Here is a 113,809-nt window from a genome sequence, read left to right as displayed (position 1 = left end):
TTGTTACCGTGGCGACCTGCCATCTTGTCGCCCGACTGCAGGCGGCGTTTCACGGCCAGGTAGACCTTGACCATTTTTTGCACGCCTGGTTGCAGCTCATCGCCTTGCGTCAGTTTCTTGCGCTTCTCTTCGAAGGCCAGATCGAACTGGTGACGCTTCTCGTTGATCGATTCCTTGATCGCTTCCAGCGCTACCGCCGCATCGTCGTCCGCAGGGCGGATGTCGAACCAGTGGTATTTGTCCAGATCGGCCAGGTATTCCTTGGTGATCTTGGCGCCTTTGGCCAGCTTTTTCGGGCCGCCGTTGACGACTTTGCCGATCAGCATTTTTTCCAGACGCTGGAAGGCATCGCCTTCCACGATACGCATCTGGTCGTTCAAGTCCAGACGGAAGCGTTTCAGTTCGTCATCGATAATTTGCTGGGCACGCTTGTCGCGTACGATGCCTTCACGGGTGAAGACTTGCACGTCGATCACGGTACCGATCATGCCCGAAGGCACGCGCAGCGAGGTGTCTTTCACGTCCGACGCTTTTTCGCCGAAGATCGCGCGCAGCAGCTTCTCTTCCGGGGTCAGCTGGGTTTCGCCTTTTGGCGTCACTTTACCGACCAGGGTGTCGCCTGCCTGCACTTCCGCGCCGATGTAGACGATACCGGACTCATCCAGACGTGCCAGCTGATTTTCAGCCAGGTTCGAGATGTCGCGCGTAATTTCTTCCGCGCCCAGTTTCGTGTCACGGGCCACCACCGACAACTCTTCGATGTGAATCGAGGTGTAGCGGTCGTCCTTGACGACGTTTTCCGAGATCAGGATCGAATCTTCGAAGTTCAGACCATTCCATGGCATGAAGGCCACGGTCATGTTCTGGCCCAGCGCCAATTCACCCAGGTCGGTCGATGCGCCGTCGGCGATCACGTCGCGCTTGGCGACGCGGTCGCCCACTTGCACGATAGGACGCTGGTTGATGTTGGTGTTCTGGTTCGAACGGGTGTACTTGATCAGGTTGTAGATGTCGACGCCCACTTCACCAGCTTGCGCTTCGTCATCGTTGACGCGAATCACGACACGGCCCGCATCGATGTAATCGACGATACCGCCACGCAGGGCTTGCACGGTGGTGCCCGAGTCGACCGCAACGGTGCGTTCGATACCGGTACCGACCAGCGCTTTTTCCGGACGCAAGCAAGGCACGGCCTGGCGTTGCATGTTGGCGCCCATCAATGCACGGTTCGCATCATCGTGTTCGAGGAACGGAATCAGCGAGGCAGCGACGGAAACGATCTGGCCCGGCGCCACGTCCATGTACTGGATGCGCTCTGGGGATACCAGGATGGTTTCGCCGGCTTCACGGGCCGAGACCAGTTCATCGGACAGCATGCCTTCGTCGTTGATGGTCGCATTCGCCTGGGCGATGATGTAGCGGCCTTCTTCGATGGCGGACAGGTAGTCGATCTGATCGGTAATCTTGGAGCCTTCGACCTTGCGGTACGGGGTTTCCAGGAAGCCGTATTCATTCAGGCGGGCGTACAGAGCCAGCGAGTTGATCAGACCAATGTTCGGACCTTCCGGTGTCTCGATCGGGCAGACGCGGCCGTAGTGGGTCGGATGCACGTCGCGCACTTCAAAGCCGGCGCGTTCGCGTGTCAGACCGCCGGGTCCCAGAGCCGATACGCGGCGCTTGTGGGTAATTTCCGACAGAGGATTGGTTTGGTCCATGAACTGCGACAGCTGGGACGAACCGAAGAACTCGCGAATCGCGGCCGAAATCGGCTTCGAGTTGATCAGGTCGTGCGGCATCAGGTTGTCCGCTTCGGCTTGGCCGAGGCGTTCCTTGACGGCGCGCTCAACACGCACCAGGCCGGCGCGGAATTGATTCTCGGCCAGTTCGCCCACGCAACGTACGCGACGGTTACCCAGGTGATCGATATCGTCGACTTCGCCGCGGCCATTGCGCAGTTCCACCAGGATCTTGATCACGGCCAGCACGTCTTCGTTCGACAGGGTCATGGCGCCCGTCAGTTCATCGCGGCCAATGCGGCGGTTGAACTTCATGCGGCCCACGGCCGACAGGTCGTAGCGGTCCGAGTTGTAGAACAGGCCATTGAACAGCGCTTCAACGGAGTCTTCCGTTGGAGGTTCGCCTGGACGCATCATGCGGTAGATCGCCACTTTCGCAGCCATCTGGTCGGCGGTGTCGTCGATACGCAGGGTTTGCGAGATGTAGGCGCCCTGATCCAGGTCGTTGGTGTACAACGTTTGGATTTCGGAGATGTTGGCATCGCGCAGGCGGCCCAGCAGGTCTTCCGTCAGCTCATCGTTCGCGGAAGCGACGACTTCGCCGGTGTCGCCATCGACGATATTCTTCGCCAATACGCGGCCCAGCAGGTAGTCTTCCGGTACGGAAATGTGCTTGATGCCGGCAGCTTCGATATCACGCACGTGTTTCGCGTTGATACGCTTGTCTTTCAGCACCAGGGTCTTGCCCGACTTGTCGACGATGTCGAAACGCGCCACTTCGCCGCGCAGACGCTCGGAGACGAATTCCATTTCCGCGCCTTCGGAGCGCAGGTTGAAATTGTCGAAGACAAAGAAATTGGCCAGGATTTGCTCGTGCGACATGCCGATGGCTTTGAGCAAAATCGTCACTGGCATCTTGCGGCGGCGGTCGACGCGGAAGAACAGGATGTCTTTCGGGTCGAACTCGAAGTCCAGCCACGAACCGCGGTAAGGAATGATACGCGCGGAGAACAGCAGCTTGCCGGACGAGTGAGTCTTGCCGCGGTCGTGCTCGAAGAACACGCCAGGCGAACGGTGCAACTGGGAAACGATAACCCGCTCCGTGCCGTTGATCACGAACGAACCAGTGGTCGTCATGAGCGGCAATTCGCCCATGTAGACTTCCTGTTCCTTCATCTCTTTGACGACGGGCTTGGTTGGCGATTCCTTGTCCAGGATCACCAGGCGCACTTTCGCGCGCAGCGGCGACGCGAACGTCAGGCCACGTTGTTGACATTCTTTGACGTCAAAGGCAGGATCGCCCAGAACGTACGACAAGAATTCGAGACGCGCAAAACCATTGTGCGACACGATAGGGAAAATCGAGGTGAAAGCCGACTGCAGGCCATCATTCTTGCGGCCGGACGGTGCTATGTCCTCTTGCAAGAAGCTATGATAAGACTCGAGCTGGGTCGCCAGCAGGAACGGAACGTGGTGAACGTTGGCGCGCTTCGCGAATGATTTGCGAATGCGTTTCTTCTCAGTAAATGAGTAGTGCATGGACACTCCGTGAGTGACAGAAAGGATAGAAAATTCAGGTTTTGCAAGTGTTCGTTTGCACCGCTGCGTGTGACACAGACGAAACCTCAAGGCTCTGCTTTCCGGCTTGAATCGAATAAAAACTGCTGCTACAACTACATGACAAATACGATGCAGACGACAAAGGAGCCAAAGTCGGATTTCCCCCCTTGCGAGGGGAAACCTCAGACTTTGACTCGGGCGCTAACTGACGCCAGTACAGATATTACTTCATCGAAGCGGTTGCGCCGGCTTCAACCAGTTTCTTCACTGCAGCTTCAGCGTCAGCTTTCGACACTGCTTCTTTCACAGTTTTTGGTGCGCCATCGACCAGGTCTTTAGCTTCTTTCAAGCCCAGGCCGGTGATTTCGCGAACTGCTTTAATGACGCCAACTTTGTTTGCGCCGAAGGTGTCCAGAACAACGTTGAACTCGGTTTGCTCTTCAGCAGCTGCTGCTGGGCCTGCTGCAGGACCGGCCGAAGCCATCGCTGCTGCGGACACGCCGAATTTTTCTTCGAATGCTTTAACCAGGTCGTTCAGGTCCATTACGGACATGGCGCTAACTGCTTCCAGGATATCGTCTTTGCTAATTGCCATTTTGAAACTCCTAAATTTATTACGTTAGTTACATCAGATTGGTACTGAGAGAAAAAAGCGCGCGCAATTAAGCGGCTGCTGGGGCTTCTTCTGCTGCTGCTTCTGCAGGAGCTTCGGCGCCTTCGCCTTTTTTCGCTGCCAGGGCAGCCAGACCACGTGCAAAGCCCGAAACCGGAGCCAGCATAACGCCCAACAACTGCGAAATGAGGACTTCACGGCTAGGAATGCTCGCCAACGCGGTGACAGCAGCTGTATCCAGCGGCTTGCCTGCGTAGTTACCTGCTTTGATGACCAGTTTGTCGTTGGTTTTAGCGAAGTCAGCGATGACTTTAGCTGCTGCAACGGCATCGGCCGAGATCGAGTAGATCAACGGGCCGGTCATGGCATCTGCCAGGCTGGCGAATGCGGTACCTTCAACGGAGCGACGAGCCAGAGTGTTTTTCAACACACGCAGGTACACGCCTTGGGCACGCGCTTTAGCACGCAGTTGCGTCAAGTGACCAACCTGGATGCCACGATATTCGGCCACGACGATCGTTTGCGCATTTGCTACTTGTGCGGAAACTTCGGCGACGACGGCCTTTTTGTCATTCAGATTGAGACTCACGGTCAACCTCCTTAAATGATGTTCGGCAATCACAACCGAGTGGTTGAGCGCCTTGCATCGGTTCGAACACGGCGTCCGAAGTCAAGAAGTACTAAACTGAGCGGATGGATTCACGCAGCATGAGGACTACAAAACTTGTTCGGGTACACCATCTGCGTTGGGCACTTGCCGTTGCCGGCAAGCCTATTAACCTTCTGCATGTGTGATCGCAGTCGGCCCAACGGTCTTTGATTGTCTGCCTGCCTGGTGCGGACACCGGGCAGACAGCCCAAAGATGCGCCCGCAGCGCCCGAAGGCGCTACAGGACTTGATTCTGTTACTTAAGCTGCCAGGCTAGCCTGGTCAACACGGACGCCAGCGCCCATGGTCGACGACAGCGAAACTTTGCGCAGGTACACGCCTTTGCTCGATGCTGGCTTGGCTTTGTTCAGTGCGTCGATCAGTGCGACCAGATTCGATTTCAGATCTGCGTCAGCGAACGATTTACGGCCGATGGTAGCGTGGATGATACCGGACTTGTCGGTACGGTACTGAACTTGACCGGCTTTCGCGTTTTTCACGGCGGTAGCGACGTCAGGAGTAACAGTGCCGACTTTCGGGTTAGGCATCATGCCGCGTGGGCCCAGGATCTGACCCAGGGTACCAACGATACGCATGGTATCTGGCGAAGCGATAACGATATCGAAAGGCATGTCGCCGGCTTTGATCTGCTCAGCCAGGTCTTCCATACCGACGATGTCGGCGCCAGCTGCCTTGGCAGCTTCCGCTTTTTCGCCCGACGCGAATACTGCCACGCGTACGGTTTTGCCGGTGCCAGCTGGCAGCACGACGGAGCCGCGCACCACTTGGTCGGATTTCTTAGGATCAACGCCCAGTTGTACCGATACGTCGATCGATTCATTGAACTTGGCCGTTGCGCACTCTTTGATCAGAGCGACAGCGTTGTCGAAGGCGTACACTTTGGTACGGTCGACTTTGGCTTTCAAAGCCTTGATACGTTTGGATAACTTAGCCATTATACAACACCTTCCACCGTGATACCGATCGAACGAGCGGAACCAGCGATGGTGCGTACAGCAGCATCCATGTCGGCAGCGGTCAGATCAGGGGTTTTCAATTTAGCGATTTCTTCAGCTTGTGCGCGGGTCAGCGTACCGACTTTGTCGGTATGTGGCTTCGGCGAACCTTTGGTGATCGCAGCAGCTTTTTTGATCAGGTAGGTTGCTGGAGGCGTCTTCATCACGAACGTGAAGGACTTGTCCGCAAACGCGGTGATCACGACTGGAATCGGCATGCCTGGCTCCAGACCTTGGGTCTGTGCATTGAAGGCCTTGCAGAATTCCATGATGTTCAGACCACGTTGACCCAGAGCTGGACCGATTGGTGGGGATGGGTTTGCTTTACCAGCTGGCACTTGCAGCTTGATAAAACCAATGATTTTCTTTGCCATGATGGCTCCTATCTTGGATTGAGTAGTAGCGCCCCGCCGATCCTACCCTGGCGGGGCTCCTCTGACCGGATTTCGCTGAGACCGCTGCGGCGCTCCTGGTGGCGCTGATACAACTTAAACTTTTTCGACCTGGCCGAATTCGAGCTCTACCGGGGTAGCGCGGCCGAAGATGGTGACCGAGACACGCACTTTGGATTTCTCGTAGTTGACTTCTTCGACATTGCCGTTGAAGTCCGTGAACGGACCATCCTTGATGCGCACTTGCTCGCCCACCTCGTACAAGGTTTTGGGACGGGGCTTTTCAACACCTTCCTGCATCTGGCGCATGATGGCATCGATTTCGCGCGCGGAGATCGGCGTCGGCTTGTTCGACTTGCCACCGATGAAACCGGTAACCTTGCTGGTGTTCTTGACCAAGTGCCAGCTCTCGTCCGTCATTTCCATTTCAACCAGCACATAGCCAGGATAGAAACGACGTTCGGTGACGGATTTCACGCCATTCTTGACTTCGACGACTTCTTCGATCGGCACCAGGATCTGGCCGAACTGGTCTTGCATGCCCGCGCGCTCGATGCGCTCGGTCAGTGCGCGCATGACGCTTTTTTCCATGCCGGAATAAGCATGCACGACATACCAGCGCTTGCTGCTCACTGGCACGCTCAGCGCTGCACCAGTGTCCGCTACCGGAGCATCGCCCGGAACGGACTCGTCCGCCGCTTCATCATGCACATTTTCGCTCATTATTTTTTCCAACCCAGAATTACGTCATACAACAAAAACTCGAGCAATTTATCCGTGCCCCACAGGAAAATCGCCATGACCAGCACAAAGGCAAACACGATCGCAGTAATCTGCGTGGCTTCTTTGCGGGTAGGCCATACGACTTTCTTGGTTTCGCGCACAGCTTCTTTGGCGAAATTGAGAAATTCACGGCCGGTCGTCGAGACATACAAGAGCGCAACAGCAATAACCAAACCAGCCACAAGCGCGCTTGCACGCACCAGAGCTGGTTGGCCTGCCAGGTAATAAAACCCGACTACTCCTGCAATCGCAGCTACTATTGCCAGCGCGACTTTTATCTTGTCACTCGACGTGCTAACGGTTTGCACGGATTGATTTGACATTTTTCTACTTTCGGTGCCCTGCACCTTGACGGTGGCAGGGACGGAGGGCATCGAACCCCCAACCTTCGGTTTTGGAGACCGACGCTCTGCCAATTGAGCTACGTCCCTACGTAAAACTTTCGAGGAGTGCTATTCTACCACCCAGGACGCCCCGGGTGGAAGCATAACATTTCCTTATGCGAGGATTTTTGCAACCACGCCGGCGCCGACGGTACGACCGCCTTCGCGGATAGCGAAGCGCAGACCTTCTTCCATCGCGATCGGGTTGATCAGCTTGACGGTGATCGACACGTTATCGCCTGGCATGACCATTTCTTTGTCTGCTGGCAACTCGATCGAACCGGTCACGTCCGTCGTGCGGAAGTAGAACTGTGGACGATAGTTGTTGAAGAATGGCGTATGACGGCCGCCTTCGTCTTTCGACAGAACATAGATCTCGCCGGTGAAGTGGGCGTGCGGCTTGATCGAGCCTGGCTTGGCCAGTACTTGACCACGTTGCACGTCTTCACGCTTGGTGCCGCGCAGCAGCAGACCAACGTTGTCGCCTGCTTGACCTTGGTCCAGCAGCTTGCGGAACATTTCCACGCCGGTGCAAGTCGTCTTGACGGTATCGGTGATACCGACGATTTCGATCTCTTCGCCGACCTTGATGATGCCGCGCTCGATACGACCGGTCACCACGGTACCGCGGCCCGAGATCGAGAACACGTCTTCCACTGGCATCAGGAAGGCGCCATCAACAGCGCGCTCTGGCGTTGGGATGTAGGCATCCAGCGCATCGGCCAGACGCAGCACTGCGTCCACGCCCATCTCGCCTTCTTTGCCTTCCAGCGCCATACGTGCCGAACCTTTGATGATAGGCAGGTCGTCGCCTGGGAATTCGTACTTCGACAACAGCTCGCGCACTTCCATTTCAACCAGTTCCAGCAGCTCTGCGTCGTCGACCAGGTCGCACTTGTTCAGGAACACGATGATGTATGGAACGCCAACTTGACGGGCCAGCAGGATGTGTTCGCGGGTCTGTGGCATTGGGCCGTCAGCTGCGGAGCACACCAGGATCGCGCCGTCCATCTGGGCAGCACCGGTAATCATGTTCTTGATGTAGTCGGCGTGGCCTGGGCAGTCAACGTGCGCGTAGTGACGCGTTTCCGTTTCGTACTCGACGTGGGCGGTGTTGATCGTGATACCGCGCGCTTTTTCTTCTGGAGCCGCATCGATCTGGTCGTATGCTTTGGCTTCGCCGCCGAATTTCTTCGACAGAACCGTTGCGATTGCAGCGGTCAGCGTGGTTTTACCGTGGTCGACGTGGCCGATGGTGCCGACGTTGACGTGCGGCTTGGTCCGTTCGAATTTACCTTTTGCCATTTTGAACTCCTAATGATTTGATTAGATTGCTCAGGCACACGCCCGACGGTCTGGTTTGAATTGCTTCTGTGCTGCCTGCTGCGAATTCTGGTGCCCTTGACGTGGATCGAACACGTGGCCTCTCCCTTACCAAGGGAGTGCTCTACCACTGAGCTACAAGGGCTGTAATTTGTTGCATGCGATGCATCAAGCATCTGAACGGAAACTGGAGCGGGTGAAGGGAATCGAACCCTCGTCGTAAGCTTGGAAGGCTTCTGCTCTACCATTGAGCTACACCCGCGAGGTATCGTTCACATTATCTTCACTTACTTTTGCTACTACCCAGTTTTCCTTGCAAAAACTTGGTGGAGGGGGCTGGATTCGAACCAGCGTACTCATAGAGAACAGATTTACAGTCTGTCGCCTTTAACCACTCGGCCACCCCTCCGCGGGAACCGCAGAGTATGAAGCATCTACTCACAACTGTCAACCTTATTTACCGATGCCTGACTGCTGCATTTGCGTATAAAGAAGAAGTTGGCTGCTTCGGGGCGTGATTATAAGCTCCCGATTTGAGAAAGTGCAAGGGTTGGCGCGAAAAAGTCGACTTTTTTCGCATTTTTTTTATCATCCCTGCCGCCAAGCCGCATTTTCCCGTCATTCGCCCCGCATATTCCCCATTTACCGTGCGTCAGGCGGATGCATCCAGGAATTGCCCAGCGGCTTATATTTGCGCAACAACTGCTGATGCAGGCCCGACAATACGGGCAATTTGGGGTTGCGCGGGTCCAGCCGGCGCACGCCGGCGATAAAGGTCAGCGCCTGCTGCCCCATGCGCTCATCCCATCCCTCATGTTCCAGGCATTTCAGCACGGCCACGGCCGCATTGAAGACCACTTGCGGATTGTCGGGCAGGCGCGTGACGGCCTCGCCCATGAGATCGACGGCGCCGCGGAAATCGCCCTCGCCCGCCTTCGCCGCGCCGGCCGCCACCATGTCGGCCACTTCCTGGCGGCTTTGCCGCGCCAGCGCCTTGGCCAGCTCGTCGCGCCCCGCCTGCTCGAAGACGGCCATGGCGCGCGTCATGGCCGCGCTGTCGGGCGCATTGCGCATGACTTCGCGCATCACCTCGGCCGCGCCATCCTCGCGCCCATGCGCCAGGCAGTGGCGCGCCAGCTCGGTTTTCAGCATGTTCGAGCCGCCCACGCTGTGACGGTTGGCGGCCAGGGCCGCGTCCAGCGATTGCTGCAGGCGTTCCGCGTTGCCCGTATGCGCATGCAGCATGGCGCTGCACAAGGCGCTGCACAGTTCCGCATTCTTTTGCCCGCCCATCGACTTGTCGAGGTCGCGGATCACGGCCCCCGCCTGCAAGGGATCGCCCTTGCGCACCAGGGTCTGCACCAGGCGCACATGGTCTTCCGGATCGCGGAATTCCGAATATTTGGCCTTGCTGACCACCAGTTTGAGGGATTTTTCCGCCATCTCGATATCGTCGGCCGCCAGGGCCGCCTCGCCCAGGCGGCGCAAGCGGCGCACGGCGTGCGGCGACAGGGCCACCGCCTCGCTCAGGGCCGCTTGCGCCAATTCCGGCTTGCCTTGCGCCAGATGCGTGCGCGCCAGCCAGTCATAGGCGTCGAGGAAGCGCTTGTTGTTTTCCAGCAGCCCTTCCAGCATGCCCTGCGCCGCCGCGTATTCGCCCAGCAGGAACTGCGTCTTGGCCTGCCCCAGGCGCGCCCAGCCGATGGACTTGCTTTCATACAGGGCTGCGTAGATCGGCTCGGCGTCGGCCGCCTCGCCCAGCAGCAGGTGCAGTTCCGCGCGCAGGCGCAGGAAATCGGTGGCATAGCGGGGGTACAGGCTGGCGCCCTCGGTGCAGGCGGCAATCGCCGCCCGTTCATTACCCACGTCGATCAGTTCATACACGGGCACGAAGGCATTGCGCTTGTCCAGCGCGCGGGCTATGCGCTCGAGCATGTTGTCGGCGGTGAACGGTTTGAGGATGTAATCGGTGGGCAAGAGCTCGACGGCGCTGACCACCTTGGCGAAGCTGCCTTCGCCCGTCACCATGAAAAACATGGTCGACGCGTGCATCAATTTATGGTGGCGCAAGTCTTCCAGCATCTGCTGGCCATCCTGCCCGCCGTCGAGGTCGTATTCGCACAGGATCAAATCATACGATTTGCTGCCCAGCATGCGGATCGCCTGGCCCGAACTGGCCGCGTCATCGATCTTCGCCAGGCCGCACAGATTGAGCATATTGTGCAGGCTGGCGCGCATGCCCGGATGGGGCTCGATGATCAGTGCGCTAAGGCCCTTGAGTTCTTTCATGTCGTGATGTCCGAAAACTCCGCGGCGCGCCACACTGGTGCGTGGCGCCGGCCAGCATGAGGCTGCCGAGTATATGACGGCGCCGCGCGCAAGGGAATGGGGCCGCGCCGAAAAACGCCACACCAATTGCCGCTCAAGCGTTGGCGCGCTCCGGATGCCACAGTTGCGGCTCGTTGTCGATCAGGTCCAGCAGCGCCGTCACCACTTCCGGATCGAACTGGCTGCCGCTGCGCTGCTCGATGTATTCGCGCACCTGCGGATACGGCCATGGCTCCTTGTACGGCCGCTCATGCAGCAGGGCATCGAAGACGTCGACCACGGCGACGATGCGCGCGGCCAAGGGAATGTCGCGCCCCTTCAGGCCGTTCGGATAGCCGGCGCCATCGAAATGCTCGTGGTGGCCGCCGGCAATCTGCGCGCCATACGTGAGGTAGCTGACGCCGTCGACCATGTTGGCGGCCCGCTCGAGGATGGTGCGCCCGACGCTGGCATGCAGCTGCATCTGCGTGCGTTCCTCGTCCGTATGCCGGCCCGGCTTGAGCAGCACGGCGTCCGGCGTGGCCACCTTGCCCACGTCGTGCAGGATGCTGGCCAGGCCGATCATGTCGAGCAACTGCGGGCTGAGCTCGTCCGCATACACGCCGCGCTGCTGCATGCGCCGGGCGATGGCGTCGGACAGCTGCTGCACCCGCCGCACGTGGCCGCCCGTGTCGCTGTCGCGGAACTCGGCCAGGTCGGCCAGCGCCACGACGGTCGCTTCCTGCGCCTTGCGCAGCTGGCCGAACATGTACAGGTTGTCGAAGGCGGCCGCGATACGCTGGCAAAACACTTCCAGCAGATCGCGCTGGATCTGCGCCAGCGGCCACGGCGGCGTAACGGAAATGGCCAGCTCGCGGTTGCCTTCCGTGTGGATGAACAGCACGTTGGCCGGATGCTCGAACTGGCTGCGCTTTTCCGCGAACGCCTTGTCGATGGTGGGCGTGAGCGCGTGGTCGGCCGGCATGGCTTCGGCCTCGGCCAGCACGGCATAGGTGCCCGTGGCGGCCACCACCTCGGGCCGCCCGGCGCCGCCCTGCATCAGGCACAGCACGCCATCGGCGCCCACGTCGAGGATGGCGCTAACCTGGTTGAGCACGCCGGAAGCGAATTCGCGCAGGGAATGGATCTGGTACAGATTGGTGGCGCCGGCGAGGATCTTGCCCAGGCCGATGCGGCTGCGCTCGAGCATCATCAGGCTCTCGTAGGCGCGCAAGGCCGAGATAACGGTGGTAAACAGCTTTTGCGTCGTCAGCTCCGTCTTGGCCTTGTAATCGTTGATGTCGTATTCGATGATGACGCGCTGCTCGGGCGCCTGGCCCGGCTGGCCCGTGCGCAGCACGACGCGCACGATGGAGTTGTTCAGGTCGGCGCGGATGCGCTTGGCGAGGATCAGGCCGGCGTCATCCGTTTCCATCACCACGTCGAGCAGCACCAGCGCGATATCGGGCGTGTCGCGCAGGATGTCATACGCTTCGCGGCCGCTGTAGGCGGAAAACAGTTCCAGTTCACGGCCCTTGAAACTGACATTGCGCAGCGCCAGCCGCGTGACCGCATGCACGTCGACGTCGTCATCGACGATCAGGACACGCCACAGGCGCTGGTCGGGCGCGGCCAGCCCGGCAGGGCTGGCCACCGGCTCATCTTCGTCGAGCAGCCAGTTATCATCTGCATCGGCTTTGAGGTCGGTCATGAATACTCCTAAGGGATAAGTTCGATGTGGACGCTGCGTTGACGCATATCAAGCATAATCAGATTAGATGCTGCTTACAACAGGATTCTGCGTGCCGCCTTCGCCAACGGCCGGCGCCGGCGCGGATGCCGACGCACCGCTGCGCGTGGCGCCGCAACTGTCCTGGCCGGGCCCGACGGCCTGGTAACGCACTTCGTACTTGCCCGCGCTGAGCTGCTCCACCGTCAGCTTGTCATTGGCCAGGATATACAGATAACGCACATTCGAGCGCCGCTCCTGGTCATACAGCTTGACGAACACGGGCGCCGCATTGCCGCTGTTGTCGATGGTCAAGCTCAGTTCATTGCCCTTGTTACCGATCGGGAAGCCATCCACATAACCGGACTGCGCCGGCCAAGGCTCGCCATTCGGCGCCACCAGCGCCGCCGACTCGGCCTGGCTGGTGCCATCGCAGGCGGGCCGGCTGGCTTTCAGGCTCAGCTGGGAGACGGCCAGCACGCGGATCTCGGGCGCCTTCGCCTGCGCGGGTTCGGCCGCATACGGCTTGCCCACCGCCCAGCTATCGATGGCCACGGCCTCTGCCTTGGACGGCGGCAGCAAGGCGCCGGCTCCCGGCGCCGCAGGTTCCGGGCGCGGCTTGGCGCCATCGCGGGCCAGGCCGCTCCAGGCCGACGCCAGCGCGGACGGCATCGGCTGGGACGTATCGAGCATCAGCAAGGCGCCCAGCCAGCCCAGCAGCAAACAAACCAGCAGGCTCAGCCACCAGCGCCAGTTGCGCCAGATGGGTTGCGCCCCGCTCCGCGCCTTGCCCTTCGGCGGCGGCACATCCTGCGCCCAGGCGTGCTCATGCGGCTGGGCATGGCCTTTCACGCGGCCATCGCGGGTCTTGCCTTCTTCGTGGTGGGTGCTTTCCAGCCATTCGATTTCCCACTCCTCGGCGGCGATCCACTCGTCGTGTTCCTTGCGGCGTTGCGGATCGGACAAGGTGCCATAGGCGCTGTTGAGGATAGCCATGATGCGGGCGGCCTTTTCGTCGCCCGGATTCTTGTCTGGGTGGTATTTCTGGCTGAGGGCTTTGTACGCGGCACGTATGACTTCCTGCGGCGCCAGGCGCGCCACTTTCAGGTTGTCATAGTGTGTATGTATCTTTCCCATCGTTCTATCTTGAAATCGGTGCGCGGCGACGGGTTCTTGCAGGATGGAACCGTGCTGTGTCGGTCATCATATACGATATGACAAGATAATAACCGCCGGCGGACAGGAAATTGCAGGGCGGCACTGCCCTGCCTTGATATTGCCAGCGCTTACAGGCGGTGACTGCGGTCACTGGACAACAGCGCTTCCGGCAACGCCACCTGGTGCCCCACCACCAGCACCTTGAACAATTCCCCCATCTCGGCCGGCGACACCAGCTTTTGCACGGCGCTGGCTTGCGGCAGGTAGGTCTTGACCTGTTCCGGATCGGTGCGCAGCAGCAAGTCGCCGATGCCCGCGCCCAGCAGGAAGGATGCCTGGTTCATGTACGCGAGCACATCGAGACCCGCATCCTGCGCCGCCACCGCCATGGCCGTGAAATCGACGTGGGCCGTGATGTCCTGCAAGCCGGGCAGATAAAACGGTTCCGCGTGGGCGTGGTGGCGGTAATGGCACATCAAGGTGCCCGTGGCGCGCAAGTCCAGGTAATACTCGTGCGCGGGAAAACCGTAATCGAACAGCACGGCCGCGCCGCCCTGGCCATTGGTCAGCATGCGCGCCAGCGAGCGCATGAAGCCGCAGGCCACGCCGTGGATCTCGCTGACATAGCCGACCGGCAAGGCATCGGCGTCCGGCACCTGGGCGACGATCTGCGCGGCCACGTCGGCGTCGGCAGGGCGTTCGACAAAGACGAACTGGCCATCGGCAATGCCGACGTCGAGCTCGCACCAGCCGGCGGGCGTCTTGCTGATCAGGTTGACGGGCATGGCGTCAAGCACTTCATTGCCGAACACGGCGCCTTCAAAACTGTCGGGAAAGCCGTCGAGCCACACCACCTGCGGAAAGGCGGCCAGCGCCAGCTCCTGGCGCGCGCGCAACTCGCCGGACAATTCGACGATCGCATACTGTTCGATAGCGATGCCGGCATTCGCCGCTTCCGTCAGGATATCGAAAGCCAGCTTGCCCGTGCCGGCGCCGAATTCGAGGATGCGCGGGGCCGTTTGCGCCATAATAGCGGCTGCCACATGGGCCAGCGTGGCGCCGAACAGGGGCGAAATCTCCGGCGCGGTTGTAAAATCGCCATCTTTGCCCAGCTTGGCGGCGCCGCCGCTGTAATAACCGAGGTCAGGCGCGTACAGCGCCAGTTCCATGAAGCGGACAAAGGGAATGGCGCCGTCATTGCGCGCGATTTCGGCGGCAATCTGGTGCTGCAAGGCATGGGACGCGGCCAGCGCGTCGCTATCGGGTGCGGGAAGAGACATACCCGCATTGTAGCGAATCGGCGGCGCATGCCGCCAGTGCGGCGTCCACCGAATATCTCAACCATAACAAAGACATGACAGAAGCAACGACAACGCCATTCGACAGCACACCCCGCGTCGCCCTCGTCACGGGCGCGGCGCGGCGCATCGGCCGCGCCATCGCGCTGGGCCTGGCGCGCGACGGCTGGGATATCGCCGTCCATTACCGCGACTCGCGCGACGAAGCGCTCAGCCTGGTGGCGGACATCACGGCGCTGGGCCGCCGCGCGCAGGCATTCCCCTGCGACCTGGCGCAGGAAGACGCCGTGCGCCAGCTATTGCCGCAGGCGCAGGCGGCGCTGGGCCCCGTCACTTGCATCGTCAACAACGCATCGTTGTTTGAATACGACAATGCGGGCGATTTTTCCTTCGCCGCCCTGGACGCCCACATGCACGCCAACCTGGCCGCCCCCATCCTGCTGGCGCAAGCGCTGTACCATGCCACCCCGGCAGGCGGGCAAGCCGTGGTCATCAACTTGCTGGATCAAAAACTGTACAATCTCAATCCTGATTTTTTGTCGTACACCCTGTCCAAGGCGGCGCTGCTGTCGGCGACCACCATGCTGGCCCAGGCGCTGGCGCCGAAAGTGCGCGTGGTGGGCATTGCCCCCGGCATCACCATGGTCTCCGGCGAACAGACGGCAGCGAACTTTGCCAAGGCGCATGAAAATACGCCGCTGGGACGCTCCAGCACGCCCGAGGACGTGGCCGACAGCGTCTGTTACGTGGCCGGCGCGCGCGCGCTGACGGGCACGACCCTGCTGGTCGATGGCGGCCAGCATTTGATCGGCTTGCCGCGCGACGTCATGTTTTTGACCAAATAATCAGCAGCCCTGCCAAACAACCCGCATTCAGCATCCCCGAAAAGGTAAAACTATGTCGTCCGCCCTGTCCCACCCTCGCCTGCTTGACTGCCGCCGGCTGTTCCTGCGCAATTACGAAGTCCTCATCAACATCGGCGTCTACGACTTCGAGAAAAAGGGCGAGCAGCGCGTCCTCATCAACGTCGACCTGTACATTCCCCTGGCCCTGTCGACGCCCAAGGACGACCAGCTGGAAGAGGTGGTCGACTACGACTTCATGCGCGAAACCATCGCCAAGCGCATGGCGCAAGGCCACGTGCAGCTGCAGGAAAGCCTGGTCGACGACGTGCTCGCCGCCATGCTGGCGCACCCGCGCGTACGCGCCGCGCGCGTATCGAGCATGAAACCGGACGTGTATCCCGACTGCGAAGGCGTGGGCGTGGAAGTATTCAAGATCAAGGATGAAGCATGAACAACATGAGCAACACCGCCGTGCTGGAAACGACGACAACGGCCGTGGAATTCCCGGCCAACGTGGAAGCGCAGAAACTGGCGCGCAAGAAGGCGGAAAAGATCGCCCTGGAAAACAACAAGCTGCACAAGCGCCTGTGCCGCCTGGTGGGGCAAGCCATCGGCGACTTCAATATGATCGAAGACGGCGACAAGGTGATGGTGTGCCTGTCCGGCGGCAAGGATAGCTATGCGCTGCTCGATATCCTGATGACCTTGCGCGAGCGCGCGCCGATTCATTTCGATATCGTCGCCGTCAACCTGGACCAGAAGCAGCCGAACTTCCCGCCGGACATCCTGCCCGCCTACCTGACGGAACTGGGCGTGGCCTTCCACATCGAAAACCAGGATACCTACAGCATCGTCAAGCGCCTGATTCCGGAAGGCAAGACGACTTGCTCGCTGTGCTCGCGCCTGCGCCGCGGCATCCTGTACCGCGTGGCGGACGAGCTGGGCGCCAACAAGATCGCCCTGGGCCACCACCGCGATGATATTTTGGAAACATTCTTCCTGAATATGTTCTTCGGCGGCAAACTGAAAGGCATGCCGGCCAAGCTGCAATCGGACGACGGCAAGCACATCGTCATCCGCCCGATGGCCTACGTGAAGGAAGAGGACACGCAGCGCTATGCGGAAGTCAAGGGCTTCCCCATCATTCCATGCGACCTGTGCGGTTCGCAGGAAAACCTGCAGCGCAAGCAGATCAAGGGCTTGATGCGCGAATGGGACAAGAAATTCCCCGGCCGCGTGGAAAGCATCTTCTCGGCGCTGTCGAACGTGGCGCCATCGCACCTGATGGACCCGAAACTGTTCGGCTTCAAGGATTTGAAGGCGGATGGCGTGGCCAACCCCATGGGCGACATCGCCTTCGATGAAGAGCCATGCTCGACGCCGACCACGTTCGGCACGATCCCGCTGCAAGCACTGTAATCCGCTGTTGTAAGCCCCCGTTGTTTTCGCCGCCACCGTCCGTCCTGGTGGCGGCATCCCCCTCTTTCCCCCTGCGTCCATTTGATGTACCGTAGTCAGCTCTGCCGGTACGCCATGTGTCACGCGCGCATTCCTGCCCGGCGGTCAGCACGCATTCTTCCGACAACCTCACTGGAATGAACCATGACGCCATCCGCGCTCAAGCGCCCCCTGCTGTTCTCCCTGCTGGCCCTCGGGCTCGCCACCGCCACTGCCGCCCCTGCCCCGGCGCCCACCGACCGCCAGGCCGACCGCTGGGATTTGACGGCGCTGTATCAAGACGATGCCGCGTTCGACGCCGATGCGAAACGGCTGTCGGCCCAGCTGCAGCAGCTGGCTGGCTGCAAGGGGCAGTTGAAAGCCTCGCCGGCCCGCCTGAAAAGCTGCCTGGACCTGGTCGCCGATGCGCGCAAGCGCGTCAATACGCTCACCACCTATGCGGCGCAGTACTACGACCAGGATACGGGGGACAGCAAGGGCAACCAGCTGAACCAGCGCGCCGCCCTGCTGGGCAACGACTTCACCCAGGCCAGCACCTTTCTGCAGCCGGAAATCCTCGCCCTGGGCAGCAAACGCATCGATGCCATGCTGGCGCAAGACAAGGGGCTACAGCTGTATCGCTTTCAGTTGAGTAACATGCTGCGCAGCGCGCCGCACACGCTCGACGCGGCCGGCGAGCAGCTGGTGGCGCAGTTCGGCCTGGCAACAAGCTCGGCCGCCAGCGTCTACCGCACCCTGGCCAATGCGGAAATCCCGTGGCCGACCGTCACACTGTCGGATGGCAAGGAAGTACGCCTCGACCAGGCGGCCTACACAAAATACCGGGGCGACGACAACCGCGCCGACCGCAAGCGGGTGTTCGACGCCTTCTTCGGCAAGTGGAAAGAATACGAACGCACGTTCGGCGAAACCCTGTACGGCCAGCTGAAAACGGATGCCGCGTATGCCAAGGTGCGCCACTACGCCGATTCGCAAAGCGCCGCGCTCGACGCCGACAACTTGCCGCCCGCCGTCTACCAGACCCTGATCGCGCAAACCAACGCCAACCTGCCCACCCTGCACCGCTACTTCAAGCTGCGCGCGCGCATGCTGGGCGTGAAGGACCTGGCGTACTACGACGTGTATGCGCCGCTGCTGAAAAGCGAGCGCACCTTCCCGCTGGCCGAAGGCAAGCAGATGATGCTCGATTCCGTCGCGCCGCTGGGCCCCGACTACGTGAAAGCGTTGACCGCCGCCGTGGACGCGCGCTGGATGGATGTGTATCCGCGTCCGCGCAAGGTGGCGGGCGCCTACATGAATGGCGACGCGTACGACGTGCACCCGTTCGTGCTGCTCAACTACACGGACAATTACGAAGCCGTCAGCACCCTGACGCACGAATGGGGTCACGCCATGCACTCGGTGCTGGCCAACAAGGCGCAGCCATCGATCTATGCGCCGTACAGCATCTTTGTCGCGGAAATCGCCTCGACGACGAACGAGGCGCTGCTGCTCGACGCGCGCCTGAAGCAGGCCAAGGATGACGACGAGCGCCTGCTGTATCTGGGCGCGGCGCTGGAAAACCTGCGCGGCACCTTCTTCCGCCAGGCCATGTTCGCCGAATTCGAGGCGTCCATCCACGGCAAGGTGGACAAGGGCGAGTCGCTGACGGGCGAAGAGATCACGGCCATCTATGCCGGCATCCTCAAGCGCTACCACGGCGAAGCGCAAGGCGTCATGAGCATCGATCCCGCCTACGCGCTGGAATGGGCGTATGTGCCGCATTTCTATCACGGCTACTATGTGTTCCAGTACGCCACCTCGATCGCGGCGGCGCAGGATTTCGCGCAGCGCATCCTCGACAAGGAACCGGGCGCGCTGGCCGCCTACCTGAAGATGCTCGGCGCAGGCGGCTCGGCCTACCCCTACGATCTGGTGAAGACGGCCGGCGTCGACCTGGCCTCGCCGAAACCGTACCAGGCGCTGGTATCGCGCATGAACGGCATCATGGACCAGATCGAGGCGATTGAAGCGAAGCGGGGGAAGTAAGCCGGGACGAGGCGTAGGAGGCGTAGGTCGGCCTAGCGCAAAGCGCGTAAGCCGACACCACCACGTTCAGCGCCAACAATGTTGTCGGATTACGCGCTTGCGCGCTAATCCGACCTACCATTTTCTGCTTGCTCCGAGGCAAACGCCGCCGCATCGCTCTCGAACATGTCTTCCAGCTCCTCGCGCGCCTGGCGCGTGAGGGACATGACTTTTTGCTGGTCCTGGAAGTGCGGCGCCACTTCCAGCAAGGTCTTGAGGTTATGCCGGCCGAAGATGCCGGCGGCGCGCTGCGCGCGCTCCGCGCTGAAGCCCACCTGCTGCAAGGTCTGTTCGCCCAGCAGCAGCGCCGCGGCAAACGTCTCGCGCTCGATCAGGGTCACGCCCCGCTTCATCAATTCATAGTAATGCGTGACGTTGCGCGCGCGCGCCAGTATCGTCAGTTCGGGCAGGCGCAGGCGCACGGCGTCGACCAGGGCCAGGCTGTCGTCCACATTGTCGATGGCGATCACCAGCGCCTTCGCCTTCTCGATGCCGGCCGCCACCAGCAGGTCCACGCGCGTGGCGTCGCCATAAAACACCTTGAAGCCGAACTTGCGCAGCAGCTCGATCTGGTCCGGGTCGTGGTCGAGCACCGTCACGCCGATCTTGTTGGCCGCCAGCAGGCGGCCGATGATCTGGCCGAAGCGGCCGAAGCCGGCGATGACGATGGGGTTGTCCTGCGCCTCGATATGGTCGTCGGGACGGCGCTTCTTGTCGCCTTGCAGGCGCGGCGCGACGAATTTGTCGTGCGCCAGCAGCAGCAAGGGCGTGGCCACCATCGACAGGGTCACCACCACGACCAGCAGCGCGGCCGTCTGCGGCGCAAACACGTGCGCGGCCTCGGCGGCGGCAAACACGACGAAGGCGAATTCGCCCCCTTGCGACAGCAGCAGCGCAAAGAACAGCTGCTGGCCGCGGGGAATGTCGACAAACTTCGACAGCAGGTACAGCAAGGCGATCTTCACCAGCAGCAGGCCCGCCACCAAGGCCAGGATCAGCAGCGGCTGGGCGCGCAGCACGCCGAAATCGACGGACATGCCCACGGCGATGAAGAACAGGCCCAGCAACAAGCCCTTGAACGGTTCCAGGTCGGAAATGAGCTCATGCCGGTATTCGGAATCGGCCAGCAGCACGCCCGCCATGAAGGTGCCCAGCGCCATCGACAGGCCCACCGATTCCATCAGCACGCAGATGGCGATCACCAGCAGCAGGGCAAACGCCGTGAAGATTTCGCGCAAGTCCGTCCTGGCGATGAAGCGCAGGATGGGGTTGACGAGAAAGCGCCCGCCGATCACCAGGGCGGCCAGCACGGCGGCCAGCTTGGCCACGCGCAGCCAGCCCGGCTCGCCGCTGTGCGTGACCAGGCCACCGAGCAGCGGCACCAGCGCGATCATGGGAATGGCGGCGATATCCTGGAACAGCAAGATGGAAAAGCCGGCGGAACCGGCCGGCGTGCTCATCAGCTTGCGTTCGCCCAGGGTGGCCAGCACGATGGCCGTCGACGACAGCGACAGCCCCAGCGCACCGACCAGCGCCGTGCGCCAGTCCACGCCGAAGGCCATGGCCACGGCGCACAAGCCCGCGCTGACGACGCCCACCTGCGCCCCGCCCCAGCCGAAGATGGGACGGCGCAGCAGCCACAATCGTTTGGGTTCCAGCTCCAGGCCGATCAGGAACAGCAGCAGCACCACGCCGAACTCGGAAAAACTGAGGATCACCTCGACATTCTTGATCAGGCCCAGTCCCCACGGTCCGATGACGACGCCGGCCACCAGGTAGCCCAGCACGGCACCCATGCCCAGGCGCTTGGCCAGCGGCACCATGATGATGGCGGCGACCAGGTAAAAGAGTATGTTGATGAGAAAGCTGTGGTGTTCCATGCGGATTCCGGGCGGATGTGTGGATGAAACGACATCATGCCTGAAGTGGCGCGCCGGCGTGAAGTGGCTGCCGCGCCACGCCGGCTATTTGCGCGCGGCCACCCGCGCCCGCAGCGCGTCGAACATTGTCGGGATGCTGTCGCGGCTCATGCTGTCGACGATCCAGCCCAGGCCCATCGGCACGGGGCCCGGATCCGTGTACACCTGGTATCTGACGGCGGCAGCGCCCGCATCGAGCGGATCCGGCGACAGCTGCCAGTAGCCGCTGGTGTCGGCGATGGTATCCTCCACCTTCAGTCCCTCCATCGGCACCAGCTTCCAGGCCAGGCTGCAGCTGGCGTCGAGCACCTTGGGCGTCATTCTCAGGCGGTACTGCTTGATTTTCCCCATCGGCAGCTTGAGCGTGACGTCGACCAGCGACACGCCGCCGCCGGCGGCCGTCACCTTGATCTTCTCCACGTTCGGCATGAACTGCGGATAGCCGGCGAAATCCTGGATGGCCGCGCAGACGGTGGCCACGCTGGCCGGCATGCTGGTCGTGGCGGCAAAGGTCTTGCCGGGCATGCCGGCTTTGCTGACATCGCGCACATCGAGCGCAGGCGTGGCCGCCAGGGTGACCAGCGGATAACAGGCGGAACAGGCGGCCAGTGCGAACAGCAGGGTCTTCATGGTTTTTCCTGTTCGATCTGCGCGCGCAGCGCCGCCACATCGACGCGCTTGAGGTAGCTTTCGATATTCTTCCACACGGCGTGATAGCCGTAACCGCCATTTTTCAGCTCGTCGATCGCCTTCTCGCGCGGCCAGCCCTGGTACAGCATGCGGTACATGGCGGCCATCATGCCCGTGCGGTCGGCGCCGTGCAGGCAATGCAGCAGCACGGGGCCCTGCTGCTCGGCGGCGCGGATGCTGCGCATGGTCTCGATCACATGCTTGTCGCGGATGGCCCAGGTATTGATGGGAATGCGGATGGCGCGGATGCCGCTGCCATCGAGCACCTGCGTGTCGGAGTGGAAGGAACGCAGGCTGATCACCGTCTTCACGCCCAGCGCCTGCAATTGCGCCACGTCGGCGCTGTCGAGCTTTGCGCTGCGGAACAGGACGGGGGTGACCTGGTGCAGGTTGGACACGTGCGGCAGCGGCGTCGCCCATTCGGTATTGCGCTCGGGCGCCACGGGCGCCTGCGCGCCGGCGGAACCGGCCGCCAGGGCCAGGAATAACAGCAAAAGATGCGGCAAGGGCGATAAGGTCATGACTTCCTCTTGTATGAAAACCACAGCAGCACGCCAGCCAGCAGCAGCGATACCCAGTAGTCGGTCGGCGCCCACCACAGCCAGTGCTTGTGCCAGGCGATGTGGGCCGGATTGAAGTGCGCCACGCCATAGGCGGGATTGAGCACGAACCACAGATAATCTTCGATGATCCAGAACAGCATGATGCAGCCGATGGCGCGGCACTCGAGGCGCAGCGACCATTGCGCCAGGAAGAGCATGGGGAAATGGAAGAACAGGGCAATGAAGGGAAAGACCCAGGCATGGTAGCCGGTCATCGGCCGGCCGCCCCAGAAGATGTCGAGCAGCCAGTGGCTTTCGATGCGCCAGGTGGGCAGGTTGGCGGCCCAGCCGGCCGGCCCTTCGATCTGGATTTCCACCTGGGCGAAGAATAGTCCCAGCAGGGCCACCCAGGCCAGCGTCAGGGCGATCTGCCAGGGTTTTGCCACGACGCCCGTCACGCCAGCACCTGCGCCAGCACGTCGCTGGCGGCGCGCGGGCGGCCCAGCGCCAGCGCTTTCGCCCGCATGGCTTGCAACTGCTCCGGATGATCGAGCAACAGGCGCACGCGGTATTCGAGGGTGACGGCATCGAAGGCCTTCAGGGCCACGCCCTGCTCCAGCAGATAGTCGGCATTGCGCTCTTCCTGGCCCGGAATCGGCGAGTTGACGATCATGGGCAAGCCCAGGGCCAGGCATTCCGAGGTGGTCAGCCCGCCCGGCTTGGTGATCACCAGGTCGGCGCACGCCATCAGGCGCTCGACTTCGCTGGTAAAGCCTTGCGCCAGCAGGCGGCCCGGATAGCGGCCGGCCAGTGCTTGCAGCGCCGCCAGCGCGGCGGCGTTTTTCCCCGCCAGCACGATCAGCTGGAAGTCGCCATCCAGCGCCAGCAGGCGCGCGGCGATGGCATCGAGGCTGCCCAGTCCCGCCCCGCCGCCCATCAGCAGGATCGTCGTGCGCCGCGGGTCGAGGCCAAACGCCTGCGCGCACCGCGCGCGGTCGGGCGCCTGCGCAAAGGCGGGCATGATGGGGATGCCCGTCACGTGGATGCGTTCGGCGGGAATGCCTTCGTGGCGCATGCGGAACGCCACTTCGTCGGTAGCGGCGAAATAGCCCTGCATCTGCTCATGCACCCACATGCGGTGCAGGTCGAAATCGGTGACCTGCACCCACACGGGGCAAGCCAGCTGCCCCTGGCGCAGCGCGCGCGACAGCAGTTCGGCCGGCAGGAAATGCGTGCAGATGATCGCATCGGGCTGGAAGGCGGCGATCTGCGCCATCAGCGCGCGCGTGTTGAGGCGCTCGACGGCGCGGCGCAGGCGCTGCATCGAACTGTCGCGCGGCGCATCGTGGGTGGCGTGGTACAGATAGCCCCACAGCGCGGGCGCCTTGTTGACCAGCTTGATATAAAAATCCGTGTACAGCTTGCGGAATGCGGGCGTGACGAAATCCATCACGTCGAGATGGCTGGCCAGCGCCGCAGGGCCGGCGCCGTCATCGCGCGCCGCGTATGCCTCGATGGCTTGCGCTGCGCGCATATGGCCGGCGCCGGCCGAGACGCTCAGGAGAAGAATTTTTTTCGGTGTTTGCTGCGGCATGCGCTGGTGCTCCACTGGAAGCCCTGATCGGGAAAACAGGCACAATAGCATTTTCCGCGCCGCGCACATTGCAAATTAGCAAGGCACGCGGCTTCCCTTACTTCAGCGCCGGCGCGGCATCCGTGCGCAGCACCGGGTACAGATTCAGCCGCTCATCCCACGAGGCGTGGCGGCGGGCGAAGAATTCCAGGCGCGCGGCCGGGCTTTTTGCAAACGCGGGGTCGCTGGCCAGCTTTTCGTGGAACTGCGCCGCCAGCGCCGGATCGGCCGCCAGCTGGGCGCGCGCCACGTCTTCGGCCACGTATTCTTCCATGTATTCCTTGCGCTCGAAGGCCGTATTGAAACTGCCCCAGGCCAGCAGGGAATCGGGCGCGCGCGGCTCGAGCAGGGCCACGACCAGGCGCGCCTTGGCCTGGTTGACGGGCACGTACAGCGCGCCCGCGCCGACCACGCGCGCCTCTTTCTGCCACTCACCCTGCACGGCCGCCGTCTGGCGGCCCTCGAACGACTGCGCGCCGAATTTCACCTGCGTGGCGCGGAAGGTTTCGACGGGCAGCGTGCCGGGCGCTGTAGCCAGCACCTGATACGACACGCCATGCTGGCGCAGCTTGGCCGCCACCATCTGCGCCTGCGCGGCGGGCACCAGGTAGCCGGCCTTGGGCGCGGCCAGCTGCAGGTCGGGCACGATCTCGTCGCGCAGCGGCACGTTCCAGATCTGCGGCGTGGTTTCGTCGTAGCGCGTCATCAGCGCGCCCGATACCTCGGACGGCGTGCGCGTGTAGGCGTAGCCGCGAAACGCGATCATGCGGCTCTTGTCCGTCGTTTTATACGTGAGCGGCAAGGTGGTGCCGGCCAGCCGCGCGGCGCGCGCGTCCGCCTCGAGCGCTGTTTGCCGCCACTGCGCGCCATGCTGCGCCACTTGCGACAGCAGCGAGACGATGGTGTTGCGCGTGATGCGCACGCGGGTCGGATAGTCCTTCCACGAATGGGTTTCCACCAGCATGCCGAAGCGGTTGCGCAGCAGGAAATAGCCATGCGAGAAGCGCGGGTTCGGCGCCGAATCGACAAAACCCGATTGCGGATTGTCGTTCTCGGCAAACGAAATATAGAACGGCTTCGGGTCGGAGCCCTGCCTGGCCAGGTCGGCCAGGACCTGATCGCGCAAGGCCGTGCCGGCCATGCGCAGCGCGGCGTCGCCCGCATGCACGGGTTCGACCTGGATCGAGATATCGGGTTCGAACTGGGCGCCGTCCGTCACGTGCAGGTCGACATAGGCCAGCGGATCCCAGGCGTTCACCAGTGCCAGCATGTGCTGCATCTCGGGCGTATCGGCCTTCATGTATTCGCGGTTCAGATTGTAGTTTTGCGCCGTGCTGCGCCAGCCCATTTCCACGGGGCCGCGCTGGTTCGGACGGCTCCACTGGCCGAAGCGCTCATGGCCGTCGACGTTGAAGACGGGCACGAACAGCAGCACCTGCTTGTCCAGCGCGCCGGGCGCCGCCCTGCCCTCCAATACTTCGCGCAGCGCCAGGAAGCCCGCATCCTTGCCGTCGATTTCGCCGGCATGGATGCCGCCCTGCACCAGCAGAACGGGCAGCTGGCGGTGCGCCGCCTCGGCCGGCGTCAGCGCGCCCGTATTGCTGACGGCCAGCGCCAGCATGGGGCGGTTCTCCGGCGTGCGGCCAAATTCGATGCAGCGCACCTGCTTCGGATAGCGCGCCTGGAACTGGCGGCACAGGGCTTCCACTTCCGCATAGCGGCCCGTCTGCTGGAAGGCGGAACGCTCGGCCACCGTCGTCAGGGCGGGAGCGGCGTGCGCGCTGGCGGCAGACACGGTGAACAGGGCGGTGGACAGCAAGGCGTGGCGTAGCATGGGTCAGACTCCATCGAGAGAGGACAAGCGGGCAATTATAGAGGGGCGGTCGGCTAAAAACGCAGCGGAAAATAAAAAAGCCGGAACAGCGTCAGCTGCTCCGGCCTTGCTCTGGCGAGCGTGAATTATGAACCGAAGTGGTAGTTGAATTCGACCCATCCCTGGCGTCCCTGCGGGCTGTAGCTGCCCACCGGATAGTACGGCCAGCCGCCGCTGTCGTCGCGCTTGATCTTGTCGAACACGTTGTTGACGATCAGCGACAAGGTGGCGCGGTCGTTGATGCGGTACACGGTGCTGATGTTGGCCAGCGCCGTCGGCGTCAAGTAGCCGGTACCGGCGGCGTTCGGGATCTTGCTGTAGCGGCTGACCAGCAGGGTGTTCGACCAGTCGCCAGCGCTCCAGTTCACGCTCAGGTTCAGCTTGTCGCGCCAGTCGGAATTGTTCAGCGATTTGAGCTCGTCGATCTCTTCGTCACCGGCAAATTGCTGCGATTTATTGCTCAGCACCTTGGCGTAATTGGCCTTGAAGGCAAAGCGGCCATAGTCCGTCGTGCGCAGCAAATACTTGACGCTGATGTCGATGCCGCTGCTGCTCTGCTTGGCCGCGTTGATCGGATTGACGGTGATGGTCTTGATCTCGCCGGCGCGGTTCAGGGCATTGGCCGCGAAACGCTCGACGCGGCCCAGGGTATCGGCGCAGGTGGGTGAATTGATGTCGAGCTTGCCCAGGCGGCAATCGGCTTCGTCGCGCAGGATCTTGTCGGCGCTCAGGTTCGTCACCAGGTCGTCGATCTTGATGTTCCAGTAATCGACGGAGACGTCGAAATTGGCACTTGGCGACCAGACGGCGCCCACGCCGAACGACTTGCCTTTTTCAGACTGCAGGTCGCGGCTGCCATTCTGCACATAATCGGCGCCCGGCGACTTGTTTGCAAATTCGCAGTTGTCGATGCTCTGGCCCGTGGCGCCGCAGCGGTAGTAATCGGTGGTGCTCGAGTAGTAACCGGTGCCGCGCGCCTTGTAGATGTAGTTCATGTCCGGCGCGCGGAAGCTGGTGGCGTAGTTGGCGCGGAACAGCAGCTCCGGCGCGGGACGCAGTTCCAGGCCGCCGTTATAGGTGAACTTGCCGTCATGGCGGCCGGCAAAGCTGTAGCGGTCGTAGCGGCCGGCCAGGGTGCCGGTCAGCTTTTCATGCAGCGGCAGATTCACTTCCGCCCCCAGCGCATAGCGGGTGCGCGTGCCGGCCGTGATGTCGGACTTGGTGGCGACGTTGAAGTAGCCTTCGTTCAGGCGCGCGTCGGGCACGTTGCTGAAGCCCTGCTTGCCCACTTCGGCGATGGTGGCGATCTTTGCCGCGCCAGCGGGCAGCTGGAACAGGTCGCCGTTGGTGGCCAGGCTCAGGGTATTCGTCCAGGCCTTGTCGTCGCTGTCGGAATTGCCCGTGATGCTGTCGAATTCGGCCGCCGTCACGCGGCGCGACAGGCGGGCCGGATCCGGTGCGTAGACCGGCACGCCGGCGGCATCGGTGCCCAGTTTCGGACCCAGGAAGAAGCTGTCGATATTGGCCAGCGCGCGCGGCGTGTGGCTTTCGCTCTTGTACACCGAGGCGTTGTAGTTCGCCTCATATTGCCACGACGACGTGCCGGGAAGGCGGCCCTTGGCGCCCAGCGAGATGGCCGTGGCCAGGTCGTCCCACTTGCGGTTGTAGCGCTCCACGCCGCCCATTTCCTCGGGCGAGATGTAACGCGTCCACGCTTCGTAGCGATCGGTATTCTGGTTGCGGAAATAGCTGCTGCCCGTCGACGACGACGTCCACGTCGGGCCGCGCGTATTGTTCTCGGTCGAGTTCTTGCCGATCAGGAAGTCGGCGAACAAGGTCGTTTCCGGTGACAGCTCATAGTTGGCGCTGCCGAACACGTTCTGGCTGCGGTTCTTGGTTTGCGTGGTCCAGTAAGTGGGGCCCACTTTCGGGCTGGCGCAATAGCTGCCGTTCTTCGCCTGATACTTGACGGTGCTGCCGCCGAACAGGTCGCCGAACTGCGTGCAGGTGTCGCCCAGGTCCACGTAGGTGCCGGAAGTACCCGCCTTTACCACGCGACGCGACGCGATATTCGTCGGCGTGCCCGAGCGGGTGGCCATGAAGTCGCGCTGCAGGCTCGACAGCGGATCGCGCTGGCTCAGCTCCACACTGAACAAGGTATGCAGCTTGTCGAAATTGCCGCCGCCCGTCAGCTGCACGCGCTGGTTGCCTGCGCCGCCGCGCGTGGTGCCGCCCGCCTTGACGTTGATATCGAAACCTTCCGTCTGCTTTTTCAGGATGACGTTGACCACGCCGGCGATCGCGTCGGAACCATAGATGGCCGAGGCGCCGCCGTTGAGGATCTCGATGCGGTCGACGATGCTCGACGGGATATTCGCCAGGTTGGTGAAGTTGACCGTGCCTTCGTAGGCGACGGGGAAGTCGGCCAGGCGGCGGCCATTGAGCAGGATCAGGGTATGGTTCGGACCGAGGCCGCGCAGGCTGATGGTATTGGCCGATGGCGTGAACGTGTTGCCGAAGTCCTCGCCTTGCGTAAAGCCGCTGTTCTGTACCTGGTTGGTCAGCGCATCGAAGACGTTCTTGTACCCTTGCTTGGTGATTTCATCGCCCGTCAGGATGGTGACGGACGATGGTCCCTCCAGGCTAGCGCGGGGAATCCGCGAACCGGTGACCACGACGGCTGGCGGGGTGGCCGCCGGCTGCTGATCCGCTGCAGGCGCTTGCGTCTGCGCGTGCGCCTGCCATGCGGAACCGCCGAGGATGGCCAGTACGGCTACGGTGAGCGGTGGTAACTTGAATTGTATAGGCATCTTTACGCTTCTCAAGGTTAGGGAGAAGGCGAAAGATATCAAGATGCCAGCAATTACAGAACGAATGGATTCATCTTTCTATATATCATAATTGTTATATAGAAATATTTATGAGAAGAAAGATGCCCCACCCTCATCCAGGAAGGGGGGCAACATGGGGCTTTATCGGTTCAACACAGCAATTTCCTTGTAGGCCGGGCGCAGCAGCCGCGCGGCCGTGTCGGCGGGACTCTCCATCGAACTCAACAGCCTGATCGCGCCCGTGGCCGGGGTACAGCTGCCGCTGCCGCGGTAGCGCAGCGCCGCCGCCAGCATGCCTTCGGCAGGGTCGCCCAGCGGGTGCTGGTAATCGTCCGTCACGTCGCAGGTCGGCGCCATGCCATCGGCAAAGTCGCCAAAGCCCTTGGCATTGACGCCCTGGAACTGCACGGCGAAATACGTGGTGCCGCAATTCGGCGTGGGATAGAAACCATACGGCTTGCCGCACGTCGTGCCGCCGATCAGGCTGACCTGCACGTCGACGCCGCGCAAGCCGTTGATGATGGCTTCGCTGGCCGAACAGGTATTGTCCGTCGTCAGCAAGGTCACGCGCTTGAGGCCCAGCGAAGGCAAAGGCGTGCCCTTGGGCAGGGGGTTCGGCCCGGCAAAGCCCTGGCTTTGCGTATGGAATGGCACGGGCGCTTCCGGCCGCGTCTTGTCATTGGCCAGCACCTGCTGGAAGGTCTTGCCGGTGGTGACTTGCGGGCCGGCAATCATGTAGGCAAGCTCGCTGGCGACATCGAGGTAGCCGCCGCCGTTGTAGCGCACGTCAAGCACCAGGTCGCTGATGCCGGCCGCCTGGAAGCGGCGCATGGTCTCGACCAGCTGGCGCTCGGCCACGTTGTTGTGGGTGTTGAAGGTCAGGTAGCCCACCTTGCCCGTGGGCGTGTCGATGATGCGCTCGTTTTGCACGGCGCTGGTGCTCACGTCGACCGCCTGCAGGTTCGCGGAGATGGGCGAGCCATTGCGGCTGAACGCCAGCGTGTGCGCACCTTGCGCTGCAGGAAACAGGCCGGCGTTAATGATCTTCACGCTGGCAGCGTCAGGGGCATTGACGAAATCGGTGCCATCGACGGTTTGCAGTTCATCGCCGCGCCGCAAGCCCGCCAGGTCGGCTGGCGAGCCTGGCTCGACGATCGTGACCACGGCCTTGCGCGGCGGCGTGGTGCGCGTCAGCGCCAGCAGCATGCCGTAACCCAGTTCCACGCCATTGAGCGAGGCTTCCCATTCGGCCGTCGTGTAGGTGAAATGGAAGCGGTCCTTGGGCTTGCCGGACGCCGTCGTGGCCGTTGTTTTCAGCACGTCGAAATACGCGATCGGCGTGGCGAAGCTTTGCGGCAGGTAGGTGGTCGGCACTTCGCGGTACCACAGATACGTTTCATCGATCCAGCTGCGCACCCACGTCAGTTCATCGAGCAAGGTGCCCGGCTTGTCGATGCCGCTGCCGCTGCGCGGCGCCTCGCAGCGGTTCGCCACCGTGGACGAGGCGACCAGCGCCGTCGGGCCCGTCGGCGTCACGGGCGGGACGACGGACGCGCTGTCGCTGCCGCCGCCTCCGCCGCAGGCACTCAACACACATACGAAGGAAACAGCGAGGGAGCCAAGTCGCAGGGCATGCATGAGAAACTTTCTATAAAGAAATTATCGAAAAATTATAATGCGTTTTGCCAGCAAGCGTTGTTTTCTTTGACACAAAAAAAATGGCGCCCGCAGGCGCCATTGCTACAGCGAGGCGTTCACCCCATCACACGGTGGCCGCCACGGGCGCCGCCACGACGGGCGGCAGCGGCGCGGGCGCGTTGAAGGCGATCAGCAGACTCGCTTCCTTCTCTTTCGCCGCCTTCAGATGACGCTCCTTCACGTGGCCATAGCCGCGGATGTCTTCCGGAATACTGGCGATCGCCACGGCTTGCGCCAGCTTGGCCGTCGTCAGCTTCGGCAGCAGGCCGCCCACCGTCGCGCGGTATTCAAGAATCAGCGCGCGCTCCATCTTGCGCTCGGCCGTATGGCCGAACACGTCGAAGGCCGTGCCGCGCAAGCCCTTGAACTTGGCCAGCACGCCGAACGCCTTCATCATCCACGGGCCGAATTCCTTCTTGATCAAGTGGCCCTGGGCATCCGTTTTCGCCATGATGGGCGGCGCCAGATGGAACTTGAGCTTGATGTCGCCTTCGAACATGGACGCGATCTTCGCCTGGAAGGCGCCGTCCGTGTACAGGCGCGCCACTTCGTACTCGTCCTTGTAGGCCATCAGCTTGTAGAAGTAGCGTGCCACGGCTTCCGTCAGGCGCAAGTGCGGGCCGTTCAGGGCGCTTTCGGCGGCGCGCACCTGCCCGACGAAGTCCAGGTATTGCTGCGCATATGCGCGGTCCTGGTAGGCCGTCAGCAGGGCGACGCGCTTTTCGATGATGTCGTCGAGCGTGTCGATGCGCTTGAATTCCACCACCTTGGCTGGTGTCGTCATGCGCACCAGGCTGGCCGCGTCATGCGCACCCGCGCGGCCCCAGTTGAAGGCCGCCTTGTTGAACGCCACCGAGACATTGTTCAAGTCGATGGCCTTCATGATGGCCGCTTCGCTCAATGGCACCTTGCCCTTTTGCCAGGCGTAGCCGAGCATGAACATATTCGTCGCGATGGAGTCGCCCATCAGCGCCGTGGCGATCTGGCCCGCGTCGATGAAGTCGACGTGGTCGCTGCCGCACGCCTTTTCGATTTCCATGCGCGCGGAAGCGCCGGGGAATTGCCAGTCCGGGTTCTTCACGAAGGCGGCCGTCGACGAGCTGGTCGAGTTGATCATGGCCCAGCTGCGTCCCTCTCCCATGCGCGACAGGGCGTCGCGGCTGGCCGTGACGATCAGGTCGCAGCCGATCACCAGGTCGGCCGCACCGGTGCCGACGCGGGTCGAGTGGATGTCTTCCTGGCGGTCCGCCAGACGCACGTGCGACATCACCGGGCCGCCCTTTTGCGCCAGGCCGCTCATGTCCAGCACGGAACAGCCCTTGCCTTCCACGTGGGCCGCCATGGCCAGGATCTGGCCGACGGTGACGACGCCCGTGCCGCCGATGCCGGTCACCAGGATGCCGAACGGCTCGGCAGTCGATGGAATCATCGGTGTCGGCAAGGCCGGCGCGGCTGGCGCATCCTTGTCGGCGGCAGCCGCCTTCTTCGGCTTTTTCAGGCCGCCGCCTTCCACCGTGACGAAACTGGGGCAGAAACCCGTCGTGCACGAAAAATCCTTGTTGCAGGACGACTGGTTGATCTGGCGCTTGCGCCCCAGTTCCGTTTCCAGCGGTTCCACCGACAGGCAGTTCGATTGCACGGAACAGTCACCGCAGCCTTCGCAGACGGCTTCGTTGATCACGGCGCGCTTGGCCGGGTCCGGGTATTCATTGCGTTTCCGGCGGCGGCGTTTTTCCGAGGCGCAGGTCTGGTCGTAGATCATGGCCGACACGCCGGGCATGTCGCGCAGTTCGCGCTGCACGTCCATCAGTTCCGAACGGTGGCGCACGGTGACGCCTTCCGCCCAGGCGTAATCGTCCGGGTATTTTTCCGGTTCATCCGTGACGACGATGATCGGGCCCACGCCTTCGGCAGCGATCTGGCGCGAAATGATGGCCGGAGACAAAGGCCCGTCGAATTCCTGGCCGCCCGTCATGGCCACCGCATCGTTGAACAGGATTTTATAGGTGATGTTCACCTTGGCCGAAACGGCCGCGCGGATGGCCAGGATGCCCGAGTGGAAATACGTGCCGTCGCCGAGGTTGGTAAACACGTGCTTTTCATTCGTGAACGGCGCCTGCCCCACCCAGGTGACGCCTTCTGCGCCCATGTGGGTAAACGTCGACGTTTCGCGGTCCATCCACAGCACCATGTAGTGGCAGCCGATGCCGGCCAGCGCGCGCGAGCCTTCCGGCACTTTCGTGGAACTGTTGTGCGGGCAGCCGGAGCAGAAGAACGGCGTGCGGTCCTTTTGCGGATCGGGTTTCACGCTGATGGCCTTGAGGACGTTTTCCTTCGCTTCCAGGTAGGCGATGCGTTCCTTCACGCGCTGCTCGACGGGGTGGCCCGCGTAGTAGCGCGAAATGCGGCTGGCGATCGCCCGGGCGATCATGGCCGGGTTCAGTTCATACGTGGCCGGCAGCAGCCAGTCGCCGTGACCGGTGCCCTTCTGGTTGCTCCACTCGCCCGTGTCGTCGAACTTGCCGACCACGCGCGGACGCTCGCCGTCTTTGAGGTTGTAGAGTTCTTCCTTCAGCGCGTATTCGAGGATTTGCCGCTTTTCTTCCACCACGAGGATTTCATCGAGGCCCTTGGCGAATTCGTGCACGCCGTCCGCTTCCAGCGGCCAGGTCATGCCGATCTTGTACAGGCGGATGCCGATGTCGGACGCCGTCTGCTCGTCGATGCCCAGGTCGGCCAGCGCCTGGCGCGTATCCAGGTAGGATTTGCCGGCCGTGATGATGCCGATGCGCGCCTTCGGGCTGTCCCAGATGATTTTATTGAGCTTGTTGGCACGCGCATATGCCAGCGCCGCATACCATTTGTAGCTGTTCATGCGCACTTCTTGTTCCAGCACCGTGTCGGGCCAGCGGATGTTCAAGCCGCCGGCCGGCATCTCGAAGTCGGTCGGCAGGGTGATCTGTACGCGGTCCGGGTCGAAATCGACGGCGGCGCCCGACTCGATGATGTCGGTCACGCATTTCATCGACACCCACAAGCCCGTGTAGCGGCTCATGGCCCATGCATGCAAGCCGTAATCGATGTATTCCTGCACCGACGACGGGTACAGCACGGGGATGCCGCAGGCATTCAGGATATGGTCGGACTGGTGCGCCGTGGACGAGGATTTCGCCGCATGGTCGTCGCCGGCCAGCACCAGCACGCCGCCGTGCTTGGCGGAACCGGCATTATTCGCGTGCTTGAAGACGTCGCCGCAGCGGTCGACGCCGGGGCCCTTGCCGTACCACATGCCGAACACGCCGTCGTATTTCGCGTCTTCGAACAGATTCGTTTGCTGCGTGCCCCAGACGGCCGTAGCGGCCAGGTCTTCGTTCAGGCCCGGGTGGAATTTGACGTGGTGTTCATCGAGGTATTTCTTGGCCTTGATCGCCGTCATGTCGACGGACGTCACAGGCGAACCGCGGTAGCCGGTGATGTAGCCGGCCGTATTCAGGCCAGCTTTTACATCGCGCTCGCGCTGCAGCATGGGCAGGCGGATCAGCGCTTGCGTGCCCGTCATGAAGGCGCGGCCACGCTCCAAGGTGTATTTGTCGTTCAGGGAAATTTCGGACGCGTGCGCGCCCGGCTCAAGACTCGAGCCCTTGATTGGTGCATTCATTACTTGTCTCCATTATTCTCTGTGCTACGCGTGCAAAGTCGGTTGAACTCACACGTACCGGCCGCGCTTTGTGAGCATGCCGGTGCGGAAAAATGACTTGTTTGTCGTAGACTACCACAGGAAGGCGCGCAGTTCTTTGCTGCGCTGCACTCCCGGGCCGGTACTTTTTTTACTACTATTTGTTACAAAGCAACATTACGCCGCGTTCGTATCTTTCAGCACGCCGCGCTTGATCTGGTCCAGCTCGATCGATTCGAACAGGGCGCGGAAGTTGCCTTCGCCGAAGCCCTGGTCGCCCTTGCGCTGGATGATCTCGAAGAAGATCGGGCCGATCACCGTCTGCGTGAAGATTTGCAGCAGCAGTTCGCGTTCGTTTTCCGTGCTGTGGCCATCGATCAGGATGCGCAGGCGGCGCAGTTCTTCCAGCTGCTCGCCGTGGTTCGGCAGGCGGCGGTTGACCAGCTCATAGTAAGTTTCAATCGTATCCTGGAAATCGATACCTGTATCGCGCATGCCTTGCACGGACGCGTAGATATTGTCCGTACCCAGCGCGATGTGCTGGATGCCTTCGCCGTGGTACTGATCCAGGTATTCGGCGATCTGCGACTTGTCATCCGACGATTCATTGATCGGGATACGGATCTTGCCGCATGGCGAAGTCATGGCCTTCGATTTGAGGCCCGTATGCTTGCCTTCGATATCGAAGTAGCGCACTTCGCGGAAGTTGAACAGGTTTTCATAGAAGCTCGCCCATTCCTTCATGCGGCCACGGTGCACATTGTGCGTCAGGTGGTCGATGTAGGTCAGGCCATGGCCGACCGGGTTGGCGACGGCGCCGGGAATGGCGACGAAATCGACGTCATAGATGCTGATGTCGCCGATGCCGCCCGGCGCGGCCGCGTCCGGCTTGTCGGCGCCCTTGCCGCGCCAGCGGTCGACGAAGTACAGCAGCGAATCGCCCACGCCCTTGATGGCGGGAATATTCAGCTCCATCGGCCCCGTCTTATTGTCGAAACCCCAGGCGCCCAGTTCCAGCGCGCGGCGGTAGACGAAGGCCGCGTCGTCGACGCGGATGGCGATGGCGCACACGGACGGGCCGTGATGACGGGCAAAACGCTGCGCGAACGAATCTTGTTCGGCATTGATGATGAAATTGATGTCGCCCTGACGGTACAGGGTCACATCCTTGTGGCGGTGGCGCGCGATGGCCGTGAAGCCCATGTTCTCGAACAGCTTGCCCAATGCTTTTGGGTCTGGTGCTGCATACTCGACGAACTCGAAACCATCGGTACCCATCGGGTTGTCCCAAGGCTGAAATTGCATGATGTCTCCTCCAAGAAGTAGCGCACAGTATAGGCGTGGGTCACGGGCATTAAATGCCAAAGATCTCCCGAACAATCATGATTTGCGCAATAATATTGCGTGAAACAAGAACCACCGGAGGAAGCATGAGCAAAATTACGCTGGATAAAACGGATCGCAAGATCCTCTCCGTCCTGCAGGCCGATGGCCGCCTGTCGAATCAGGACGTGGCCGAGCAGGTCAGCCTGTCGCCGTCGCCATGCTTGCGCCGCGTCAAAAGGCTGGAAGAAGCGGGCGTGATCCGCCAGTACGTGGCCCTGCTGGACCCGGAAAAGATCGGCCTGGGCTTGCTCGCCTACGTCAATGTGCGGCTGGAAAAGCACAGCGACGCCACGGCCCACAGCACGGCGCGCGTGCTGGCGCCGAATCTGGTGACGAACACGTCGCCGCGCGCCGACTTCGCCGTGGCCGTGGCGCAATGGCCGGAAGTGGTGGCCTGCTATGCGATGACGGGCGAAATGGATTATCTGTTGCGCGTGCACGTGGAAGACATGGAGCATTTCTCGCGCTTCATGATGGCCACCCTGCTGCGCCACCCGGCCGTGCTGGACGTCAAGTCGAGCTTCGCCTTGCAGCGCATCAAGGATACGACGGCACTGCCCCTGCTGTAATCAGTCGGCAGGCGGCGGGGGGGCCGGCGGCGCGGGCTTCTTGCGCCCTGGCAAGCGCTCGAACAGTTTGCTGGCGGCGCGCGCATTCGCCTTGAATGTGTAGTCGAACATGGCGAACTGCTCCTGCACGGCTTCCTGCAGCATGCTGGTCGGGTTCGGCGGCAACAGTTTTAGGTAGGCATCGGCTTCGCCATAGTCGCGCTGGATTTCCATGCCCGCCTTCTTGGCGATATGCATCATCGTCTTGTTCGACGACAAACAATGCATGTACAGGGTATCGACATCGTTGTTGCGGCAGTGAATTGCCGCCCGCTCGAACAGTTTCGAACCGACGCCCATGCCGCGCATCGATTTCGACACGGATACGCCAAACTCGGCCACCTGCTCCTTGTCCGTCACCACGCTTTTCGCCGGCGACTGGTCCTTCGGCGCGAACGCCAGATGGCCCACGCCCACCAGTTTGAACAGGCTGTTGTAGACGCCGTAGATCATGTCGCGCGAGAAATCCATCTTTTGCACGTACTGCGCGACGAGTTCATCGGGCAAGGCGCTGCCGAAGCGCAGCAGGCGGTCGCTTTTCTCGAGCGACAGGAAATGCTTCATCATGCGGCGCCGGTCGCGCTCGTGCAACTGCTTGACGAGCACGGTCGGACGCCCGCCTCCGCTACGGCTGAGCCAGCGGCGAAACGGGTTTTGAAACAGCTTGGGTAAGGTCACGTCGACTCCTGGGGGCGGTGCTGCGGCACGTCAGGCCGTTATTGTGCAGTGCAACATCATGGCGCCATTGTAGCCTATCCGCGCCATTCAAGCCTGGGCCAGGAAGGCCGCCACGGCCGCCACCCGCGCCGCATGGATGACTTCAGGGATGCGTTTCGGCTCCGCACAGCCTTGCGCCAGCGCACCCGCATGCACGCCGCGCGCCGCGTCCAGCCCGCCCTGCAGCCGCGCCGCCTGGGGAAAGTCGCCGGTGACCAGTCCGTCGCAAGCCACGGCTTGCAGCAGTTGCACGAAGCGCTGCGGCTTGCGCAAGCCGTCGCAGCGTTCGCACAGGGCGACGATGGCTTCGGCGCCCAAGTCCAGCGCGCCGTTGATATTGTCCAGCTCGCGCGCCGCCATGACGGCCAGTTCGCGGCACTCGTTGGGCACGCGCAGGCGCTCGCTCAACTGCTCGATGGCATCCTTGCTCATATGCAGCGTCAAGGCGGCGAAGCGCACGGGCAAGTCAAGGCCTTGCGCGGCGGCATGGTCGATGACCTGCAGCAAGCGCTCGCTCAACGTGATTTCCCCCATGATGCGCGCCAGGGCGCCGCATTCGTGCAGCACCGTCAGCATGCGCGAAGGATGGCTTTCCATCAATCCCTTGGCCACCTCCTGCCACACGCGCTCGGCCACCAGGGCGTCGACTTCGCCGTCCTGCACCATCTCGCGCATCAGTTCCATGGTGGCGGGCGCCACAGTGAAAGTATGAAAGCGGGCGGCAAAGCGGGCCAGGCGCAAGATGCGCACGGGGTCCTCGCCAAACGCGTCGGAGACGTGGCGGAAGATCTTGTTCTGGATATCCTCGACGCCGCCGAACGGGTCGGTCAACGTCCCATCCTCGGCCCGGGCGATGGCGTTGATGGTCAGATCGCGGCGTACCAGGTCGTCTTCCAGGGTGACGTCGGGCGCCGTGTGGAAGACGAAACCCCGGTAGCCGGGGGCCGTCTTGCGTTCCGTGCGGGCCAAGGCGTATTCTTCCTGCGTCTTCGGGTGCAGGAAGACGGGAAAATCCTTGCCGACGGGGCGGAAGCCCTGACGCAGCATGTCTACCGGCGTGGCGCCCACAACGACGTGGTCGTGGTCTTTCACGGGCAAGCCCAGCAGTTGGTCGCGCACCGCGCCACCGACCGTGTATATCTTCATAACACTCTTTTCTTAATCAGGCAATTCCGCGTCGTGCTTGGCAGCAATTTCCGTCTCCGCCAGCGCTTCCGTGATCCAGCGGGCCACGGCCGGGTGCGCCTGCACGCGCTCGCAGTAGGCGTTCAGCGCCGGCGCCAGCGACACGCCATAGGTGCGGAAACGCATGACGACGGGGGCAAAGTACGCGTCGGCGATGGAAAAGTCGCCGAACAGGAACTGGTGGTGGCCAAAGCGCGACAGGCACTCTTCCCAGATTTCGCTGATGCGGCCGATGTCCGCCTGCGCGGCGGCCGTGCGGCCACGGCCCGGCAACTTCGCCTTGATATTCATCGACATGTCCGTGCGCAGGCCGGTGAAACCGGAATGCATTTCCGCGCAGACACAGCGCGCCATGGCGCGCGCGGCCACGTCTTGCGGCCACATGTGTTTATCGGGAAACTGCTCGGCCAGGTATTCGCAGATGGCCAGGCTGTCCCAGATCGTCATTTCTCCCGCCAGCAGCACGGGCACCCGGCCGCAGGCCGAATACACGGCGATTTTTGTCGCCGTGTCGCTCTGGTCGAGCAGCACGCGCACTTCCTGGAACGGGATGCCGAAGGCCGTCATGGCCACCCACGGGCGCATCGACCACGACGAGTAATTCTTGTTGCCGATAATCAGGGTCAGGCCCGGCTCGCGCGCGGCGGCCAGGGTTTGCGTCAGGCTGGGGTCAAGGATGGTGGTTTGCATGGTCAGCGATCTTTAATTGGATGATGGCAAATCGGCCGCGACGGCGCTGTTTTTCGGTCCCACGGTGCCCAGGCGCGCCTTCAGCGACTGCGGGCTCTTCTCGAACAGGGCCGCGTAATAGGTGGCGTTGGCCATCACGTTTTTCACGTAGCCGCGCGTTTCCGTGTACGGAATGATCTCGGCAAAGACGGCGCCTTCCAGCGGACGCGTCATGGTGGCGCGCCAGATGCGCAGGCGCCCCGGTCCCGCGTTGTAGGCGGCGCTGGCCAGTACTTGCGAACCGTCCAGGCCGCCGAGCACCATGTTCAGGTAATTCGTGCCCAGCAAGACGTTGGTGCGCACGTCGCTCAAGGTTTCCGTCACAAAATCAGTGAGACCGATCTTCTTGGCGACATATCGGGCCGTCGACGGCATGACCTGCATCAAGCCGGACGCGCCCACGTGCGACTGCGCATCCATGATGAAGCGCGATTCCTGGCGGATCAGGCCGTACACCCAGGCCTTATCCAGACCCAGGGTTTGCGTGGCCGGATGCATCACGTCGTCGTGCGGCGTCGGATAGCGTTGCGTATAGTCCACCTCCAGGCGCGTGCGGTCCGAGGTGTTGACCATGCGGTCGAGCACATTGTTCTGGCGCGCAAATTCCGCGGCCGCCAGATGCTGCCGATCCGTCATCGAACGCAATTCCCAGTTCCACTCGCGCGTGCCTTCGAAGCGCAAGCGCATGTTGAAGAATTTCAAGGCACGCTGCAGTCCCGGATTGGCGGCCATGGCGGCGATTTCCGCCGGCGTGATGGGCTGGCCCGGCGGCGGCAAGACCAGGTGGTTGCCCAGCTCTTCATTGGCCAGCAAGCCGTAGAAATTCGATTGCTCGGAAATCGTGCGGTACAGGGCATCGGCCTGCGCATTCGGGCGGCCCGGCGTTTCCGCCTGCTGCGCGCGCGCCAGCCAGTAGACCCAGGTCGGGTCCGCGCGCAGGGAGGCCGGCATGGCCTGGATCGCCGTCTTCACCTGGGGCCAGTTGCCTTCACGCAAGGCGATACGCGCCTTCCACTGCATCTGCTCCTGGGTCAACGGTGCGCCATTGGTTTTCTGCCAATATTCGAACGCTTCCGGCGCCAGCGAATACGACGCCTGCAAGGCCAGGCTGGCCCAGCCGATGGCCTGTTCCTGCGCCGTCAGCTGCGCGCTGGCCTTTTGCAGCGCCACCACGCCCAGTTTCAAGGTGCTTTTCGCCATGCGGCCGACGGCCACCAGGTACATCTCGTGGTCGGCACGGCTGGCGCCCGGCCCCTTGGCCAGCACCAGCGCTGGCAAATCGATCGCTTGCGCCATCTTCGCGTCGGAGGCACCCAGCAGCAGCGCGATGCGGCGCGCCGGGCCCGTGGCGTTGGTCTGGCCCGCCAGACGGATCTGCGCCCACAGGTCGTTCGTGTCGAACTGGCCGTTTTGCGCCAATGCGGCGATCAGGCTGCCGCACGCTTCGCCATAGCCGGGCGGCGAGACGAGCAGGTTGCGCGCCTCGGACGCCACGTTCTGGCCCTTGGCGGCGCGCGACATCAGCGCATAGCACTTGAGCTGGGTGTCGTCATCGAGGGCGAATTGCGGATATTGCTCGTCGAACACGACCCAGTCGCGCTTGCGGCCCAGCTCCAGCAGCCAGTCGTTGCGGAAGCGGTCGGCGATGGCGCTGCCCTTGTAGCGGTTCAGGTAATCGCGAAATTGCGCTTCGGTCAGCAGTTTGATGCGCGGTTTCAGCCGATAATAGTCAACATACGAGGGAATCTGGTAATTCGTCAGGCGCCCCGCATAAAAGTCGGCTTTTTCGACGTCATCCTTGCGCGCGGCGTCGCGCAGCAGCAAGAAGGCATCGTCCTCGCTGCGCGTGTCGGGGGCGGCTGGGGATACGGTGGTCGATACCTGGGCCAGGGCGGCCAGGGGAGACAAGGCCGATGCAACACACAGCATCGTGCCGGCAATCCATTTCAGTGGGGAAATCAATGTACGACTCTCAATCTTAACTTGATGGTGATATGAATAGCGACCCTAGAATAACATGCGATCCGGCTGCACGGCCACCCATTGCGCCACAGGAAAAAGCCGGCTTGCGCAAAGCCTTGCTGGCGGCCCGCCGCGCCCTGCCCGACGCCACGCGCACGGGGTGGGATGCGGCCATCGCGCAGCGCCTGCTGGACTGGTGCGCGCAAGAAAACGTCAAGGAACTGGGCGTGTACTGGCCCCTGCACGGCGAGCCGGACTTGCACGGCGCATATGCGCAGCTGGCCGCGCGCGGCGTGCAATTAAGCTTGCCGGTGGTGTTGGAAAAGCATGCGCCGCTGGCATTTTCCGACTGGACGCCGGGCGAGCCCATGGTGAAGGATGGCATGGGCGTGGCCGTGCCCGCGCAATTGCGCCTGCGTCCGGCACCTGCCACCCTGCTGGTGCCCTGCCTGGGTTTTAACCAGGAACGCTTTCGCCTCGGCTATGGCGGCGGCTATTACGACCGCACCCTGGCGGCCACGCCCCGTCCGCGCACGCTCGGCGTCGCCTATGCCTGCCTGGCGGCAAGTTTTCCCAACGGCGAATACGACATCGCCCTCGATCACATCGTGACCGAGGGCGATCTGTTTTAACGCGTCAGAACGGTTTATTTCACCAGGCGCTGCCACAGTGCCGTCGTGGGCGCCGCCTGGTTCATGCTATAGAAATGCAAGCCTGGCGCGCCGCCTTCCAGCAAACGCTCGCACAAGCCCGTCACCACGTCCAGGCCAAAAGCCTTGATGGACGCGCTGTCGTCGCCGAAACTGGCCAGTTTCAGACGCACCCAGCGTGGAATTTCCGCGCCGCACATGTCCGAAAAGCGCATCAGCTGCGTGTAGTTCGTGATCGGCATGATGCCGGCCACGATGGGCACGTTGATGCCCATCTTCTGCGTCTGCTCGACAAACTGAAAATACGCGTCGGCATTGTAGAAGTACTGGGTGATGGCGGCATTGGCGCCGGCCTGCACCTTGCGCGCGAACGCGTTCAGGTCGTCCTGCGGCGAACGGGCTTGCGGGTGCACTTCCGGATAGGCGGCCACTTCGATATGAAAATGGTCGCCCGTTTCGGCGCGGATGAATTCCACCAGCTCGTTGGCGTAACGGAACTCGCCCGAGGCGCCGTAGCCGCTCGGCAAGTCGCCGCGCAAGGCCACGATGCGGCGCACGCCGGCCGCCTTGAAGTCGGCCAGCACGGCGCGGATCGATGCACGCGAACCGCCCACGCAAGACAGATGGGGTGCGGCCTGTTCGCCGGCCGCCAGGATTTCGCGCACGGTGTCCAGGGTGCCCTGCTGCGTGGTGCCGCCCGCGCCGAACGTCACCGAGAAATACTTCGGATGCAACTCAGACAACTTGACGCGCGTGGCGCGCAGCTTTTCCGCCCCTTCCGGGGTTTTCGGCGGGAAAAACTCAATACTGAAATTATGCTTTTCCATCGTCATTACTCAAAAGTAAGGTCGACAAGGCCCAGGAAATGATGCTGTACAGAATGGCACCGCCCACGGCCGACCAGAAACTGGCGACATGGAAACCATCGATCACCTGCGCCACCAGCCAGAACAGGAAGCCGTTGATGATCAAAATGAACAGGCCCAGCGACAAAAACGTCACGGGCAGGGTCAGCAGGATCAGCAAAGGACGGATCAGCGCATTGACCAGTCCCAGCACGGCGGCGGCCAGCAGCGCGGTCCAGCCGCTGCTCATCGTCACCGAGTGCATCAAATACGGGACGGCAAACAGGGCTGCCGCATTGATAAACCAAATCAGTAGCAAGCGCATTTCTCTAGCCTGTCAAAAGTAGGGTCAGGCCGGCGGCAGGCGCCGGCCCTCAGAGGGTGAGTTACAGCCCCGGACTACCGATTAATAACGGTAGTGTTCTGGCTTATAAGGGCCTTCTTGACGCACGCCAATGTAGTCGGCTTGCTCTTGCGTCAGTTCCGTCAGCTGCGCATTCAACTTTTTGAGTTGCAGGCGAGCGACTTTTTCATCCAGGTGTTTTGGCAGGGTGTACACGCCGACCGGGTAGTTGGCCGTGTTCGCGTACAGCTCGATCTGGGCGATCGTCTGGTTGGCGAACGACGAGCTCATCACGTACGACGGATGGCCCGTGCCGCAACCGAGGTTGACCAGGCGGCCTTCGGCCAGCAGGATGATGCGGCGGCCCGACGGGAAGATGATGTGGTCGACTTGCGGCTTGATGTTTTCCCACTCGTATTGTTTCAACGAAGCGACGTCGATTTCATTGTCAAAGTGACCAATATTGCAGACGATGGCCTGGTCTTTCATGCGCGTCAGGTGATCGTGCGTCAGGATGTGATAGTTGCCGGTGCAGGTGACGAAGATGTCGCCGTGTTCGCAGGCGTAATCCATGGTCACCACGCGGTAGCCTTCCATCGCCGCCTGCAGTGCGCAGATCGGGTCGACTTCCGTCACCCATACTTGCGCCGACAGGGCGCGCATGGCTTGCGCCGAACCTTTACCGACGTCACCGTAACCGGCGATGACGGCCACTTTACCGGCGATCATCACGTCGGTGGCGCGCTTGATGCCGTCAACCAGCGATTCGCGGCAGCCATACAGGTTGTCGAATTTCGATTTCGTGACGGAATCGTTGACGTTGATCGCAGGGAAAGCCAGCTTGCCTTCCTTGTGCATCTGGTACAAACGGTGCACGCCGGTCGTCGTTTCTTCCGTCACGCCGAGGATTTCCGGCAGGCGCTTCGAATACCAGGTCGGGTCGGCCAGCAAGTGCTTCTTGATCGAGTTGAACAGGCAGATTTCTTCTTCCGAACCGGGATTGGCCAGCACCGACAGGTCGGTTTCCGCGCGCACGCCCAGGTGCAGCAGCAGGGTCGCATCGCCGCCATCGTCGAGGATCATGTTCGAGTAGACAGCCTTGCCGTCCACGTTCGGCCATTCGAAGATGCGATGCGTGTATTCCCAGTAGTCGTCCAGCGACTCGCCCTTGACGGCGAAGACTGGCGTGCCGGCGGCAGCGATGGCGGCGGCGGCGTGATCTTGCGTCGAGTAAATGTTGCACGATGCCCAACGCACTTGCGCGCCCAGTGCTTCCAGAGTCTGGATCAGCACGGCGGTCTGGATGGTCATGTGGATGGAACCGGTGATGCGCGCGCCCTTCAAAGGCTGCGCTGCCGCGAATTCTTCGCGGATGGCCATCAGGCCAGGCATTTCCGTTTCAGCAATCTTGATTTCTTTGTCGCCCCATGCGGCCAGAGTGATATCGGCGATGGTGTAGTCGTGTTGCGATTTGAGTACGGCGTTCATCACGCCCTCCTTTCAGTTGAAAAAGGTACGTGAGCGCGGTTGCAGGATATTCCGAGCCTGGCGAATTTCTTCGTCGCAACGCTCCTCGGACGGGGGATTTTAACATTGTCAAGGCTGGCGCGCCAGCTTGTTCGCCATACATTGCCACGTAACAACACATAAAAAAAGCGCCCGCAGCCATGAGGCCGGGGCGCTTTTCTTGCACATCCGACCAGATTACTTCAGGCCGGCGGCGTCGCGCAGCAGGGCGACCTTGTCCGTGCGCTCCCACGTGAATTCCGGCTCTTCGCGGCCGAAATGGCCGTAGGCGGCGCTCTTCTGATAGATCGGGCGCAGCAGGTCGAGCATTTGTACGATGCCTTTTGGACGCAAATCAAAGTGCGCCAGTACCAGCTTGGCGATTTCCGTGTCGGGAATCACGCCCGTGCCTTCCGTGTAGACGGTGATGTTGATCGGCTTGGCCACGCCGATGGCGTAGCTGACCTGCACCTGGCATTGGCGCGCCAGGCCGGCGGCGACGATGTTTTTCGCCACGTAGCGGGCCGCGTAGGCTGCCGAACGGTCGACTTTCGACGGGTCCTTGCCCGAGAACGCGCCGCCGCCGTGCGGGGCTGCGCCGCCGTAGGTATCGACGATGATCTTGCGCCCGGTCAAGCCGCAATCGCCTTGCGGACCGCCGATGACGAAGCGGCCCGTCGGGTTGACGAGGAATTTGGTCTCCGTCAGCCATTCGCGCGGCAAGATGGGCTTGATGATTTCTTCGATGACGGCTTCTTCGATCTGCTTGTGCGAGATTTCCGGCGCATGCTGGGTCGACAGCACGACCGTGTGCACGCCGACGGGGCGGCCGTCGACGTAGCGCAGGGTCACTTGCGATTTCGCATCCGGACGCAGCCATGGCAGACGGCCATCCTTGCGCAGCTGCGACTGGCGCTCGACCAGGCGGTGCGCGTAGTGGATGGCGGCAGGCATCAGCTCGGCCGTTTCATCGCAGGCGTAGCCGAACATCAGGCCCTGATCGCCGGCGCCTTGATCCAGGTCAATCCCCGCACCTTCATCGACGCCTTGCGCGATGTCCGGCGACTGCTTGTCGTAGGCCACCAGCACGGCGCAACCCTTGTAGTCGATGCCGTATTCCGTGTTGTCGTAGCCGATGCGTTTGATGGTTTCGCGCGCAACTTGAATATAATCCACATTGGCGTGCGTGGTAATCTCGCCAGCCAGCACCACCAGACCCGTGTTGCACAGGGTTTCGGCAGCCACGCGGGCGCTCGGATCCTGGGTCAGGATGGCGTCAAGGATGGCGTCGGAAATTTGATCGGCAACCTTGTCGGGATGGCCTTCCGAAACGGATTCGGACGTGAAGAGATAGTCGTTTGACATTGCAAGCTCCTGTTTACTATGTGAATGTTCTGTCGCAGTAAAGAGGATTTTGCCTGCGACGCTTTAGCGAGATTTATATTCCGCATCGCAAGTTGTCTATTAACTCAGCGGTTACTGCATACGTGGTATTTTACGCTTCTTAAAAAATTTTGGCACGGCAACACGCCATTCCTGGAAACAGCTTATACATGTTAGTCCCAATTTTCCGCTTCCTGTCCCTCTTTCCCCTGCCCGTCCTGCATGGCCTTGGCGCTGCGCTGGGATGGGTGATTTACGCCATTTCGCCGTCCTACCGGCGCCGCATGCGCGAGAACATGCAAGGTGCGGGGTTTTCGCAACACTTGCACACGGCCGTGGCCGAAGCGGGCAAGAGCGTGCTGGAACTGCCCTTCATCTGGTGCGCGCCGGCCGAACGCGTGGCGCGCCATGCGACGGTGGAAAACTGGGAACTGGTGGAAAAAGCGCTGCAGCACGGCCGCGGCATCGTCTTCCTCACGCCGCACCTGGGCTGCTTTGAAATCGTCGCCCAGCAGATCGCCCTGCGCACGCCGCTCACCGTGATGTACCGCCCGCCCAAGCGCGCCGCCCTGAAACCGCTGATCGAAGGCGCGCGCGCGCGCGAAAACCTGATGCTGGCGCCGGCGAACATGTCGGGCGTGCGCATCTTCGCCAAGTGCCTGAAAAAGGGACAACCGATCGGTCTGCTGCCCGACCAGGTGCCGCAGGAAGGCGAAGGCGTGTGGGCCGATTTCTTCGGCCGCCCCGCCTACACCATGACCCTGCCCGCCAAGCTGGCGCAGATGGGCGGCGCCGAAGTCATCATCACCTACGCGGAACGCCTGCCGGGCGGACGCGGCTATGTCGTGCATTTCGTGCCGTTCACCGAATCCCTCGACAGTACCTCTGCCGAGCAGGCGCGCACCATCAATGCGGCCATGGAACAATTGATCGCGCGCAGCCCCGCGCAATACCTGTGGAGCTACAATCGCTACAAGGTGCCGCGCGGCGCGCCGCCGCCCACGCCAGCGACGCCCGAGGCCGCCAAGGAGCAGGCATGAGACTGCTGATCGCCTTCATGTGGCTGCTGCACTGGCTGCCCCTGCCCATCCTCGGCCGCTTCGGCGTGGCCGTCGGCAGCCTGCTGTTCATCGCCATGCCCACGCGGCGCAGGATCGCCCTGACGAATCTGCGCCTGTGCATGCCGGAACTGACGGAACAGCAGCGCGTGGCGCTGGCGCGCCAGCATTTCCAGGCGTATTCGCGCAGCGTGTGGGAACGCAGCATCCTGTGGTGGTCGTCGGAAGCGCGTCTGAACCGCCTGATCAGGAAAGTGCCCGCCTTCCCGGGCCAGCAGATCGCCGCCAAGCCCACCATTTTGCTGTGCCCGCACTTCGTCTGCCTCGACGTGGCCGGCGCCGCCACGGCCATGGAAATTTCCGCTTCGTCGATGTACGTGCAGCAAAAGAATGCCGCCTTCGACCAGGCCTTGCGCAACGGCCGCTCGCGCTTCAAGCCGCCCAAGCTGTTTACGCGCCAGGACGGCATCAAGACGATTCTGCGCGCGCTGCGCGACGGCTTGCCCTATTTTATGTTGCCGGACATGGATTTCGGCGAGAAGGATGCGGAATTCGTGCCCTTCTTCGGCGTGCCGGCCGCCACCCTGACGGCCACGGCGCGCCTGGCGCTGGCCGCCAAGGCGCAGGTGATTCCCGTCATCGCCACTTTTTTGCCCAATTACCAGGGCTGGCAAGTGACCTATTACCCGGCCTGGGACGATTATCCCGGCGACGACATCACGGCCGCCACGCGCCGCATGAACGAATTCATCGAGGAAAGAGTGCGCGAAGCGCCGGCCGAGTATTTCTGGACGCATAAACGCTTCAAGACGCGTCCGGAAGGCGAAGCCTCGTTCTATAACCAGCACAAGTGATACGGCAGAACATGAAACTCCACTTTACCAAGATGCATGGCGCGGGCAATGACTTCATCGTCATCGACGCCATCAATCAAGACATCGACTTTACGCCGGCCCAGTGGCAGCGCCTGGCCGACCGCCGTTTCGGCATCGGCGCCGACCAGATCCTCGTGGTGGAAAAGCCGCGTCTGCCCGGCTGCGACTTCCGCTACCGCATCTACAACAACGATGGCGGCGAAGTGGAACAGTGCGGCAACGGCGCGCGCGCCTTCGTCAAGTTCGTCAGCGAAAAAGGCTTGTCAAGCAAGGCCAGCATCCGCGTGGAAACCATGGCCGGCGTCATCGCGCCGCGCCTGGAAGCCGATGGCAGCATCACGGTCGACATGGGCGCGCCCGAGCTCGATCCCGCGCTGGTGCCGTTCGATGCGGCCGGCCTCGCCGGCGTGGCGGAAGGCAGCGGCACCCTGTGGCCGCTGGACCTGGCGTTGCCGGGCGAGAGCGCCCCCGTACTGGTGTCCGTCGTCTCGATGGGCAACCCGCATGCCGTGCAAGTGGTCGACGACGTCGACGCGCAAGACCTGGAACAGTCGGGCCCGCGCATCGAGCACCACCCGCGCTTTCCCCGCCGGGTCAACGCCGGCTACATGCAGGTCGTCGACCGCCAGCACGTGAAACTGCGCGTGTATGAGCGGGGCGCGGGCGAAACGCTCGCCTGCGGCACGGGCGCCTGCGCCGCCGCCGTGGCCGGCATCCTGCGCGGCCGGCTCGACTCCCCCGTGCGCATCAGCGCGCGCGGCGGCGAACTGTCGATCGCCTGGCAAGGCCCCGGCCACCCCGTCCTGATGACGGGCCCGGCCGTGACCGTGTTCGAAGGCACGATCGAGCTGTAGACGGGTGAAGGTCAGAAGTAAAGGTCAGGCCGCCAGGAACTGCTGTTCCTGTGCGACACCGAGTTCGGCCAGGTAGCACTTCAGGCGGTACAAACGCTGCCGGTAATTGCCTTCCGGCCCCGCCACGCCGCAATCGACGCGCTCGAACAGGCGCACCACCTGATCGAGCAGCTGGCGCTCCTGCGCCGTGCGGATCAATGCCAGACGCCGCTTGCCGCGGCCATGCGTGGCGCTGATATCGATCAGCAAACAATGCCCCTGGTCGGCCGCATGGATATCGAGCAGCAGCGCCTCGGCACGCGACAGATGGAAGCAGCGCGCCAGTTCCAGGCGCGCCGCCAGCAGGGGGTGGCTCTGGCCCAGCTGGCGCAGCGGCTCATCGGCGTGCAGGGCGGCGCACTGGCCCCAGTCGCCGGGCTCGCCGCGCGGCGCGATGCGCGCCAGCGCCGCCTCCGCTTCACGGCTGCCTTGCGCCTGCGCCTGCAGCAGCCAGTACGCGGCGCGCACATCGTTGTTGACGCCGTCGCGGCGATTACGCCAGGCATGCATGCCGCATTCGAGCTGGGCCGGGCCATGCCCCAGGTCGGCGGCACGCTCGAGGCAGAAATGCGCTTCGACCACATTGCGCTGGGAAAATTCCGGTTTCGTGTAGATGCGTGAGAGCACGAACCAGGCTTCGGCCAGTCCCTGCTCGCCCGCCTGCGTCAGCCAGCGCACGGCACGCTTGAAATTGGCCGCGCCATTGCGCGTGGCCAGCCGCTGGCCGTGCGCATCCATGCGCGCATAGCCGAGTCCCAGCTCCAGCTGCGCCGTGCGGTCGCCGCCATGCGCGGCCAGCTCGCAGCACTGCCAGCCCTCCGCATCGCCGCCAGGCGCCAATGCCTGGGCGCAACGCGACAGCAACAGCACCTGCTGCGCGTCGAGGGCGATCGTGCGCGCACCGGCCGCCGCCTGGCGCTGCAGCAGCGCGCGCGCCAGCGGCAAGCCTTGCGACAGAAATCCCGCATGGTTGCCCTGCCTCCATGCCTGCTCCAGCCAGGCGTGCAGCGGCGCATCGCCATCGGGGGCTTGCTCGCCGGCGAGGCTGGCGTCCGGCCCGGACGCTGCGGATGATCCTTCTTGCAGGGACAACAACCATTGCGCATCGGGCAAGCCGGCACGCACGGCGGCGTCCAGCGCCACGCGCGCCTTGGCGCGCAAGGCTTCACTGTGGCTGGCGGCGTTGCCCAGCACCAGTTGCGCCAGCACCAGGCCCGCCTGCACCAGGCCCGCATCGAACGCCTGCGCGTAATACGGGATCAGCGCCTTGGCTGCCGGTTGCGCCACGTCGAACGGCACGTGCGTGCCAATCAGCAAGCACGCTTCCTGGCTATCCTCCTGGGCCGCCCGCGCCAGCCAGTGCAAGGCAGTCGGCAGGCTTTGCGGCACCCCCTGTCCAAACAGGTACACCCGTCCCAACGCCAGCTGGCAAGCGACATCGCCAGCCCGTGCGCCCTTGATCAATCCTAATGTTTCGCGATTTGCCATCGATTCTCGATATTGAGTCAATGATTCTAATAATTAGTGGTCAGCCATCTCCAGGCCCATCGGTTCAGGCCCGCCCTTAGTGTAACGTCCTTGTGTCGTAAATCCGCCAAAGCGGCCTCAAGAACTTGATTCAGCGCAACAATGTCCTGGCCAAAACATGCAAATATCACAATACGCCGCTACGGTGGCGATGGGAAAACGCGTGCCATCGGTGCGGGACTGGCGGAAACCGCGCGTTACAAAAATACAACAGGGGCATGCAGTTATGCCGCTTTTCACCAATCTTTTCACGCATATTTGACCAATCCCGCACGTCTTGCGCGCCGACGAATTAAGGTTCATTCATCGAAACGCGACAGTTAGCGCATTTCAATCTGCTCGGATCTCGGACGGAACTCACTTTTAATAGGGAATAAGACATGAAAAAATCACTCGTTGCCCTCGCACTCTTCGGCGCCTTTGCCGCAACCGCACAAGCGCAGTCGTCCGTCCAAATCTACGGCACGATCGATGCAGGCCTGGGCAAAGCGACTGGTTCGACCACCGCCGTCACCAAGCGCGACAACAACAAACTGGGTTTCAAGGGTACGGAAGATCTGGGCAATGGCTTGAAAGCTATTTTCCAACTGGAAATTCGCTATGAATCCGATACCGGCACCGTAGAAAACACCTCGGGCGCCAATTCGCGTCCGCTGTTCCAGGGTCAAAGCCGCGTCGGCCTGCAAGGCGACTTCGGTACCGTGCGCCTGGGCCGTGGCCTGACCGCGTTCCAGGAAACGAGCACCGGTTTCGAACCATGGTCGGGCATGCCTACGCCAGCCGGTTTCCAGACCGACCTGACCGTGGCCGGCTACACCAGCGATCCGCTGAGCGCGCCAGGCAACTCGCGTAACCGCTTCTCGAATGCCGTGTTCTACAACTCGCCAGTCATCAGCGGCTTCCAGTTCAACGCCACCGTGGCCGCCAAGGAAGCGAACAACAATAATGCCTTCCTGGCCACCGCACCGAACGCAACGACGAATGCCTCCGGCAACTTCGGCGTGCCAGCCAATGTGGCGCCTGCATCGAATCCATACTCGGTATCCGTGACGTACGCCTCGCCAGGATTTGCCGCCATGGCCGCCTACGAGCGCAATGGCTTGCAAGCCAAGCTGTGGTCGGTCGGTGCGTCGGTCAATCCGATTCCTGAGCTGAAAGTCATGCTGTCGATCCAACACCAGAAAGATGACGACTTCAAGATCATCAATACCGGCACCAAATCGTGGGTACTGGGCGCCAACTACGACGTCGGCCCAGGCAAGGTCCGCGCTGGCTACGGTCAGAAAACGCCGGATGGCGTAGTCAAAACCAAGCAGGCATCGCTGGGCTACGACTACAATCTGTCGAAGCGTACTTACCTGTACGCAGATATTTCGAACAAGAAAGCAGCCAGCACGACCAACTACAACGTTTCGACTACGACCAACTACATCGGTCTGGGCGTGCACCACAACTTCTAATGCCTCGCCTGTCACCCTTCGCGGGTGATTGCTGAGCAAGGAATACAAAGCGGCATGGGCAACCATGCCGCTTTTTTCATGGGCGCGCGGAAAATGCACGGGCGCCGTGCCCTTTGCGCCTATGCCGCCGCACTCTCGGTTAGAATGAAGCGTTCAACTTTCACTGACAGATATTCTCAATGACCGCCACACTCGATTCCAGCACCGTCGCCCAGTACCTGAGCGAGCATCCGACGTTCTTCGAAGAGCATACCGCGCTGCTCGGCGAGGTCAAGCTGAGCAGCCCGCTGACGGGACGCACCATCTCGCTGCAGGAGCGGCAGATGGAAGTGATGCGCGACAAGTACAAGGCGCTGGAGTTGCGCATGTCCAAGCTGAGTCGCCTGGCCGAGGAAAATGGCGACATCGCCAGCAAGTTCCACGGCTGGAACCAGGCCATGCTGCAAGTACGCCACGATGCGGACATGCCGCGCGTGCTGGTCGACGCCTTGCAAAGCAATTTCGACGTGCCCTACGTCAGCCTGCGCCTGTGGCAAGTGCTGCCGGAACACGCTGACGGCTGGTTCACGGAAGATGTCACGGCCGACGTGCGCATGTTCGCCAACAGCCTGCAAACGCCGTACTGCGGCAGCAACCGCGATTTCGAAGCCGTGCACTGGTTGCAGGCGGACAAGATCGAATCGACCGTCATGATCGCCCTGCGCGCCCCGAACACCACGGGCACCTTCGGCTTGCTGGTGCTGGGCTCGCCCGACAGCGAACGCTTTACGTCGAGCATGGGCACCGATTTCCTCGTGCATATCGGCGCCACGGCCAGCGCCGCCCTGGCCGCGCTGCGCGCCGGTTCGCCTGCCTGAGTCAGTCATGGGAGAGGCGCGCGGCAAGGCCGAGTGGCTCGACGCCTACCTGGCGCAGCTGGCCACGCAGCGCAAGCTGTCGCCGCATACCCTGGACGCCTACGGGCGCGACCTGCGCGCCCTGCTGGAACTGAGCGGCAATACGCCGTGGACGGCGCTGGCGCACAACGAAGTGCGCCGCTACACGGCCAAGCTGCATGCCGGCGGCCTGGACCCGCGTTCGATCGCCCGCAAGCTGTCGTCGTGGCGCGGCTTCTTCAACTGGCTCAGCGGTGAAACGGCGCTCGACGCCAATCCCGTCGACGGCATCCGCGCCCCCAAGCGGGCCAAGACCTTGCCCAAAGCCCTGTCGGTGGACGACGCCGTGCGCCTCGTGGCGCCCGCGCAACACCAGCAAGGCGCCGCCGAGCCGGAGCAACTGTGCAACCGCGCCATGTTCGAGCTGCTGTATTCGAGCGGCTTGCGCGTCTCTGAACTGACCAGCCTGGACACCCATTATTGCAAGGCCGAGAATGGCCAGCCCGCCTCGCTGGGCTGGCTCGACATGGCCAGCTTCGAAGTCATCGTCACGGGCAAGGGCAGCAAGATGCGCAAGGTGCCGGTCGGCAAGGCGGCCCTCGTCGCCCTGACTGCCTGGCTGGCCGTGCGCCCGCCAGCGGCCGATGGCAGCGCCGCCTTGTTTCTCAGCACGCGCGGCACGCGCATCTCGCCCCGCGTGCTGCAGCTGCGCCTGAAGGCGCATGCGCTGGCGACGGAAATCCCCGCCAACGTGCACCCGCACGTGCTGCGCCACTCGTTCGCCTCGCACGTGCTGCAATCGTCGGGCGACTTGCGCGCCGTGCAGGAAATGCTGGGCCATTCCAGCATCACCTCGACCCAGGTCTACACGGCCCTCGATTTCCAGCATCTGGCCCACGTGTACGACCAGGCGCACCCCCGCGCCAAGGCGAAGTAGACAGCCGCGCCCGTTGGCCGGCCTGATCCATATCAAGCGGATGGGCGCGCATTTGCAAGCTTTTGCAAAATTCCGGCATAATCGTCCGCATTCTTCCGCTTGCGCGGCGGCACCACCGATTACAGCATAGGCATCTCATGGCACTGATTCCAACCACCATCCTCACCGGTTTCCTGGGCGCAGGCAAAACCACCTTGCTCAACCGCATACTGCAGGAAGACCATGGCATGCGCATCGCCGTGATCGAAAACGAGTTTGGCCAGGAAAACATCGACAATGACATCCTGGTGCAGGATAGCAACGAACACATCATCGAGATGAACAACGGCTGCATCTGCTGCACCGTGCGCGGCGACCTGATCGTCGGCCTGTCGGAACTGGCGCGCAAGCGCGACGCCGGCCTGCTGGCGTTCGACCGCGTCGTCATCGAGACGACGGGCCTGGCCAATCCCGGCCCTGTGGCGCAGACCTTCTTTGTCGATGAGGAAGTGGGCAGCCACTACATGCTCGACGCCATCATCACGGTGGTCGATGCCCGTCATGCCATGAAGCAACTCGATGAATACGAGGAAGCCCAGCGGCAAGTGGGCTTTGCCGACAAGCTGCTGCTGTCGAAAACCGACCTCGTCAGTGAAGACGACGTGGCCGTCCTGACGCGCCGCCTGAAGCGCATCAATCCCCGCGCGCCCATCGCCAAGGTCGATTTCGGCCGCGCGCCGCTGGCCGAGGTGCTCGACATCCGCGGTTTCAACCTGAATGAAAAACTGGAACTGGACCCGGATTTCCTGGAGACAGAGACGGCGCACGTCCACGATCACGACCACGCGCACGGCCACGAGCACGCACATGAACACGGCAATGAGCACGGCAATGAGCACGGCCATGAGCACGCGCATGAGCACAGCGACGCCTGTGCCGCCGATTGCGGCCATGCCGACCACCACCATGCGCAGCACAGCGACGATATCGCCGCCTTTGTTTTCAAGAGCACGCAACCGTTCGACAGCGCCAAGCTCGACGAGTTCCTCGGCGGCCTGGTGCAGGTGTATGGCCCGCGCATGCTGCGCTATAAGGGCGTGCTGCTGATGCAGGGCGCAGAACGCAAGGTGGTCTTCCAGGGCGTGCACCAGCTGATGGGCAGCGACCTGGGCGCCAAATGGGGCGAAAACGAAGTGCGCGGCAGCAAAATGGTGTTTATTGGCAAAAATCTACCAAAAGACATTTTTATTCGCGGACTCGAACAATGTTTGGTATAAACTAGCCGGGTTTTGCAAAATACCCGTTGCAAAGCAGAAACAAAAGGGAAAGTTAAGCACGCTTTCCCGCTGTCCGACATCCATCTTGCTGGCATAAACCAACAAGTAGCCGTCTCTGATCGGCTAGTCAACAAATCGGGATGGCAATATAAGGCAAAGCGTGCCAAAATCAGCGACGAAAACGGCCCATGTCGTTCGCCTGTCATGAAATGCTGGCAAACTGCCGCTGGCCGCATGCCAGGCATGCAAGCGATCCACCCAACACGCCCGTTGACGCGCGCATAGCGCGACAGGCATAGAGCGGTAAAAAGTTATCAACATGGCACCATGGCCGGCCGGTAGTCCTGGCTTTCGCCGGCAAGCCAAGGTCGCACGCAGTACAGCGGGACAGCAATGCCAAGCGGAACCTGTACAGTTGCTCGGTATCGCCGCATCAACTGATCAATTTGAAAACTCTGTCGTATCGAAGGTAAGCGAAGTTATGACCAAAACTAATAAATCGACCCCGGCCGCCAACCAAGACATCCCTCTCATCAGCGAAGACCAAATTCGCGCCATGAGCGAAGATGACTACATGAATCCGGCACAACTGGCATTCTTCAAGGCGCGCCTGCAGCAGCTCGAAAAAGACCTGCTGAAAAACGCCGGCGAAACCACGGAACACTTGCGTGAAACCGTGCTCGTACCGGACCCGGCCGACCGCGCCACCATCGAGGAAGAGCATGCGCTGGAACTGCGCACGCGCGACCGCGAACGCAAATTGCTGAAGAAAGTACAACAATCGATCGCCAGCATCGACGCCGGCGACTATGGCTGGTGCGAAGAAACGGGCGAGCCTATCGGCATCCCGCGCCTGATCGCCCGTCCGACCGCCACCCTGTCGCTGGAAGCCCAGCAACGGCGCGAACTGAAGCAAAAGCTGTACGGCGACTGATCGTCCCGCCCCTTGCGCGGCCGCCCCGGCGGTCCCGCGATGGCGAATAAAAAAGCACACGACCCCGGTTGCGTGCTTTTTTTTCGCCCCGCGCCGGCCTACACTGAAGCAAGCACGGCAGTGGCACATGCCGCTTGCAATTGCCTTTTCCATCCCCACTTTTGCAGCATGGGCGCGCAATCGCATGGCCTTGCACGCATCGGCACGAATCTTTTGAGGTCACTATGGAACAATTTCACGGCACCACCATCCTCTGCGTCCGGCGCGGCAAGCAAGTCGCCCTGGGCGGCGACGGCCAGGTAACGCTCGGCAACATCGTCATGAAGGGCACGGCCCGTAAAGTGCGTAAGTTGTATCAGGGCAAGGTCCTGGTCGGCTTTGCCGGCGGCACCGCCGACGCTTTTACCCTGCTCGACCGATTTGAAGGCAAGCTGGAAAAACACCAGGGCAATCTGCTGCGCGCCTCCGTCGAACTGGCCAAGGACTGGCGCACCGACCGCGTGCTGCGCCGCCTGGAAGCGATGCTGCTGGTGGCCGACAGCGAGTCGACCCTGGTCATCACGGGCAATGGCGACGTGCTGGAACCGGAAGACGGCATCGGCGCCATCGGCTCGGGCGGCACCTACGCCCAATCCGCCGCCAAGGCGCTGCAGGAAAACACGGACTTGTCGCCGGCCGACGTGGTCAAGAAATCGCTGACCATCGCCGCGGAACTGTGTATTTATACGAATATGTCGCACATCATCGAGACGCTCGACTAAGCGTCCGCGAGCAAAGAATAGAAAGCCAACTATGATCATGAACATGACCCCGTCGGAAATCGTCACCGAACTCGACAAACACGTGGTGGGCCAGGCCAAGGCCAAGCGCGCCGTCGCCATCGCCCTGCGCAACCGCTGGCGCCGCCAGCAGGTGGCCGAACCCCTGCGCCATGAAATCACGCCCAAGAACATCCTCATGATCGGCCCCACGGGCGTCGGCAAGACGGAAATCGCGCGCCGCCTGGCCAAGCTGGCCGAGGCGCCGTTCATCAAGATCGAAGCGACCAAATTTACCGAAGTCGGTTATGTGGGGCGCGACGTCGACACCATCATCCGCGACCTGATCGACATCGGTATCAAGCAGACGCGCGCGCTGGAAATGAAGAAGGTGCGCGCGCGCGCCGAAGATGCGGCCGAAGACCGCGTCATCGACATCCTCGTGCCGCCGGCGCGCGACTTCGGCTTCACGCCGAATACGGCAGCGGCCGTGGACACGGGCAGCGGCGACAGCACGCGCCAGACCTTCCGCAAGCGCTTGCGCCAGGGCGAGCTCGATGACAAGGAAATCGAGATCGAGCTGGCCGAGGCGGGTCCGCAGATGGAAATCATGGCGCCGCCGGGCATGGAGGAAATGACGGAACAGATCAAGTCCATGTTCTCGGGCGTCGGCGGGCAGCGCAAGAAGGCGCGCAAGGTCAAGATCAAGGAAGCCTTGAAACTGCTGGTCGAGGAAGAAGCGGCCAAGCTGCTCAACGAAGATGAGCTGAAACAGAAGGCCATCCAGAACGTCGAGCAGAACGGCATCGTGTTTTTGGACGAAATCGACAAGATCGCCTCGCGCTCGGAATCCGGCGGCGCCGACGTCTCGCGCGCCGGCGTGCAGCGCGACCTGCTGCCGCTGGTCGAGGGCACGACCGTCAACACGAAATATGGCATGATCCGCACGGACCACATCCTGTTCATCGCCTCCGGCGCCTTCCATCTGTCGAAGCCGTCGGACCTGATCCCGGAACTGCAGGGGCGCTTCCCCATCCGCGTGGAGCTGGAATCGCTGTCGATTGCGGACTTCGAGCGCATTCTCACCAGTACCGACGCCTGCCTGACGATGCAGTACGAAGCCTTGCTGGCGACGGAAAACCTGAAACTGCAATTCGCGCCGGAAGGTATCACGCGCCTGGCGGAAATCGCCTACTCGGTCAACGAGCGCACGGAAAACATCGGCGCGCGCCGGCTGCACACGGTGATGGAAAAGCTGCTGGAAGAAGTGTCGTTTACGGCCAGCGAAGGCAGCAGCAGCACGGAAAATGTGCTGGTGATCGATGCCGCGTACGTCAACGAACGCCTGGAAGCGCTGTCGGTCAACGAGGACCTGTCGCGCTACGTGCTGTAAGAAAGAAGGGGGAAACCGATGGCAAACAAGGCCTTGGCGACGCGGCAGAAAATGCAGTTCCGCGTCGAACCCTCGCAAAAACCGCGCAACCCCGTCGCCACGGCCGCCCTGCAGCGCACGGCCGGGGCGCACGTAAAGACCGTTTCCGGCCAGCGCCAGCAGGAAAAACGCCTGCTGGCGAAACTGCTGTTGAAAGTAGAAACGGACAATTAGGCCGCCCGCGGACACCCCGTTCCGGGGCGTCCGCCATCAGGCCACTCTCTGCCGCAGCATCATCCCCTTAGAAACGGTAGGACGCGCCCAGCGAAAACATGTCGACCTTGGTCGTTTGCTTGCTGCTGTACTTGACCGGCACGCGGTCCCAGTCCAGGTGCAGCGACCAGTTCCGGTTCAGCGCATACGCCGCGCCGATGCCGTAGGTCAGGCCGATCTTGTCCTTCTTGTCCGAACCGCCGCCCAGATAATCGACCTTGCCCTGCGTGTACGCGGCACCGGCGCGCCCGCTCAGGGTAAAGGCGTCGAACTGGTAGCCGAGCACGCCCTGTATGCCGAGGCCCGTGAACTTGCCGCGGCCAGCACGCTTGCCGGCGCCCGTGTCGAAGCCGGACTTGACCTCGCCGCCCATGTACCCCACCAGCTCAACCGAAGGCAGGGCCACGCCGCCCTGAAACGGCAGCGCGTCGAAACTGTAACCCAGGTAGGCCTTGCCATTGCGCTTGCTGCTCTTGTCGCAATCGCCTTGTCCGGCGATGCAATCGAGGCCCGTGCTGGCGCGAAAGCCATAGCTGGCGCCCGCATAGATGGAACCTGGCGCCGGTTCGGCGGCGGCGGCATGCAAGGGAGCGATGGCGGCCAGCGCCAGCAGCGCTGCGGGGAAACGGAAAGATGGAAACATGGATAACCTCTACAAGTGGATGGATTGCCTGGTTGTAGCGCGCTGCGCGAGCCACAAGCGGGAGTGTCATCGCTTTCGCCGAAAAGTACTATCATCTTGTGCAAAGTGCCATTAACGGCTACATTCGGTACCGTCAACCGCTACCAAACTTGCATAAAGGAACTATCGTGAGTTCACCTGAACTGGTTTTGCGCGTGCTGCGCACCCAACTGCGCGCCGCCGGCATCACCTACAAGGTATTGGCCGAGCGCATCGGCATGAGCGAGTCAAGCGTCAAGCGCATGTTTGGCCAGCACGACATGTCGCTGTCGCGCCTGGCCCTGATCTGCAAGGCTTCCGGCATCGCCATGGAGGATGTGCTGCGCGGCGCGGCCGACATCACGCCGCATGCCGACACGCTCACGCTGGTGCAGGAAAAGTCGCTGGTGGCGCATCCGCGCCTGCTGCTGGTGGCGATCTGCTGCCTCGGCCACTGGAGCCTGGAACAGGTGGTGGAAACGTATGCGCTGACGCAGGCCGAATGCATCGGCTGCCTGGCCGAACTGGACCGGCTGGGCTTGATCGAACTCAAGCCGCTGAACCGCTACAGCCTGCGCGTCTCGAACGCCTTCCACTGGCTGGCCGACGGCCCGGTGCAGCTGTACTTCCGCGAACACGTGGTGGCCGATTATTTCAGCGGGCATTTCGACGGCGCCGGTGAAACCCTGATGTGCATCCCGGCGCGCCTGTCGCTGTCGAGCGCACAGGAGCTGGTGCAAAAGATCCGCCAGCTGGCCGAAGAACTGGCGCGCCTGCACCAGAACGACCGCCGCCTGGGGCCGCAGGAACGCGATGGCTTTACCCTGCTGCTGGGCTTTCGCTCATGGGAATTTGCCGCCTTCACGGCCCTGCGCCGCAGCACGGCGCCCGCCGCGCCGGGCGCCCCTTACCAGACAGGGCCCAGGAACAGATAGAGCGTGCTCTCGCCGCCCTTCGATGCGCCCGACGCCACGTACACGGGACCGAAGCGCGTATCGACCGAGATGAAGGCGCTGCTGGCCTGCGTGAACTTGGTGGCTTTCCAGCGCTCGCTCTGATCGAAGCCGCCGCCCATTTCCAGCGAAAAGCCGGCACGCACGGCGCCGCCCAGGGTGCTGGGCAGGGAACCGATGCGGCGTGCCATCACGAAGCGCGCCAGGGCCACGCTGCGCCCCGTCACCGACTCGAACTGCGTGCCGGACAGGCGCAGGAAGCCGCCCAGGCTGAGCGGCGCCTCGCCCCGCTGCGCGCGCGCCCATTCGCCATACACGTGGCCGGCCCAGTTGCCGCGCCCAAAAGCCTTCAAGCCCGTGATGGACGACTGGCCCAGGGCCGCCTCGCCCGTACCGGTGGTCGCGGAGCGCGTCCAGGTGGCGTCGAACAGCACGCCGCGCGTGGGGAAACCGGGCGAATCGAGCGTGTCGACGCGGAACTGGACGAACTGGTTGGTGCCCAGCGCCCGCTCCTTGGGGTAGGTCGGGTCGGCGGGGATGCTGACGTCCGCCTTGACTTCGCTGCGCGTGATGCCGAACTGCAGATCGCCCCAGAAACCGAACTGGCGCCCCAGCACCAGGCTGGCGCCCTGGCCGCTATAGGCGACGCGCGCATTGCGCCGGCCCTTGTCGAACAAGTCGACCGCCTGGGAAGTGTACTGCAGCGATGGCGCGATATACCACGGGTTGCCGGCGCCGAGCGGCTGCCAGTACTGCACCCCGAAGTTACGCGCGGTGCCGATCTGCACCATGCTGCGCAATTCGCCGCCCCAGCTGTTCAGGTTCGAGCGCACATGCAGCAGCTTCAGGGCAAAGGTATTGCTGTCCCTGAAATCGCTGGCCATTTCCAGGCCCACGCGCAGGCGGCTGCTGGCCCACGGCGCCTCGACCGCCTTGATGGTGACGGCGCGCTGGTCGCCGGCATCGACCACTTCCGTCTCCACGCGCGCCACGTCGCCGCGGCCATACAGCCTGGCCGCCGCCTTGAGCACATCTTCCTGGCTGACGGCCTGCCCTTCCACCAGGCCCGATTGCGCCTGCAGGATGCGCGGATTGATATCGCCTTCGCTCTCCACGGCCAGGCGCGTGAGCGGCAAGGCCACGTCCAGCAGCGCCGGCGCCGCCAGGCGCAGCTCCTCGCGCGCCGCATACTGCTCCGGCGGCAGGGCCAGCGGCGCCAGGCGGGCGGCCAGCACCTGCGCCGCCTGTTCGCCGGCGCGCATGGCGCGCGCATAGTTTTCAAAGTCAAGGAAGCTGACGCCCGTCAGGTCCGGCGCCATCAGGATGTCCTGCGGCTGCAGCTCCTTGAGCGAGCGCTGCACGTTCTGCTCCGTGAGGATCTGCAGCATCTGCTGCGCCACGCCGATGGCGCTGCCCAGCTCTTTTTCCGGCGCCAGCGGCGTGCCCACGTTGACGGCGATGATGATGTCGGCGCCCATGGCGCGCGCCATGTCGACGGGCAGGTTGCGCACCAGGCCCCCATCAACCACCAGCCGGTTGTTCACGCGCACGGGAGCAAACACGCCCGGCACGGCCAGCGAGGCGCGCATCGACAGGAACAGGGGCGTGTCGACCAGTTCCACCAGCTCGCCATTGACCAGGTCCGAGGCCACCGAGCGGAAAGGCAGCGGCAGCTGGCTGGCGGGACGGTCGCGCATGCCGGCCGGCAGCAGCCGGTTCAAGGCCATTTCCAGCGCCGCATTGCTGGCCGCCGCCGGCGGCGTGGAAATGCCGTTGCGGCTGGTGCCGAACTCGATGCGCGACGGCAGCAATAAGTCTTCCTCGCGGCGGCGGAACGCCAGTTCGTCGCGCGGCGGCCGGTCGGCCACCACGCGCGCCCAGTTGGTATCGCGCGCCATCTTTTCCAGGTCCGCCACGGAAGCGCCGGCCGCGTACGCGCCACCCACCACGCCGCCCATGCTGGTGCCGACCACCATGTCGATCGGCACATGCAGCTCCTGCAGCACTTTCAATACGCCGATATGCGCGAGACCGCGCGCGCCGCCGCCCGACAGCACCAGGGCGATGCGCGGACGCGCCGGCACGGGCGCAGGAACGGCCAGGGGAGGAACGGAAGTAGCGGCAGCAGCGGGGACGTCAGCGGCGGCGCCGGCTTGCGGCAAGGCGCACAGCGCCGCCACGCAGCCCGCCAGGACGGCACGGATCGAGAACATGAAGACTCCTGTGGCGATGGCGGCACGGCGCCATCGGCAATATACGATAAGAACGGGGTTAATTCGACGGCGGCGGCACGCTGCCGCTCACCTGCGGCGGCGCCGGCATCACGGTCGCCGGACGCTGCTGCTCCATCGGCAGCGGCGGCGGCACCAGGTTCGTTGCCGGCGCGGGAGCCGGTGCCGGGGTGGCGGACACGGGTCCCGGCAAGGCCAGCGCCTTGTCGTCGGCCACCAGGTCGATGCGCTTGCTCACGCCGCCGTCGCGCAGCAGCACATGGCGCGCATGCACTTCCAGCACCGTCACGCCGGGCACCACCTCGGCGCCCTCGGGCAAGGCCACGGAAGGCTTGCCATCGGTCGAGATGATGGCCACACTGCCGCGGCCCTGGCTGGCGGCGACCACGCCCTTGAGCTGGTAGTTGCTGGCCGTGGCCACGCTGACCTGGCCGCCGAACAGCGAGGCGCCCGCCTCCACGCTGGCATCCTGCACCACCGGATTGGGGGGCGGATTGATGGGGCGCTGCGGCGCCTTGAACAGCTGCATGGCCCAGTAGGCCAGCGACACGGACAGCGCCACGACGGCGAGCAGACTTGTAAATTGAGGCAAACGCTTCATGGCTTCCTTGGGTTTCTTATCTGACGAGCTGATTGATTTCGATAATCGGCATCAGCACGGCCAGCACGATCAGCAACACCACCACGCCCATGGCCAGGATCAGGGCCGGTTCCAGCAGGCCCGCAATGGTGAGCGTGCGGCGTTCCAGGTCCTGCTCCTGCGCGCTGGCGGCGCGTTCCAGCATGGCCGGCAGCTCGCCCGTGATTTCGCCCGCGCGTATCATGTGGATCAGCATGGGCGGAAAATGCTTTTGCGCCGACAGCGCGCGCGCCAGGCTCACGCCCTCGCGCACGGCGCCGCTGGCTTCCTGTACCAGTTCCTGCATCGCCACATTCGTGAGCGTGTCGCGGCTGGTGTCGAGCGCGCGCAGGATCGGCACGCCGGACCCCGTGGTGATGGCCAGGGTGCTGGCAAAACGGGCCGTATTCAGGCTGCGCTCGAATTTCCCGTACAGGGGCGCCGTCAGCAGCCATGTATGCCAGCGCCGCTTCAAGGCCGGCTGCTGCAGCGCGCGGCGCCAGGCGAACCAGGCGCCGGCGATGGCGATCGCCACGACGATGCCGTAGTTGCGCACGAAGTCCGACAGCGCCAGCATGATCACCGTGAGCATGGGCAGCTTTTGCTTGGTATTGGCAAACACGGAGACGATCTGCGGCACCACGTAGGTGAGCAGGAAAATGACGATGGAAAACGCCACCACCGTGACGATGGCCGGATAGGTAAACGCCAGCTTGACCTTCTGCACCAGCGCATTGCGCCGTTCGATATAGTCGGCCAGGCGCGAGAGCACGCGCGACAAATGGCCGATCTGCTCGCCCGACGCCACCAGCGCCCGGTAGATTTCCGCGAAATCGCGCGGATGGCGCGCCAGCACGTCGGAAAACGCGGCGCCGCCGATCACTTCCGAGCGGATCGAGGCGATCAGGTCGCGCAGATACGGCCGCTCGGCCTGTTCCAGCAGCGCGGAAAACGCCTGCTCCAGCGGCAGCCCCGCTTCGAGCAAACTGGCCAGCTGGCGCGTGAACAGGGCCAGCTCGGTGCTGGACAGGCGCTCGCCGAAGCCGCGCCGCTTGGTCACGCCGGCGGCGTCCACCTGCGCGGCGATCGGCTCGACGGCCAGCGGCACCAGGCCTTGCACGCGCAGCTCGGCGCGCGCGGAACGGGGACTGTCGGCATTGAGCACGCCCTTGCGGGTGGCGCCCTGGGCGTCGACGGCTTCATAGCGGAATGCGGGCATGGTGGCGGGCCTAGTCTTTGGTCACGCGCAGCAACTCGGCCTGCGTGGTGGTACCGTCGCGCAGCCAGCGTTCGCCGTCGTCGCGCATGCTCGTCATGCCGTCCTGCAGGGCAACGGCGCGCACTTCCGCCTCCGACGCGCGGTTGTGGATCTGCGCGCGGATCTGCTCCGTCGTGCGCAGCAATTCATACACGCCCACGCGGCCCTGATAGCCCGTCTGGCCGCAATGCTCGCAGCCGACCGCCTGCCAGTACTGGCCATCGAAGGTCTTGCAGGAGCCGCACAGTTTGCGCACCAGACGCTGCGCCAGCACGCCCAAGAGCGACGACGACAGCAGGAACGGTTCGATGCCCATGTCGAGCAAGCGCGTGACGGCCGCCGACGCGTCGTTGGTGTGCAGGGTCGCCAGCACCAGGTGGCCCGTCAGCGACGCCTGCACGGCGATCTGCGCCGTTTCCAGGTCGCGGATCTCGCCGATCATGATCACGTCCGGGTCTTGCCGCAAAATCGCCCGCAGCGCCTTGGCAAAGGTCATGTCGATGCGCGGATTGACCTGCGTCTGGCCCACGCCGGCCAGGTCGTACTCGATCGGGTCTTCCACCGTCAGGATGTTCGTCGTGGTGGCGTTGAGCATCGACAGCGCCGCGTATAACGTCGTCGTCTTGCCCGAGCCGGTGGGGCCCGTGACGAGCACGATGCCGTGCGGCTGCGTGATCAGGCCATCGAACTGCCCCAGCATGGGCGCGCTCATGCCCAGGTGCTGCAGGTCGAGGCGGCCCGCTTCCTTGTCCAGCAAACGCAGCACGGCCCGTTCGCCATGCCCGGTAGGCAGGGTCGAGACACGCACGTCGACGGGTTTGCCGCCCACGCGCAGGGTGATGCGGCCGTCCTGCGGCAAGCGTTTTTCCGCGATGTCGAGTTGCGCCATGATCTTGATGCGCGAGATCAGCGAACCGTGGATGGCTTTACGGGGGCGCACCACGTCGCGCAGGCTGCCGTCGATGCGGAAGCGCACGACGGAGGTCTGCTCGAACGGCTCGATATGGATATCGGACGCGCCTTCGCGCAGCGCCTGCGTGAGCAGCGCGTTGATCATGCGGATGACGGGCGCATCGTCGGACGATTCAAGCAGGTCCTCGATGGCCGGCACGTCCTGCAGCAGCTTGGTGAGATCGAGGTCGGCGTCGAATTCATCGGCCATCTGCGAGGCGTCGCCGCCGCCGCCCGCGTAGGCGCCGGCAATCGCCGCATCGAGTTCGCCGCGCGGCAGCACCGTCAATTGAATCTGGCCGAAACGGCGCGACACTTCGGCAATCGCCGCCGGCGCCGTCGATGCGGCCACCAGCACTTCGACGGGGGCGCCGTCGACGGCGCCGGGCCGGGCCAGCAAGCCGAAATCGCGCGCGTAGGCGTAGGGAAGCAGATTGCTCATGACTGTCCCATCACTTCTGCGGCTGCTGCTGGTATTGCTGCAGCAGCGGCTGCGGCGGCGTGGCGGCGTTGGCCGGCGCGCCTGGCGGCGGCGTCGGTGCCGGCGGCACGGGACGCGTCACCATGCTGCCGCCCACGGGCTGGCCATCCTGCAGGGCCGGCAGCACGGGCGTGCCCAGGTCTTTCAGCATCAGATTGCCCGACGCCGGCACGGCAGCCGTCTCGGCCGAGCGCATGTAGTCGTAGCGGTCGGCCGCCAGGCTGCCGCTCTGCTCCTTGTTGCGCACGATCACAGGGCGCAGGAAGATCATCAGATTCGTTTTCTTGCGCTCGCGCGTCTGGTACTTGAACAGGTTGCCGATCAGGGGGATGTCGCCCAGGCCGCGCACCTTCTCCGCGTTGTCGCCCGTGCTGTCCTCGATCAGGCCGCCGAGCACGATGATCTGGCCATCGTCGGCCAGCACATTGTTTTCGATCACGCGGTTGTTGATGGTGATGCCGCTGACGGCCGTCGACGTGGATTTGTCCACGCTCGACGTCTCATGATAGATGCCCAGCTTGATCGTGCCGCCCTCGGAAATCTGCGGGCGCACCTTCAGGGTCAGGCCCACTTCCTTGCGGTCGATGGTCTGGAACGGGTTCGTGTTGGTGCCGGCCGTGCTCGTGTACTGGCCCGTCAGGATAGGCACGTTCTGGCCCACCTTGATGGTCGCCAGCTCGTTGTCCAGGGTGATCAGGTTCGGCGTCGACAGGATGTTGGCGTTGCCGTCCGATTCCAGCGCATGCGCCACGGCGCCCAGGCCCAGCGCGCCGTTGATCTGCTTGAAGATGCCCAGGGTCAGGCCGCCCGTGGGCAGCACCTTGCCGCCGCCCAGCGCCAGCTTGGCGATATTGTTGTCGGTGCCGCCGGCGAACGACTGCAGCGCGCCCACGCGGTAGCTGCTGCTGCTGTCGCCGGAAAGCCCCAGCCACTGCACGCCGAACTCGGATGCCTTGGCCGACGTCACTTCGACGATCAGCGCCTCGATGTAGACCTGGGCGCGGCGCACGTCGAGCTGGTCGATCACGGCGCGCAGGTTGCGGTAGACGGCCTCGTTGCAGGTCAGGATCAGGGTGTTGGTGGAAGCGTCGGCCTGGATGAAGCCGGCCGCGCCGCCCGACGACAGCTGCTGCGGCCCGTTGTTCAGCGAAGCGCCGCCCGTGGTGCCGCTTTGCGTATTGCCGCCCAGGCCAGTGCTGTTCATGCCGCTGTTGTTCTGGCTGATCTGGTTGTTCGTGCTCTGGCTGCTGGTGCCCTGCTGCGCCGAAGCGGCCGTGCCGTCCGACGTCACCACCGAGCGCAGGGTCTGCGCCAGCTTGGTGGCATCTGCATTTTTCAGGTACACCACGTGCACGTTGCCCAGCTGCGTGGTGGGCTGGTCCAGCTTCGAGATCAGCGACTTGGCCAGGTTGGCGCGCGCCGCCGACGGCGCGCGCAGCACCAGCGAATTGGTGCGCGGGTCGGCCAGCACGGACACCTTGCCCGTATCGCCGGCCGCGCCGGCGCCCGCATTCCCGCCCTCCATCAGTTTATTGACCATCGAGGCCAGGTCGGAGGCGATGGCGTAGCGCACGGGGATCACGTCCAGGTCCGTCGAGGCGGGCACGTCGAGCGCGGCGATGATCTTCGCCAGGCGCTTGAGGTTATCCGCATAATCGGTGATCACCAGCGAGTTGTTGCCCGGGTTGGCATTGATCGTGTTGTTCGGCGAAATCAGGGGACGCAGCACGGCCAGCAGGTTGGCCGACGATTCGTAGTTCAGGTAAAACACCTGGGTGGCGATCTGGTCGCCCTTCACCTGACTGGCGCCGTTGCCCACCTGGGTCGGCACGGATTGCAGCTTGGCGTCCGCTTCCGGCACCACCTTGGCATAGCCGTCGCCGGAGACCACCGCGTAGCCCTGCAGGCGCAAGGCCGAGGCCAGCAGCCCGAACGCCTGCGTCTTGCTGATCGATTTCTCCGACACCAGGGTGATCGTGCCCTTGACGCGCGGGTCGATGACGAAATTGATGTTGGTGTAATGGCCCACCGCCTTGATCACCGATTCGATGTCGGCGCCGACGAAATTGAGCGCCGCCTCATCGCCGGGCGCGGCCCAGACGGGCGCCGGCATGCCGGCCACGGAACAGCACAGCAAGGCGGCGGCCGACAGGCGGCGCAGCGAGAAGGAGGAGGTAATTGGGCTCACGGATGGTTTTTTCATTGTCTGAACTCTAAGGCGATGATGTTTTTTTCGCTATTGCTACGGCGCTGTCCCAGCAAATTCAACAAACTCGCCAAGGTCTCTTCATATCCTGCTGCGGCCTGGGCCTGGCCGGAAAACTGCATGCGCCCCTGTTGCAGGCTGCCGCTGCCGTCGAGCAGCAGCGGTCCCTTGATGGAGCGCAAGGTCAACGTCGCCTGCTGCCCCTGCCAATCGAAATCGAGTTCGTAGCTGCCCAGCGGACGCAAGGACGACAGGCGCGAGGCCATGTCCGTCATCTGCAGGGTGGTGCGGCCGACGGCGGAAAACTGCCGCTGCTCCAGGGCCAGCTGCAAGGTACTCCACGACAGGCGCATGCTGCCCGTCGGCGCCACGGTGTTTAACGGCGCACCGAGACCGCCGAGGCCATCGGCCGGCAGCAGCAGGGCCGCCGGGCTGACTTGCCAGTGCGACCACGAGCCGCGCAGGTTCACCGGCTGCGACAGCGCCTGCGGATTCTGCAGTTCCACGTCCGCCGATCCCCACAGCACCGAGGGCGAAATGCGCCAGCTGAAACGCCCCGGCAGCAGGGGCGTCACGGCGCCATTCGCGCTGGCCGCCCCGCCGATAAAGGCCGAGCCGCGCCACAGGGTACCTTGCGCGTCGCCCAAGGTCAAACGTCCGCCCGTCTGCTTCTCCACGATACTGGCCACCCAGCTGGCCGGGAAAAACACCAGCAGGGTGACGCAGACGCTGACGATGATGGCCAGCAGCCAGCCAAGCAGGCGCATCATCGTGCCGCGCCCGGGCTCTGGTGCAGGGTCAGGCTGGCGTCGACCAGGCCCGCCACCGCCTTGTCCTGCACCGTCTGCGCCGTGATCTTCGCTTCCTGCACCGCCACGCGGCCTTCGCGGCGCAAGCCGTCCAGCCACAGCATGACGCTGGCGAACGGCACGCCGTTCAACTGCACGCGCGCGTATTCTCCCGTCAGCGACAGCGATTGCGGCGCCAGGCCGCGCGCCTTCAGCGAGGCCTCGAGGCTGTCGCGGCTCATGGGCGCCACCTGCACGGGCGCCTGGCGCGCCAGTTCGCCCGCCTCACGCGCCAGCGCCTGCAGCTGGGCCGCATTCTGGCGCAGCTCGGGCAAGCTCTTTTGCAAGGCGATGCGTCCCGTCCAGGCCGGCTCGAAAAACACGGCGTAGACGAGGGCCAGCCCCGCCACCACGCCGCCGATGCTCAAAAGCTTGCGCTCCTGCTGCGTGCGCTCGGCCCAGAAGGCCAGCACCGCCTGCTGCCGGCCCACCAGCGCGGCGCGCGCCTTGTTCACTGCTGCACTCATGCTTTTGCTCCCGTGGCCGGCGTGATCTTCCACACGCCCGGCGCCGTTTCATTCAAGGCCAGCTTGCGCGCGGCCAGGCCGTCGCGCACCTGTGCCTGGGCGCTGGCGTCGACCATGTCCGGCTTCAGCTTGACGATCAGGGCGCGCTCGCGGTATTCCAGCGAGGCCACCACGCCGCGCCCGGCCAGGCCGCCCAGCGCCTCGCCCAGCGCCGCGCTCATGCTGGTGAAGTCATCCATGCTCGCCTGCCCGCCCTGCAGGCGGGCGGCGGCGATATTGCGCCGCATCTGTTCCGCTTCCAGCCCGTACACGGGCGCCTCGTTCGGATACGCAGCCTTGAAGGTTTGCTGCATCGAGGTGCGCACGGTGGCCGCCTCGCGCTTCAAACGCATCCATTCGATATTCATGCCGGCCAGGTTGACGATCACGGCCAGCAGCGCCAGACGGATGGGCCAGCGCCAGCGGCGCCACTCGGTGGCCGATCCCGTGGCCGTGCCCAGGGCAGGGGCCAGATCCATCCCCGCCCCTCTGGCGCCGGCGATCCAGTGCGCCCAGTGGTCGGGCTCCACCGTCACGCCGTGCATGCCGGCGGCCAGCTGTTGATACTGCGCCAGCTCGGCCTGCGCCACGTAGACCGTCAGGGGCACGTCGCCGGCAAACGCGCGCGTCGTCAGCAGCGCCTGCTGCGGCTGGGCCGGCAAGACCAGGCCCAGCCCCTCCTGCGGCGCCTGGCGCAAGGCCAGTTCCAGGCTGTCGCCGGCCGCGTGCAGGGCGGCCGTCACGCTGCCCGGCTGCAAGGGCAGGCATAGCTGCGACGGCAGCAGCGCCACCTTGCGCGCGCCCTGCGCCAGCAAAGCTTTTACCAACACCTCGGCCCAGGCGCGCTGCGCCACGGCCACCGTGCGCATGCCGGCCGCATCGGGCGCGCCAGCGGCCAGCAGGCAATCCTGGGCGTCGCCGAGGATGTGTTCTTCCACCAGGCCCGGCAAGGCCGCGCGCAAACGGGCGCCGGCCAGCGGCGGGGTTTTCAGGCGCAGCAGGGTCACGTCGGCCGCCGCCAGCAGCAGCACCACCTGCTTCGCGCCGGCGATCAGCTGGCCCAGGCTGCCCAGCGGCGCGCTGCCTTGCTGCAGCAGAGTGCCGCCGTCGCCGGCCAGCACGAAGGAGCAGGCGGGCGCGCTATCGGTGGACGCCTTGGCCGGGTGACGGATATACAATATTGTCAAAGTGACTCGCTTTCAGCTGTTAATTTTCCCGCAGCCAGACCAGGCTGGTGGTGCGCTGCGGATCCGTTTTTCGATTGACGAGCGCCACGGCATCCAGGGCGGCGCGGTCCAGCCGCACGCGGATGACGGTGAGAAAGTAGCGGCTCTTCACGTCAAGCTCGACGCCTTCAATCACATTGCCACTAATATTATTCTTGAAGTTTGCAAAATCGACAAACTTTTTACGCGGATTGCTCAAGGTCAGGGCGCTGGCCTCGGACAGCGACATCATCGTCACGGCCGCCAGCACCTCGGCCGGGGCCGTATTCACGTTGATCGGCGTGAGTTCCGGCAGGATGATGACGACATCACGCAGCTGCTCGATCATCTGCGGCGTATAGCCGGGCACGGCCAGCAGATCCTCGACCTGCGTGAACGCCACCGGTTCGCTGCCGCCGCTCGTGGCGGGCTTGGCGGCGGGCGTCTTGCCGTCGGCGCCGCTGCTGCGCGGTTTCGGCTTGGCGCGCAGCACGGCATCGGCCGTCGCTTGCGCCAGGCCACTGTCGAGCTTCATATTTGACAATAATCGCTGGTAGGCCAGCACCTGCTTCGGATTGACGGTGCCCGTGGCGTCGACCAGGTTGGTAATATTGAAACGCGCCTGCGCATCGAGCGCGCGGCCCGAGACGGTGGCGTCGAATTTTTCCGTATCGACCTTTTCGCGGTCCACATAATCGTCGAGCCGCGCTTCCTCGATGGGCGTGGCCCAGACGCCATCGGCGGCCGTCAGCATGGGATTGTCCTGGCGCAGCCAGAAGCGGGCAAAGTCGACCATGCCGCGCATGGCCCACTGCGTCTGCAGGCGCAGGCGCTGGTTTTCCATCGAGCGCACCTGCACCTGCTGCTGCCAGAACAGGCTGGCGACGACCGTGATGGCCAGCGCCGTCAGCAGCAGGGCCGTGATGACGGCCACGCCGCGCTGGCGCGCGGGGCGAATGAACGGCTTCATCCCGGCCCCAATAAAAAGACTTTGGACAGGCCCGCGTCCTGGCCAGGCATCTGCAAGGTCACTTCCAGGCCCGGCACTTGCGCGGAGATGGTGGCGCCGGCCGTCAGCACGTTCCAGGCGCCATTGTTCCAGCCGCGCATGACCATGCTGTCGACGCCGCGCATCAGGGTCACGTCGGCGCTGGAGGTATCGGTATCGTCGCGCGCCGCCTGCCACAGGGTGTCGAGCACGGCCAGGTCGCGCGTGCCGTTCGACTCGCGCCGCGTCAGCACGCCGCCGCGCAGGCGGTAAGTGACCACTTGCAACTGCTGCGGCTCCTGCTCCGACGCGGCCAGGCGCACCAGGGTCAGGCGGTCGTTTTCCGCCGTCAGGTTGATGCGGCCATTCAGCAAGTTGTTGTTCTGCCCGGCACCGGCCAGGTGGTCGCAATCGCTTTGCATCTGGGCAAACGCCAGCTGCATGCCGCGCGCCTGCTCCAGCTGGCTGGTCAGCACTTCGCGCGAACGCATGATGCTGTCCAGGCCGCGCCAGCCCAATACGGCGACCATGGCCAGGATGCCGATCGCCACGAGCAGCTCGATCAGCGTGAAACCACCAGCAGGGACGGGGCGGCGCGCCATCAGTCGTTAAAGGAAAGCAAGACCAGGCGCACGATGCGGCGGGCCGGATATTGCACGTCGTACACGTTGACGCGCACCTGGCGGATACGGGGATTCGGCGTGGCCACCACTTCCTCTTCACAGATCAGCTTCAGGTCGCCCTGCGGGCAATCGACCGTGCGCTTGCCCGTCTGCGGGAACGTCTTCGCCAGGCGCAGGCGCACCAGGTGGTTTTCCGCCGACCAGGTGGCCATCATGGCGCTGCGCAAGCCATCGCTGTTCTGCGTCAGGCTGCCGACGGCGCGCAGCGAGGCGCCCAGGGCCGTGCCGACGATGACGAGGGCGACCAGGACTTCCAGCAAAGTGAAGCCAAGCTGGCGGCGTTGTCGTGGGAAGGCCATCATTGCTCGACCGTGAAGTGGCCGATACCGTCGGCGCGGATGGCCACGCTGCGCTCGCCGCTGGCCAGGGTCAGCACGAAAGGCTTGTCGACCGGTTCGCGGCCGAAGATGATGCGCAGCGGCTGGGCCACGCTGCTCGACGGCTGCACGCTGAGCAGCATGGGGGTATTCGCAAACGCGCGCTCGCGCAGCAAATCGTCCTGCGTCACGGGTTGCCACAGCTTTTCATTGAGGACCAGGAAACGGTATTGATTTTCGTCCGCCTCGAACGCCACCTGCCGGCTGCGCACGATGGCTTCATCGCGCGCCAGCTGCAGCAGCAGGGCGATGCGCTCGGCTTCCTTTTGCAGCGCCTGCTGGCCATTCGGCATCGCGTTCAGCGACACCAGGCCCAGGGTAACGCCGATGATGACCATCACCACCAGCAATTCGATCAGCGTGAAGCCGCTGGCGCGTGGCCGGGGCAGTGCGCGACCGGTGGTCATGGCAGGCATGCAATGGAAAACTTACAGTTCCCAGGAGCCGATATCGGCATCGTCGCCGCTACCGCCAGGCTGGCCGTCGGCGCCCAGCGAGATGATATCGACTTCGCCCTTCACGCCCGGCGACAGGAACTGGTACGGGTTGCCCCATGGATCCTTCGGCATCTTTTCCAGGTAGCCGCCCGCTTTCCAGCCATTCGCGGCCGGGCCCGTGGTCGGTTTTTCGATCAGCGCCTGCAAGCCCTGCTCGGTGGTCGGGTAGCGCTGGTTATCCAGGCGATACAGTTTCAAGGCTTGCATCACGGTGGCGATGTCGACTTTCGCCGCCGCCACTTTCGACTCGCCCGTGCGGGCGATCAGCTTGGGCACCACCAGCGAGGCGAGGATGCCCATGATCACCACCACGACCATGATTTCGATCAAAGTGAAGCCGCGCGCGCGGCGCTGGCGTATCGGATGGTTTGCTGCGTTTTGCATAAGAAAGAGAGAAGAAGGTGAGTAATGAGAGCAGAGTATAAAGCGGAAATATGACAAAGCCTGTCATATGGGGAAAAATTTGTGCGGCGGCCGTCAGGCGGGCAAGACCACTTCGCCGCAAACGGCGCAGCCGGGATCGCGCGCGACGCGCATACTGCTCCATTCCATGTGCAAACCGTCGAGCAGCAGCAGGCGCCCGGCCAGAGATTCGCCCGCACCCATGATGAGTTTCAAGGCCTCGGCCGCCTGCATGGCGCCCACCACGCCGACCAGCGGCGCGAACACGCCCATGGTCGAGCACGCCTCGTCCGTGAACTGCTGCTCCTGCGGAAACAGGCAGGAATAACAGGGCTGGGTGCCCGTGCGCGGGTCGAACACGCTCACTTGCCCGTCGAAACGGATCACGGCGCCCGACACCAGCGGCACCCTGGCCGCCACGCAGGCGCGGTTGACGGCGTGGCGCGTGGCGAAGTTGTCGGTGCAGTCGAGCACCACCGTGGCGGACAAGACCAGTTCGGCCAGTCGCGCACCGTCCAGACGCTCCTGCAAGGCGATGATGGCTATCTCGGGATTGATGCCGGTCAAGGTTTCGCGCGCCGACAGCACTTTCGGCTGGCCCACGCGCTGCGTGGTGTGGGCGATCTGGCGCTGCAGATTGGTCAGATCGACCGTATCGTCATCGACCAGGGTCAGCTTGCCGACGCCGCTGGCGGCCAGGTACATGGCGGCCGGCGAACCGAGTCCGCCGGCGCCGATCACCAGCACATGCGCGTCGAGCAAGGCTTGCTGGCCTTCGATGCCGATCTCGTCTAACAGGATGTGGCGCGAATAGCGCAGCAGTTGAGCGTCGTTCATGGCGGCGACTACGGTTTTCGCACGGGAATCTTCTTGTCGTCCGCCTTGATGTCGGAAGCGATTTCCGGCTTGGCGCCGATCTTCTCCACCTTCGGGTCCACCTTGGCCAGCTGCACCGGCAAGCCCTGGAAATGGTTCAAGGCTTGCTGCAGCTGGAAATCGTCCTTGGCGCCGTATTCGAGCGGCTTGCGTTTTTTCGCCGTGGCGATCAGGCGCTGCTCTTCTTCCAGCTGATCCTGCATGCCTTCCATGGTCGGCTTGGCCGCTTCCGGCTTGCCGTCGTCGCTGCTCAGGTGTTTTTCCAGGTCCGCCTCGCGCACGCGCAGGCTGTTCCAGCCGTCGCCTTCGGCCGTTTCATCGACGAGCAGGTCGGGCACGATGCCGCGCGCCTGGATGGCGCGGCCTTTCGGCGTGTAATAGCGGGCCGTCGTCAGCTTGACGGCCGTGTCGGCCGTGATCTGGCGCAAGGTTTGCACGGAACCCTTGCCGAACGTCTGCGTGCCGATGACGGTGGCGCGCTGGTAATCCTGCAAGGCGCCGGCGACGATTTCCGAGGCGGACGCGGAACCGGCATTGACCAGCACCACGAGCGGCACGGTTTTCAGCGCGGCCGGCAGCTTGGCCAGCGGGTCGGCCTTGGCGCCCGGCGGCGCATAGAATTCGCGGCGGCCATAAAACACCTGTTTCGACTCAGGCAGCTGGCCCTTGGTGGAAACGATCACGGAGTTACCCGGAAGAAATGCTGTCGCCACACCGATGGCACCCGGCACGACGCCGCCGGGATCGTTGCGCAAGTCCAGCACCAGGCCCTTGAGCTTGGGGTCTTGCGCATACAGCGCGTTGATCTTTTTGACCATGTCATCGACGGTCGGTTCCTGGAACTGGGCGATGCGCAGCCAGGCATAGCCGGGCGCGACCATCTTGGCCTTCACGCTTTGCACGCGAATTTCCTCGCGCACGATGGGGAAGACCAGCGGCTTGCTTTCGCCCTTGCGCGACATCGTCAGCACCAGCTTGCTGCCAGGCTGGCCGCGCATCTTCTTGATGACCTCTTCCAGCTGCAGGCCTTTCAGCGGAATGTTGTCGAGACGGGTGATCAAGTCGCCCGCCAGGATGCCGGCCTTGGCGGCCGGGCTGTCCTCGATGGGCGAGACGACTTTCACGTAGCCGTCTTCCATGCTCACTTCGATGCCGATGCCGACAAACTTGCCCTGCACGCTTTCGCGCATTTCCTTGAAGGCATTTTTATCCAGGTAGACGGAATGCGGGTCCAGCGACGAGACCATGCCGGAGATGGCTTCCGTCAAGAGTTTCTTGTCTTCCACCTTCTCGACGTAATCAGTCTTGATCAGGCCGAAGACGTCGGACAACTGGCGCAGCTCGTCGAGCGGCAGCGGGGCATTCGTGATTTTCTGCGCCACGGCCGGGTACTGCAGCGACATGCCGATGCCGGCCAGTACGCCCAGACCGATCAGGCCGATACTTTTGACTTTGATACCCATGAATTCTTCGCAATCTACAATTTCGCTGCCGCAGCAATGGTGGGAACTTAAAACTTCACCCAGGTGGCGGGGTCGAAGGCGCGGCCCTGATGACGCAGTTCAAAGTATAGCCCTGATTCCTCGTTGCCGCCGCTGTTGCCCGCGCTGGCAATGGCATCGCCGCTCTTGACGGCATCGCCCACGCGTTTCAGCAAGGATTGGTTATTGCCATAAATACTCATGTACTGGCCGCCATGGTCGACGATGATCAAATTGCCGAAACCGCGCAGCCAGTCGGAAAACACGACGCGGCCGCCGGCGATGGCGTGGATCTCGCTGCCTTCGCCCGTGCGGATGAACACGCCCTTCCAGCTGGGGCCGTCACCGCGCTTGCTGCCGAAGCGGGCGGCAATCTTGCCCGCCACGGGCGCGCGCAGCTGCCCTTTCATGCTGGCAAAGGCGCCGGCCGGCGCGGCCGGCCCCAGGCTTGGGCGTTCCGGCTCCGGTTCCGGCTTCGGCTCGGGCTTGGGTGCCACCTTGGCCACTTGCGGAGGCTCGTCGTCATCGATCGGTTCCAGCTTCACGGGCGGCGGTGGCGGCGTCTGCGGCTTGATCTTGCCCGATTTGTTTTGTTGCTCTTTCGCAATGCGTTCGCGTTCGGCCTGCGCCTGGGCGGCCTTGGCGCGCGCGGCCAGCAGGCGTTCGCGTTTTTCCGCCGCGATCTTGGCATCGGCGGCCGCTTTTGCGGCGGCGCGCTGTTCGGCCAGCAATTGCTGGCGTTTCTTTTCGGCCGCGGCGGCGGCGGCCTGCTCTTCGATCAGTTTCGCCAGCTTGTCGACCAGGTTGCCCATGCGCTGTTCGTCGCGCTCGACATTGCCCACTTCCTTGCGCTGCGCCACCAGGCGCTGCGACAAACTCGTCAGCAAGGCGGCGCGGCGCGCCTTCTCCTGCACCAGCAAAGCCTTCTGGTCGCGCTCTTCCTGCGCGATTTCTTCCAACTCATCCTTGGCGTTCTGCACGTCCGCCTGGTTTTTCTCCACGGCCAGCAAGTTGGCGCGCAAGGCTTCCAGCAGGCGCGCCTGCGCCTGCGACACATACGCCATCAATTGCAGGTCGCGGTTGATGCGGTTCGGATTGTCGCCCGACAAGAGCAGCTTGATGCGGTCTTCGTTGCCGGCGACATATTGTTCACGCAGCAATTTCGACAGCTGCGTCTTTTGTTTTTCGACGGTGGCCGTCAGCTGCTGGTGCTCCTGCCCCAGCGCCGTCAGCTTCACGCTCGTCTCGCCTTGTTCCTGCGCCAGGTCGCGCAAGGCGCGGTTGGCGTTGGAAATGGCCTCTTCCGACTCGGCCAGGGTATCGGCCGCGTCATCCTTGGCGCTTTCCGTGCGGCTGATGTCGCGCTTGAGCGCCGTCAGCTTTTGTTGCAATCCGGCACGTTGTGCTTCCGCGGCCGCTTTCTGCTTGCTGCGTTCGGTGGGCTTGGCACCCTGTGCGGCACCGCTCGAGAGGAGCAGCGCTGCGCACAGCATGGCGCCGGCGCGCCACGCCGGCAGGGGTCGTTCAGCAGAGGGGGCGATCGCTGTGCCGCGGAAGAAAGACAACAAGTTACTTGGCCTTCCCTTGGTTCGCCACGGCCGCTTGCGCTGCCGCAATCGCCGCCGGGTCGCCCAGGTAGTAATGACGGATCGGTTTCAGGTCGGCATCCAGTTCATACACGAGCGGCTGGCCGTTCGGGATGTTCAGGCCGACGATATCGCTGTCGCTGATGCCATCGAGCATCTTGATCAGCGCGCGCAGGCTGTTGCCGTGGGCCGAGATGATGATCTTCTTGCCGGCGCGGATGGCCGGGGCGATTTCCTCGTCCCAGGCCGGCATCACGCGCGCCACGGTGTCTTTCAGGCATTCGGTCAGCGGGATAGCCGCTTTCGGCAAGCCGGCATAGCGCGGATCGTTGTACGAGGCGCGGTCATCGTTCGCTTCCAGCGGCGGCGGCGGCGTGTCGTAGCTGCGGCGCCATACCAGTACTTGCTCGTCGCCATACTTGGCGGCCGTCTCGCCCTTGTCCAGGCCTTGCAGGGCGCCATAGTGGCGCTCGTTCAAGCGCCAGTCATTCTTGATCGGCAAATACATCATGTCCATCTCGTCGAGCGCCAGCCACAGGGTGCGGATGGCGCGCTTCAGGACGGAAGTGTAGGCCACGTCGAACGTAAAACCTTCCTGCTTGAGGATCTGGCCGGCGGCCTTGGCTTCGTTGACGCCCTTTTCCGTCAGATCGACGTCGGTCCAGCCGGTGAAGCGGTTATCGAGGTTCCAGGTGGACTCGCCGTGACGCATGAAAACGATTTTGTACATAGTTCTATCTTCTCAAGGGGTTCAAATCAAAAAAGCAAAACGTAAAAAGACCTCGTCCAGCTTCTATTTTATAATGCGCGGATTGACTTAAACCATTGGACCCTACGTGAAATTCATTATCGACCACATTTTTCTGTTTGCCATCGTCATTATTTCCGGCGGCGCCCTCCTCTGGCCACTGCTGTCGATGCGCGGCAAGCGCGCGACCGTGCTGGAAGTCACGCAACTGATCAACCGTGGCAAGACCATCATCGTCGACGTGCGCAGCGCGGAAGAATTCGCCACGGGCCACTTGCCTGACGCAAAAAATATTCCGCTGCCGGAACTGGCAAAGCGCCTGGGTGAGCTGGAAAAATTCAAAACGCGCCCCATTGTAGTGGTTTGCCAGAAAGGTTCGCGTTCGGCAACCGCCGTCGGCCTGCTGGGCAAATCCGGTTTCGCTGAGGCAACAAGCCTGGAAGGCGGCCTCGACGAATGGAAAAAGCAGGGTTTGCCATTGAAAACCCTGTCGCTGGCGAAGTAAGCCGGCATTTAACTAGAAGGAATCATCATGACCGTCCCCGTAATTGTGTATAGCACCGCCGTGTGCCCGTATTGCGTGCGCGCCGAGCGCCTGTTGGAAGCCAAGGGCGTCGCCGTGCAAAAGATCCGCGTCGACCTCGACCCGGAAGAGCGCATCAAGATGATGGAACGCACGGGCCGCCGCACGGTGCCGCAGATCTATGTGGGCGATACCCACGTGGGCGGATTCGACGATTTGTATGCGCTTGATCAAGCAGGCAAGCTCGACCCCTTGTTAAACGGCACGGCAGCCTGATATAAAGCGGGTTCGAGAAATTGCTTGGTTTTTTGTCGTATTGTTTTGATACAATTGCCCTCGCACCTGATCTGGCCGCGCCTACCCGGCGCGGTTTGAATACCGCAAGCACCATATTTGAACGGTGTGCCGTTCTTGTCCCTTACAACGAAAGCGTTCCATGTCTGACGAAAATCTGCAACCAGTCTTCCAAATCCAACGCGTCTACCTGAAAGACATGTCGCTGGAACAACCAAATTCCCCAGCTATTTTCCTGGAACAAGAAGCCCCAGCGATCGAAGTCGCTCTGGACGTGGGCGCTGCGCCTCTGGCCGACGGCATCTTCGAAGCCACCGTGACCATCACCGTCACCGCCAAGGTCGGCGAAAAAGTCGCTTTCCTGGTTGAAGGCAAGCAAGCCGGTATCTTCGAAGCACGCAACATTCCTGCCGATCAACTCGATCCGCTGCTGGGAATCGGCTGCCCGAACATCATCTACCCTTACCTGCGCGCCAACATCGCCGACGTGATCACCCGTGCCGGCTTCCCGCCAGTGCACCTGGCCGAGATCAACTTCGAAGTGTTCTACCAACAACGTCTGCAAGCCATCGCCGACGCTGCCGCCGCTGCTCCAGCAGGCGACGCGACGACGCACTAAGCTGCAGGCAAGACCCCGCCGGCCCCTTGGGGCTGGCCTGACACGGCGGCCTGGCCGCCGTGTTTCGTTAAGGTTCAAAAAATATCATGTTGAAAAGTGCGCTCTTGAGCAAGTTCCGCTGGATGGCCGGCGCCGTGCTGCTGCTGGCCACCGCCGCCAGCCACGCCGTCGATTTCAAGACGGTGGGCGCGACCCCCGTCATCCTGTATGACGCGCCGTCCTCCAAGGGCGGCAAGCTGTACGTGGCGCCACGCGGCATGCCGCTGGAAGTCGTGCTCAGCTACGGCGAATGGGTCAAGGTGCGCGACGCCAGCGGCGAAATGGCCTGGACGGAAGCCAAGGGCCTGTCGGCCAAGCGCAACGTCGTGGCGCGCGCCGCGAATCTCAAGGTTCGCGCCAGCCCCGACGACAACGCCTCCGCCATCATCCTCGTCGACAAGGGCGTGCTGCTGGAAATGAGCGAACAGCCGAGCTCCGGCTGGGTCAAGGTACGCCACAAGGATGGCCAGAGCGGCTACGTCAAGACCAGCGAAGTGTGGGGCCTGTAAGCACCGCCAGATTCATCCGGGCAACGGCCAGCCGCGCCGTGCCCCTCCCCCTGCCAGACTGAGGTTGCATGCAAGTTTCCCCTGAAAACACTCCCGATACCGCCGCCAAGGCCGCCCCGCGCCGCATTACCGTGCTGGGCGCAGGCGCCTGGGGCACGGCCGTGGCCATGGCCCTGGCCGGCCGCCACGACGTGCTGCTGTGGGGTCGCAACGGCGAAGCCATGGCCGCCATGGCCGCCAGCGGCGAAAACAGCTATTTACCGGGCTTCCCTTTGCCGCCGCAGCTGCGCATCGGCGCCGATTTCGACGCCGCCGTCGCGCATGCCAGCGGCGAACACGGCCTCCTGATCGCCGCCTGCCCCGTGGCGGGCCTGCGCCCCATGCTGCACCAGCTGAAAGGCAAGGCCATCGGCAAGCTGGTGTGGCTATGCAAGGGATTTGAAGGCGGCACGGGCCTGCTGCCGCACCAGATCGTGCAGGAAGTTCTGGGCGACAATATCCCCGGCGGCGCCCTGTCCGGTCCCTCGTTCGCGCAGGAAGTGGCGCGCGGCTTGCCGTGCGCGCTGACCATCGCTTCGCACAGCGCGCCATTGCGCGGCGCCGTCGTCTCGGCCTTGCATGGCGGCACCATCCGCGTGTATGCGAGCGACGACCTGGTGGGCGTGGAAGTGGGCGGCGCCGTGAAGAACGTGCTGGCGATCGCCACCGGCGTGGCCGACGGCCTGGGCCTGGGCTTGAATGCGCGCGCCGCGCTGATCACGCGTGGCCTGGCGGAAATCACGCGCCTGGGCACGGCCCTGGGTGGCCAGACGGAAACGTTCATGGGTTTGACGGGCATGGGCGACTTGATACTCACCTGCACGGGCGACCTGTCGCGCAACCGCCGCGTCGGCCTGGGCTTGGCGCAAGGCAAGGCCCTCGACACCATCGTGGCCGAACTCGGTCACGTGGCCGAAGGCGTACCCTGCGCCAAGGCCGTGCGCGAACTGGCGCGCCGCATGGGCGTCGACATGCCGATCACCAACGCGGTGGCCGGCGTGCTGTTCGATGGGGATTTGCCGCACGTGATGGTGCAGCAACTGCTGTCGCGCGATCCGCGCGCCGAGGCGGCCTGACAGGAAAACCCTAGCGGCCCGCCTTGTGCATGAGTATGGTGAGCAGCAATAAACTGTCTGCGCGCGCTTCCAGCGCGTGCGCCTGGCCGCCGAGCAAATACAGCATCTGCCCCGGCCCCAGCAGGTGCACGCCGCCATGCGCTTCCACCGCCACCTGCCCTTGCAGGCACAGCAGGGTGATTTCACCGAGGACATGATGCTCGGGCATGGTCTTGCCCTTGGGCATACACATGCGGATCAATTCCAGTTCATCCGTCCTGGCCAGCGCGATGGCGGAAAACTGCGACAGGTCGTCGCCGTCCCTGCGCAGCACCTCGATCACCTGTCCTGAACTTGCGTGCTCCAGTGCCATCATGTGCTCCTTCGGCAATTACTCGGTGACTTCCTCGGGCTCTTTCGCGCCGCGCATCCACTCGACCAGCGGCCATGCATCCTTCAAGCCTTCCGCCAGGGTCGGCAGCAGTTTTTCCGGTGCGTTGACGGGCAGCGGCACTTCGGTCCAGACAAAAAAGCTCTTCAGCTTGATGAATTCGATATGTTCGGCGTCCGCCTCGAAGCCCTTGGGCGGGCGCTGCAACTTACCCTCGTTCTGGATGGTGCCGAAACGGGCCTTCAAACGCTTATTTTTCAGCACTTTGGAAAAACCTGGCGCGTCGTTGAGCATATGCTCGCGCAGCGCCTTCAGGCGGCCAGGCGGCGGCATGTATTCGCCGGCGCCGAACAGCAGATTGCCCTGGCCATCGATCTGCAGATAATACGTGGGACCGCCCGCCTTGCTGGGACGGCGCATGTCGTTCGGCGCGATGGCGGCCGAAAAGCGCGTTTTATAGGGGCTCTTGTCGTGCGCGAAACGCACGTCGCGGTTGATGCGGAACAAGGCCTTCTTCGGATTGCAGTATTTCACGGCCGGATCGAACTTGCCGAGTTCAGCAATGAGTGCAGTCACCAAGGCGAGGAATTCCTCACGCAGGATGTCGTAGCGGGGCTTGTTCATGACAAACCAGGGACGGTTGTTGTTGTCGCTCAGCTCACGTAAAAATTGGGTCAAATCACGCACATGCATGTGTCAAATTCCGATCAACAACTATTTGGAAAGCTCTTTCGGGATGGGGCGCTTGCCCACCATCACGTCGAGTGCCGCTTCGCGATTCTTGCGCAGCACCGTCATTCTAGCTTTTTCGCCGGGCGGCAGTTGGGCGATCAGGTTCAGCATTTCCGTCGTGTCGCCGACAGGCTTGCCTTGCACCGTCAGCAGGATGTCGCCCGGCACGATGCCCGCCTTGTCGGCCGGGCCGTTGCGCACCACGCCGGCGATGATGGCGCCGCTGGTGCGCTGCAGGTTGAAGCTTTGCGCCAGCTCGGGCGTGATGTCCTGCGTTTCCACGCCGATCCAGCCGCGCACCACGTGGCCATCCTTGATGATGGCTTCCATCACGGTCTTGGCCGTCGAGACGGGAATGGCGAAGCCGATGCCGACGGAGCCGCCGCTTTGCGAATAAATCGCCGTATTGATGCCGATCAGATTGCCGCGCGTATCGACCAGGGCGCCGCCCGAATTGCCGAAGTTGATGGCCGCATCCGTCTGGATGAAGTTTTCAAAGCTGTTGATGTGCAGGTTGTTGCGGCCCAGGGCGGAAATGATGCCCATGGTCACCGTCTGGCCCACGCCGAACGGATTGCCGATAGCCAGCACCACGTCGCCCACGCGCGCCAGTTCCGACTGGCCCAGCACGATGACGGGCAGCTTGTCGAGGTTGATCTTGATCACGGCCAGGTCCGTTTCCGGATCCAGGCCCACCACCTTGGCGGGCGCCTTGCGGCCATCGGTCAGCACCACTTCGATTTCGTCGGCGCCTTCGACCACGTGGTTGTTGGTCAGCACATAGCCTTCATGGCTGACGATGACGCCCGAGCCGAGGCTGTTTTTCAAGTCTTCGTCATCCTCGCCGTCCGGGTCGCGGTCGCCGAAGAAACGTTTAAAGAAGGGGTCGCGCGCCAGCGGATGGGCACCGCGCTTGGGCACTTGCAGGGTGAGGATATTGACGACGGCGGGCATGGCGCGCGCCGCCGCGTCGCGGTAGGAACCGGGCGCCAGGCTGCTCGACGCCGTTTCCACCACGGGCACCGGCTTGGCGGGAGAGCCCAGCTGCTGTACCCGGCTGGCCGGGCGCAGCGCGCCATACACAAAGTACAGCGCCAACGCGATCGTCACGGTTTGCGCAAACAATAACCAGAATCGTCGCATACAGTTCTCTGCCCAGGTCAGCCGGCCGGTGCCGGAACAACTTATTTTGCCAGATTGTTGCTGTTGCGTGCGTTCTGCTGCAGGGAGTCGCGGATTTCGCGCAGCAGCACGATGTCTTCCGGCGTGGCCGGTGCCGGGGCCGGCGCGACCGGTTCGCTGCGGCGGGCCTTGTTCATCAGGCGCACCATCTGGAAGATGATAAAGGCAAGAATGACGAAATTGAGCAGAATGGTCAGGAAGTTACCGTAGGCCAGCACGGCGCCCGCCTTTTTCGCTTCCACCAGGGTCATCGTCGTCGCCTGGCCATTCAGGGGCAGATAGTAATTGGCGAAATCGAGGCCGCCGAAAATGCGGCCGATGGGCGGCATGATCACGTCTTGCACCAGGGAATCGACAATCTTGCCGAAGGCGCCACCGATAATGACACCGACCGCCAGATCGACGACGTTACCCTTCATTGCAAATTCTTTGAATTCTTGCATCATTGCCATGAATTTCTCCTTCGGATATGTATAAAAAACATGCCGATCATACTATTGATTCCCAGTGCCACCAACTTGTGGTTGTCGGCAGGACCATTTCGTGCACAGCCGGACGCATCTAGTTCGAAAGAACTAGCCACCTCCTGCAAAAGTATATAAATTATGGTACAAGCAACGTTTTTGTTTGATTCGTTGTTTGCTTCACTTATAATTTGCGGTTGCCAGAAGTGGCTTTTTCACTTCCGGATAATCAACAAGAAACTGGCACGGGCTGCGCCATAGTCCGAAGTTCCGCAGGGATGTTGCCACTTTACCGTACAAAGATGCGGGTTGCGGCAATCAGTGGGATAGAGCTTCGGCGACGGGTTTTTCGCGGCTGCCACTCATAATAAAGATTCGCATTTTGACTGATTGGGGTTTGCATGAGTAACGAAAAGCAGGTCGATTCAGGCCGTCGCGGCTTGCTCGTCGCCACGTGCGCGGCGGGCAGTGTAGTTGGATTGGCAACCGCGGGAGCCTTGGTAAGCACCTTCCAGCCGTCGGAGCGCGCGAAAGCGGCTGGCGCGCCGGTCGAAGTAGACATCACCACCTTGCAACCCGGCGAAATGCGCACCGTCGAATGGCGCGGCAAGCCGGTCTGGATCCTGAAGCGCACGCCGGAAATGATCGCGTCGCTGAAAAAGACCGACGGCAAGGTCGCCGATGCCAATTCCCAGCGCAATCCCGCCGAATTCACGCCGGAATACTGCATGAACGAGGCACGCTCGATCAAGCCTGAAATTCTCGTCGCCGTCGGCATCTGCACCCACCTGGGCTGCTCCCCTTCCTCGAAATTTGCCCCCGGCCCGCAACCGTCGCTGCCCGATGACTGGGAAGGCGGCTTCCTCTGCCCTTGCCACGGCTCCACCTTCGACATGGCAGGCCGCGTGTTCAAGAACAAGCCGGCGCCGGACAACCTGCAAGTGCCGCGCCATATGTACCTGAGCGACACCAAATTGCTGATAGGTAAAGACGAGAAAGGCGAGGCTTGATCATGGCTGCTTTCAAAGAAACGAAGTTCCCGGCAGACGCTCCCGCCGCCGAAAAAGCGCTGGGCTGGGTCGATGACCGCTTTCCCCTGACCAAGCTGTGGAACGACCAATGGGGCAAGTACTACGCCCCGAAAAACTTCAATTTCTGGTACATCTTCGGCTCGCTGGCCATGCTGGTGCTGGTCTTGCAGATCGTCACCGGCATCTTCCTGACCATGCACTACAAACCGGATGCGGCCCTGGCCTTCAATTCCGTCGAGTACATCATGCGCGAAGTACCGTGGGGCTGGCTGGTGCGCTACATGCACTCGACGGGCGCCTCCGCCTTCTTCATCATCGTCTACCTGCACATGACGCGCGGCCTGCTGTACGGCTCGTACCGCAAGCCACGTGAGCTGATCTGGCTGTTCGGTTTCGCCATCTTCCTGTGCCTGATGGCCGAAGCGTTCTTCGGCTATTTGCTGCCATGGGGCCAGATGTCGTACTGGGGCGCGCAAGTGATCGTCAACCTGTTCGGCGCCATCCCCTTCATCGGCCCTGACCTGTCGCTGTGGATCCGCGGCGACTACGTCGTGTCCGACGCGACCCTGAACCGCTTCTTCGCCTTCCACGTGATCGCCATCCCGCTGGTCCTGCTGGGCCTGGTTGCAGCGCACTTGATCGCCCTGCATGAAGTCGGCTCCAGCAATCCGGACGGCATCGAAGTGAAGGAAAACCTGGGCGCCGATGGCCATCCGGTCGATTCGATCCCATCGCATCCGTACTACACCGTGCATGACCTGTTCGGCGTCTCGATCTTCCTCGTCATTTTCAGCGCCGTCGTCTTCTTCGCGCCGGAAATGGGCGGTTACTTCCTGGAATACAACAACTTCCTGCCCGGCGATTCGCTGAAGACCCCGCTGCACATCGCGCCAACCTGGTACTTCACGCCGTTCTACTCGGTGCTGCGCGCCACCACGGCCGACTTCATGTACGTGCTGATGGGTGTCGTGGCCGCCTACGTGGTGTTCATCTGGCTCAAGTCGCGCCTGTCGACGACGGTCAAGTCCATCATCGCCGGCATCGCCATCGTCGCCATCATCGGCATGCTGCCGCAGGTGCTCGATGCGAAATTCTGGGGCGTGGTGTTCTTCGGCGGTTCCGTCGTGATCTTGGCGTTCCTGCCATGGCTCGACCATTCGCCAGTGAAATCGATCCGCTACCGTCCGACCTGGCACAAATACATCTATGCCATCTTCGGCCTGTCGTTCCTGATCCTCGGCTACCTCGGGACCCAGGCGCCAACGGATGCGAAAACCATCGTGTCGCAAGTGTGCACCCTGATTTACTTCAGCTTCTTCCTGCTGATGCCATGGTGGAGTGCCATGGGCAAGTTCAAGACCGTGCCGTCGCGTGTGACGTTTCACCCGCACTAAGCCGCTCTCACGCCACGCTCAAAGGACATACATCATATGAAGATTGCAAAAAAACTGCTCGCCATCCTGGCCTTCGTGCCTGCCATGGCTCTCGCCAGCGAAGGCGGCTTTCCGCTGGACAAGGCACCTGACCGCCAGACCAACATGGCGGCGCTGCAGCATGGCGCCAAATTGTTCGTCAATTATTGCTTGAATTGCCACGCCGCCGTGTCGATGCGCTACAACCGCCTGCGCGACCTGGGCTTGACGGAAGACCAGATCAAGCAGAATCTGTTGTTCTCCGGCGATAAAGTCGGCGACCTGATGACGACTTCCCTGGCACCGCAGGACGCCAAGGCCTTCTTTGGCGTCGTACCGCCGGATTTGTCGGTAATTTCGCGCGCGAAATCATCTTCCGCTGGCACAGGCGGCGACTACCTGTATACTTACCTGCGTACGTTCTATAAAGACGACACTCGTCCGACCGGCTGGAACAACATGGTCGTGCCGAATGTTGCCATGCCGCATGTATTATGGGAATTGCAAGGTGTCCAGACTGCCAAGTTCGTGGAAGAGAATGATCCGCACGAAGCTGGCAAGAAGATCCACAAATTTGCCGGCTTCGAGCAGGTCAAGCCAGGTACGTTGAACAAGATCGAGTACGACAATGCGGTAGCCGACCTGGTCGGCTACATGGAGTGGATGGCCGAACCGGCACAGCAGACACGCAAGCGCCTGGGCGTCTGGGTACTGCTGTTCCTGTCGGTCTTTGCTCTGCTGGCATGGCGCCTTAACGCGTCGTTCTGGAAGGAAGTCAAATAAGTGAGGCGCCGGCCATAGGCCGGTTTATGCCTGTTTCTGCGTTGTCCGCATGAGTGGACAAGCGACCTGGGGTGAGCCGTTCGCGGCTTCACCCCCTTTGTTTCTAAGGAACTATAAAAAATGATGGTTCTCTATTCGGGTACAACCTGCCCATTTTCGCAACGCTGCCGCCTGGTCCTGTTTGAAAAAGGCATGGACTTCGAAGTGCGCGACGTCGACCTGTTCAACAAACCGGAAGACATTTCGACCATGAACCCGTATGGCCAGGTGCCGATCCTGGTCGAACGCGAACTGATCCTGTATGAATCGAACATCATCAACGAGTACATCGATGAGCGCTTCCCGCATCCGCAACTGATGCCGGCCGATCCGCTGATGCGCGCCCGCGCGCGCCTGATGCTGTTCAATTTCGAAAAAGAACTGTTCGTGCACGTGCACGTGCTGGAAAGCGAACGCGCCAAGAGCAACGACAAGGCCCACGACAAGGCACGCGCGGAAATCCGCGACCGCCTGACGACCCTGGCGCCACTGTTCCTGAAAAACAAGTACATGCTGGGCGACGAATTCTCGATGCTCGACGTGGCTGTCGCGCCGCTGCTGTGGCGCCTGGACCACTACGGCATCGAACTGTCGAAAACGGCCGCACCGCTGATGAAATACGCCGAACGCATCTTCTCGCGTCCCGCGTATATCGAAGCACTCACTCCTTCGGAAAAAGTGATGCGCCGCTAAAAGATATCCCCATAAAGCTGCTACGCAGCCCGCTCTCGACTTGGCGTTACTCGCCGTACTCAAGTACGGCTGCGTTACTCAAGCCGATATCGGGCTTGCTCGCGACGCTTTCTGGGGCATCTTGGATTCTTTCCAGTTGCTCTGTTTCATTGAACTACCGGTGCGCCCGCCATTTGTTGCCGGCGGCGCTCCCGCCTCACAGTGCCTACCATGTCTGAAATCTCAACCAAACCTTATATGCTGCGCGCCATCTACGAGTGGTGCACCGACAGCGGCTACACGCCTTATCTCGCGGTCAAAGTCGATTCGCGCACCACGGTACCGATGGAATACGTGAAAAAGGGCGAAATCGTGCTCAACATCAGCTTCGGCGCCACCAGCGGCCTGAAGATGGACAACGACGCCATCCGCTTCCACGCCCGCTTTGGCGGCGTCTCGCGCGAAATCTATGTGCCGGTCGACAACGTGATGGCCATCTACGCCAACGAAAACGGCCAGGGCATGGCCTTCGAGCCCGTGCTGGGCAACGATGATCCCGACGCGCAACCGACGGACAGCCCCGCCTCCGCCGACGTCCCGCCGCCCGTGCTCGCCCCTGCTACCAGCGGTCCGACCCTGTCGTCCGTGCCGGCCAGCTCCCCCGAACAACGCGACAACGCCACGCCCGGCGACGACGAGCCACCAAAAAAAGGCGGCCGCCCGACCCTGACACGTATTAAATAGCGTATAATTCGCAACGCGCAGTTTTTGCCGACTTAGCTCATTTGGTAGAGCAGTTGATTTGTAATCATCAGGTGGCCAGTTCGAAACCGGCAGTCGGCACCAAGAATATCAAGGGCTTACAGAAATGTAAGCCCTTTTCTTTTGGACCAGTAGCAAGCAAGTGACAACGCCAACTTATAGTTGCGCCTCTCTTGATTGCAAACAATCACACCTCACGTACTACTTTCCAGCGTGGCTTCTTGTCGACGTTTCCGGCAAAGATAGGCATCAATCAGTGTGGTTTCCAGGCTGGTGCACGGTGGAACCCTTTTTGCCGCATGACGACATGCAGAAGCACGTTGGCCGACCGCCCCGTCTAGCGGCAAAGCCATCCAGCCGATACGCTGCTGCTTATCGATTTCGTTTGACAATTATCAAAATTACTGTACGTTTATACAGTTAAACTGATTTCATCCACTTTCCGCACATGTTGCATGGGCCAGAGCGTCATGCATGGCAATATGTTGACAGCGATGTACTTTGTGCGTAGATTGATCTCGAATAGCTATCCAAATTGCTCAAAATTGATGCGATGGAGGCTCAAAATTATGCAAAACTTATACTCCGAAAAGAAAGCCGCGCAGGTTGCCGCTTACTTCCTATTCCAAGCCCAAGGCCGCCTTCCTGTACTTAAGCTGATGAAGTTGCTTTATCTAGCAGAGCGGCGCTCATATGAGATGTACGGCGGTCCGATCATTGGCGACAAACTTGTTTCTATGGATCACGGACCTGTTCTGTCTCAAACATTGAATCGCATTAACGGCATGTCCTCATCTGAAGATAATGGGTGGGATGCGTGGATCGCGGATCGTGAGGATCATGCTGTGGCTTTGCGTGACGGAAGTCGGATTCGCTCGCCAGAGCAAGACCTTCTGGAATTATCTGACGCCGAGTTTGAAGTTCTCGCAGAAACTTGGAAAGATTTTGGTCATTTGAGCAAATATCAGATTCGCGACCTCACTCACAAAATTTGCCCTGAGTGGGAAGATCCTGAAGGCTCATCAGTACCCATCACATTAGAAAAATTGTTCGAAGTACTTAAATTCAATAATGAACAAACACGGTTACTGAAAAAACAATTACGCGAGCAGCAGGCGATCAACGCCGCTTTTACATCGGCGGCATGATGCCCGGCTGGTTACCTCGAGCCAAGGAAACACTACTCATACCATCTGGCCCTGGTGGTTTGTTTCATTTATTTGTAGTACTAAATGACCCAGCGCCCATTGATGGCTATCCTGACAATATGTGCGCGTTGGTATGCGTTTGTTCGACCTATCCGAACGTCCCGTTCGATGCAACTTGCGAGCTTCAGGTCGGAAGCCATCCTTTCGTAGAGCATCACAGTCACATCGCCTACAAGCATACTCGACTGGAGCCTGCGGCAACATTGTCGCAATTGGTGGAGAGCGGGGTATTTCGTGTGCACCGTCCTTGCGGAGACCCGCCTTTTTCAGAGATCAAAGCCGGGCTGAATGCATCGAAGTTCACGAAGGGTGCCTTCAAACGACTACCGATTTAGTTGTGTAGCTAACCTTTTTCTTCCCAGGCGCCTGCAGGATGCTCCTGGCGCCATTGACGCTCATCGCGCCCCGAAGTGAGCGCATAGCGTGGGACGCAACGCGGACTATCTCCACCCACACGCCAACAAAACCAACTGAAGTCCTGGCTTTAACCGGCAGCAATGTTGCCAGCATGATGGCAGCCTTCGCCAGATTCGCAATCGCATTGCTGCACCGCGCAATGACTATCAGCACGTTTAGGCGCAAGATGGGCACGTGCCTGCGCAAAGCAGGCTCCCGATGTCTGGCTTGCCTACCTGGGGAAATATCATGTCCGCACACACTTACAAGCTGATCGAACTGGTGGGAACGTCGACCGAAAGCAGCGATCAGGCGATACGCGATGCCATTGCCAAGGCGGCGCTGACAGTCAAGCACATGGACTGGTATGAGGTGACGGAATCGCGCGGCCATATCGTCGATGGCAAGGTGGCGCATTTCCAGGTCACGCTCAAGGTCGGCTTCCGGCTCGAATAGCGTACTGCGGCGCGTTCAGCGCCGTCCAGGCACTCCCCGGCTCTCCAGCCACTCCCGGCCGCCGGCCTCCAGCGCGGCCTCGATCACCTTTTCCGGCAAGCTGTACACGGTCGCCCAGCTGGCGCGGCCGTCCTGCGTGTTGGCGGGAAAGCTGTGCGTTTCGATGGGCCAATGGTATTTGCGTTTCAGCGCTTTCACGATGGCGGCCAGCGAGACGCGGCCTTGCAGCGGTTCGGCGCCGGACTGGTCGCGGTTCGACAGCAGCACGGCCAGGACCTGGCCGCGGCCCGTGCGTGCGCCGGGGAAGGTGGGGGTTTTGTTTGCCATCGCCTATTCTACCGGGCAATGATGGGGCCAGAGACGATGTGCCGCACCTTTGATCTGACGCAAGCGCCGCAGCGGCTTTCCAGCCACGATGACCATTTCGCCAGGCGTGCCAGCCCCCTTTTGGCAGCCTGGGCTTGATACAAGGGGCACAGGAGAACATCATGCACAGCCTGAACATCCACGCCATGCAATGGCAGCCCGTCGCCGATATTTCCGCCGTCGACCCGCTGCTGCCCGACGACCTGGCCTGCTTTCGCGAACTGCGCGACGTGCTGCAGCGCTATGGCGCGCTCGACCGCTTCGGCATTTCCCTGATCCACCGCCATTTCGACATCGCCGACGACGAAGAGCTGATGGAGTACACGGACGCGGCAACCCGCACCTTGACGGTGAAACCTGTCAAGAAAAGCGACATCGACTGGCAGCACACGACGATTACCAACTGGAAATTGACGGAAGGCGAGGAAGTGGCGCGCATCGGCTGCGGCTGCGCGCGCAATTCGGGCGGCCACCTGGGCTATCACCGGGGTACCTGAGGCTGGCCGATGCCGCCCGCCAGGCGGCGTCGGCCTTTCTTACACTTTGCTTCCACCAGCTCAGTCCGTTTTACGCAAGCGTTTGATTTGAATTGCTTTTTTTGTGTGGCACGCAAGCTGCTTATCACTGTCTACGAGATGAATCCAGGAAAGTCATTCTGGATTCTTTATCCCCCGGATTTTCCGAGACTGACTACGATAAGAGGCTGCGATGAACGTCGATCACACACGAAGCAAGACCCTGGGCTGGCTGGGCGCACTGGCGGCGGCAAGCCTGCTGGCCAGCGGTCAGGCGCAGGCCGGCGCGTACGGCCTGGCCGTCAACGAATTGAACAATTTCCGCATCACCACCAGCGCCGGCGCGCTGTCGCTGGCCGGCGCCAACCGCAACGCCAGCGACAGCGCCTTTTTCCAGGGCGGCGTGGCCGTCAATCCGCGCGCCGTCAATACGGGCCCGGCCGCCAATGCCGACGTGCTGCAAGTGTGTTCGGGCGGCGGCTGCAGCGGCTTGCCGCAAAATAACTACGCACCCAGCCCCAGTTCCAAGCTGGAATTCGCGCGCGGCGATGCGCATGCCTTCGGCAACATGCTCAACGGCACCGGTTCGACCGTGAGCGCCGTGGCGGAAGCACAGCGCAACACGGTGGGCGCCGCCACGGCCACGGCTGGCGACACGCTGACCGGCTCCGTCAACCTGACCCTGTCGAGCGCCGGCTTCATCACCTTCAGCTTTATGGGACGGCGCGACCTGCGCACCAGCGTGACGACCATGGGCGACAAGTCGAACGTGTCGATCATGGATATCTTCAATATCTCGTGCAATACCGCCAGTCCCGTCGGCTGCCTGTCGAATGCGAATGCCGACGGCGTGATCTTCCAGTTCGCGCCCGACGGCGATGCCAACAATGGCAGCGACGTCAACGGCAACCATACGGTCGGCAGCCTGGACCCGTTCAGCCTGAACATGACGGCCGGCACCAACGATCCCGCCACCTCGCGCGCCTTCACGAATGGCTTCGCGATGTTTTCCCTGACGTCGAATTTCGCCCTGCCCGCCGGCAGCTATACCTTGAACTTCTCCAAGTCCACGCGCACCGACATCGTCGTCATCGAACCCTTGCAAGTGCCGGAGCCAGGCACCCTGTTCCTGCTGGGCACGGGACTGGCCGGCCTCGCCTTCACGCGCCGCCGCCAGCCGAAATAAACACTGGCACGCTCAAAAACACGCGGCGCCCGCCAAGGCGCCGCGTGTTTTTTTATGCCAGCCGATGCGTGTTAACCGAGCCGTGCCAGCGCCTGGCGGGCCAGCTGCAATTGCTGCAGATAATAGCGGTGCAGCATGGCGGGGTCGCTCAGGTCGTGTCCCAGTACCAGGCGCAGCTCGCTGGCAGGGCAGTCGGCGGCCTGGATCGGCACCTGGGTCTGCACCTGCGTTCCCAGCTGACGGGCCAGCTGGCGCGCCGCCTGTTCCTGCGCGGGCCGGTATTCGACGCGCGTGCGCGCCACCTGGAAGCTGCCAGCATTGGCCAGGCGCACCACCTGCACGGGCGTGCCGGCCAGGCTGCGCGCCAGCGCGGCGGCCAGGCCGGGCACGCCGTTGCCGTTCACAATTTCCAGGCGCGGATGCGGCGCGCCAGCCACAGGCACAGGCGCGGCGGGCAGCAACGCGCTAGCGGGCAGGCTGCGCACCGCCGCCGGCACGCGCCGCAGCTGGGCCATGCCATCGCTCTGCGTGATCTCCACGCGCGCCATCGCGGGCGCATCCGGTACCGGCGCGGGCGCGGGCGCGGACTGCGGCGCCGCCTCGCCGCGCAAGACGGCCATGTCGCGCCGCACATCGTGTTCCCGCAAGCTGGCCGCCTGGCGCCGCATGACGGCCGCGCGCTCGTGCTGTCCCAGCCGCTCCAGTACCTGCGCCAGGTGCTGCCAGGCCAGCGCATTGAGCGGATCGAGCAGGCATGCCTGTTCCAGCGCAGTCAACGCTTGCGCATCGCGTCCGCTTAAATAATAGGCATGACCGAGATTGCTGAACAGATAGGCCTGCCGCGGCCGCGCCATGCCCGCCTCCTGCGTCAACGCCTGCCACTGGGCAATGGCGGCAGCGTGCTCGCCGCGCTGCGCGTGCAGCACGGCCAGGCCATTGCGCGCGTCCACATGGCGCGGCGCATGGCGCAGGGCTTGCTCGTAGGCCGCTTGCGCCGCAGGCAGGTCGCCCCGCTCGAAATGCTGGCGCCCTGCCGCATAGGCGGCATCGGCGTCGGGCCACTGCGGCACCGGTGCATGGGCCAGTTGCGTGGTGCAGGCGGCCAGGCCCAGGCAGGCGCAGGCGGCGGCCAGGCGGGAAATCGTCAAGCGCATGGTGACTCCTTTCAGCGGCTGGCCATGGCCGGCACGAGCACGCGATAGACTTCGATCACGGCCGGCCCCATGAGCACCAGCATCAGGGTGGGAAAGACGCAAAAGATCAGCGGGAACAGCAGTTTCAGGGCGATCTTCGCCGCCGCCTCCTCGGCCAGCAGGCTGCGCTTGCCGCGCAGGTTTTCCGAATGCACGCGCAGCGAGTCGCCCATGCTGGTGCCGAAGCGTTCCGACTGGATCAGCATGGCGACGAGGGTGTCGACGTCTTCCACGCCGCTGCGCAGGGCCAGGTTGCGCAGCGCCTTTTCCTTGGAAAAGCCGGCGCGCATTTCCATCAGCACCAGTTGCAATTCCTGCGCCAGCACCACGCTCTTGATGTGGATTTCGCCCGACACCTTCACCAGCGCACGCTCCAGGCTCAGGCCCGCTTCCACGCATACGGTCAGCAAGTCGAGCGCGTCGGGGATGTTTTCAAAGATGTCGCGCTGGCGCCGCTTAGCCGTGCTGGCCAGCACCAGGTTGGGCAGGTAATAGCCAACGGTGGCGCTGACGCACAGCAGCAGCAACAGCACGCTGCGCAGCTGCGCCGCCATGGCGCTGGCCGCATACAGGCCCAGTACGGTGGGAAACAGCAGGGCCAGCACGGTTTTCGCGGCAAAGTACAGGGCCGGCGCGCTGGCCTGGCGCCAGCCCGCGTTCATGAAGCGCGTGCGCAGCGGCGAGCGCTCCCAGCCCTCTTCCGGCAGCGACAGCTTGCTGAACGGCTGCGCCACGCGCACCACCCGCTCCACCCAGCCAGTATCGGCCACCGCCTCGCTGGCGGCCGGCGCCATGGCGCCGAACAGGCGCTGACGCAAGGCGCCGGGAAAGAAGATCAGCCACGCCAGCAGGGCCAGCGCCACCACCACGGCGAAGACGATCAACAAGAACAGCAGTTGTGCACCGCTCATGCCACCTCCAGTTTTATATCCTGATACGTATCACATTGCGCATCCACACCACGCCCAGCGCCACCATGCCAGCCGCGTACCACAGCAGCTTGATGCCGCTGGGATCGGTCCACAGCAGGCGGATGTATTGCGGGTTGACCAGCGCCATGACGCCGATCATCACCACCGGCATCAGCCCCAGCACCCAGGCCGACATGCGCCCCTCGGCCGACAGCACGCGCACCTGGCCCAGCAGTTTTAGCCGGGCGCGGATGATGCGCGCGATGCTGACCAGCACCTCGGCCAGATTGCCGCCCGATTCGCGCTGCACCAGCACGGCGATGACGAGGTAGCGCAAGTCCGTCAGCGGAATGCGCGCGGCCAGGTTTTGCAGCGCCTCGTTCATCGGCACGCCGTAATTGATCTCTTCGTGCGCCATCTTGAATTCGCCGCTGATCGGCTCATTGAGCTCATCGCCCACCATCTGCAGCACATTCGAAAACGAGTGCCCGGCGCGCAGCGCGCGGGCCAGGAAATCGGCCGCTTCCGGCAATTGCGCCTCGATCTTTTTCAGCCGCGCCGCGCGCGCGCGCAGCACCAGAAGGCACGGGGCGCTCACGGCGCCGGACAGCAGCAGCAAGGCGCCCGGCAAGGGCATGGACCAGGCCGCCAACAGCAGCAAGGCCGCCAGCAGCAGGGCGCCGCTGCCGCCCAGGAACTGCGCCACCGACCAGGACAAGCCCGATTGCAGCAGCAGCCGGTCCAGCCGCGCCGCCTGCGGCAATCGCCGCAGCAAGCGCTCCAGGCCGGGCGAACGCGCATAGCGGCGCTGTTTGAGGATGGACACCCGCTCGCCGCCGCCCTCGCCGCGTGCCGCCATCAGCCGCAAGCGCCGGTTGATGCGCCGCGCCGCGCTGCCATGCGTGCCCGACCACCACAACCAGGCGCCTTCCACCATCAGGATGCAGGCGGCGAACAGCAGCACGGCAAAGCCGTAGAAGACCAGGTCCATGATGCGTCCTTCTATTCGTAGATGCGGTCGGGGTCGAACACCGAGTCAGGCACCGGGGCGCCAAACATGCGCAGGCGTTCCGTAAAGCGGGGACGCACGCCCGTGGCGCAGAAATGTCCCTGTACCTTGCCGTCGGCATCGACGCCCGTCTGCTCGAAGCGGAAGATTTCATGCATGGCGATGATGTCGCCTTCCATGCCCGTCACCTCCTGCAGGCTGACCAGCTTGCGCCCGCCGTCCGTCAGGCGCGACACCTGCATCACCACCGTCACGGCCGAACAGATCTGCTGGCGCGTGGCGCGTGGCGTCAGGTTCACATTGGCCATGCCGACCATGTTTTCCAGCCGCGCCAGCGCGTCCCTCGCCGTGTTCGAGTGGATGGTCGCCAGCGATCCCTCATGGCCCGTGTTCATCGCCTGCAGCATGTCGAGCGCCTCGGCGCCGCGCACCTCGCCCAGGATGATGCGGTCGGGCCGCATGCGCAGCGCATTGCGCACCAGCGCGCGCTGCGACACTTCCCCCTTGCCCTCGATGTTCGGCGGGCGCGTTTCCAGGCGCACCACGTGCGGCTGGCGCAGCGCCAGTTCGGCCGCATCCTCGATGGTGACGATGCGCTCGCTGCCGGGAATGAAGCCGGACAGCACGTTGAGCAGGGTCGTCTTGCCGCTGCCCGTGCCGCCCGAGATCAGGATGTTGACCTTGGCCTGCCCCAGCGCCTGCAGCACCTGCACCATGGGCGGCGTCAGGCTTTTGTAGTCGAGCAGGTTGGCGATCGTCAAAGGCTGCACGGCAAAGCGCCGGATCGATAAAATCGGGCCGTCGACGGCCAGCGGCGGGATGATGGCGTTGACGCGCGAGCCGTCCGGCAGGCGCGCGTCGACCATCGGGCTCGATTCATCGACCCTGCGCCCCACGCGCGAGACGATCTTTTCGATGATCTTCATCAGGTGCGCATTGTCGTGGAAGGTCACGTCCGTCAGCTGCAGCCGCCCGCCCCGCTCCACATACACCTTGTCGCAGGTGTTGACGAGGATATCGGACACGCTGGCGTCGGCCAGCAACGGTTCGAGCGGGCCAAAGCCCAGCATCTCGTGCTGGATGTCGAGCACCAGGCTATGCCGCTCGTGCTGGTTCAGCACGATGCGCTCTTCCTCGATCACGCGCTGCACCAGCAGCGCCAGCTCGTGCTTGAACTGCTCGGCCGTCAAGCGCTTCAGCCGTTCCAGGTCGATACGGTCGAGTATCGTCTGGTGCATGGTTTTCTTCAGTTCCTGGTAGGCGTGCAGCGCCAGCGCGCCTTGTCCATGCGTGGCGGGGCGCACCGTCTCATTTGCCGCCAGGCGTTCGCGTAAAGTCATCTCGGCTCCCATGATGGCCCCCGGCGGGAGCCTTGACATTTGTCCCTGTCCTAAGCCTCGCTGCGACTGAACAGGCGGTCGAACAGGCCGCGGCTTTCCGTCACGCGGCGCGCCGTCACCAGTTCCACCAGTTCGGCCAGGCTGCGCGCCACGGCGCTGGTGCGCGACAGCTGCAGCAGCGGGATACCCTGGTTGACGGAATCGGTGGCGGCAAAGTAATCGTTGGGCACCGTGTGCACCACTTCCGCGCCCAGCGCCTGCTCCAGGTCCGCCAGGCGCAAGCGCCCGCCCTTTTCATAGCGGTTGACGATCAGGCGCAGGCGCTCGCCCGGATAGCCGAGCGAGCGGAAAATATCGAGCAGGCGGCGCCCGTCGCGGATGTCGGGCAAGGCCAGCTGCAGCACCGGATAGATGGTGTCGGCGTTGTCGAGCGCGCGCAGCGACAGCGCATCGATCTGGCGTCCCACGTCGAGCACGATGTAGTCGTAATGCTGGCGCGCCACGGCCAGGATGCGGTCCATGTGCTCGGGCTGCATGTCGACCTTGTGCGCCGGGTCGTCGGCCGCCGCCAGCACGCCGAAGTTCGGCGTCACGTGCACCAGGCACGAGGCGAGGAAGGCGCCGTCCATGCGCGCGATCTGCGCGCAGATGTCGGACAGGGTCATGGCCGGCTTCTGGTCCGAGACATATAAAGTGGCGTCGCCGAACTGGCCGTGCAGGTCGATCAGCAGCACCTTGCAGCCGGCCAGGCTGGCCAGCGCGTAGGAAAAATTCGTCGATAGAAAAGTGGCGCCGCTGCCGCCCTTGCACGAGATGAAGGCGAGTACCTTACCGTCGCGCATCTGCGTCACGCCGGCCTGGATATCGACCCGGTCCATCGCTTCATGGAAGGCCTTGTGCACCAGCGGCAGCTGCAGCACTTCGCGCATGCCGGCGCGCATGGCGCGGATGAGCACATCCTGCTGCTGGCCCCGCGTCAGCAGCATCAGCACGGCCAGCGGATACTGGCGCGCCAGGCGCTCGAGCAGGTCGGCCTCGTCGGCATCGATGCCGCTGGCGTCGACGATCACCAGTTCCGGCGCTTCCGGCAGCATGCGCTCGACGGCGTCGCGCAAGCCGGTGCGCCGTTCCAGCAAACGCAGCACGGGCATGCGGGCGGCCCCCTGCGCGGCAATCTCATCGTGCAAGCTGGCGTCGCGGCTAATCATCAAGGCTTTCATCGCACTTCCTCGCTTCTTTCAGGTCTACACAGTCGGCTGCGCCGCCAGGTGGCGCTCAGGGACAAAAACCGGGATTGTCCGGATAGCCCAGCGACTCGGCCACCGCCATGGTGGCGCCGCTGGGCAGGCGCACGGCGTTTGCGCCGGAGGGAAACATCGCGCCCAGCAGCGGCAAGATGGGCCGGTACGGCACGCTCTCGCAGCGCGCGCCGTCGCCGGGCACGCACAGGCGCGCGCGCACGAAACGGATGCAGCTGGCGCCGTTCGGGTCGTCCAGGCAATTGATGCGGTTGCGCTGCGGACAACCGGGCATCACCGTCACCGGCACGGCCGCCAGCACGGCGCCGCCGGCCTGCGACAGATAATCGATGCGCACATACGCGTCGCTGATGCCGCCGCCAAGCGGCAGCACGCCCGGCGCGGCGCGCAGCACGGCGTGCGTGCGCAGGGCCTGCAGCGCACTCGCATTGCTGAAATCGCTAACGGCGGCGCCGCGCGCGGCGCGCCGGGTGATTTCATGCACCATATTCCATAAATACACGGCGCGCGCCACTTCCAGCAGGGCAAACAGGAACAGAAAGAACAGCAGCGCCAGCATGGCGAACTCGACAGCGAAGACGCCGCCCTGGCGCTGCCGCTGGGGGCGCAGGTTAATTAACATAGCGCAATGTCGCGTTGGCACGCAGCGGGATCGGCGCCAGCTGCGGCAGCCACTTGCGCGTCAGCTCGGGCAGGATATCGACGGGCATGTCCACGGCCACCTTGATGCGCACCTGCAGCGGTGCCATCGGGTAGTTGCCGCAGCTATAAAAGTCATCGTTATAGATGCAATCCACATTGACTTTGCCGGTGCTCATGCCTGGCCACGATTCCAGCATCGCCTGGCGCACCATCTGCCGGGCAAACACGGCGCCCTGCTCCGCCGCATCGGCATTGGCCATCTGCGGCAACGGCAGGGTCGCCAGGTAGCGCGCCGCATCGTGCGCGCTTTTTTGCAGGGCCGTGTACGCCAGCATCGCGCGGCCGAACAGCAGCACGAAGGGCAACAAACCCATAAAGAACAGCATGATCAGCGCCAGCTCGATGGCGGCGACGCCGTCCTGGCGGCGCGGCGCGCGGCAGGACGGCCTCATTGCAGCAACTCCGCAGGGCCCACCAGCGTGCCCTCGGCCACCAGGCCGTCAAATTCGGCGCTCAGCATGCCATTGCTGGCCGGCGCCGTCATGAAGAAGCGGCCGATGCCCCGCACCTGCGCCAGCACGTCGCTGCCGGCCGGCAGCGGACAGGCCAGCAGGGGAATATGCAGCAGGCGCCGCTGCGCCACGCCCGTGTTGCCGGTCGGCGCCGTCTGATAAGCCAGCGTCTGGTAAGGCGGCGTGGACGGATAGCCGGACTTGGCGGCCGGCGCGGCCGGGCTAGCCGGATACAGCTTGGGCCAGTCGCTGGTGGCGAACGGCACGTAGCCGCCGGCCGGCTTGACACTGCTGTACCTGACCGCCTTGGCAAACGACCACAGCGGTCCATAACTGCCGACCGCGGGCGGCGTCGCGTTCGATTCCGGATCGGCCACGGACAGCAGCGGATTCCCGGTGCTCAGGGCGCTGGGCGCGTCTGGCGTGTTCGTCATCCACCAGTTCGCGGCCGTGTTCGGATAGGCGCGGATATTCGTGTCGGGCGGCGCCGTGAGGGCATGGCAGCCGCTGCCCGCATGCTGGTTGAAGCGCGCGTTGAAGGCCGGCCACAACGTGGCGGGAAACGGCCGGTGCACGTGCACCTGGGCGCTGCCGATGCGCGGGTACAGCACCGTGCCGCTGCATACAAACGGCAACACGCTGGACTCGCCGACCTGCTGCGACGGTCCCACCACGCCCGGCTGGCCCACCGGATTGAGCACGAAGTGTTCGGCCGCCGGGCCGTGCGGATTGAGTTTCAACAGGTTATACGCCACGCCGCGGCGAAAGCCATATTCCAGCAGCTCGACGGCCGGCAGCAGTGCCGCGTTCGTACGCGGACTGGCCGCGCTGGCCGACAGCGCACAGACGGCCAGCGGCGTCAGGTACAAGCTGGTCCGCCCCGCCACGGCGCGCGCGCCCGTGTCCAGGGTGCGCAGCGCGGGCGACCAGGCACCGAGGAACGCCGTCGCCACCCGCCCCAGCGACGGTGCATTGGCCTGCGTATCGACACGCACGAACAGCGCCGTGGCGGCGTCGGGCACGGCGCCCGCCGCATGCCACTCGCTGGCGGGCGCATCGGGCGCGCTGGCGAAGCGGATGCTGGCGTCCGACAGGATGGCGCCCTCCATGCGGCGCCGGTACGCGCTCTTGTCGGCCGCACTGTGCTTGGCTTTGTCCACGGCAGCGAGCAGGCCTTCGGGCGTGCCCACCAGTTCCGCGGCCGCCGCCAGCGCCGCGTTGTCGGCCAGGTTCTGCAATTCCGTCTTGCGGCCGATGACTTGCCCCACGTCGAGCGCCAAGCCGATAAAGCCCAGCACCACGATGAGCAGGATGGAAAAGGCGATCAGCATCGCCCCGCGCTGGCGCCGGCGTCTACTTGCCATTGCCGCCTCCCAGCATGAATTGCACGGGCTGCGGCGCCTGGCCGTTCGGTTCGGCGAACGAGGCGCGGTAGCGCTGCATGACGGCGTGCGCGCTGGGGCCGTCGAGCCCGTCCGCCGGCGTGCGATTGCCCGCGCTGGCCGGATCGCGCACCTGCCGCGCCATGGCCAGGCGCACGGCGTCGCCGAAGCGCGGGTCCAGCTGCGGCGTGCTGCTGTGCGCGCAGGCGGCCAGCTGCATGGCCAGCAGCAGCGCGGCCAGGCGCCGCAGCGGTATCAGGAGCGAGTTCGGCATGGCGTGTCTCCCCGTCTCATTTCAACTCGAAGCCGTTGGCCGCGCGCGGCGGCGGCACGGACGGCGGCGCCGGCGGCAAGGCGCCTTCCATCTTGCCGCGCAACATCAAGTCCGCGCGCGAGGGCGGCGCCAGCTGCGCCGTCGGCAGCACGGCGTCGGCCGGCAAGGGCTTCACCAGGTGCGCGGTAATGACGAACAGCAATTCCGTGCGGTCGTTCTGGAAATCCGTGCTACGAAACAGCGCGCCGAGAATCGGCAGCTCGCTGAGCCACGGCACGCCCGTGATATTGCTCACCTGGTTATTCTTGATCAAGCCGCCGATGGCGTAGCTCTGGCCGTCGTACAGCTGCACCGTGGTCGCGGCGCGCCGCGTGGTGATGACGGGCAGAATCGAGCGTCCGCTGACGCCGGCGGCGGAAATGCCCACGCCCTCGCGCGACAGTTCCGACACTTCCGGCGCCACCTTCAGGTTGATGCGCCCGCCCGACAGCACGGTGGGCGTGAAACGCAGGCCGACGCCGTATTCGCGCTCTTCCAGCGTGATCTTGTTGTTGTCCTGGCCGACGGGAATGAAGATCTTGCCGCCCGCCAGAAAACTGCCCTCCTGCCCGCTGATCGCCATCACCGTCGGCTCGGCCAGGATGCGCACCAGGCCATCCTGTTTCTGCGCCTCGATGGTCAGCTGCTGGCCGTTCGACTTGCGCACGTCGAGCAAGCCATTCGCCGTGCCGCTCAAGAAATTCGACAGCAGGGTGGTGGCCCAGCTGCCGGAGGCGAAGCGCAAGGTGGCGCCCACTTCCAGCCGCTCCAGCAGCGACTTCGACACTTCGGCAATTTGCACGGCCAGCATCACTTGCTGCGGCGCGCTGACGTCGAGCATATTGATGACGCGGCTGTTGGCGCTGGCCGCGCCGCCAGCCGGCACCGTGGCCGCCACCGGCAAGGCGGCGCCGTCGGCGGGCTTGGGCAGCGCCAGCGGGTGCGTAGCACGGCGCACATACGCGTGCGCCAGCTCGACGGCGCGCAGCACGGCGCCCGCATCCTGCACCGTGCCCGACAGCACCAGGGTGTCGGCCACGGCTGTCACGCGGATGGCTTTTTCTTCCGGCATCAGGGCCGCCAGGGTCGTCTGCAGGCCGGCCGGGTCCATGCTGACGCTGACGTTGACCACGCTGCACGCGCCGCTTCTGCCCTGGATGATCATATTCGTGCTGCCCACGTCGACGCCCACCACATACAAGGTGTCGGGCGCCACCAGCATGGCTTGCAGCATGGCCGGATTGCCGACGCTGCGGGCCAGCACGGCCTCGGGCAGGCGCAGCATGCTCGACTTGCCCACTTGCAGCTGCAGGTGGCCGGGGGTAGCCGCTTCGCCGCCGCAGCGGGGGCCAGGATCGGCCGCCGCGCCGGCAAGCGGCAACAGCAGGCAGCACAGAGTCAGCAGGGCGCGGTTCATGAGCGTGTCCATGGTTGGCTAAAAACATTCGCGCGACTGGCGCGTTCCGTCGATGACGCCGCTGCACTGGCGCGGCGCTTCCACTGCCGCCTTCACCACGCGCACCGGACGCGGCGCCACGGGCACGGCGGCGGGTACGGCGGCGGGCGCGGGCTCGGCCTCGTGCGGTCCGCCCAGCAGGGTCAGCTTGGTGGCGCCCGCCGTCACGCCCGGCTGCGGGTCGACCTGGTTGCGCAGCACCAGCGACAGGCTGCCCACGCTGCGCGCCAGGTCCAGGTTTTCCGCCTGTTCCGGCGTCACTTCCAGGGTCACGGCATTGACCACGCGCGGCTTGGTCTCGTCGCGCCCCACTTCCTGCGCCACGGCCAGCACGAGGATGCGTTCGAGAACGATCTTGGAAATATTGCGGCTTTGCGGAAACGCGCGGTCGCCCGCATCCTGCTGGGTACTCACGATGATGTCGACATAATTGCCCGGCAAGGCGAAGCCGGCCACGCCGATCACGTCGTTGACGCGCACGGTGATGGCGCGCCGCCCTTCCGTGATCAGGGCCGACAGGCCGCCCAACGTCCCGGCGGGCGCCAGCTTGGCTTCGCTCAGCGGCTCGCCGCGCAGCACGCTCGTTTTCAGCACCCGTCCCGCCAGTTTCGCCGGGTCTTGCAGCGCCCCTTGCGGCAGGCTTTCCGCCGGCCATTCGGCCAGGCGCAGCATCTCGGGCGTCAGGCGCTGGCCCAGGTTGACATCGCTGGCGGCGACGACGATCTTGCCCTTGCCGGCCGGCGTCTGGCGCAGCAGCCAGTGCGAGGCCAGCAGCACGGCCAGCAGCCCCAGCACCACGGCCAGGCCCATCATCAGGAGGGCGCGCCGGTTTTTCATGCGATACGCTCGCACAGGCTGGCGGCCGGCATGTCGCAGCTGGCAAACAGGCTGCTCCAGGCCTGTTCCAGGGCGCCCACCGTCAGGCGCGCTTCGCAGCCGGCAAAGCCCGCGAAGTCGCCTATGCGCGCCAGCAATTCCTGCGGATAGCTGGCCAGCAGGGGCCGTCCCTGCGCGCCATGCAGCTGCAGCAGGTGGTTCAGGGCCGCCTCGTCGATGGCCATGCCGGCCAGGCGGCATTGCTGGCGGAACAGGGCGCGATAGGCGTTCTCGGCCAGCGGCCCCACCTGCACCTTGTAGCCGATGCGGCGCAGCAAGGCGGCGTCAAACAGCTCGCCCGGCGGCACATTCGTGGCCAGCACGAGGGCGTTGTCGAAGGGCACGCTGATCTGCACGCCGCCGGGCAGGCCCAGCTGGTCGCTGCCCCGTGCCAGCGGCTGCATCAGCCGCGTCAGCAATTCTTGCGCGCCCAGGCGCTGGCGGCCCAGGTCGTCGATGATCAGCATGCCGTTGTTGGCCCGCACATGGGGCGGCGCCTGGTAGCAGCCGCCGCTGGCGTCAAGCCGCAGCTCCAGCATGCCGGCGTCGAGCTCGGCGCCCACGTGGATCACGGGACGCTGGCACAGCACCCAGCGGATATCCGTGCTGCGCCGTTCCAGCGCCTGGCGCGCATGGCTGACGTGCTGCGGCGCGGGCGGCAGGTGCTGCGCCGGATCGTACAACTGGATGATGTCCTGGCCGACGACGATGGCGTAGGGCACGGCGACCAGCCCGTGCAGCAATTGCCCCAGTTGCAGCGCCAAGGTCGACTTGCCGCTGCCGGGCGGACCGTACAGCAGCAGCGAACGCCCCGAATGCAGGGCCGCGCCGACCACGTCGAGCATGCCCGGCCCCGCGTGGGCGCCGCCGAGCACGGCGGCCAGGTCGTCGCTGCCCACGCGCTGTTCCTGCGCCAGCCACGACTGGCGCGCCACCATGGCGCGGTACGCTTCCAGGGTGACGGGGGCGGCGCCGATATACGCGCAGCGCTCCAGAAAAGCGCTGGCGCGCTGCTTGCCGGCGCCCGTCAGCTGGTACTGCACGTCGATGTCGGATTCGCCGCGCCAGGCCACTTCGGCCATCTGCTCCGTCACCATGAAATCGAGCACTTCGCGCAAGACATTGATCGACAGGCGCAAGCGCGTCGTCAGCGCGGACAGGTGTGTCTTGCCGCCCACAAACATCAGCTTGGCGATCAGTTCGACGACCAGCGGCCGCTCCAGTCCCGTTTCACGCAAGCTCTTCGGCTGCGGCGGCAAGGGCGGCATCAGGTTCGCGTCGGCGGGACGCGGCGCACTGTCGGTACTCATGGAATAATCGACCTCGGTCATGCTGCGTCTCCATGCCAGTTAAGACTGCATTGAACAGAATTCATTCTAGCGAGCGGGGACTGGCGCCCATTGATCAATAGCAATGAATACCAATCAGAAATAATGCCGCCCTTGCACCACCAGGCAGCCCAGGGCAATGGCCAGTCCGTACGGCATGTTGCCCACGCTGGCATGGCTGCCCAATGCGGTCGGCGCCAGGGGAATGCCGGCCATGCGCGCGATCATCGGCCACAGCAGCTGGCGCAGATTGCCGAGGCAGGCGCGCCACTTGCCCTGGTACGTGATCATCAGCACGGCCATCAGGCCGCCCAGGACAAAGGTGGCGAAACAGATCTGCAGCACGGGCCAGGGACCGGCAAAAGCGCCCGCCATGGCGATCAGCTTGACGTCGCCGGCGGCCATGCCGCGCAGCACGTATAAGGGTAAAAACAGGAAAAAGCCCGTCGCCATGCCGCCCAGCCACAACGGCAGCACGCTTTGCGGCCACAGCCACAGGTGCAAGGCCAGCGCGGAGAGGATGCCGGACAACACCACACCATTGGGAATCTTGCGACGGATCAAATCACTGACGGCAGCGGCCGTCACAAAGCACAGCAACAGCAGGTCGCACAAGGCAGTTGCAGGCATGGCATACCTCCCGAAGAAAAACCCGCTGCCGGCCGGCCAGCAGCGGGCACCCGCTTAGGGCGTCAACACCAGGTTCGACGAAATGTCGGTGAGGACGGCCAGCAAGTTAGTCTTGATCAGCAAGAAACCGGCCGTGATGGCGGTGGCCATCAAGGCCGCAATCAGGCCGTATTCGATTGCCGTAATGCCATCCTCATCCTTGACAAACTGCTGTACTGCCGACAGGAAGGTATGCATGACAAGCTCCCAAAAGTGAATCACAAGTCCCTGGCGCAATCGGGTGTGAAACATTGCCCATTCCTGCTAATATGTTTCCTGCCGTAAATTTCTGCGCCATTGCATTGACTATAAAGCGTCCACGTTTTGGCAAATTGACGCGCCACAAGTTTCCATATGGAAATTATCAAACCCTGTTGAAATGACGGCTGGCGCAAGCAACTGTTGCGATCCGGATTGAAAGCCTTCGTCAAGGCAAGTTTTTTACAATGTGCTGCATGAATATCATGTATTTACATGAAATATTGCATACGTTAATTGCCTATTAGGCAAAAAGACATTATCCTGCTTAGCTCTTCTTTGGAAAGGCCTCTCGCCCGGCGGTAAAGAGCGTCATGCCACCAAATAAATCTTGGCTTCTTGTAGACGGACGCGAACATGCTCTTGCTTGATGCAATGCTGGTATGACGACACTTGTGTGACTACTTTCCAGAGAACGACAATGGATTCCCTACTGAAACACATGGTGGACATGACCGGGCACCGCGACCACACGATGCTCGACATTTCCGTGATCTCGGCGGTCCAGGAACTCGCTGCCGCGTCGCAGACCCGTGTGCTGGCCCTGACCACCGTGCGTGGCCAGGTGTTCGTGCGGTCGCGGGCCATCATCGTGGCGGGCAGCGTGGCCCGCATGGAAGAGCATACCGACCCTACCCTGCCCGGCGAACCGCTGTCGGACTACCCGGCGCTGGCCGCCTGCATCAAGCGCCATGAAGCGAGCGCCGACACCCTGTGCGCCGACGGCCGCCACCTGCTGTGGCTGCCCATCTGGATCGGCGACCAGGTCACGACCTGCCTGGAAATCACCAACCCCACGCCGTACACGGGCGCCACGATCCAGGTGATCGGCGGCATCGTCAGCGTGTACCGCAATTTCCAGAACCTGCTCGACTACAGCGAGCGCGATTCGCTCACCGGCCTGTTGAACCGCAAGACCTTCGACGACCAGCTGGCGAAAATCCTGCATAGCCGCGGCGAACCGGAAGCGGACAAGCCGCGTCCCGTCGATGAAGAACGGCGCCACCATACGGACACGGAACGGCAATGGCTGGCCGTGATCGACGTCGATCATTTTAAATTGGTCAACGACAAGTTCGGCCACCTGTATGGCGATGAAGTGCTGATCCTGATCGCCAACCAGCTGCAATCGTCGTTCCGCTCGCAAGACCGCATCTTCCGCTTCGGCGGCGAGGAATTCGTCGTGCTGCTGCGCTCGATCACCCTGGAAAATGCGCAGAAAATCATCGACCGCTTCCGCACCAATGTCGAAGCGCACGACTTCCCGCAAGTGGGCAAAGTCACCGTCAGCGTGGGCTTCGTCAGCATCAACGCCTACGAGGCGCCCGTCATCATCCTCGGCCGCGCCGACCAGGCCTTGTATTACGCCAAGAGCCACGGCCGCAACCTGGCTTGCCACTACGACGAGCTGGTCGCCAAGGGCTTGCTTACCACCATCGCCTCGAACGATACGGCGGAATTTTTCTAGGCATCCGCCAGCGAGATAAAACGCATGGGATCGACCTGCCACTTGGCCGCCGACTCATGGCCGACGATCTTGTCGGCGCCGCCAAAGCCGAAGCCGCGCGACAGGTCGACCGTCTCGGGCTTGATGTAGGTCTTGCTCTTCGTACTGAAAAACACATTCACTTTCGGCGCCAGCAGATTGCTTTCGTGTGCCTCGACGACGACGGCCAGGCGGCCCGATTCCAGCATCACCATGGTGCCGACCGGGTAGATGCCCACGCAGCGCATGAAATCCTGCGCGAACACGGGGTTGAAATGGAATTTGCTCCATTCATAAATCTTGCGCAGGGCTTCGGCGGCGGGAATACCCTTGTGATAGCTGCGGTCCGACGTCAGCGCGTCGTACACGTCGACGATGGCGGCCATCTGCGCCAGCTCGCTGATGGCGTCGCCGGCCAGCTGGTCCGGATAGCCGCTGCCGTCGCGCCGCTCGTGGTGGTGCAAGGCGATGTCGAGCGGAATGGCGCCCACCTCGGGCGACTGCAGCAGGATCTCGTAGCCATCGCGCGGATGGCGCTTGATCAGGGCAAATTCCTCGGACGTGAGGGGGCCCGGCTTGTTCAGCACGCTGTCGGGCACCAGGGCCTTGCCCGTGTCGTGCAGCAAGCCGCCCAGGCCCGCCTGGTGCGTGGTGGCCGCATCGATGCCGCGCGAGCGGCAAAACGCCACCAGCAGCGCGCACACGCTGACGGAATGCAGGAAGGTGTAGTCATCCTTGGTCTTGATGCGCAACAAGCCGACGAGGGCGCCGGGATTGCGCAGGATCGATTCGGTAATATCTTGCACCGTATGCTGCACGCGGTCGAGCTCGACCGCCTTGCCCAGGCGCACGTCGGCCATCACCGTGCGCACCAGGCTCGCGGCCTGCCGCCGCACCTGGGTGGCGCGCGCCAGCTCCATGCCCAGCGACACGCGCGTGACCACTTGCGGCGCCGCGGCGATCTGCACCAGTTCGCGCTCGGTGGCGGCCTGCGCCTGCGCCACCGTGGGCGCATCCTGCACGTCGAGGCCCTTGCCGCTGTCGATCACCACGTCGTGGATGCCGGCCTGCATGATCTTGCGGATTTCATCGTCGCTGCGCAACAGGAAACGGTTGCGCACGAACGGATGCGTCATCCAGTCGCAGCTGAGGTCATGAATGTACATGCCCACTTTTAATTGAGACGAATCAACTTTCTTGAGCATGCGGTCATCCCACAAATACACGGCTGGAGCACCGAAGGCGCTAGAATGAGTATAACAAAATTGTTATTCTGCTGGCCGCGTTCGGCGCTGCGGCGCAACACCCAGTTTTTTCCGCTCAACGCACCCTCAACGCACCGCTATTGGGACCCATGGAACTGCGCCAATTACGCTACTTTGTTGCCATCGTCGATCACGGTTCGCTGTCGCGCGCGGCCCTGATCCTGCACGTGGCGCAACCGGCCCTGACGCAGCAGCTGCGCCAGCTGGAAGAGGAACTGGGCGTGCAGCTGCTGCACCGCTCGGCCCAGGGCGTGCTCAGCACGGACGCGGGCAAGGTGTTCTACGAACATGCGCAGGCGATCCTGAAACAGGTGGCCGACGCCCGCTCGGCCGTCACGCAAAGCGCCACTCGGCCGTCCGGCAATGTGACCCTGGGCTTGCCGCACAGCATCTCCGGCGCCCTGGCCCTGCCCCTGCTGCTGGCCGCGCGCGAACGCTATCCCGAGATCACCCTGCAGCTGACGGAAGAAATCACGGGCAACCTCAATGAACAGCTCAAATCGGGCCGCATCAACCTGGCCGTGCTGTTCGACGATGGCCAGCTCACGCCCTTTGCCTGCAGCCCGCTGGTGGAGGAAGAGATGCGTTTCATCTGCCGCAGCGATTCGCCGTTCGCGCCCGCCGGCCAGGCGCTGTCGTTCCCGCAGGCATTGAGCGCCACCCTGATCCTGCCGGGCCTGCAGCATGGCGTGCGCCCGCGCATCGACAGCCGCGCCCGCGAACTGGGCCTGGAGACGGCGAACGTGATCGAGATCAACTCGATCGCCATCCTGAAATCGGCCATCCTGGCCGGCATGGGCGCCACCATCCTGCCCGCCGCGCCCCTGCTGGCCGAACTCGACAGCGGCGCCATGCGCAGCTACGCCATCCACAGCCCCGTGCTGTCGCGCACGGTGGCCCTGTGCGCGTCGAAGAACATCCCCCTGACGAATGCGGGCAACGCCGTGAAAAACCTGGTGCTGCAAGTGGCCGCCGAGCTGTGCGGCAGCGGACGCTGGGTGGGGGCGCACGTGCTCTCGCCTATGACATAAGTATTTCTTATACCCCCATCGCCAAAGCGTATTTGCCCCCTCTCCTGACTCGTTCTACACTGACCACATTAACTATTTTAAATTTAAAATAGTTATGTGCCGCCCACACGCGGCCGTCCCGTCTGCACAGCGCGCGCCTTACCGGGCGCGCCCCCTGTACAGCCGCTATCTGAAACACCCTTTTGGAGACAGCCATGTCCGTGACCACGGAAAACGGCTCCGCAGCGTTCGCTAGAAACGCCGGTGCCGCGCCATCTACACCGCTTGAACCTTCCCGCTTGACCACCGTCAGCCTCGACGACAAATACACGGCCACATCCGGCGCCATCTTCCTGTCCGGCATCCAGGCCCTCGTGCGCCTGCCCATGATGCAGCGCCTGCGCGACCAGGCCGCGGGCCTCAACACGGCTGGTTTCATTTCCGGCTACCGCGGCTCGCCCCTGGGCGGCCTCGATGAAAACCTGTGGAAAGCCAAGAAGCAGCTGGAAGCGCACCATGTGCAGTTCGTGCCCGGCGTCAACGAAGACTTGGCCGCCACGGCCGTCTGGGGTTCGCAGCAGGTGGACTTGATCGGCCCGGCCAAATACGACGGCGTGTTCGCCATGTGGTACGGCAAGGGTCCGGGCGTGGACCGCTGCGGCGATGTCTTCAAGCACATGAACCATGCGGGCACATCCAAACTGGGCGGCGTGCTGCTGGTGGCCGGCGACGACCATGGCGCATACTCATCGACCCTGCCGCACCAGTCCGACCATTTGTTCTCCGCCTCGATGATCCCCGTCCTGTATCCGTGCAATGTGCAGGAATACCTGGACCTGGGCATCCACGGCTGGGCCATGTCGCGCTTTTCCGGCTGCACGGTAGCCTTCAAGGCCCTGGCCGACACGGTCGAATCGTCGGCTTCCATCGATGCCGACCCGTTCCGCGTGGAAGTGAAGATTCCGCAAGACTTCGTCATGCCCGAAGGCGGCCTGAACGCGCGCCTGTCGAGCATCCCGCTGGGCCAGCAGGCGCGCAACCAGGAAGCGCTGATGCAGGATTACAAGATCTATGCGGCCCTCGCCTACGCGCGCGAAAACAAACTCAACCACACCACCATAGCCAGCCCGAACGCCAAGCTGGGCATCATCGCCTCCGGCAAATCGTATCTGGACGTGCTGGAAGCGCTGGAAGAGCTGGGCATCGACGAACAGATGGCGGCCGACGTGGGCATGCGCCTGTTCAAGGTGGCCATGCCGTGGCCGCTGGAACCGGACAGCGTGCGCGAATTCGCGCAAGGTCTCGATGAAATTCTCGTGGTAGAAGAGAAGCGTCAGATCGTCGAATACCAGTTGAAAGAACAACTCTACAACTGGCGCGACGACGTGCGTCCGCGCGTCATCGGCAAGTTCGATGAAAAAGGCGAATGGGTGGCGCCGCGCGGCGAATGGCTGCTGACCTCGAAGGCGGATTTTTCCGTCTCGCAAGTGGCTAGAGTCATCGCCAGCCGCATCGCGCGCCTGATTTCCGACCCCGTCACCTGCGACCTGATCAAGGCGCGACTGAGTTTCCTCGACGCCAAGGATGCGGTCCTGAAAAAGGCCGTGAACACGCCGTTCCGCCCCGCGTTCTACTGCTCCGGCTGCCCGCACAATACGTCGACCAAGGTGCCGGACGGCAGCCTGGCGCTGGCCGGCATCGGCTGCCACGTGATGGCGACCTCGATCTATCCGGAAATGAACAAGCTGACCACGCACATGGGCGGCGAAGGCGCGCCGTGGATCGGCCAGGCCGCGTTCTCGGAATTGCCGCACGTGTTCCAGAACCTCGGTGACGGCACCTACTTTCATTCCGGCTACCTGGCCATCCGCGCCGCCCAGGCGGCCAAGGTGAATATTACCTACAAGATTCTCTACAACGACGCCGTCGCCATGACGGGCGGCCAGCCCGTGGACGGCTTGATTACCGTACCGATGATGGCGCAGCAGGTGGCGGCCGAAGGCATCGCCCGCATCGCGCTGGTCACGGAAGATCTGTCGCGCTACAGCGACCGCTCGAACCTGCCCGCCCACCTGACCTTGCACGACCGCAAGGACATGGATGCCGTGCAGCGCGAATTGCGCGAAGTACCGGGCGTGTCCGTACTGATCTACGACCAGACCTGTGCCGCCGAGAAACGCCGGCGCCGCAAGAAAGGCGAGTATCCCGATTTGCCGAAGCGCATGGTCATCAACGACGCCGTCTGCGAAGGCTGCGGAGACTGCGGCGTGCAGTCGAACTGCGTGTCGATCTTGCCGAAAGAGACGGAATTTGGCCGCAAGCGCACCATCGACCAATCCTCATGCAACAAGGATTACTCGTGCGCCAAGGGTTTCTGCCCCAGCTTCGTCACCGTCGAGGGCGGCAGCCTGAAGAAGACCAAGACAGGCGCGGGCAAGCCGGGCGAGACGGACGACTTCGGCCAACTGCCGGAACCGGTACTGCCCGCCTGCGAGGCGCCGTACAACATCCTCATCAACGGCATCGGCGGCACGGGCGTCATCACCGTGGGTGCGCTGATGGGCATGGCGGCCCATCTGGAAGGCAAGGGCGCGTCCGTGCTGGACATGACGGGCATGTCGCAAAAGAATGGTTCCGTCACCTCGCACGTGAAAATCGCCAAGTCCCCGGCGCACATCCGCGCCCAGCGCATCGCCACGGGCGAAGCGGACCTGATTCTGGGCTGCGACATGCTGACGGCCGGCGCGCAGGATGCCGTGTCGAAAATGCGCCCGGGTAGAAGCCTGGCCGTCGTCAACCTGCACGAGCAGCCGCCGGGCACGTTTGCGCAAAATGCGGACTGGCAATATCCAACGGCGGAAGTACGCCAGCTGATCGAAGAATCCGTGGGCGGCGCGGACGCGGCCGACTTCATCGACGCGACGAAGCTGGCCACCGCACTGATGGGCGATTCGATTGCCGCCAACCTGTTCATGCTCGGCTACGCCTGGCAAAAAGGCCGCATCCCGTTGACGCAAGCGGCCCTGCTGCGTGCCATCGAACTCAATGGCGTGGGCATCGAGTCGAACAAGAAGAGCTTTTTGTGGGGCCGCCGCGCCGCCGTCGACGTGCGCAAGGTGACCCAGATCGCCACGCCGTCGCAGGCGATCATCGTGCAAATGCCGCAAAGCCTCGATAGCGTCATCAAAAAGCGCGTGGAATTCCTCACCGCGTATCAAAACGCCGCGTATGCGGATGGCTACTTGACCCTGGTCAAACAGGTACGCGACCGCGAAAATACCCTGGGACTGGGCCAGAAGCTGTCGACGGCCGTCGCCAAGAGCTATTTCAAGTTGCTGGCCTACAAGGATGAATACGAAGTGGCGCGCCTGTACACGGATGGCCGTTTCGTGGAGCAATTGCAGCAACAGTTCGAGGGCAACTTCTCCGTGAAATTCAACCTGGCGCCACCGCTGTTCGCCAAGAAAGATGCGAAGGGGCACCTGGTGAAAGCGGAGTTCGGTTCCTGGATGTGGCGCGCCTTCAAGCTGCTGGCCAAAGCAAAAGGCTTGCGCGGCGGCACCTTCGACGTCTTCGGTTATACGGCCGAGCGCAAGATGGAACGGGCCCTGATCGTCGAATACCGCGAACTGCTGGCAGGACTGCTGGTCAACCTGACAGCGGACAACCTCGGTACCTGCGTGGAACTGGCATCCTTGCCCGAGAAAATCCGCGGCTTCGGCCACGTCAAGGAAGCGGCCGTCGATACTTACCGCAAGGACAAGGCGAGGTTGTTGGCCGTGCTGGCGGATGGCAGCAAGCACGCGGCGTAAAAGACAACGCAGAGCCTCGGCTCTGCGTTTTTTTATTCCGGGCAGCGCCCCACGGTGGCACCCGGCAACAGCACCGGTTGCCAGATTTCCTGCAGCCGTTCCGGCGGCGTGCCGGCCAGCAAGGATTGCAGCATCTCCACCATCTTGGCGCCGGCGCGGCGCAGGTCGGGCTGGTCGATGGTGGTGACGTTGATGCCGATCAAGGTGTCTTCCACATTGCCCCAGACGATGACGGAGATTTCCTTGCCGATTTCGATACCCGCATCCATCAGCGCGCGCACCACGCCCACGCCGGACAGGTGGTTGTCGACGATGACGGCCGTCGGACGGGGCGAGCAAGCCAGCAATTGCTGCATGGCCTGGTAACCGCTGCGGCGGTCGAGACTATTGTCGAGCAGATAGTGGGGATCCAGCGGCAAGCCCGCCTGCGCCATGCAGCGGATAAAGCTTTCCTTGCGCTCAAAGGCAAAATGCAGGTCCAGCGGCGCGCTCAGCAGAGCGATGCGCTGGTGACCATGGGCCGCCAGGAAGGACACGGCCAGGTCGATGCCCGTGTCGTTGTCGTAGTCAAAATATGCGTACGGCGCGTCGACGCGCGTGCGGCCGTTCGCCACAAACGGAAAGCCCACCTTCGTCAGGTAGGCGATGCGCTCGTCGACCACCTTGGTGCGGCCCACCACCAGGCCATCGACCTGGCGCCCGCGCACCATGGTTTCATACGAGGGCTGTTCGTTCTGCGGCGAGACGGGCGCGATGATCAGGCTCATCTTCGACGCTTCGACGGCGTCCGACATGCCATTCACGACAGAAAGGAAGACGCTGTCGCCCAGGTCGCTGGGCAGCAGGGGATAGATCATGCCCAGCACATTCGTGCGGCCGACGGCCAGGCTGCGCGCCAGGGGGTTGGGCCGGTAGCCGACTTTCTTGGCGGCGGCCAGGACGATTTCACGGGTGCGGGAATTGACTTCCGGATAGCCGTTCAACGCCCTGCTGACTGTCGTTTTCGACATGCCGAGGGCAATTGCGAGGCTCTTGAGATTCATGTTAACTACCTGTCTGTATGGCAAAAGAAACCAACTCTGACCGTCCATTATAGCCCAGAGCGCCAAACAGGCCGCGCATTAGCGTGCGCATACATGGTAGAAAA

At 63.2% G+C, this 113,809-nt stretch carries 105 protein-coding genes, 5 tRNA genes and 1 riboswitch (1 of these 111 running past the window's edge); of the genes, 36 read left to right on the top strand and 74 right to left on the bottom strand.

The features are described 5' to 3' along the window. The 16 genes from rpoB to AC07VH_RS19080 all read right to left on the bottom strand — a co-directional run. Positions 1-3,275 carry the 5' portion of a DNA-directed RNA polymerase subunit beta gene (gene rpoB, locus AC07VH_RS19155; RefSeq protein ID WP_152282015.1) on the bottom strand. The gene continues 832 nt to the left of window position 1, outside the view, so only the first 3,275 of its 4,107 coding nucleotides appear in the window; it begins with the start codon at positions 3,273-3,275; its stop codon lies off the left edge, out of view. A 244-nt stretch (positions 3,276-3,519) separates the two neighbouring features. Further along, the gene (gene rplL / locus AC07VH_RS19150; RefSeq protein ID WP_070223390.1) at positions 3,520-3,891 is read right to left on the bottom strand and encodes a 50S ribosomal protein L7/L12; all 372 of its coding nucleotides are present in this window, start codon (positions 3,889-3,891) and stop codon (positions 3,520-3,522) included. A 67-nt stretch (positions 3,892-3,958) separates the two neighbouring features. Beyond that, on the bottom strand, positions 3,959-4,498 hold the full coding sequence (gene rplJ / locus AC07VH_RS19145) for a 50S ribosomal protein L10 (RefSeq protein ID WP_034753621.1): 540 nt from the start codon (positions 4,496-4,498) through the stop codon (positions 3,959-3,961). Between the two features lie 320 nt (positions 4,499-4,818). Next, on the bottom strand, positions 4,819-5,514 hold the full coding sequence (gene rplA, locus AC07VH_RS19140) for a 50S ribosomal protein L1 (protein ID WP_034753134.1): 696 nt from the start codon (positions 5,512-5,514) through the stop codon (positions 4,819-4,821). Continuing rightward, on the bottom strand, positions 5,514-5,948 hold the full coding sequence (gene rplK, locus AC07VH_RS19135; protein ID WP_034753131.1) for a 50S ribosomal protein L11: 435 nt from the start codon (positions 5,946-5,948) through the stop codon (positions 5,514-5,516). The genes rplA and rplK overlap by 1 nt, the downstream gene beginning before the upstream one ends. 114 nt (positions 5,949-6,062) lie before the next feature. Next, positions 6,063-6,689: a transcription termination/antitermination protein NusG gene (gene nusG / locus AC07VH_RS19130; RefSeq protein WP_076565135.1), complete on the bottom strand. Its 627-nt coding sequence runs from the start codon at positions 6,687-6,689 to the stop codon at positions 6,063-6,065. Then, the gene (gene secE / locus AC07VH_RS19125; RefSeq protein ID WP_010394308.1) at positions 6,689-7,072 is read right to left on the bottom strand and encodes a preprotein translocase subunit SecE; all 384 of its coding nucleotides are present in this window, start codon (positions 7,070-7,072) and stop codon (positions 6,689-6,691) included. Before secE ends, nusG begins: the two co-directional genes overlap by 1 nt. Before the next feature lie 32 nt (positions 7,073-7,104). Further along, positions 7,105-7,180 (bottom strand) — tRNA-Trp (locus AC07VH_RS19120). A 66-nt stretch (positions 7,181-7,246) separates the two neighbouring features. After that, positions 7,247-8,437: an elongation factor Tu gene (gene tuf / locus AC07VH_RS19115; RefSeq protein WP_100428800.1), complete on the bottom strand. Its 1,191-nt coding sequence runs from the start codon at positions 8,435-8,437 to the stop codon at positions 7,247-7,249. 88 nt (positions 8,438-8,525) lie between these two features. Further along, positions 8,526-8,600: transfer RNA gene (locus tag AC07VH_RS19110), tRNA-Thr, on the bottom strand. A gap of 43 nt (positions 8,601-8,643) precedes the next feature. Then, positions 8,644-8,717 (bottom strand) — tRNA-Gly (locus tag AC07VH_RS19105). Positions 8,718-8,779: 62 nt separating this feature from the next. Then, positions 8,780-8,864, bottom strand: a tRNA-Tyr gene (locus AC07VH_RS19100). Between the two features lie 233 nt (positions 8,865-9,097). After that, positions 9,098-10,744: a response regulator gene (locus tag AC07VH_RS19095; RefSeq protein ID WP_475415907.1), complete on the bottom strand. Its 1,647-nt coding sequence runs from the start codon at positions 10,742-10,744 to the stop codon at positions 9,098-9,100. Between the two features lie 133 nt (positions 10,745-10,877). Further along, positions 10,878-12,473: a DUF3369 domain-containing protein gene (locus AC07VH_RS19090; protein WP_475415906.1), complete on the bottom strand. Its 1,596-nt coding sequence runs from the start codon at positions 12,471-12,473 to the stop codon at positions 10,878-10,880. A 63-nt stretch (positions 12,474-12,536) separates the two neighbouring features. Next, on the bottom strand, positions 12,537-13,628 hold the full coding sequence (locus tag AC07VH_RS19085) for a J domain-containing protein (protein ID WP_494787487.1): 1,092 nt from the start codon (positions 13,626-13,628) through the stop codon (positions 12,537-12,539). Positions 13,629-13,777: 149 nt separating this feature from the next. Next, positions 13,778-14,929, bottom strand: a complete 1,152-nt coding sequence (locus AC07VH_RS19080; protein WP_494787488.1) for a class I SAM-dependent methyltransferase — start codon at positions 14,927-14,929, stop codon at positions 13,778-13,780. 74 nt (positions 14,930-15,003) lie between these two features. Here AC07VH_RS19080 and AC07VH_RS19075 point away from each other — a divergent pair, with 74 nt between their 5' ends. The 4 genes from AC07VH_RS19075 to pepF all read left to right on the top strand — a co-directional run bounded on the left by AC07VH_RS19075 (position 15,004) and on the right by pepF (position 19,278). Continuing rightward, positions 15,004-15,792, top strand: coding sequence for an SDR family oxidoreductase (locus AC07VH_RS19075; protein ID WP_475415903.1), 789 nt, complete (start codon positions 15,004-15,006; stop codon positions 15,790-15,792). A 52-nt stretch (positions 15,793-15,844) separates the two neighbouring features. Continuing rightward, complete coding sequence (locus AC07VH_RS19070; protein ID WP_086140320.1) at positions 15,845-16,243, top strand: dihydroneopterin aldolase; 399 nt, start codon at positions 15,845-15,847, stop codon at positions 16,241-16,243. A 5-nt stretch (positions 16,244-16,248) separates the two neighbouring features. Next, positions 16,249-17,211 (top strand): tRNA 2-thiocytidine(32) synthetase TtcA, encoded by a 963-nt coding sequence (gene ttcA, locus AC07VH_RS19065; protein WP_475415909.1) that lies wholly within the window; start codon positions 16,249-16,251, stop codon positions 17,209-17,211. Between the two features lie 183 nt (positions 17,212-17,394). Then, a complete protein-coding gene (gene pepF, locus AC07VH_RS19060) occupies positions 17,395-19,278 on the top strand; it encodes an oligoendopeptidase F (RefSeq protein WP_494787489.1) in 1,884 nt (627 codons plus the stop codon). Between the two features lie 104 nt (positions 19,279-19,382). Here pepF and kefC read toward each other — a convergent pair whose 3' ends face one another. The 10 genes from kefC to hppD form a co-directional block, all read right to left on the bottom strand. Continuing rightward, positions 19,383-21,197 (bottom strand): glutathione-regulated potassium-efflux system protein KefC, encoded by a 1,815-nt coding sequence (kefC, locus tag AC07VH_RS19055; protein WP_475415901.1) that lies wholly within the window; start codon positions 21,195-21,197, stop codon positions 19,383-19,385. A gap of 84 nt (positions 21,198-21,281) precedes the next feature. After that, a complete protein-coding gene (locus tag AC07VH_RS19050) occupies positions 21,282-21,866 on the bottom strand; it encodes an SRPBCC family protein (RefSeq protein WP_475415900.1) in 585 nt (194 codons plus the stop codon). Continuing rightward, on the bottom strand, positions 21,863-22,447 hold the full coding sequence (locus AC07VH_RS19045) for a dual specificity protein phosphatase family protein (RefSeq protein ID WP_475415899.1): 585 nt from the start codon (positions 22,445-22,447) through the stop codon (positions 21,863-21,865). The genes AC07VH_RS19050 and AC07VH_RS19045 overlap by 4 nt, the downstream gene beginning before the upstream one ends. Then, on the bottom strand, positions 22,444-22,914 hold the full coding sequence (locus AC07VH_RS19040; RefSeq protein WP_494787490.1) for a hypothetical protein: 471 nt from the start codon (positions 22,912-22,914) through the stop codon (positions 22,444-22,446). Before AC07VH_RS19040 ends, AC07VH_RS19045 begins: the two co-directional genes overlap by 4 nt. 8 nt (positions 22,915-22,922) lie before the next feature. Continuing rightward, a complete protein-coding gene (locus tag AC07VH_RS19035) occupies positions 22,923-24,062 on the bottom strand; it encodes an MGDG synthase family glycosyltransferase (RefSeq protein ID WP_494787491.1) in 1,140 nt (379 codons plus the stop codon). Positions 24,063-24,159: 97 nt separating this feature from the next. Continuing rightward, positions 24,160-25,935 (bottom strand): M14 family metallopeptidase, encoded by a 1,776-nt coding sequence (locus tag AC07VH_RS19030; protein WP_494787492.1) that lies wholly within the window; start codon positions 25,933-25,935, stop codon positions 24,160-24,162. A gap of 125 nt (positions 25,936-26,060) precedes the next feature. Further along, positions 26,061-28,784: a TonB-dependent receptor plug domain-containing protein gene (locus tag AC07VH_RS19025; protein ID WP_494787493.1), complete on the bottom strand. Its 2,724-nt coding sequence runs from the start codon at positions 28,782-28,784 to the stop codon at positions 26,061-26,063. Between the two features lie 162 nt (positions 28,785-28,946). Beyond that, positions 28,947-30,398 carry a S41 family peptidase gene (locus tag AC07VH_RS19020; RefSeq protein WP_494787494.1) on the bottom strand — a complete coding sequence of 484 codons (1,452 nt, stop codon included), beginning with the start codon at positions 30,396-30,398 and terminating at the stop codon, positions 28,947-28,949. A gap of 169 nt (positions 30,399-30,567) precedes the next feature. Continuing rightward, positions 30,568-34,161 carry an indolepyruvate ferredoxin oxidoreductase family protein gene (locus AC07VH_RS19015; protein ID WP_475415893.1) on the bottom strand — a complete coding sequence of 1,198 codons (3,594 nt, stop codon included), beginning with the start codon at positions 34,159-34,161 and terminating at the stop codon, positions 30,568-30,570. Positions 34,162-34,356: 195 nt separating this feature from the next. After that, positions 34,357-35,484, bottom strand: coding sequence for a 4-hydroxyphenylpyruvate dioxygenase (gene hppD / locus AC07VH_RS19010; protein ID WP_475415892.1), 1,128 nt, complete (start codon positions 35,482-35,484; stop codon positions 34,357-34,359). Between the two features lie 125 nt (positions 35,485-35,609). On the opposite strand from hppD, the gene AC07VH_RS19005 reads away from it, so the two are divergent. Beyond that, positions 35,610-36,134, top strand: a complete 525-nt coding sequence (locus AC07VH_RS19005) for an Lrp/AsnC family transcriptional regulator (protein WP_034783525.1) — start codon at positions 35,610-35,612, stop codon at positions 36,132-36,134. Here the strand turns inward: AC07VH_RS19005 and AC07VH_RS19000 are convergent, their stop codons facing one another. The 4 genes from AC07VH_RS19000 to AC07VH_RS18985 all read right to left on the bottom strand — a co-directional run bounded on the left by AC07VH_RS19000 (position 36,135) and on the right by AC07VH_RS18985 (position 40,766). Continuing rightward, complete coding sequence (locus AC07VH_RS19000; RefSeq protein ID WP_494787495.1) at positions 36,135-36,851, bottom strand: GNAT family N-acetyltransferase; 717 nt, start codon at positions 36,849-36,851, stop codon at positions 36,135-36,137. It abuts the gene before it with no gap. Positions 36,852-36,938: 87 nt separating this feature from the next. Then, the gene (locus AC07VH_RS18995) at positions 36,939-38,036 is read right to left on the bottom strand and encodes a tRNA nucleotidyltransferase/poly(A) polymerase-related protein (RefSeq protein ID WP_494787496.1); all 1,098 of its coding nucleotides are present in this window, start codon (positions 38,034-38,036) and stop codon (positions 36,939-36,941) included. Between the two features lie 12 nt (positions 38,037-38,048). Next, positions 38,049-38,765 carry a glutathione S-transferase family protein gene (locus AC07VH_RS18990; RefSeq protein WP_494787497.1) on the bottom strand — a complete coding sequence of 239 codons (717 nt, stop codon included), beginning with the start codon at positions 38,763-38,765 and terminating at the stop codon, positions 38,049-38,051. 12 nt (positions 38,766-38,777) lie between these two features. Then, positions 38,778-40,766, bottom strand: a complete 1,989-nt coding sequence (locus AC07VH_RS18985; RefSeq protein ID WP_494787498.1) for a lytic transglycosylase domain-containing protein — start codon at positions 40,764-40,766, stop codon at positions 38,778-38,780. 32 nt (positions 40,767-40,798) lie between these two features. Here AC07VH_RS18985 and AC07VH_RS18980 point away from each other — a divergent pair, with 32 nt between their 5' ends. Beyond that, positions 40,799-41,398 (top strand): 5-formyltetrahydrofolate cyclo-ligase, encoded by a 600-nt coding sequence (locus AC07VH_RS18980; RefSeq protein ID WP_489629179.1) that lies wholly within the window; start codon positions 40,799-40,801, stop codon positions 41,396-41,398. A 14-nt stretch (positions 41,399-41,412) separates the two neighbouring features. Here the strand turns inward: AC07VH_RS18980 and metF are convergent, their stop codons facing one another. The 4 genes from metF to metK form a co-directional block, all read right to left on the bottom strand. After that, positions 41,413-42,243, bottom strand: coding sequence for a methylenetetrahydrofolate reductase [NAD(P)H] (metF, locus tag AC07VH_RS18975; RefSeq protein ID WP_475415887.1), 831 nt, complete (start codon positions 42,241-42,243; stop codon positions 41,413-41,415). Further along, complete coding sequence (locus tag AC07VH_RS18970) at positions 42,230-42,586, bottom strand: phage holin family protein (RefSeq protein WP_034783534.1); 357 nt, start codon at positions 42,584-42,586, stop codon at positions 42,230-42,232. Before AC07VH_RS18970 ends, metF begins: the two co-directional genes overlap by 14 nt. An 81-nt stretch (positions 42,587-42,667) precedes the next feature. Continuing rightward, positions 42,668-44,092 carry an adenosylhomocysteinase gene (ahcY, locus tag AC07VH_RS18965; protein ID WP_475415886.1) on the bottom strand — a complete coding sequence of 475 codons (1,425 nt, stop codon included), beginning with the start codon at positions 44,090-44,092 and terminating at the stop codon, positions 42,668-42,670. A gap of 24 nt (positions 44,093-44,116) precedes the next feature. Next, positions 44,117-44,185: riboswitch (S-adenosyl-L-homocysteine riboswitch) on the bottom strand. 123 nt (positions 44,186-44,308) lie between these two features. Continuing rightward, positions 44,309-45,475 carry a methionine adenosyltransferase gene (gene metK / locus AC07VH_RS18960; RefSeq protein WP_436497882.1) on the bottom strand — a complete coding sequence of 389 codons (1,167 nt, stop codon included), beginning with the start codon at positions 45,473-45,475 and terminating at the stop codon, positions 44,309-44,311. A 188-nt stretch (positions 45,476-45,663) separates the two neighbouring features. On the opposite strand from metK, the gene AC07VH_RS18955 reads away from it, so the two are divergent. From AC07VH_RS18955 to dapF, 3 genes are read left to right on the top strand one after another with little or no spacing between them, the layout of a single operon-like run. After that, positions 45,664-46,533 carry a lysophospholipid acyltransferase family protein gene (locus tag AC07VH_RS18955; RefSeq protein ID WP_475415885.1) on the top strand — a complete coding sequence of 290 codons (870 nt, stop codon included), beginning with the start codon at positions 45,664-45,666 and terminating at the stop codon, positions 46,531-46,533. After that, a complete protein-coding gene (locus AC07VH_RS18950; RefSeq protein ID WP_494787499.1) occupies positions 46,530-47,405 on the top strand; it encodes an LpxL/LpxP family acyltransferase in 876 nt (291 codons plus the stop codon). Before AC07VH_RS18955 ends, AC07VH_RS18950 begins: the two co-directional genes overlap by 4 nt. Before the next feature lie 11 nt (positions 47,406-47,416). Then, positions 47,417-48,280 (top strand): diaminopimelate epimerase, encoded by an 864-nt coding sequence (dapF, locus tag AC07VH_RS18945; protein WP_494787500.1) that lies wholly within the window; start codon positions 47,417-47,419, stop codon positions 48,278-48,280. Positions 48,281-48,304: 24 nt separating this feature from the next. On the opposite strand, the gene AC07VH_RS18940 is transcribed toward dapF, so the two are convergent. After that, complete coding sequence (locus AC07VH_RS18940) at positions 48,305-49,807, bottom strand: tetratricopeptide repeat protein (protein WP_494787501.1); 1,503 nt, start codon at positions 49,805-49,807, stop codon at positions 48,305-48,307. Between the two features lie 419 nt (positions 49,808-50,226). Between AC07VH_RS18940 and AC07VH_RS18935 the strand changes: the two genes are divergently transcribed. The 8 genes from AC07VH_RS18935 (at position 50,227) to AC07VH_RS18900 (ending at position 57,672) form a co-directional block, all read left to right on the top strand. Further along, positions 50,227-51,306: a porin gene (locus AC07VH_RS18935; protein ID WP_475415881.1), complete on the top strand. Its 1,080-nt coding sequence runs from the start codon at positions 50,227-50,229 to the stop codon at positions 51,304-51,306. A gap of 179 nt (positions 51,307-51,485) precedes the next feature. Further along, entirely contained in the window at positions 51,486-52,163 is a 678-nt protein-coding gene (locus tag AC07VH_RS18930; RefSeq protein ID WP_475415880.1) for a DUF484 family protein, read from the top strand. 7 nt (positions 52,164-52,170) lie between these two features. Continuing rightward, complete coding sequence (locus AC07VH_RS18925) at positions 52,171-53,118, top strand: tyrosine recombinase XerC (RefSeq protein ID WP_494787502.1); 948 nt, start codon at positions 52,171-52,173, stop codon at positions 53,116-53,118. 137 nt (positions 53,119-53,255) lie between these two features. Next, a complete protein-coding gene (locus tag AC07VH_RS18920; protein ID WP_494787503.1) occupies positions 53,256-54,374 on the top strand; it encodes a CobW family GTP-binding protein in 1,119 nt (372 codons plus the stop codon). A 481-nt stretch (positions 54,375-54,855) separates the two neighbouring features. Further along, the gene (gene dksA, locus AC07VH_RS18915) at positions 54,856-55,308 is read left to right on the top strand and encodes an RNA polymerase-binding protein DksA (protein ID WP_034753066.1); all 453 of its coding nucleotides are present in this window, start codon (positions 54,856-54,858) and stop codon (positions 55,306-55,308) included. 224 nt (positions 55,309-55,532) lie between these two features. Then, on the top strand, positions 55,533-56,069 hold the full coding sequence (hslV, locus tag AC07VH_RS18910) for an ATP-dependent protease subunit HslV (protein ID WP_034753065.1): 537 nt from the start codon (positions 55,533-55,535) through the stop codon (positions 56,067-56,069). Positions 56,070-56,106: 37 nt separating this feature from the next. Beyond that, complete coding sequence (hslU, locus tag AC07VH_RS18905; RefSeq protein WP_489629186.1) at positions 56,107-57,459, top strand: ATP-dependent protease ATPase subunit HslU; 1,353 nt, start codon at positions 56,107-56,109, stop codon at positions 57,457-57,459. An 18-nt stretch (positions 57,460-57,477) separates the two neighbouring features. Beyond that, positions 57,478-57,672: a hypothetical protein gene (locus AC07VH_RS18900; protein ID WP_489629187.1), complete on the top strand. Its 195-nt coding sequence runs from the start codon at positions 57,478-57,480 to the stop codon at positions 57,670-57,672. A 67-nt stretch (positions 57,673-57,739) separates the two neighbouring features. On the opposite strand, the gene AC07VH_RS18895 is transcribed toward AC07VH_RS18900, so the two are convergent. Next, the gene (locus AC07VH_RS18895; RefSeq protein ID WP_494787504.1) at positions 57,740-58,354 is read right to left on the bottom strand and encodes an outer membrane protein; all 615 of its coding nucleotides are present in this window, start codon (positions 58,352-58,354) and stop codon (positions 57,740-57,742) included. A gap of 167 nt (positions 58,355-58,521) precedes the next feature. On the opposite strand from AC07VH_RS18895, the gene AC07VH_RS18890 reads away from it, so the two are divergent. Beyond that, complete coding sequence (locus AC07VH_RS18890) at positions 58,522-59,307, top strand: helix-turn-helix domain-containing protein (RefSeq protein ID WP_489629188.1); 786 nt, start codon at positions 58,522-58,524, stop codon at positions 59,305-59,307. Here AC07VH_RS18890 and AC07VH_RS18885 read toward each other — a convergent pair. The 17 genes from AC07VH_RS18885 to gpmA all read right to left on the bottom strand — a co-directional run bounded on the left by AC07VH_RS18885 (position 59,280) and on the right by gpmA (position 77,250). Beyond that, a complete protein-coding gene (locus AC07VH_RS18885) occupies positions 59,280-61,538 on the bottom strand; it encodes a patatin-like phospholipase family protein (RefSeq protein ID WP_494787505.1) in 2,259 nt (752 codons plus the stop codon). The two genes, AC07VH_RS18890 and AC07VH_RS18885, sit on opposite strands and share 28 nt — an antisense overlap. Before the next feature lie 58 nt (positions 61,539-61,596). Further along, positions 61,597-62,157, bottom strand: coding sequence for a type II secretion system protein N (locus AC07VH_RS18880; RefSeq protein ID WP_489629190.1), 561 nt, complete (start codon positions 62,155-62,157; stop codon positions 61,597-61,599). A 16-nt stretch (positions 62,158-62,173) separates the two neighbouring features. Further along, positions 62,174-63,394 (bottom strand): type II secretion system inner membrane protein GspF, encoded by a 1,221-nt coding sequence (gspF, locus tag AC07VH_RS18875; RefSeq protein ID WP_489629191.1) that lies wholly within the window; start codon positions 63,392-63,394, stop codon positions 62,174-62,176. A 10-nt stretch (positions 63,395-63,404) separates the two neighbouring features. After that, on the bottom strand, positions 63,405-64,826 hold the full coding sequence (gene gspE / locus AC07VH_RS18870) for a type II secretion system ATPase GspE (protein ID WP_219310307.1): 1,422 nt from the start codon (positions 64,824-64,826) through the stop codon (positions 63,405-63,407). 10 nt (positions 64,827-64,836) lie between these two features. After that, positions 64,837-67,068 carry a type II secretion system secretin GspD gene (gene gspD / locus AC07VH_RS18865; RefSeq protein ID WP_489629192.1) on the bottom strand — a complete coding sequence of 744 codons (2,232 nt, stop codon included), beginning with the start codon at positions 67,066-67,068 and terminating at the stop codon, positions 64,837-64,839. Next, a complete protein-coding gene (locus AC07VH_RS18860; RefSeq protein WP_475415869.1) occupies positions 67,065-67,841 on the bottom strand; it encodes a type II secretion system protein N in 777 nt (258 codons plus the stop codon). Before AC07VH_RS18860 ends, gspD begins: the two co-directional genes overlap by 4 nt. Then, a complete protein-coding gene (locus AC07VH_RS18855; protein ID WP_475415868.1) occupies positions 67,838-68,386 on the bottom strand; it encodes a type II secretion system protein M in 549 nt (182 codons plus the stop codon). The genes AC07VH_RS18860 and AC07VH_RS18855 overlap by 4 nt, the downstream gene beginning before the upstream one ends. Beyond that, the gene (gene gspL / locus AC07VH_RS18850) at positions 68,383-69,612 is read right to left on the bottom strand and encodes a type II secretion system protein GspL (RefSeq protein WP_475415867.1); all 1,230 of its coding nucleotides are present in this window, start codon (positions 69,610-69,612) and stop codon (positions 68,383-68,385) included. The genes AC07VH_RS18855 and gspL overlap by 4 nt, the downstream gene beginning before the upstream one ends. A 19-nt stretch (positions 69,613-69,631) precedes the next feature. Continuing rightward, positions 69,632-70,600: a type II secretion system minor pseudopilin GspK gene (gene gspK / locus AC07VH_RS18845; protein ID WP_494787506.1), complete on the bottom strand. Its 969-nt coding sequence runs from the start codon at positions 70,598-70,600 to the stop codon at positions 69,632-69,634. Further along, a complete protein-coding gene (locus AC07VH_RS18840; RefSeq protein ID WP_489629195.1) occupies positions 70,597-71,220 on the bottom strand; it encodes a PulJ/GspJ family protein in 624 nt (207 codons plus the stop codon). Before AC07VH_RS18840 ends, gspK begins: the two co-directional genes overlap by 4 nt. Further along, on the bottom strand, positions 71,220-71,603 hold the full coding sequence (gene gspI / locus AC07VH_RS18835; protein ID WP_326457732.1) for a type II secretion system minor pseudopilin GspI: 384 nt from the start codon (positions 71,601-71,603) through the stop codon (positions 71,220-71,222). The genes AC07VH_RS18840 and gspI overlap by 1 nt, the downstream gene beginning before the upstream one ends. After that, positions 71,600-72,094 carry a GspH/FimT family pseudopilin gene (locus tag AC07VH_RS18830; protein ID WP_051991350.1) on the bottom strand — a complete coding sequence of 165 codons (495 nt, stop codon included), beginning with the start codon at positions 72,092-72,094 and terminating at the stop codon, positions 71,600-71,602. The genes gspI and AC07VH_RS18830 overlap by 4 nt, the downstream gene beginning before the upstream one ends. Positions 72,095-72,106: 12 nt before the next feature. After that, on the bottom strand, positions 72,107-72,559 hold the full coding sequence (gene gspG, locus AC07VH_RS18825) for a type II secretion system major pseudopilin GspG (RefSeq protein ID WP_035823835.1): 453 nt from the start codon (positions 72,557-72,559) through the stop codon (positions 72,107-72,109). A 93-nt stretch (positions 72,560-72,652) separates the two neighbouring features. Then, positions 72,653-73,414 carry a HesA/MoeB/ThiF family protein gene (locus tag AC07VH_RS18820; RefSeq protein ID WP_494787507.1) on the bottom strand — a complete coding sequence of 254 codons (762 nt, stop codon included), beginning with the start codon at positions 73,412-73,414 and terminating at the stop codon, positions 72,653-72,655. An 8-nt stretch (positions 73,415-73,422) separates the two neighbouring features. Continuing rightward, entirely contained in the window at positions 73,423-74,916 is a 1,494-nt protein-coding gene (locus tag AC07VH_RS18815; protein WP_475415862.1) for a S41 family peptidase, read from the bottom strand. A 47-nt stretch (positions 74,917-74,963) separates the two neighbouring features. Next, on the bottom strand, positions 74,964-76,427 hold the full coding sequence (locus AC07VH_RS18810; protein WP_494787679.1) for a murein hydrolase activator EnvC family protein: 1,464 nt from the start codon (positions 76,425-76,427) through the stop codon (positions 74,964-74,966). Positions 76,428-76,503: 76 nt separating this feature from the next. Then, positions 76,504-77,250, bottom strand: coding sequence for a 2,3-diphosphoglycerate-dependent phosphoglycerate mutase (gpmA, locus tag AC07VH_RS18805; RefSeq protein ID WP_070313039.1), 747 nt, complete (start codon positions 77,248-77,250; stop codon positions 76,504-76,506). Between the two features lie 106 nt (positions 77,251-77,356). On the opposite strand from gpmA, the gene AC07VH_RS18800 reads away from it, so the two are divergent. The 5 genes from AC07VH_RS18800 (at position 77,357) to AC07VH_RS18780 (ending at position 80,367) form a co-directional block, all read left to right on the top strand. Further along, positions 77,357-77,773, top strand: coding sequence for a rhodanese-like domain-containing protein (locus AC07VH_RS18800; RefSeq protein ID WP_494787508.1), 417 nt, complete (start codon positions 77,357-77,359; stop codon positions 77,771-77,773). 27 nt (positions 77,774-77,800) lie between these two features. Continuing rightward, on the top strand, positions 77,801-78,067 hold the full coding sequence (grxC, locus tag AC07VH_RS18795; RefSeq protein ID WP_070220900.1) for a glutaredoxin 3: 267 nt from the start codon (positions 77,801-77,803) through the stop codon (positions 78,065-78,067). Between the two features lie 160 nt (positions 78,068-78,227). After that, positions 78,228-78,704: a protein-export chaperone SecB gene (gene secB / locus AC07VH_RS18790; RefSeq protein WP_076565035.1), complete on the top strand. Its 477-nt coding sequence runs from the start codon at positions 78,228-78,230 to the stop codon at positions 78,702-78,704. A gap of 86 nt (positions 78,705-78,790) precedes the next feature. Further along, positions 78,791-79,252, top strand: a complete 462-nt coding sequence (locus AC07VH_RS18785; RefSeq protein WP_475415861.1) for an SH3 domain-containing protein — start codon at positions 78,791-78,793, stop codon at positions 79,250-79,252. Between the two features lie 68 nt (positions 79,253-79,320). Beyond that, the gene (locus tag AC07VH_RS18780) at positions 79,321-80,367 is read left to right on the top strand and encodes an NAD(P)H-dependent glycerol-3-phosphate dehydrogenase (protein WP_494787509.1); all 1,047 of its coding nucleotides are present in this window, start codon (positions 79,321-79,323) and stop codon (positions 80,365-80,367) included. Between the two features lie 10 nt (positions 80,368-80,377). On the opposite strand, the gene AC07VH_RS18775 is transcribed toward AC07VH_RS18780, so the two are convergent. From AC07VH_RS18775 to mscL, 4 genes are read right to left on the bottom strand one after another with little or no spacing between them, the layout of a single operon-like run. Then, positions 80,378-80,722 (bottom strand): cupin domain-containing protein, encoded by a 345-nt coding sequence (locus AC07VH_RS18775; RefSeq protein ID WP_475415859.1) that lies wholly within the window; start codon positions 80,720-80,722, stop codon positions 80,378-80,380. Between the two features lie 15 nt (positions 80,723-80,737). Beyond that, a complete protein-coding gene (locus AC07VH_RS18770; RefSeq protein WP_475415858.1) occupies positions 80,738-81,430 on the bottom strand; it encodes a DUF2461 domain-containing protein in 693 nt (230 codons plus the stop codon). Positions 81,431-81,451: 21 nt separating this feature from the next. Then, a complete protein-coding gene (locus tag AC07VH_RS18765) occupies positions 81,452-82,612 on the bottom strand; it encodes a Do family serine endopeptidase (RefSeq protein WP_494787510.1) in 1,161 nt (386 codons plus the stop codon). A gap of 41 nt (positions 82,613-82,653) precedes the next feature. Continuing rightward, positions 82,654-83,103, bottom strand: coding sequence for a large conductance mechanosensitive channel protein MscL (gene mscL, locus AC07VH_RS18760; protein ID WP_489629201.1), 450 nt, complete (start codon positions 83,101-83,103; stop codon positions 82,654-82,656). 413 nt (positions 83,104-83,516) lie between these two features. Between mscL and petA the strand changes: the two genes are divergently transcribed. The 8 genes from petA to AC07VH_RS18720 all read left to right on the top strand — a co-directional run bounded on the left by petA (position 83,517) and on the right by AC07VH_RS18720 (position 89,874). Continuing rightward, entirely contained in the window at positions 83,517-84,125 is a 609-nt protein-coding gene (gene petA, locus AC07VH_RS18755; RefSeq protein WP_034753009.1) for a ubiquinol-cytochrome c reductase iron-sulfur subunit, read from the top strand. Between the two features lie 2 nt (positions 84,126-84,127). Beyond that, positions 84,128-85,540, top strand: a complete 1,413-nt coding sequence (locus tag AC07VH_RS18750) for a cytochrome b (RefSeq protein WP_475415856.1) — start codon at positions 84,128-84,130, stop codon at positions 85,538-85,540. Between the two features lie 36 nt (positions 85,541-85,576). Continuing rightward, positions 85,577-86,341 (top strand): cytochrome c1, encoded by a 765-nt coding sequence (locus AC07VH_RS18745; RefSeq protein WP_152254125.1) that lies wholly within the window; start codon positions 85,577-85,579, stop codon positions 86,339-86,341. A gap of 120 nt (positions 86,342-86,461) precedes the next feature. Beyond that, positions 86,462-87,073: a glutathione S-transferase N-terminal domain-containing protein gene (locus AC07VH_RS18740; RefSeq protein ID WP_010394154.1), complete on the top strand. Its 612-nt coding sequence runs from the start codon at positions 86,462-86,464 to the stop codon at positions 87,071-87,073. A gap of 210 nt (positions 87,074-87,283) precedes the next feature. Then, positions 87,284-87,796: a ClpXP protease specificity-enhancing factor gene (locus AC07VH_RS18735; protein WP_070289470.1), complete on the top strand. Its 513-nt coding sequence runs from the start codon at positions 87,284-87,286 to the stop codon at positions 87,794-87,796. Positions 87,797-87,822: 26 nt separating this feature from the next. Continuing rightward, a tRNA-Thr gene (locus tag AC07VH_RS18730) sits at positions 87,823-87,898 on the top strand. A gap of 485 nt (positions 87,899-88,383) precedes the next feature. Further along, positions 88,384-88,962 (top strand): Panacea domain-containing protein, encoded by a 579-nt coding sequence (locus AC07VH_RS18725; RefSeq protein WP_494787511.1) that lies wholly within the window; start codon positions 88,384-88,386, stop codon positions 88,960-88,962. A gap of 705 nt (positions 88,963-89,667) precedes the next feature. Then, the gene (locus AC07VH_RS18720) at positions 89,668-89,874 is read left to right on the top strand and encodes a dodecin (protein WP_034753599.1); all 207 of its coding nucleotides are present in this window, start codon (positions 89,668-89,670) and stop codon (positions 89,872-89,874) included. Between the two features lie 15 nt (positions 89,875-89,889). On the opposite strand, the gene AC07VH_RS18715 is transcribed toward AC07VH_RS18720, so the two are convergent. Further along, positions 89,890-90,201, bottom strand: coding sequence for a hypothetical protein (locus tag AC07VH_RS18715; protein WP_489629203.1), 312 nt, complete (start codon positions 90,199-90,201; stop codon positions 89,890-89,892). Between the two features lie 161 nt (positions 90,202-90,362). On the opposite strand from AC07VH_RS18715, the gene AC07VH_RS18710 reads away from it, so the two are divergent. Together AC07VH_RS18710 and AC07VH_RS18705 are read left to right on the top strand one after the other, a co-directional pair. Continuing rightward, entirely contained in the window at positions 90,363-90,737 is a 375-nt protein-coding gene (locus AC07VH_RS18710) for a hypothetical protein (protein ID WP_475417034.1), read from the top strand. 211 nt (positions 90,738-90,948) lie between these two features. Beyond that, positions 90,949-91,941, top strand: coding sequence for an EDSAP-1 family PEP-CTERM protein (locus tag AC07VH_RS18705; RefSeq protein ID WP_494787512.1), 993 nt, complete (start codon positions 90,949-90,951; stop codon positions 91,939-91,941). A gap of 71 nt (positions 91,942-92,012) precedes the next feature. Here the strand turns inward: AC07VH_RS18705 and AC07VH_RS18700 are convergent, their stop codons facing one another. From AC07VH_RS18700 to AC07VH_RS18635, 14 genes are all read right to left on the bottom strand, one after another. After that, positions 92,013-93,095, bottom strand: coding sequence for a LytR C-terminal domain-containing protein (locus AC07VH_RS18700; RefSeq protein ID WP_475417036.1), 1,083 nt, complete (start codon positions 93,093-93,095; stop codon positions 92,013-92,015). A gap of 11 nt (positions 93,096-93,106) precedes the next feature. Next, positions 93,107-94,045 (bottom strand): type II secretion system F family protein, encoded by a 939-nt coding sequence (locus tag AC07VH_RS18695; RefSeq protein WP_489629205.1) that lies wholly within the window; start codon positions 94,043-94,045, stop codon positions 93,107-93,109. A gap of 13 nt (positions 94,046-94,058) precedes the next feature. Beyond that, positions 94,059-95,036, bottom strand: a complete 978-nt coding sequence (locus tag AC07VH_RS18690) for a type II secretion system F family protein (protein ID WP_494787513.1) — start codon at positions 95,034-95,036, stop codon at positions 94,059-94,061. A gap of 11 nt (positions 95,037-95,047) precedes the next feature. Then, positions 95,048-96,394, bottom strand: a complete 1,347-nt coding sequence (locus AC07VH_RS18685; RefSeq protein ID WP_489629206.1) for a TadA family conjugal transfer-associated ATPase — start codon at positions 96,392-96,394, stop codon at positions 95,048-95,050. Between the two features lie 50 nt (positions 96,395-96,444). Then, the gene (locus tag AC07VH_RS18680; protein WP_475417040.1) at positions 96,445-97,614 is read right to left on the bottom strand and encodes a CpaE/TadZ family protein; all 1,170 of its coding nucleotides are present in this window, start codon (positions 97,612-97,614) and stop codon (positions 96,445-96,447) included. 55 nt (positions 97,615-97,669) lie between these two features. After that, a complete protein-coding gene (locus tag AC07VH_RS18675) occupies positions 97,670-98,275 on the bottom strand; it encodes a TadE/TadG family type IV pilus assembly protein (protein WP_494787514.1) in 606 nt (201 codons plus the stop codon). Next, positions 98,265-98,747, bottom strand: coding sequence for a TadE/TadG family type IV pilus assembly protein (locus tag AC07VH_RS18670; RefSeq protein WP_494787515.1), 483 nt, complete (start codon positions 98,745-98,747; stop codon positions 98,265-98,267). Before AC07VH_RS18670 ends, AC07VH_RS18675 begins: the two co-directional genes overlap by 11 nt. After that, on the bottom strand, positions 98,744-100,171 hold the full coding sequence (locus AC07VH_RS18665; RefSeq protein ID WP_494787516.1) for a pilus assembly protein TadG-related protein: 1,428 nt from the start codon (positions 100,169-100,171) through the stop codon (positions 98,744-98,746). The genes AC07VH_RS18670 and AC07VH_RS18665 overlap by 4 nt, the downstream gene beginning before the upstream one ends. Continuing rightward, entirely contained in the window at positions 100,161-100,463 is a 303-nt protein-coding gene (locus AC07VH_RS18660; RefSeq protein ID WP_475417044.1) for a hypothetical protein, read from the bottom strand. The genes AC07VH_RS18665 and AC07VH_RS18660 overlap by 11 nt, the downstream gene beginning before the upstream one ends. Positions 100,464-100,479: 16 nt before the next feature. After that, positions 100,480-101,919, bottom strand: a complete 1,440-nt coding sequence (locus AC07VH_RS18655; protein ID WP_494787517.1) for a type II and III secretion system protein family protein — start codon at positions 101,917-101,919, stop codon at positions 100,480-100,482. A gap of 18 nt (positions 101,920-101,937) precedes the next feature. Next, positions 101,938-102,795 (bottom strand): Flp pilus assembly protein CpaB, encoded by an 858-nt coding sequence (gene cpaB, locus AC07VH_RS18650; protein WP_494787518.1) that lies wholly within the window; start codon positions 102,793-102,795, stop codon positions 101,938-101,940. Next, positions 102,792-104,165 (bottom strand): ATP-binding protein, encoded by a 1,374-nt coding sequence (locus tag AC07VH_RS18645; RefSeq protein WP_494787519.1) that lies wholly within the window; start codon positions 104,163-104,165, stop codon positions 102,792-102,794. Before AC07VH_RS18645 ends, cpaB begins: the two co-directional genes overlap by 4 nt. 93 nt (positions 104,166-104,258) lie before the next feature. Further along, complete coding sequence (locus AC07VH_RS18640) at positions 104,259-104,792, bottom strand: A24 family peptidase (RefSeq protein WP_494787520.1); 534 nt, start codon at positions 104,790-104,792, stop codon at positions 104,259-104,261. A 54-nt stretch (positions 104,793-104,846) separates the two neighbouring features. Continuing rightward, complete coding sequence (locus AC07VH_RS18635) at positions 104,847-105,029, bottom strand: Flp family type IVb pilin (RefSeq protein WP_034752975.1); 183 nt, start codon at positions 105,027-105,029, stop codon at positions 104,847-104,849. A gap of 481 nt (positions 105,030-105,510) precedes the next feature. Between AC07VH_RS18635 and AC07VH_RS18630 the strand changes: the two genes are divergently transcribed. Further along, positions 105,511-106,557 (top strand): GGDEF domain-containing protein, encoded by a 1,047-nt coding sequence (locus AC07VH_RS18630; RefSeq protein ID WP_070219064.1) that lies wholly within the window; start codon positions 105,511-105,513, stop codon positions 106,555-106,557. Here the strand turns inward: AC07VH_RS18630 and AC07VH_RS18625 are convergent. Further along, positions 106,554-107,780, bottom strand: coding sequence for an HD-GYP domain-containing protein (locus AC07VH_RS18625; protein ID WP_475417049.1), 1,227 nt, complete (start codon positions 107,778-107,780; stop codon positions 106,554-106,556). The two genes, AC07VH_RS18630 and AC07VH_RS18625, sit on opposite strands and share 4 nt — an antisense overlap. A gap of 149 nt (positions 107,781-107,929) precedes the next feature. Here AC07VH_RS18625 and AC07VH_RS18620 point away from each other — a divergent pair, with 149 nt between their 5' ends. Together AC07VH_RS18620 and AC07VH_RS18615 are read left to right on the top strand one after the other, a co-directional pair. Then, positions 107,930-108,871: a LysR substrate-binding domain-containing protein gene (locus AC07VH_RS18620; protein ID WP_494787521.1), complete on the top strand. Its 942-nt coding sequence runs from the start codon at positions 107,930-107,932 to the stop codon at positions 108,869-108,871. A gap of 194 nt (positions 108,872-109,065) precedes the next feature. After that, positions 109,066-112,662: an indolepyruvate ferredoxin oxidoreductase family protein gene (locus tag AC07VH_RS18615; protein WP_494787522.1), complete on the top strand. Its 3,597-nt coding sequence runs from the start codon at positions 109,066-109,068 to the stop codon at positions 112,660-112,662. 32 nt (positions 112,663-112,694) lie between these two features. Here AC07VH_RS18615 and AC07VH_RS18610 read toward each other — a convergent pair whose 3' ends face one another. Then, positions 112,695-113,705, bottom strand: coding sequence for a substrate-binding domain-containing protein (locus tag AC07VH_RS18610; protein ID WP_494787523.1), 1,011 nt, complete (start codon positions 113,703-113,705; stop codon positions 112,695-112,697). Positions 113,706-113,809 lie beyond the last annotated feature (104 nt).

It is taken from the genome of Janthinobacterium sp. GW821-FHT03C10 (assembly GCF_059420865.1).
This window is presented reverse-complemented; position numbering and strand designations above follow the sequence as displayed.

Excerpts from the sequence above, each read along its gene's own strand:
- AC07VH_RS19005 (WP_034783525.1), top strand. The coding sequence starts at position 35,610 with ATGAGCAAAATTACGCTGGATAAAACGGATCGCAAGATCCTCTCCGTC.
- AC07VH_RS19045 (WP_475415899.1), bottom strand. The coding sequence starts at position 22,447 with ATGACCTTATCGCCCTTGCCGCATCTTTTGCTGTTATTCCTGGCCCTG.
- AC07VH_RS19075 (WP_475415903.1), top strand. The coding sequence starts at position 15,004 with ATGACAGAAGCAACGACAACGCCATTCGACAGCACACCCCGCGTCGCC.
- AC07VH_RS19035 (WP_494787491.1), bottom strand. The coding sequence starts at position 24,062 with ATGCCGCAGCAAACACCGAAAAAAATTCTTCTCCTGAGCGTCTCGGCC.
- AC07VH_RS18670 (WP_494787515.1), bottom strand. The coding sequence starts at position 98,747 with ATGAGGCCGTCCTGCCGCGCGCCGCGCCGCCAGGACGGCGTCGCCGCC.
- rplL (WP_070223390.1), bottom strand. The coding sequence starts at position 3,891 with ATGGCAATTAGCAAAGACGATATCCTGGAAGCAGTTAGCGCCATGTCC.
- AC07VH_RS18655 (WP_494787517.1), bottom strand. The coding sequence starts at position 101,919 with ATGAACCGCGCCCTGCTGACTCTGTGCTGCCTGCTGTTGCCGCTTGCC.
- AC07VH_RS18815 (WP_475415862.1), bottom strand. The coding sequence starts at position 74,916 with ATGGGTATCAAAGTCAAAAGTATCGGCCTGATCGGTCTGGGCGTACTG.
- AC07VH_RS18990 (WP_494787497.1), bottom strand. The coding sequence starts at position 38,765 with ATGCAAACCACCATCCTTGACCCCAGCCTGACGCAAACCCTGGCCGCC.
- AC07VH_RS18635 (WP_034752975.1), bottom strand. The coding sequence starts at position 105,029 with ATGCATACCTTCCTGTCGGCAGTACAGCAGTTTGTCAAGGATGAGGAT.
- AC07VH_RS18895 (WP_494787504.1), bottom strand. The coding sequence starts at position 58,354 with ATGTTTCCATCTTTCCGTTTCCCCGCAGCGCTGCTGGCGCTGGCCGCC.
- AC07VH_RS18780 (WP_494787509.1), top strand. The coding sequence starts at position 79,321 with ATGCAAGTTTCCCCTGAAAACACTCCCGATACCGCCGCCAAGGCCGCC.
- AC07VH_RS18980 (WP_489629179.1), top strand. The coding sequence starts at position 40,799 with ATGAATAGCGACCCTAGAATAACATGCGATCCGGCTGCACGGCCACCC.
- AC07VH_RS19070 (WP_086140320.1), top strand. The coding sequence starts at position 15,845 with ATGTCGTCCGCCCTGTCCCACCCTCGCCTGCTTGACTGCCGCCGGCTG.
- AC07VH_RS18820 (WP_494787507.1), bottom strand. The coding sequence starts at position 73,414 with ATGAACGACGCTCAACTGCTGCGCTATTCGCGCCACATCCTGTTAGAC.
- AC07VH_RS18615 (WP_494787522.1), top strand. The coding sequence starts at position 109,066 with ATGTCCGTGACCACGGAAAACGGCTCCGCAGCGTTCGCTAGAAACGCC.
- AC07VH_RS18920 (WP_494787503.1), top strand. The coding sequence starts at position 53,256 with ATGGCACTGATTCCAACCACCATCCTCACCGGTTTCCTGGGCGCAGGC.
- AC07VH_RS18830 (WP_051991350.1), bottom strand. The coding sequence starts at position 72,094 with ATGCCTGCCATGACCACCGGTCGCGCACTGCCCCGGCCACGCGCCAGC.
- hslV (WP_034753065.1), top strand. The coding sequence starts at position 55,533 with ATGGAACAATTTCACGGCACCACCATCCTCTGCGTCCGGCGCGGCAAG.
- AC07VH_RS18925 (WP_494787502.1), top strand. The coding sequence starts at position 52,171 with ATGGGAGAGGCGCGCGGCAAGGCCGAGTGGCTCGACGCCTACCTGGCG.
- gpmA (WP_070313039.1), bottom strand. The coding sequence starts at position 77,250 with ATGTACAAAATCGTTTTCATGCGTCACGGCGAGTCCACCTGGAACCTC.
- AC07VH_RS19090 (WP_475415906.1), bottom strand. The coding sequence starts at position 12,473 with ATGACCGACCTCAAAGCCGATGCAGATGATAACTGGCTGCTCGACGAA.
- AC07VH_RS18675 (WP_494787514.1), bottom strand. The coding sequence starts at position 98,275 with ATGTTAATTAACCTGCGCCCCCAGCGGCAGCGCCAGGGCGGCGTCTTC.
- petA (WP_034753009.1), top strand. The coding sequence starts at position 83,517 with ATGAGTAACGAAAAGCAGGTCGATTCAGGCCGTCGCGGCTTGCTCGTC.
- AC07VH_RS18720 (WP_034753599.1), top strand. The coding sequence starts at position 89,668 with ATGTCCGCACACACTTACAAGCTGATCGAACTGGTGGGAACGTCGACC.
- AC07VH_RS18955 (WP_475415885.1), top strand. The coding sequence starts at position 45,664 with ATGTTAGTCCCAATTTTCCGCTTCCTGTCCCTCTTTCCCCTGCCCGTC.
- ttcA (WP_475415909.1), top strand. The coding sequence starts at position 16,249 with ATGAGCAACACCGCCGTGCTGGAAACGACGACAACGGCCGTGGAATTC.
- secE (WP_010394308.1), bottom strand. The coding sequence starts at position 7,072 with ATGTCAAATCAATCCGTGCAAACCGTTAGCACGTCGAGTGACAAGATA.
- grxC (WP_070220900.1), top strand. The coding sequence starts at position 77,801 with ATGACCGTCCCCGTAATTGTGTATAGCACCGCCGTGTGCCCGTATTGC.
- AC07VH_RS19085 (WP_494787487.1), bottom strand. The coding sequence starts at position 13,628 with ATGGGAAAGATACATACACACTATGACAACCTGAAAGTGGCGCGCCTG.
- AC07VH_RS18610 (WP_494787523.1), bottom strand. The coding sequence starts at position 113,705 with ATGAATCTCAAGAGCCTCGCAATTGCCCTCGGCATGTCGAAAACGACA.
- AC07VH_RS18900 (WP_489629187.1), top strand. The coding sequence starts at position 57,478 with ATGGCAAACAAGGCCTTGGCGACGCGGCAGAAAATGCAGTTCCGCGTC.
- AC07VH_RS18665 (WP_494787516.1), bottom strand. The coding sequence starts at position 100,171 with ATGGCAAGTAGACGCCGGCGCCAGCGCGGGGCGATGCTGATCGCCTTT.
- AC07VH_RS18725 (WP_494787511.1), top strand. The coding sequence starts at position 88,384 with ATGCAAAACTTATACTCCGAAAAGAAAGCCGCGCAGGTTGCCGCTTAC.
- gspI (WP_326457732.1), bottom strand. The coding sequence starts at position 71,603 with ATGATGGCCTTCCCACGACAACGCCGCCAGCTTGGCTTCACTTTGCTG.
- AC07VH_RS18640 (WP_494787520.1), bottom strand. The coding sequence starts at position 104,792 with ATGCCTGCAACTGCCTTGTGCGACCTGCTGTTGCTGTGCTTTGTGACG.
- AC07VH_RS18785 (WP_475415861.1), top strand. The coding sequence starts at position 78,791 with ATGTTGAAAAGTGCGCTCTTGAGCAAGTTCCGCTGGATGGCCGGCGCC.
- AC07VH_RS18770 (WP_475415858.1), bottom strand. The coding sequence starts at position 81,430 with ATGCATGTGCGTGATTTGACCCAATTTTTACGTGAGCTGAGCGACAAC.
- AC07VH_RS19015 (WP_475415893.1), bottom strand. The coding sequence starts at position 34,161 with ATGAATGCACCAATCAAGGGCTCGAGTCTTGAGCCGGGCGCGCACGCG.
- AC07VH_RS18970 (WP_034783534.1), bottom strand. The coding sequence starts at position 42,586 with ATGCGCTTGCTACTGATTTGGTTTATCAATGCGGCAGCCCTGTTTGCC.
- AC07VH_RS18625 (WP_475417049.1), bottom strand. The coding sequence starts at position 107,780 with ATGCTCAAGAAAGTTGATTCGTCTCAATTAAAAGTGGGCATGTACATT.
- metK (WP_436497882.1), bottom strand. The coding sequence starts at position 45,475 with ATGTCAAACGACTATCTCTTCACGTCCGAATCCGTTTCGGAAGGCCAT.
- mscL (WP_489629201.1), bottom strand. The coding sequence starts at position 83,103 with ATGGCAATGATGCAAGAATTCAAAGAATTTGCAATGAAGGGTAACGTC.
- cpaB (WP_494787518.1), bottom strand. The coding sequence starts at position 102,795 with ATGAAAAACCGGCGCGCCCTCCTGATGATGGGCCTGGCCGTGGTGCTG.
- AC07VH_RS18690 (WP_494787513.1), bottom strand. The coding sequence starts at position 95,036 with ATGGACCTGGTCTTCTACGGCTTTGCCGTGCTGCTGTTCGCCGCCTGC.
- rplK (WP_034753131.1), bottom strand. The coding sequence starts at position 5,948 with ATGGCAAAGAAAATCATTGGTTTTATCAAGCTGCAAGTGCCAGCTGGT.
- tuf (WP_100428800.1), bottom strand. The coding sequence starts at position 8,437 with ATGGCAAAAGGTAAATTCGAACGGACCAAGCCGCACGTCAACGTCGGC.
- AC07VH_RS18715 (WP_489629203.1), bottom strand. The coding sequence starts at position 90,201 with ATGGCAAACAAAACCCCCACCTTCCCCGGCGCACGCACGGGCCGCGGC.
- AC07VH_RS18700 (WP_475417036.1), bottom strand. The coding sequence starts at position 93,095 with ATGCGCTTGACGATTTCCCGCCTGGCCGCCGCCTGCGCCTGCCTGGGC.
- AC07VH_RS18775 (WP_475415859.1), bottom strand. The coding sequence starts at position 80,722 with ATGATGGCACTGGAGCACGCAAGTTCAGGACAGGTGATCGAGGTGCTG.
- AC07VH_RS18645 (WP_494787519.1), bottom strand. The coding sequence starts at position 104,165 with ATGACCGAGGTCGATTATTCCATGAGTACCGACAGTGCGCCGCGTCCC.
- AC07VH_RS18935 (WP_475415881.1), top strand. The coding sequence starts at position 50,227 with ATGAAAAAATCACTCGTTGCCCTCGCACTCTTCGGCGCCTTTGCCGCA.
- AC07VH_RS18860 (WP_475415869.1), bottom strand. The coding sequence starts at position 67,841 with ATGATGCGCCTGCTTGGCTGGCTGCTGGCCATCATCGTCAGCGTCTGC.
- AC07VH_RS18950 (WP_494787499.1), top strand. The coding sequence starts at position 46,530 with ATGAGACTGCTGATCGCCTTCATGTGGCTGCTGCACTGGCTGCCCCTG.
- hslU (WP_489629186.1), top strand. The coding sequence starts at position 56,107 with ATGAACATGACCCCGTCGGAAATCGTCACCGAACTCGACAAACACGTG.
- AC07VH_RS18745 (WP_152254125.1), top strand. The coding sequence starts at position 85,577 with ATGAAGATTGCAAAAAAACTGCTCGCCATCCTGGCCTTCGTGCCTGCC.
- ahcY (WP_475415886.1), bottom strand. The coding sequence starts at position 44,092 with ATGAACGCCGTACTCAAATCGCAACACGACTACACCATCGCCGATATC.
- AC07VH_RS18680 (WP_475417040.1), bottom strand. The coding sequence starts at position 97,614 with ATGAAAGCCTTGATGATTAGCCGCGACGCCAGCTTGCACGATGAGATT.
- gspG (WP_035823835.1), bottom strand. The coding sequence starts at position 72,559 with ATGCAAAACGCAGCAAACCATCCGATACGCCAGCGCCGCGCGCGCGGC.
- dksA (WP_034753066.1), top strand. The coding sequence starts at position 54,856 with ATGACCAAAACTAATAAATCGACCCCGGCCGCCAACCAAGACATCCCT.
- gspD (WP_489629192.1), bottom strand. The coding sequence starts at position 67,068 with ATGAAAAAACCATCCGTGAGCCCAATTACCTCCTCCTTCTCGCTGCGC.
- AC07VH_RS18705 (WP_494787512.1), top strand. The coding sequence starts at position 90,949 with ATGAACGTCGATCACACACGAAGCAAGACCCTGGGCTGGCTGGGCGCA.
- gspE (WP_219310307.1), bottom strand. The coding sequence starts at position 64,826 with ATGAGCAATCTGCTTCCCTACGCCTACGCGCGCGATTTCGGCTTGCTG.
- nusG (WP_076565135.1), bottom strand. The coding sequence starts at position 6,689 with ATGAGCGAAAATGTGCATGATGAAGCGGCGGACGAGTCCGTTCCGGGC.
- AC07VH_RS18710 (WP_475417034.1), top strand. The coding sequence starts at position 90,363 with ATGCACAGCCTGAACATCCACGCCATGCAATGGCAGCCCGTCGCCGAT.
- AC07VH_RS19095 (WP_475415907.1), bottom strand. The coding sequence starts at position 10,744 with ATGAAAGAACTCAAGGGCCTTAGCGCACTGATCATCGAGCCCCATCCG.
- AC07VH_RS18930 (WP_475415880.1), top strand. The coding sequence starts at position 51,486 with ATGACCGCCACACTCGATTCCAGCACCGTCGCCCAGTACCTGAGCGAG.
- gspF (WP_489629191.1), bottom strand. The coding sequence starts at position 63,394 with ATGCCCGCATTCCGCTATGAAGCCGTCGACGCCCAGGGCGCCACCCGC.
- AC07VH_RS18695 (WP_489629205.1), bottom strand. The coding sequence starts at position 94,045 with ATGAGCGGTGCACAACTGCTGTTCTTGTTGATCGTCTTCGCCGTGGTG.
- AC07VH_RS18750 (WP_475415856.1), top strand. The coding sequence starts at position 84,128 with ATGGCTGCTTTCAAAGAAACGAAGTTCCCGGCAGACGCTCCCGCCGCC.
- pepF (WP_494787489.1), top strand. The coding sequence starts at position 17,395 with ATGACGCCATCCGCGCTCAAGCGCCCCCTGCTGTTCTCCCTGCTGGCC.
- rplA (WP_034753134.1), bottom strand. The coding sequence starts at position 5,514 with ATGGCTAAGTTATCCAAACGTATCAAGGCTTTGAAAGCCAAAGTCGAC.
- AC07VH_RS19080 (WP_494787488.1), bottom strand. The coding sequence starts at position 14,929 with ATGTCTCTTCCCGCACCCGATAGCGACGCGCTGGCCGCGTCCCATGCC.
- AC07VH_RS18660 (WP_475417044.1), bottom strand. The coding sequence starts at position 100,463 with ATGCCGAACTCGCTCCTGATACCGCTGCGGCGCCTGGCCGCGCTGCTG.
- AC07VH_RS18855 (WP_475415868.1), bottom strand. The coding sequence starts at position 68,386 with ATGAGTGCAGCAGTGAACAAGGCGCGCGCCGCGCTGGTGGGCCGGCAG.
- AC07VH_RS18940 (WP_494787501.1), bottom strand. The coding sequence starts at position 49,807 with ATGGCAAATCGCGAAACATTAGGATTGATCAAGGGCGCACGGGCTGGC.
- AC07VH_RS18765 (WP_494787510.1), bottom strand. The coding sequence starts at position 82,612 with ATGCGACGATTCTGGTTATTGTTTGCGCAAACCGTGACGATCGCGTTG.
- AC07VH_RS18995 (WP_494787496.1), bottom strand. The coding sequence starts at position 38,036 with ATGAAGATATACACGGTCGGTGGCGCGGTGCGCGACCAACTGCTGGGC.
- AC07VH_RS19030 (WP_494787492.1), bottom strand. The coding sequence starts at position 25,935 with ATGCTACGCCACGCCTTGCTGTCCACCGCCCTGTTCACCGTGTCTGCC.
- AC07VH_RS19025 (WP_494787493.1), bottom strand. The coding sequence starts at position 28,784 with ATGCCTATACAATTCAAGTTACCACCGCTCACCGTAGCCGTACTGGCC.
- AC07VH_RS18620 (WP_494787521.1), top strand. The coding sequence starts at position 107,930 with ATGGAACTGCGCCAATTACGCTACTTTGTTGCCATCGTCGATCACGGT.
- dapF (WP_494787500.1), top strand. The coding sequence starts at position 47,417 with ATGAAACTCCACTTTACCAAGATGCATGGCGCGGGCAATGACTTCATC.
- AC07VH_RS19050 (WP_475415900.1), bottom strand. The coding sequence starts at position 21,866 with ATGAAGACCCTGCTGTTCGCACTGGCCGCCTGTTCCGCCTGTTATCCG.
- AC07VH_RS18885 (WP_494787505.1), bottom strand. The coding sequence starts at position 61,538 with ATGTTCTCGATCCGTGCCGTCCTGGCGGGCTGCGTGGCGGCGCTGTGC.
- gspK (WP_494787506.1), bottom strand. The coding sequence starts at position 70,600 with ATGAAGCCGTTCATTCGCCCCGCGCGCCAGCGCGGCGTGGCCGTCATC.
- AC07VH_RS18630 (WP_070219064.1), top strand. The coding sequence starts at position 105,511 with ATGGATTCCCTACTGAAACACATGGTGGACATGACCGGGCACCGCGAC.
- AC07VH_RS18740 (WP_010394154.1), top strand. The coding sequence starts at position 86,462 with ATGATGGTTCTCTATTCGGGTACAACCTGCCCATTTTCGCAACGCTGC.
- AC07VH_RS18810 (WP_494787679.1), bottom strand. The coding sequence starts at position 76,427 with ATGCTGTGCGCAGCGCTGCTCCTCTCGAGCGGTGCCGCACAGGGTGCC.
- AC07VH_RS18880 (WP_489629190.1), bottom strand. The coding sequence starts at position 62,157 with ATGAAGCGTTTGCCTCAATTTACAAGTCTGCTCGCCGTCGTGGCGCTG.
- AC07VH_RS18735 (WP_070289470.1), top strand. The coding sequence starts at position 87,284 with ATGTCTGAAATCTCAACCAAACCTTATATGCTGCGCGCCATCTACGAG.
- AC07VH_RS18840 (WP_489629195.1), bottom strand. The coding sequence starts at position 71,220 with ATGGCGCGCCGCCCCGTCCCTGCTGGTGGTTTCACGCTGATCGAGCTG.
- hppD (WP_475415892.1), bottom strand. The coding sequence starts at position 35,484 with ATGCAATTTCAGCCTTGGGACAACCCGATGGGTACCGATGGTTTCGAG.
- metF (WP_475415887.1), bottom strand. The coding sequence starts at position 42,243 with ATGGAAAAGCATAATTTCAGTATTGAGTTTTTCCCGCCGAAAACCCCG.
- kefC (WP_475415901.1), bottom strand. The coding sequence starts at position 21,197 with ATGGAACACCACAGCTTTCTCATCAACATACTCTTTTACCTGGTCGCC.
- secB (WP_076565035.1), top strand. The coding sequence starts at position 78,228 with ATGTCTGACGAAAATCTGCAACCAGTCTTCCAAATCCAACGCGTCTAC.
- AC07VH_RS18685 (WP_489629206.1), bottom strand. The coding sequence starts at position 96,394 with ATGACTTTACGCGAACGCCTGGCGGCAAATGAGACGGTGCGCCCCGCC.